Origin of the sequence: Gimesia fumaroli, assembly GCF_007754425.1 — a bacterium.
Classification (GTDB): Bacteria; Planctomycetota; Planctomycetia; order Planctomycetales; family Planctomycetaceae; genus Gimesia; species Gimesia fumaroli.
The window spans coordinates 692,058-807,400 of the sequence record NZ_CP037452.1 but is presented as its reverse complement, the minus strand read 5'-3'; the positions used below and the strand labels follow the sequence as shown (position 1 = coordinate 807,400).

Annotated in this window: 87 protein-coding genes (2 of these 87 cut by a window edge); 46 read left to right on the top strand and 41 right to left on the bottom strand. The window is 50.2% G+C overall.

Annotated features, from left to right (window positions below; genetic code table 11):
- The 9 genes from tuf to Enr17x_RS03100 all read right to left on the bottom strand — a co-directional run.
- Positions 1–461: the 5' end (the start) of an elongation factor Tu gene (tuf, locus tag Enr17x_RS03140; RefSeq protein WP_145305783.1), read on the bottom strand. Its footprint begins 721 nt before the window's first position; the window shows 461 of its 1,182 coding nt (coding positions 1–461); the start codon lies at positions 459–461; its stop codon lies off the left edge, out of view.
- A gap of 571 nt (positions 462–1,032) precedes the next feature.
- Positions 1,033–1,860, bottom strand: coding sequence for an ExeA family protein (locus Enr17x_RS03135; protein WP_145305781.1), 828 nt, complete (start codon positions 1,858–1,860; stop codon positions 1,033–1,035).
- Between the two features lie 58 nt (positions 1,861–1,918).
- Complete coding sequence (locus Enr17x_RS03130; RefSeq protein ID WP_145305779.1) at positions 1,919–2,524, bottom strand: hypothetical protein; 606 nt, start codon at positions 2,522–2,524, stop codon at positions 1,919–1,921.
- Positions 2,525–2,739: 215 nt separating this feature from the next.
- The gene (dapB, locus tag Enr17x_RS03125; RefSeq protein WP_145305778.1) at positions 2,740–3,543 is read right to left on the bottom strand and encodes a 4-hydroxy-tetrahydrodipicolinate reductase; all 804 of its coding nucleotides are present in this window, start codon (positions 3,541–3,543) and stop codon (positions 2,740–2,742) included.
- 133 nt (positions 3,544–3,676) lie between these two features.
- Complete coding sequence (queG, locus tag Enr17x_RS03120; protein ID WP_145305776.1) at positions 3,677–4,846, bottom strand: tRNA epoxyqueuosine(34) reductase QueG; 1,170 nt, start codon at positions 4,844–4,846, stop codon at positions 3,677–3,679.
- A 27-nt stretch (positions 4,847–4,873) separates the two neighbouring features.
- Complete coding sequence (locus Enr17x_RS03115) at positions 4,874–5,671, bottom strand: phytanoyl-CoA dioxygenase family protein (protein ID WP_145305774.1); 798 nt, start codon at positions 5,669–5,671, stop codon at positions 4,874–4,876.
- 455 nt (positions 5,672–6,126) lie between these two features.
- The gene (locus Enr17x_RS03110; RefSeq protein ID WP_145305772.1) at positions 6,127–7,314 is read right to left on the bottom strand and encodes a phosphoglycerate kinase; all 1,188 of its coding nucleotides are present in this window, start codon (positions 7,312–7,314) and stop codon (positions 6,127–6,129) included.
- Positions 7,315–7,464: 150 nt separating this feature from the next.
- The gene (frr, locus tag Enr17x_RS03105; protein WP_145305771.1) at positions 7,465–8,025 is read right to left on the bottom strand and encodes a ribosome recycling factor; all 561 of its coding nucleotides are present in this window, start codon (positions 8,023–8,025) and stop codon (positions 7,465–7,467) included.
- Between the two features lie 289 nt (positions 8,026–8,314).
- On the bottom strand, positions 8,315–8,794 hold the full coding sequence (locus tag Enr17x_RS03100) for a CBS domain-containing protein (protein ID WP_145305769.1): 480 nt from the start codon (positions 8,792–8,794) through the stop codon (positions 8,315–8,317).
- A gap of 453 nt (positions 8,795–9,247) precedes the next feature.
- Here Enr17x_RS03100 and Enr17x_RS03095 point away from each other — a divergent pair, with 453 nt between their 5' ends.
- The gene (locus Enr17x_RS03095; protein ID WP_145305767.1) at positions 9,248–10,237 is read left to right on the top strand and encodes an AAA family ATPase; all 990 of its coding nucleotides are present in this window, start codon (positions 9,248–9,250) and stop codon (positions 10,235–10,237) included.
- A 37-nt stretch (positions 10,238–10,274) separates the two neighbouring features.
- Here Enr17x_RS03095 and Enr17x_RS03090 read toward each other — a convergent pair whose 3' ends face one another.
- From Enr17x_RS03090 to Enr17x_RS03060, 7 genes are all read right to left on the bottom strand, one after another.
- Positions 10,275–14,795, bottom strand: a complete 4,521-nt coding sequence (locus tag Enr17x_RS03090; protein WP_198000940.1) for a PQQ-binding-like beta-propeller repeat protein — start codon at positions 14,793–14,795, stop codon at positions 10,275–10,277.
- Between the two features lie 169 nt (positions 14,796–14,964).
- Positions 14,965–15,663, bottom strand: coding sequence for a hypothetical protein (locus Enr17x_RS03085; RefSeq protein WP_145305764.1), 699 nt, complete (start codon positions 15,661–15,663; stop codon positions 14,965–14,967).
- Positions 15,664–15,797: 134 nt separating this feature from the next.
- Positions 15,798–16,400, bottom strand: coding sequence for a peroxiredoxin (locus tag Enr17x_RS03080; protein ID WP_232100930.1), 603 nt, complete (start codon positions 16,398–16,400; stop codon positions 15,798–15,800).
- Positions 16,401–16,458: 58 nt separating this feature from the next.
- Positions 16,459–18,627 (bottom strand): outer membrane protein assembly factor BamB family protein, encoded by a 2,169-nt coding sequence (locus tag Enr17x_RS03075; RefSeq protein WP_145305763.1) that lies wholly within the window; start codon positions 18,625–18,627, stop codon positions 16,459–16,461.
- A gap of 106 nt (positions 18,628–18,733) precedes the next feature.
- Complete coding sequence (locus tag Enr17x_RS03070) at positions 18,734–19,507, bottom strand: hypothetical protein (RefSeq protein ID WP_145305762.1); 774 nt, start codon at positions 19,505–19,507, stop codon at positions 18,734–18,736.
- Between the two features lie 316 nt (positions 19,508–19,823).
- Positions 19,824–20,882, bottom strand: a complete 1,059-nt coding sequence (gene lpxK, locus Enr17x_RS03065) for a tetraacyldisaccharide 4'-kinase (RefSeq protein WP_145305761.1) — start codon at positions 20,880–20,882, stop codon at positions 19,824–19,826.
- A 267-nt stretch (positions 20,883–21,149) separates the two neighbouring features.
- The gene (locus tag Enr17x_RS03060; RefSeq protein ID WP_145305760.1) at positions 21,150–21,929 is read right to left on the bottom strand and encodes a hypothetical protein; all 780 of its coding nucleotides are present in this window, start codon (positions 21,927–21,929) and stop codon (positions 21,150–21,152) included.
- Between the two features lie 1,002 nt (positions 21,930–22,931).
- On the opposite strand from Enr17x_RS03060, the gene Enr17x_RS03055 reads away from it, so the two are divergent.
- The gene (locus Enr17x_RS03055) at positions 22,932–23,945 is read left to right on the top strand and encodes an Ig-like domain-containing protein (protein WP_145305759.1); all 1,014 of its coding nucleotides are present in this window, start codon (positions 22,932–22,934) and stop codon (positions 23,943–23,945) included.
- Positions 23,946–24,013: 68 nt separating this feature from the next.
- Here Enr17x_RS03055 and Enr17x_RS03050 read toward each other — a convergent pair whose 3' ends face one another.
- Entirely contained in the window at positions 24,014–24,403 is a 390-nt protein-coding gene (locus tag Enr17x_RS03050; protein ID WP_232100929.1) for a sirohydrochlorin chelatase, read from the bottom strand.
- Between the two features lie 163 nt (positions 24,404–24,566).
- Between Enr17x_RS03050 and Enr17x_RS03045 the strand changes: the two genes are divergently transcribed.
- Both Enr17x_RS03045 and Enr17x_RS03040 read left to right on the top strand, forming a co-directional pair.
- Positions 24,567–26,300: a serine/threonine protein kinase gene (locus Enr17x_RS03045; protein WP_145305757.1), complete on the top strand. Its 1,734-nt coding sequence runs from the start codon at positions 24,567–24,569 to the stop codon at positions 26,298–26,300.
- Positions 26,293–26,826 carry an adenine phosphoribosyltransferase gene (locus Enr17x_RS03040; RefSeq protein WP_145305756.1) on the top strand — a complete coding sequence of 178 codons (534 nt, stop codon included), beginning with the start codon at positions 26,293–26,295 and terminating at the stop codon, positions 26,824–26,826. Before Enr17x_RS03045 ends, Enr17x_RS03040 begins: the two co-directional genes overlap by 8 nt.
- 9 nt (positions 26,827–26,835) lie before the next feature.
- On the opposite strand, the gene Enr17x_RS03035 is transcribed toward Enr17x_RS03040, so the two are convergent.
- From Enr17x_RS03035 to Enr17x_RS03000, 8 genes are all read right to left on the bottom strand, one after another.
- Complete coding sequence (locus Enr17x_RS03035; protein ID WP_145305755.1) at positions 26,836–27,633, bottom strand: class I SAM-dependent methyltransferase; 798 nt, start codon at positions 27,631–27,633, stop codon at positions 26,836–26,838.
- 27 nt (positions 27,634–27,660) lie between these two features.
- Positions 27,661–28,836, bottom strand: a complete 1,176-nt coding sequence (locus tag Enr17x_RS03030) for a hypothetical protein (protein WP_145305754.1) — start codon at positions 28,834–28,836, stop codon at positions 27,661–27,663.
- Between the two features lie 264 nt (positions 28,837–29,100).
- Positions 29,101–30,996, bottom strand: coding sequence for a hypothetical protein (locus Enr17x_RS03025; protein WP_145305753.1), 1,896 nt, complete (start codon positions 30,994–30,996; stop codon positions 29,101–29,103).
- 170 nt (positions 30,997–31,166) lie between these two features.
- Positions 31,167–32,393 carry an amidohydrolase family protein gene (locus tag Enr17x_RS03020; RefSeq protein ID WP_198000939.1) on the bottom strand — a complete coding sequence of 409 codons (1,227 nt, stop codon included), beginning with the start codon at positions 32,391–32,393 and terminating at the stop codon, positions 31,167–31,169.
- 72 nt (positions 32,394–32,465) lie between these two features.
- A complete protein-coding gene (locus Enr17x_RS03015; protein ID WP_232100928.1) occupies positions 32,466–34,823 on the bottom strand; it encodes an ABC transporter permease subunit/CPBP intramembrane protease in 2,358 nt (785 codons plus the stop codon).
- A gap of 59 nt (positions 34,824–34,882) precedes the next feature.
- Positions 34,883–35,644, bottom strand: coding sequence for an ATP-binding cassette domain-containing protein (locus tag Enr17x_RS03010; protein ID WP_145305750.1), 762 nt, complete (start codon positions 35,642–35,644; stop codon positions 34,883–34,885).
- Positions 35,645–35,800: 156 nt separating this feature from the next.
- On the bottom strand, positions 35,801–36,931 hold the full coding sequence (gene mqnC, locus Enr17x_RS03005; protein ID WP_145305749.1) for a cyclic dehypoxanthinyl futalosine synthase: 1,131 nt from the start codon (positions 36,929–36,931) through the stop codon (positions 35,801–35,803).
- Positions 36,900–37,721: a menaquinone biosynthetic enzyme MqnA/MqnD family protein gene (locus tag Enr17x_RS03000; RefSeq protein ID WP_232100927.1), complete on the bottom strand. Its 822-nt coding sequence runs from the start codon at positions 37,719–37,721 to the stop codon at positions 36,900–36,902. Before Enr17x_RS03000 ends, mqnC begins: the two co-directional genes overlap by 32 nt.
- Before the next feature lie 288 nt (positions 37,722–38,009).
- Here Enr17x_RS03000 and proC point away from each other — a divergent pair, with 288 nt between their 5' ends.
- From proC to Enr17x_RS02965, 7 genes are all read left to right on the top strand, one after another.
- On the top strand, positions 38,010–38,834 hold the full coding sequence (gene proC / locus Enr17x_RS02995) for a pyrroline-5-carboxylate reductase (protein ID WP_145305747.1): 825 nt from the start codon (positions 38,010–38,012) through the stop codon (positions 38,832–38,834).
- Positions 38,835–38,986: 152 nt separating this feature from the next.
- Positions 38,987–41,758 carry a prolyl oligopeptidase family serine peptidase gene (locus Enr17x_RS02990; RefSeq protein WP_145305746.1) on the top strand — a complete coding sequence of 924 codons (2,772 nt, stop codon included), beginning with the start codon at positions 38,987–38,989 and terminating at the stop codon, positions 41,756–41,758.
- A 110-nt stretch (positions 41,759–41,868) separates the two neighbouring features.
- The gene (locus Enr17x_RS02985; protein ID WP_145305745.1) at positions 41,869–42,864 is read left to right on the top strand and encodes a metal ABC transporter solute-binding protein, Zn/Mn family; all 996 of its coding nucleotides are present in this window, start codon (positions 41,869–41,871) and stop codon (positions 42,862–42,864) included.
- 105 nt (positions 42,865–42,969) lie between these two features.
- The gene (locus Enr17x_RS02980; protein WP_198000938.1) at positions 42,970–43,785 is read left to right on the top strand and encodes a metal ABC transporter ATP-binding protein; all 816 of its coding nucleotides are present in this window, start codon (positions 42,970–42,972) and stop codon (positions 43,783–43,785) included.
- On the top strand, positions 43,782–45,293 hold the full coding sequence (locus Enr17x_RS02975) for a metal ABC transporter permease (protein ID WP_145305744.1): 1,512 nt from the start codon (positions 43,782–43,784) through the stop codon (positions 45,291–45,293). The genes Enr17x_RS02980 and Enr17x_RS02975 overlap by 4 nt, the downstream gene beginning before the upstream one ends.
- Positions 45,293–46,621, top strand: a complete 1,329-nt coding sequence (locus Enr17x_RS02970) for a metal ABC transporter permease (RefSeq protein ID WP_145305743.1) — start codon at positions 45,293–45,295, stop codon at positions 46,619–46,621. The genes Enr17x_RS02975 and Enr17x_RS02970 overlap by 1 nt, the downstream gene beginning before the upstream one ends.
- Before the next feature lie 29 nt (positions 46,622–46,650).
- Positions 46,651–47,202, top strand: coding sequence for a DUF3841 domain-containing protein (locus tag Enr17x_RS02965; protein ID WP_145305742.1), 552 nt, complete (start codon positions 46,651–46,653; stop codon positions 47,200–47,202).
- 30 nt (positions 47,203–47,232) lie between these two features.
- On the opposite strand, the gene Enr17x_RS02960 is transcribed toward Enr17x_RS02965, so the two are convergent.
- From Enr17x_RS02960 to Enr17x_RS02950, 3 genes are all read right to left on the bottom strand, one after another.
- Positions 47,233–48,579, bottom strand: coding sequence for an NAD(P)/FAD-dependent oxidoreductase (locus Enr17x_RS02960; protein ID WP_145305741.1), 1,347 nt, complete (start codon positions 48,577–48,579; stop codon positions 47,233–47,235).
- Positions 48,580–48,751: 172 nt separating this feature from the next.
- Positions 48,752–50,230, bottom strand: coding sequence for a DUF1501 domain-containing protein (locus tag Enr17x_RS02955; RefSeq protein ID WP_198001169.1), 1,479 nt, complete (start codon positions 50,228–50,230; stop codon positions 48,752–48,754).
- 7 nt (positions 50,231–50,237) lie between these two features.
- Complete coding sequence (locus tag Enr17x_RS02950; RefSeq protein WP_145305740.1) at positions 50,238–53,291, bottom strand: DUF1553 domain-containing protein; 3,054 nt, start codon at positions 53,289–53,291, stop codon at positions 50,238–50,240.
- 148 nt (positions 53,292–53,439) lie between these two features.
- Between Enr17x_RS02950 and Enr17x_RS02945 the strand changes: the two genes are divergently transcribed.
- The 4 genes from Enr17x_RS02945 to Enr17x_RS02930 all read left to right on the top strand — a co-directional run bounded on the left by Enr17x_RS02945 (position 53,440) and on the right by Enr17x_RS02930 (position 59,819).
- Entirely contained in the window at positions 53,440–54,225 is a 786-nt protein-coding gene (locus Enr17x_RS02945) for an IclR family transcriptional regulator (protein WP_145305739.1), read from the top strand.
- A 468-nt stretch (positions 54,226–54,693) separates the two neighbouring features.
- Positions 54,694–56,835, top strand: a complete 2,142-nt coding sequence (locus tag Enr17x_RS02940; RefSeq protein WP_145305738.1) for a diguanylate cyclase — start codon at positions 54,694–54,696, stop codon at positions 56,833–56,835.
- 246 nt (positions 56,836–57,081) lie between these two features.
- Positions 57,082–58,218 carry a hypothetical protein gene (locus Enr17x_RS02935; RefSeq protein WP_145305737.1) on the top strand — a complete coding sequence of 379 codons (1,137 nt, stop codon included), beginning with the start codon at positions 57,082–57,084 and terminating at the stop codon, positions 58,216–58,218.
- 71 nt (positions 58,219–58,289) lie between these two features.
- The gene (locus tag Enr17x_RS02930; RefSeq protein WP_198000937.1) at positions 58,290–59,819 is read left to right on the top strand and encodes a polysaccharide biosynthesis/export family protein; all 1,530 of its coding nucleotides are present in this window, start codon (positions 58,290–58,292) and stop codon (positions 59,817–59,819) included.
- 49 nt (positions 59,820–59,868) lie between these two features.
- Here Enr17x_RS02930 and Enr17x_RS02925 read toward each other — a convergent pair whose 3' ends face one another.
- Together Enr17x_RS02925 and Enr17x_RS02920 are read right to left on the bottom strand one after the other, a co-directional pair.
- Positions 59,869–60,678, bottom strand: a complete 810-nt coding sequence (locus tag Enr17x_RS02925) for a hypothetical protein (RefSeq protein WP_145305735.1) — start codon at positions 60,676–60,678, stop codon at positions 59,869–59,871.
- 100 nt (positions 60,679–60,778) lie between these two features.
- The gene (locus tag Enr17x_RS02920) at positions 60,779–61,075 is read right to left on the bottom strand and encodes an FmdB family zinc ribbon protein (RefSeq protein WP_145305734.1); all 297 of its coding nucleotides are present in this window, start codon (positions 61,073–61,075) and stop codon (positions 60,779–60,781) included.
- Positions 61,076–61,635: 560 nt separating this feature from the next.
- Here Enr17x_RS02920 and hpf point away from each other — a divergent pair.
- The 14 genes from hpf (at position 61,636) to scpB (ending at position 79,492) form a co-directional block, all read left to right on the top strand.
- A complete protein-coding gene (hpf, locus tag Enr17x_RS02915; protein WP_145305733.1) occupies positions 61,636–61,992 on the top strand; it encodes a ribosome hibernation-promoting factor, HPF/YfiA family in 357 nt (118 codons plus the stop codon).
- A gap of 189 nt (positions 61,993–62,181) precedes the next feature.
- Positions 62,182–62,655, top strand: coding sequence for a PTS sugar transporter subunit IIA (locus tag Enr17x_RS02910; RefSeq protein WP_145210451.1), 474 nt, complete (start codon positions 62,182–62,184; stop codon positions 62,653–62,655).
- Between the two features lie 226 nt (positions 62,656–62,881).
- A complete protein-coding gene (locus tag Enr17x_RS02905; protein ID WP_145305732.1) occupies positions 62,882–63,184 on the top strand; it encodes an HPr family phosphocarrier protein in 303 nt (100 codons plus the stop codon).
- Between the two features lie 75 nt (positions 63,185–63,259).
- On the top strand, positions 63,260–65,023 hold the full coding sequence (gene ptsP / locus Enr17x_RS02900) for a phosphoenolpyruvate--protein phosphotransferase (protein ID WP_145305731.1): 1,764 nt from the start codon (positions 63,260–63,262) through the stop codon (positions 65,021–65,023).
- Between the two features lie 877 nt (positions 65,024–65,900).
- Positions 65,901–67,463 (top strand): Rne/Rng family ribonuclease, encoded by a 1,563-nt coding sequence (locus tag Enr17x_RS02895; protein WP_145305730.1) that lies wholly within the window; start codon positions 65,901–65,903, stop codon positions 67,461–67,463.
- Between the two features lie 250 nt (positions 67,464–67,713).
- Positions 67,714–68,091, top strand: a complete 378-nt coding sequence (gene rplU, locus Enr17x_RS02890) for a 50S ribosomal protein L21 (RefSeq protein WP_145305729.1) — start codon at positions 67,714–67,716, stop codon at positions 68,089–68,091.
- Positions 68,092–68,377: 286 nt separating this feature from the next.
- The gene (gene lpxB, locus Enr17x_RS02885; RefSeq protein ID WP_145305728.1) at positions 68,378–69,547 is read left to right on the top strand and encodes a lipid-A-disaccharide synthase; all 1,170 of its coding nucleotides are present in this window, start codon (positions 68,378–68,380) and stop codon (positions 69,545–69,547) included.
- Between the two features lie 232 nt (positions 69,548–69,779).
- Complete coding sequence (locus tag Enr17x_RS02880) at positions 69,780–70,826, top strand: Gfo/Idh/MocA family protein (RefSeq protein ID WP_145305727.1); 1,047 nt, start codon at positions 69,780–69,782, stop codon at positions 70,824–70,826.
- 100 nt (positions 70,827–70,926) lie between these two features.
- Complete coding sequence (locus tag Enr17x_RS02875) at positions 70,927–71,928, top strand: 3'(2'),5'-bisphosphate nucleotidase (protein ID WP_145305726.1); 1,002 nt, start codon at positions 70,927–70,929, stop codon at positions 71,926–71,928.
- Positions 71,929–71,973: 45 nt separating this feature from the next.
- Positions 71,974–73,749, top strand: coding sequence for an SLC13 family permease (locus Enr17x_RS02870; protein WP_145305725.1), 1,776 nt, complete (start codon positions 71,974–71,976; stop codon positions 73,747–73,749).
- Between the two features lie 235 nt (positions 73,750–73,984).
- Entirely contained in the window at positions 73,985–75,949 is a 1,965-nt protein-coding gene (locus Enr17x_RS02865) for a prolyl oligopeptidase family serine peptidase (RefSeq protein WP_145305724.1), read from the top strand.
- Positions 75,950–76,006: 57 nt separating this feature from the next.
- On the top strand, positions 76,007–76,651 hold the full coding sequence (locus Enr17x_RS02860; protein WP_145305723.1) for a pyridoxamine 5'-phosphate oxidase family protein: 645 nt from the start codon (positions 76,007–76,009) through the stop codon (positions 76,649–76,651).
- Positions 76,652–77,046: 395 nt separating this feature from the next.
- Positions 77,047–78,636, top strand: a complete 1,590-nt coding sequence (locus Enr17x_RS02855; RefSeq protein ID WP_145305722.1) for a hypothetical protein — start codon at positions 77,047–77,049, stop codon at positions 78,634–78,636.
- 7 nt (positions 78,637–78,643) lie between these two features.
- Positions 78,644–79,492: an SMC-Scp complex subunit ScpB gene (scpB, locus tag Enr17x_RS02850; protein WP_145305721.1), complete on the top strand. Its 849-nt coding sequence runs from the start codon at positions 78,644–78,646 to the stop codon at positions 79,490–79,492.
- A 27-nt stretch (positions 79,493–79,519) separates the two neighbouring features.
- Here scpB and Enr17x_RS02845 read toward each other — a convergent pair whose 3' ends face one another.
- Entirely contained in the window at positions 79,520–82,201 is a 2,682-nt protein-coding gene (locus Enr17x_RS02845) for a hypothetical protein (RefSeq protein WP_145305720.1), read from the bottom strand.
- 228 nt (positions 82,202–82,429) lie between these two features.
- Here Enr17x_RS02845 and Enr17x_RS02840 point away from each other — a divergent pair, with 228 nt between their 5' ends.
- The 5 genes from Enr17x_RS02840 to Enr17x_RS02820 are packed head-to-tail and all read left to right on the top strand — an operon-like array spanning position 82,430 to position 86,963.
- Entirely contained in the window at positions 82,430–83,212 is a 783-nt protein-coding gene (locus tag Enr17x_RS02840; RefSeq protein WP_145305719.1) for a sugar phosphate isomerase/epimerase family protein, read from the top strand.
- A gap of 33 nt (positions 83,213–83,245) precedes the next feature.
- Positions 83,246–84,481, top strand: coding sequence for an exodeoxyribonuclease VII large subunit (gene xseA / locus Enr17x_RS02835; protein WP_145305718.1), 1,236 nt, complete (start codon positions 83,246–83,248; stop codon positions 84,479–84,481).
- A 54-nt stretch (positions 84,482–84,535) separates the two neighbouring features.
- A complete protein-coding gene (locus tag Enr17x_RS02830; protein ID WP_145305717.1) occupies positions 84,536–84,883 on the top strand; it encodes an exodeoxyribonuclease VII small subunit in 348 nt (115 codons plus the stop codon).
- Positions 84,884–84,927: 44 nt separating this feature from the next.
- On the top strand, positions 84,928–85,758 hold the full coding sequence (locus tag Enr17x_RS02825; RefSeq protein ID WP_145305716.1) for a type III pantothenate kinase: 831 nt from the start codon (positions 84,928–84,930) through the stop codon (positions 85,756–85,758).
- A gap of 5 nt (positions 85,759–85,763) precedes the next feature.
- The gene (locus Enr17x_RS02820; protein WP_145305715.1) at positions 85,764–86,963 is read left to right on the top strand and encodes a GTPase; all 1,200 of its coding nucleotides are present in this window, start codon (positions 85,764–85,766) and stop codon (positions 86,961–86,963) included.
- Here Enr17x_RS02820 and Enr17x_RS02815 read toward each other — a convergent pair.
- Entirely contained in the window at positions 86,947–88,242 is a 1,296-nt protein-coding gene (locus Enr17x_RS02815; protein WP_145305714.1) for a glycoside hydrolase family 15 protein, read from the bottom strand. The genes Enr17x_RS02820 and Enr17x_RS02815 overlap by 17 nt on opposite strands.
- A 432-nt stretch (positions 88,243–88,674) precedes the next feature.
- On the opposite strand from Enr17x_RS02815, the gene Enr17x_RS02810 reads away from it, so the two are divergent.
- Positions 88,675–91,257 carry a hypothetical protein gene (locus tag Enr17x_RS02810; RefSeq protein WP_198000936.1) on the top strand — a complete coding sequence of 861 codons (2,583 nt, stop codon included), beginning with the start codon at positions 88,675–88,677 and terminating at the stop codon, positions 91,255–91,257.
- Positions 91,258–91,514: 257 nt separating this feature from the next.
- Here the strand turns inward: Enr17x_RS02810 and Enr17x_RS02805 are convergent, their stop codons facing one another.
- Positions 91,515–91,730, bottom strand: a complete 216-nt coding sequence (locus Enr17x_RS02805) for an RNA-binding S4 domain-containing protein (RefSeq protein ID WP_145305712.1) — start codon at positions 91,728–91,730, stop codon at positions 91,515–91,517.
- Positions 91,731–91,745: 15 nt separating this feature from the next.
- Positions 91,746–93,167 (bottom strand): sulfatase-like hydrolase/transferase, encoded by a 1,422-nt coding sequence (locus Enr17x_RS02800; protein ID WP_145305711.1) that lies wholly within the window; start codon positions 93,165–93,167, stop codon positions 91,746–91,748.
- 100 nt (positions 93,168–93,267) lie between these two features.
- On the opposite strand from Enr17x_RS02800, the gene Enr17x_RS02795 reads away from it, so the two are divergent.
- Both Enr17x_RS02795 and Enr17x_RS02790 read left to right on the top strand, forming a co-directional pair.
- On the top strand, positions 93,268–94,224 hold the full coding sequence (locus Enr17x_RS02795; RefSeq protein WP_145305710.1) for a dihydrodipicolinate synthase family protein: 957 nt from the start codon (positions 93,268–93,270) through the stop codon (positions 94,222–94,224).
- A 280-nt stretch (positions 94,225–94,504) separates the two neighbouring features.
- A complete protein-coding gene (locus tag Enr17x_RS02790) occupies positions 94,505–95,983 on the top strand; it encodes an IS4 family transposase (protein ID WP_145305709.1) in 1,479 nt (492 codons plus the stop codon).
- A 50-nt stretch (positions 95,984–96,033) separates the two neighbouring features.
- On the opposite strand, the gene Enr17x_RS02785 is transcribed toward Enr17x_RS02790, so the two are convergent.
- On the bottom strand, positions 96,034–96,312 hold the full coding sequence (locus Enr17x_RS02785) for a ferredoxin family protein (protein ID WP_145305708.1): 279 nt from the start codon (positions 96,310–96,312) through the stop codon (positions 96,034–96,036).
- Positions 96,313–96,889: 577 nt separating this feature from the next.
- Here Enr17x_RS02785 and Enr17x_RS02780 point away from each other — a divergent pair.
- The 3 genes from Enr17x_RS02780 to rlmN all read left to right on the top strand — a co-directional run bounded on the left by Enr17x_RS02780 (position 96,890) and on the right by rlmN (position 101,652).
- Positions 96,890–98,089, top strand: a complete 1,200-nt coding sequence (locus Enr17x_RS02780) for a DegT/DnrJ/EryC1/StrS family aminotransferase (protein WP_145305707.1) — start codon at positions 96,890–96,892, stop codon at positions 98,087–98,089.
- Positions 98,090–98,413: 324 nt separating this feature from the next.
- Positions 98,414–100,333 carry a hypothetical protein gene (locus tag Enr17x_RS02775; RefSeq protein WP_145305706.1) on the top strand — a complete coding sequence of 640 codons (1,920 nt, stop codon included), beginning with the start codon at positions 98,414–98,416 and terminating at the stop codon, positions 100,331–100,333.
- 218 nt (positions 100,334–100,551) lie between these two features.
- Positions 100,552–101,652: a 23S rRNA (adenine(2503)-C(2))-methyltransferase RlmN gene (gene rlmN / locus Enr17x_RS02770; protein ID WP_145305705.1), complete on the top strand. Its 1,101-nt coding sequence runs from the start codon at positions 100,552–100,554 to the stop codon at positions 101,650–101,652.
- 17 nt (positions 101,653–101,669) lie between these two features.
- On the opposite strand, the gene Enr17x_RS02765 is transcribed toward rlmN, so the two are convergent.
- Positions 101,670–102,023, bottom strand: a complete 354-nt coding sequence (locus tag Enr17x_RS02765; RefSeq protein ID WP_145305704.1) for a hypothetical protein — start codon at positions 102,021–102,023, stop codon at positions 101,670–101,672.
- A gap of 418 nt (positions 102,024–102,441) precedes the next feature.
- Between Enr17x_RS02765 and Enr17x_RS02760 the strand changes: the two genes are divergently transcribed.
- Entirely contained in the window at positions 102,442–103,860 is a 1,419-nt protein-coding gene (locus Enr17x_RS02760; RefSeq protein ID WP_145305703.1) for an aldehyde dehydrogenase family protein, read from the top strand.
- 34 nt (positions 103,861–103,894) lie between these two features.
- Here the strand turns inward: Enr17x_RS02760 and Enr17x_RS02755 are convergent, their stop codons facing one another.
- The 4 genes from Enr17x_RS02755 to groES form a co-directional block, all read right to left on the bottom strand.
- A complete protein-coding gene (locus Enr17x_RS02755) occupies positions 103,895–104,593 on the bottom strand; it encodes a metallophosphoesterase family protein (RefSeq protein WP_145305702.1) in 699 nt (232 codons plus the stop codon).
- Positions 104,594–104,628: 35 nt separating this feature from the next.
- Complete coding sequence (locus Enr17x_RS02750) at positions 104,629–105,885, bottom strand: argininosuccinate synthase (RefSeq protein WP_145305701.1); 1,257 nt, start codon at positions 105,883–105,885, stop codon at positions 104,629–104,631.
- 293 nt (positions 105,886–106,178) lie between these two features.
- Complete coding sequence (gene groL, locus Enr17x_RS02745; protein WP_145305700.1) at positions 106,179–107,777, bottom strand: chaperonin GroEL; 1,599 nt, start codon at positions 107,775–107,777, stop codon at positions 106,179–106,181.
- A 102-nt stretch (positions 107,778–107,879) separates the two neighbouring features.
- Positions 107,880–108,197, bottom strand: a complete 318-nt coding sequence (gene groES / locus Enr17x_RS02740) for a co-chaperone GroES (protein WP_002647314.1) — start codon at positions 108,195–108,197, stop codon at positions 107,880–107,882.
- A gap of 554 nt (positions 108,198–108,751) precedes the next feature.
- Here groES and Enr17x_RS02735 point away from each other — a divergent pair.
- The 4 genes from Enr17x_RS02735 (at position 108,752) to Enr17x_RS02720 (ending at position 113,576) form a co-directional block, all read left to right on the top strand.
- On the top strand, positions 108,752–109,609 hold the full coding sequence (locus Enr17x_RS02735) for a tetratricopeptide repeat protein (RefSeq protein WP_145305699.1): 858 nt from the start codon (positions 108,752–108,754) through the stop codon (positions 109,607–109,609).
- Positions 109,610–109,826: 217 nt separating this feature from the next.
- Positions 109,827–111,545, top strand: a complete 1,719-nt coding sequence (locus tag Enr17x_RS02730) for an MJ0042-type zinc finger domain-containing protein (RefSeq protein WP_145305698.1) — start codon at positions 109,827–109,829, stop codon at positions 111,543–111,545.
- Positions 111,546–111,836: 291 nt separating this feature from the next.
- Complete coding sequence (gene tatC, locus Enr17x_RS02725) at positions 111,837–112,775, top strand: twin-arginine translocase subunit TatC (protein ID WP_145305697.1); 939 nt, start codon at positions 111,837–111,839, stop codon at positions 112,773–112,775.
- A gap of 126 nt (positions 112,776–112,901) precedes the next feature.
- Positions 112,902–113,576: a dual specificity protein phosphatase family protein gene (locus tag Enr17x_RS02720; protein WP_145305696.1), complete on the top strand. Its 675-nt coding sequence runs from the start codon at positions 112,902–112,904 to the stop codon at positions 113,574–113,576.
- Positions 113,577–113,620: 44 nt separating this feature from the next.
- Here Enr17x_RS02720 and Enr17x_RS02715 read toward each other — a convergent pair whose 3' ends face one another.
- The gene (locus Enr17x_RS02715) at positions 113,621–114,442 is read right to left on the bottom strand and encodes a hypothetical protein (RefSeq protein ID WP_145305695.1); all 822 of its coding nucleotides are present in this window, start codon (positions 114,440–114,442) and stop codon (positions 113,621–113,623) included.
- 403 nt (positions 114,443–114,845) lie between these two features.
- Between Enr17x_RS02715 and ppk2 the strand changes: the two genes are divergently transcribed.
- Positions 114,846–115,343, top strand: the 5' portion of a protein-coding gene (gene ppk2 / locus Enr17x_RS02710) for a polyphosphate kinase 2 (RefSeq protein ID WP_145305694.1). 417 nt of this gene lie beyond the right edge of the window; 498 of the gene's 915 nt are visible here — the first part of the coding sequence; its start codon is at positions 114,846–114,848; its stop codon lies beyond the right edge, outside the window.

Sequence of the window (115,343 nt, the reverse complement as noted above, 5' to 3'; positions counted from 1 at the left end):
AGCATGTCCCGAATTTCCATTTCCACCAGTTCGATCAGATCGGGATCATCCACCAGATCACATTTGTTAAGAAACACGACCAGATAAGGCACACCCACCTGCCGTGCCAGCAGAATATGCTCGCGCGTCTGAGGCATCGGACCATCGGCGGCAGAAACCAGCAGCACCGCACCATCCATCTGGGCCGCACCGGAAATCATATTCTTGATATAATCGGCGTGGCCGGGACAGTCGATGTGGGCATAGGTGCGATCTTCCGTTTCGTATTTAACATGCGAAGCGAGAATCGTCACCGTCTTGCTCTTATCGCGCACGATACCACCCTTGGCGATATCCTGATACGACTTGACCTGCGCCAACCCCATCTCCGACTGAACTCCCAAAATGGCAGCCGTCAGAGTCGTTTTCCCATGGTCAATGTGACCAATCGTACCAACGTTGACATGAACTTTCTGAACCATTGCTCATAGCCTCCTTTCTCAAAGAGGAGTAGATCGCATCCACTGGCCAGCCCTCTGAGGTGAGCAGCCTCAGCAGCCTTTTTGTGCCCGTGCAGCTCCAGATCAGTTGATGCGACGAAAAAATGGTGACGTTAATTTCCAATGAGTTATGTACATAAAAAAACCCGCCCGATTGGGGAATCGGGCGGGTTGAACTGATGAATGAATATTTGTGTCTCACACTCCAGACAACGATCCCACCCCGCCCTTGCTTGACGAGTCCTCTGATGATCTTTGTCTGGTGAAGAATTGGAACATGGATTTTCCCTGTTTAAAAAGTGTGTGGGAGAACAGACACCCCCGCCTCAAAAGGGTTCGGGACTTTTTCATCAGCACGACGAATCGAATTCGCGCAGCCGTTAAGAGAACGCGCAGCAGCAGACCTTCAAAGGCAACACAATCTTTGGCCGATTCGAAAAGAGAGAGTGATCAAAAACAATCTAGATCGCATCACATTTTACCATAGCGTGCCTCAATCTAATATACTCGGTCCAAATAGCCTTGGAGACGCTACAGTAAAACTGGACACAGTCTAGTCAGGAATCGACGTCACCAGTTCTTCAGCAACGGCTTCCAGCACATCGGACGTGATCACAGGCAGTTCATCAGCATATCCGACTAACAACCCCAGATCACACAGACGGTTAATCTTGCGGGGATTACCCTGCGTTAACTCAAACAGAGTTTCATAGGCTTCGTCATCAAACACCGGCTCATTGCGGCCGGCCACTTCCAGGCGATGCTCAACATAGTTGCGAGTATCTTCAGGTGAAAATGGTTTCAGCAGGCAACGTACGGCAATCCGGTCGTCCAACTGGGCCGACCGCTGCAGATGACTTAACAGCAACTGATCGCCAACTAACAACAGTGTGAAATCAATCTCGGACGTCTGTTGAAAATTCAACAGCTGATGCAGTGTTTCGAAAATGCGCTGATCAACAATCAGATGCGCCTCGTCAATCACGATCACAGGCTTGTGCCCCTGCTCACACAGCAACAGCAACTGCCTGTGCAAGGCCCGTACAATTCGATCTTTGCCGGGAGTTACTGGCTCAATACCTGCTTCCTCGGCACCGAGTTCGACAGCCAGATATGAAATGAGTTCGATCGGCGATAATTGAGGAAAGACCAGATGCACGAATGGCTGATGCAACTCAGCAAGCTGGCTTTTCAGTACATGACACAGAAACGACTTCCCCATTCCCGAACCACCAACGAGTAAACCGGCACCTTTGCTGTTTTCGATGAGATATTGCAGCTTCAGCAATCCCGCCTGATGCGGATGACTCTCATAAAAAAAGGTGGTGTCCATTTTTTCTTCGAAAGGACCACTCTGCAAATTCCAGTAACTCTGATACATAAAGTCTAATTCCCGGGAATGATTTCGCGTAGGACATCCAAACTAAGATGTTGGTTCTTTAATTCCTGAAAGGACGAAACGCACCATTCGCTGGCACGTCGTCAATCTCTTCGATTTCTCCTGTCAGCCAGGCTGCCCCTTCTTCCTCGACTGGCTGAAACTGGCTGACTGGCTGCTTCTCTCTGGAAAGATAAACGGGGTATTCGCCTGCCACCTGGACAACACGTCTTTCTGCATTCTGCTGACCGACTGCATGATATACGCTTCCCTCATGCTGGGCGGTTCCCACAGCCTGCTCGACGGAAACGGCCCGAATCACAGAGGTTGGTCGAATCGAGCTGACCTGATCAGGACGCGCTTCAAGTTCCTGGCCAGGCTCCTGAAGCGGTAGAGCCGCATCCAGACCGAACTCCATGGAAAGCTCATCGCTGGCCCCCAGTTCCGGGGAAATCGTTTCCGGTTCAGATAACGCCGCTGGTTCTTCCAACGATCCGAAAAACGAAAGCAGTGCCATCATCGAAAAAATGCTCGCCGACAGACCGGCAATCGCTTTCGTTGTCTGATTCCACTTGAAGGCAAAAGCACATCTTCGGGTAATCGGCGCAAACACCAGACGGAATAAATTCAGAGTGTGTTTGAATAATAGAGACTTAAGCCAACTCATCTCTCGTTCCTTCGAGGGGTGAATATCTGATTGACAGTAAAATACGAGCTCAATCCCTGAATTCTTGTCATACGGCAAAACACCGTCCATTAACTGAAGAGAAACCCGCGCTACCGTAAGGCAGCAAGCGCTCTTCTTGTATCGGTTGCCGTGTATACCAATCTTGACTGTTTCACAGACTTGGCAAAACAGGAAAACCTGTCAAAACAGGTTGTCTAATTTAGACCCAAAACGTCGGCCATCGTATACAGGCCCGCGCCCTGTGTTGCCAGATATTTAGCGGCAGCCAAAGCACCATAGACGTAACTGTCCCGGGTATGCCCGCGGACAGTCAGATCGATCGTCTCACCCATCATGCCGAACACAATGGTGTGCTCGCCGACATTATCGCCCGTTCGCAGCGCGTGATAGCCAATCTCGCAGGTAGGCCGCGGCCCCGGACGACCGTGCCGCCCATGAATGTGCTCGGTCTGTCCCATTTCATCGGCGATGATCTCACCAAAATGCAGCGCCGTCCCGCTGGGTGCATCTTCTTTAAACCGGTGATGGCGTTCGATTACTTCGACATCCACGCCGCCGGGAGAATTTTTGAGGGAATGTGCGGCTTCGCGGACCAGCTTCATCATCAGGTTGACGGCCAGACTCATATTCGGCGCCAGAATCAGCGGCGTCGTCTGCGAAGCGGTCAGCACTTCATTGCGCTGTTCCGGAGTCAGTCCTGTCGTCGCTGCCACCAGAGGAATCTGCCGCTCTGCACAAATCCCGGCCACTTTCATCAGCCCCGCCGGTAACGAGAAATCAATGATCACATCCACCCGGTCCGTCAGTTCCGATTGAATCTCAACCCCAATCGGCCCAATGCCCGCCACTTCACCGGCATCTTTTCCCAGCACCGGAGAATTGTCAGACTCTAAAGCCGCCCCGAGTTTCAAATCCTGATCCTGATAAACCAGCACGGCCACGCGCTGTCCCATCCGACCACCGGCCCCATTCACTCCGACGAGAAGTTGATCACCCATTTCTGACTCCCACTTACTGAAATATTTCGATGCACACTGATGTATTTTCTGGTACAGATCTCTGTGAAGATCGTAATACAAGCCCCTTTACTTTTCCATGAGATCCCCTGTCATTCTACCTGCATTTTCGAGTTTATTCACCCCGGTTTCGAATTTCCGTAATGGCACACTGTAATTCGTGCACCACCTCCGTCTCTAACTCAACAACCAACTGCTGCTCCAGTACAGCAGCAACCTCAGATGCTCCCAGTTGTCCCAGCGCCCAGGCCGCCGCTCCTCGAATCAAGGGTTCCGAATCCGACAGCACTGTTTGCAACACCGGCACCGCGGCCGCCTCTCCCCGGTTCCCCAGTACAATCGCCGCATTCCGCAACAAACCGGCCCGCCGTGCCCGCGACATCGGCGTACTTTGAAACCGTTTCTGAAAGCCCCCTTCATCCAGCGTCAATAATTCGCAGGCATCCACGGGGGAAAATGTCTCCACAGGCTGAAACGCAGGCTCATGACTGATGGGTGCTTTCCGGTTCCAGGGGCAGACATCCTGACAGACATCGCAGCCGAACATCCAATCCTGCATTCCCGGTCGCAACTCAGCCGGGATCGGCTGATCACGCAGTTCAATCGTCAGATAGGAAATGCATTTCCGCGCGTCCAGTGTTCCCGCTTCCACGAATGCATCGGTCGGACAGGCTTCCAGACAGCGCGTGCAGGTTCCACAATGCGACGTCTCTTGCGGCGCGTCATACTCCAGCTCGTCACTCAACAACAGACCTGCCAGAAAAAACCAGCTTCCTTCATTCCGATTCAACAGCAGCGTATTTTTTCCGATCCAGCCCAGGCCTGCCAGTTGTGCGAAGTCGCGTTCCAACAACGGCGCCGTATCTACAATCCCGCGGGTTTCGCAATCAGGAAACTGCGTATGAATCAGGCGGGCAAGCTGTTTCAGTTTTTTGCGGATCACCTTATGATAGTCGGTCGTCCCCCAGGCATAGCGGGAAACCCGCGCCTCGGTTCCCGAAAGGGGCGGCGGCTCTTCCGTCCGGTAATTGAGCGTCAACATCAATACGCTCTGCACCGAACTCATCACATACCGCGGATGCTCATACGCTTCTTTACGGCGCTCCAGATAATTCATCTCGCCGGCGTAACCCTGATTCAGCCAGTCCAGAAAACTATGATACCCCGCTGGAGTCACCGCCGGTGCAATGCCCGCCAGATCGAAGCCGACCTCACGCGCCATCTCTTTGATCAGCGCACTTTGTTGACTCCGATCACAGTCTGGTCGTTCTGATGCTTCGGCCATAGTGTTCTCGAACGCAGACGTTTTGATTCAGACCGAAGGATGTGACTGCAGTTGTTCCCACTGCGCCCGCCCCACCGTTAACACTATCCCATCATCACATTTCGCCAACGGGGTATACCGCGGATGCCGCGATTCTTTATAAGGATCGTTGTGCCGCGTATTGTAGCAGCAGATAAAGCCCCACCGCGGATGATCGCTCTTGTTCTGATCAGAGCGATGTAACAGATTCGAATGGAACATCACGGCAGACCCCGGCTCCAGCGTGCAGTAAACCAATTCGAAACGCTCGCAGGCGGCCTCAACCCGTTCCAGATCGGCTCCTGTCTGATCTCCCACTGGGCCATGATTGATTCGCCCCATGAGATGGCTCCCTTTGAGCACCTGCAGACAACCGTTTTCTTCGGTCGCCCGATCCACGGCGATCATGCAACTTCCCATATCCGGAAACAGACAGCCGTTGTTGTACCAGTAGCCGTAATCCTGATGCCAGGCCCACGCGCCGCCGACCTTGGCCTCTTTTTGAATCATCTTGTGATGGTAATGATAGACCTCATCACCCAGCAAAGCTTCCATGCGATCGACTACACGATGACTGCGGGCAATTGCACCGTAGATATCATCACGCAGTTCATTCTCCACACTCAGCTTGACCGCGCCTCCTTCACCATCCGCACGACTAAACGTTGCCTGCTGCATCGCCAGATCAGCACGACCAATCTGCCCCAGCAGAGTCACCTCTTCCTGACTGAAGAGCCCTTCTACAATCAGAAAACCATCCTGCTGAAACCGATTTATCTCTTCTGTAGTGAATAATGCCGCGCTCATCTCACTTCCCCATTCTCAAACAGAGTTTTCATGAATTCAGGAAGCAACGGGTGGCACTGTTGGCTTGCCCAACAGTGTTTTTCAGCTCCCTCAACAACTCAAAATTACAAGCTATATTCGACTGGCGTGTGCCACTGTTGGCTCGTCCAACAGTGGCGATCTGATCTCCGCAATCAATACTCCAGACACCTAATAATAGATACCGTTTTGATGGAACGTCGCTAAAAATCTCTCACTGTCGGACAAGCCGACAGTGGGACCCCGCCGCTGGTAATGTGACAATATTGCTATATTAAAAACGGTGGCTCGTCCCATATCATTAGACAGAAACTCTATCACTCAGTTTACACAGTTCACTCTTGTGATTCGAGTATCTTCTCAAAACAAAAACACAGCCCGTTAACAAACAGGCTGTGTTTTGAGTTATCTTCATCAATTGTTTCAAAGAATCGGAATCAGGCTTCGTCCAGCAGATTGACTGCCGCGAATTCCTGGCCTTCCAGCATCGCCAGACTGGCACCGCCGCCAGTACTGACGTGCGACACCTGATCGGCAAAGCCCAGTTGTTGAATCGCAGCCGCACTGTCACCGCCGCCAATGATGCTCGTCGAATCACTGTCGGCAATCGCCTGTGCAACCGCTTTTGTCCCGGCATCAAAGGGAGGCATTTCAAACACGCCCATCGGTCCGTTCCAGACCACGGTCTTCGCCGACTTGACAGCTTCCGCATATATTTTAGCGGTCTCAGGACCGATATCCAGGCCTTCAAAACCATCGGGAATCTCACCCGCTTTGACAACCACTTTGTTACAGTTGGCGTTGAAGTCGTCGCCGCAGTGTGTGTCAACGGGCAGCATCAGTTTGTCGCCCCCTTTAGCAATCAATTCCTTAGCCAGATCGACTTTGTCTTTTTCGACCAGACTGTCACCAACCTGCCCGCCTTGTGCGAGAGAGAAGGTGTATGCCATCGCCCCGCCAATGAGCACTTTGTCGCAGATCCCCAGCAGGTTATCGATGACTTTGATTTTGTCGGAGACTTTCGCACCGCCCAGAATTGCCACAAACGGACGTTCGGGGTTGGCAATCACGTCGGTCAGATACTGAATTTCTTTGGCTACCAGGAAGCCCACCACTTTTGGTCTTTTTTTCATGGCTTCCGGCACCGCCACCATTGAAGCATCCGTTCGGTGACAGGTTCCAAATGCGTCGTTGCAGTAAATGTCACCGAATGCTGCCAGTTTGCTCGCAAATTCAGGGTCCCCTTTTTTCTCACCCTCGTTGAATCGCAGGTTCTCCAGAATCAGCACCTGACCATCTGGAAGGTCGGCCGATTTTTTTTTGGCGTCCGGCCCCACAGTGTCCGTGGCAAAGCCGACTTCCTGCCCCAACAACTCCCCAAGACAGGCGGCTGTCGGCTTCAGGCTGAACTTCGCATCGCCGGCATCCCCTTTGGGACGACCGAGGTGGCTCATTAAAACAACGCGTCCGCCGCGATCAATGACCGATTTAATGGAAGGCAGAGCCATCCGCACACGACGATCATCGGTAATATTGAGATTGTCATCCAGAGGTACGTTGAAATCCACACGCATCAATACGGCTTTGTCTTTAACGTCTACGTCTTCAATTGTCTTCTTTGCCATGGAAACTTGAACCAGTCTCTTTTTATACAGAGGTTGAAATAGAATGTGATTATAATGAATACGTTGCCTATCCAACGTATTCCTGAGGATGTTTTTGCAAATGCAACTGTGAATCCGCTTTGTGAGAGTTGATACCAAGTCAAGACTGTACTACTCGTCCATCACGTCTTTTTCTTTTGCATCAGCCATGCTGTTGACTTTGCCTTCAAATTTCTTGGTTAGCTCCTGGATGTCGGTCTTGGTATTGTCGCGCTCGTCTTCACCCATTACTTTGTCTTTTTCAGCCTGATCGGCGTGTTTGTTCGCATCGCGACGAATATTGCGGATCGAAATCCGGGCTTCTTCGGCCAGTTCTTTCACGCGTGAAACCAATTGACGGCGACGCTCTGTCGACAGTGGGGGAATGTTCAACCGCACCACACGCCCGTCCGTATTCGGCGCCAGGCCCATATCGCTGGCCTGAATGGCTTTCGCAATCTCACCCACCATCTGGGCATCGAACGGACGGATCAAAATCTGCTGCGGTTCCGGTACACTGACGTTGGCCATCTGCTTCAGAGGGGTCGGCGAACCGTAATAGTCTACGCGAACCGAATCCACAAGTCCCGGAGTGGCACGACCTGTTCGAATGCCCTGCAGCTGTCCCTGCAACACATGAACCGCTTTGTCCATTCTCTCTTCCGCGTCGAGTAAAATTTCTTCCTGGTCCATGTTACAAGTCCTTCGAATAGTTGGCTTTATCTGAATAGAATCTTCAAGTAATGCTGATCAAACCGGTGTTTATCAGAGTCTGTCCCCCCTCGCGGTTGTGAAAAAAACACGGCGATTGAGCGCAACACACTCCTGTGGCTCCCTCGAACGGGAGCAGAAACTGGCCCGATTTTAGTTGACCGGCTGCGAAAATCAAACCGTCAGGTACGAGAAAAACCAGCTGAAACGGGTCCAGCTGGTTTTTTATCAGGCATTCTCAGTAATATTCTATCCCATCCTCAATAGTAGATCAGGAAATCGGCGATTCATCCCGCGTCATTAAACCGCTTAAATAAAGCAGGTTTTTCTCGGTTGGGATGTTCGTCCGGAACTGTAGATTCTTATTTTCCGCATGCAGCAGATCGCGACGGCTGATCTGACCGACCAACTGCGCACCATCACGTACCACTGGCAATCGCCGGGTCGCCGTGCTCAGGAAGATCTGGGCGATCGTGAGCAGGTCGGTCTCCTCCGAAATGCAGCGTGCCTCGGTATCGATAAAGGGAAAGATCTGAGACGAGGGAAGCTGCTCATAACTTGCTTTGATCAGCACGTCCATGCAACAGCGTTCGGAAAAGACGCCTAACACCCGATTCTCCGGGTCAATCACAGGGGCTCCTGAAATACGATGGTTCAATAGCATCCCAATTGCTTCCAGTACATCCATGTCCGGAGTTAAGGTAACTAACTTCGTGACCATAATGTCCTTTGCGAGAACTGGTTTATTCATCGCACTACCCCCTTCTAAATTGGCGTTTTTAGAATCACAAGGTAAATGGAGCACACTACGAAAGAAATGAATTCAAAACAGTTGAGAATGTGTGCTCTCACTTCAGATATGAAATAACGCAAAACACGTTATTAAAAAATCGAATGTGGGAAACCTGTGTATTCTACCAACATTATTTTGACTTCTCAAAAAGATTTAATTGACCACCAGGTGTTCGATTGATTTTTTAAACCATTATCTTCTTTTAGATCAAGAACTTAATGAATTCCCGAAAAAACACCTCCTTCGTTTTTTTCACCAAATTTCGATTGATGACCGAAGAGTTGGAAGACCAGACTTATCAGAAGTGACTTGAGACGCCTATAATCATAACTGACTGAAAACTACATTTTCTGAAGGCCTGTCGCAGTTTCAACCCGTGATTGAACTGACCAACCATAGAAATCAATGATAATGGCACATCGAGTGGAAATTGACGGAGTCGGCTTGCACCTGGGTCGCGCCGACCAGACATCCGGCGAATGGATCGGACAACATGAAGCACTCAAACAGCTTCTGGCCTGCTGGCTGGTGATTGACGAAAAAGATATGCCCCTGACGCCTCGACTGGTAGGAACGCCGGGCATCGGTAAAACGTCGCTTGCCATCGCAGGTGCGCGAACGCGCGATCAGGAACTCTATATTTATCAATGTACGGCGGACACACGGCCGGAAGATTTGCTCGTCACTCCCGTGCTCGCCGAGAGTGGTAAGATTGCCTACCACACATCTCCGCTGGTTACCGCGATGATTCGTGGCGGAATTTGTGTGCTCGATGAAGGCAACCGCATGAATGAAAAATCATGGGCCAGCCTGGCTCCCCTGCTCGACCATCGCCGCTATATTGAATCGATCGTCGCCGGCGTCACCATTCCCGCACATCCGGAATTCCGTTGCGCTGTCACCATGAACGAAGACGAATCCACGTTTGAAATTCCCGATTATATCCTCAGCCGTCTGCAACCCAGTATTTCGCTCGAGCATCCCAACCGGGAAGATGAAAAAATGATTCTGCACTATCATCTCCCTTTTGCCGACGAACATATGCTCGATTTAACCGTCGACTTCCTGCAACAGTCGCACAGCTTGAAGCTGGATTTCTCGACCCGCGACGGCATCAATGTGCTGCGTCTGGCATTGAAACGCGCCGCCCAGGATAAAGACCACCCCCTCAGTAAAGATGTCGTCTGGCTGGAATCACTCAAAAGCTGTCTCGGCGACGATGCACTCGACCTTGAATCACTGTCTGAAAAACGTAAGCAGAGCCTGGGTGGAAACATGATGCCGATGGGACTGGGAGATTTCTTTTTCTCACCAGACAACCCGCTGCATCCCGATCGCGACGATGATCTGGACGATCTGGATTTTGACGATGACGATGATGACGACCGGGAAAGCTATTAAGCTTCACAAACGCCGTGAGTACCTTTGCCCTTCGTTGCTACTCAGGTTTCCGGGCTTCCACCGGTGATTCTTCAAAGCTGAGCCGGATCTGAAACGGTTCAATCAGAATATTTTTACGCTCGACATCAGGGACTGTCCAGATCCGTTGTCGATTGCTGCGCGTCGTTTCCTTCAGCACCACATCTCCGCTTCGCAGGTCAACCGCCTGCAGATCAACCAGCGTGCCATAGCTGGAAGGCCGCCCCTCGATACGACGAATCCCGAAGGTGATCACCGGCAGATCCAGGAACTGAGTAAAATCGATTCCCTGTGTAGTCAGAGGCATCGACCACATCAGTTCTCCCGTTTTTCGTTCAACGGAATACACCATCCCATTGAACAGAAACGAGGTCATGCCGATGGGACGAAAGCTGACTCCTTTTTTTGCAACGTAAGGCAGGCTCACAAAAACCAGGTACTGCCGTGGGTTCTCCAGCAACAGTAAATTGAGCACACTGTCAGCCGGTTTCCCTTTGACTTCATATTTTTCCTCACCGGTCCGCAAATCCAGAAAAGAAATCGTCCCATCTGGTTGAATCATCACCAGGTCATAATTTTGCCCCAGCGTGTAGGTCGACGACTTGTCTAAAAACTGGCTCCAGATTTCCTGATCCGTTGTGAGATCTTTCAATTTCAGATGACGCACGTCATCCGCTTCTTTAGTAATAGTCAGTATATACCGCTCAAATGCAAAAATGGGAGACTCGCCTTGCCCCAGCTTGAAGGCATTGACCACTTCTCCACTCTGACCACTCAAGACAACATACCGTGTTTCCGAACGCTCGGTCGATCTCATCACAATCACGCGATCCGCATCGCCAAAATGCCTGCTGCTGGTAATCACTCCCTGTCGCTTCCACAAAACATCGCCGGTTAACAAGTCAGCCGCGATCAATTCAGTGCCCCGCTGATAGCAAAGAAAATCCTGATTGATCGTACCAATGCGTCCCAACAGTTCGCGGTCGGCATTCCGTGTGACATATTCGCGCAATACCGGAGCCACTCCCGTACGCTCGATCGAAATATAATCTCGCAGACTGGGCGGCCCGGCAATCAATCGCTGCTTCCACAACATCGTCGGCTGATCTTCGACATCCCGGTTTAACGTATCCAGTACCACAAACAGCGAACCGAAGTTGACAACCAGATAATGCTCGAACACCCGCGCAGAATAATAAGGCTGGTCAGGTAGATCAATTTCGGCATCGACCAGAGAAAAGGCCCACTGCTGCTTTCCCTGTCCATCGTAGGCGAACAGCAACTCTTTGGCCGGCCCTACTTCCAGACGATAATTACTAAAGAGCGGATTCGAAAGACCGATGATCTCAACAGGCCGCGCGGTATTCTGCCCCTTGGACTGTTCACCGCGATAAACCTGGGCCGGATAGTCAGGCCAGTCTTCTTCTGCACGCTGTTGTTCCTGGAAACTCGACTCAGAACGCCACTGTGCCGTTAACTGGAGCGCCGTTTTTCCATCCAGGCAAATCACATTCGGCCAGCGGGAATCCAGTTCGTCCATCAACACAGTCGCCTGTGAAACACGATTCGCATCAAGATAAATTTGTGCCAGCTTCGCCGTCGCAAACGCTGCCATCACAGATTGCTTTGACGTTCTGAGATCTGCCAGATGCCGCATCAACTGGCGACGCAGCAACGCCGGTTCCGTTTCAGCACCGGCATTGATCGCACGCTCTAAGCGTTCAACCAGAACTTTTCGAACCTGCTCGGCCTCAGGCAGATTTCCACAACACAGAAGAAATCGTTCCAGTTCCTCCCGTTTGGCACGCAGCAGTTTTTCTGTGTAATATCGCGAAAAGAACTCATCGATCTCAGCATGTTCCTGCTCTGTGGCACGTGCCAGCAGAATTTCCAGTTGCGAACGAATCCAACGATCCGTTCGCGCAAACGAGCCCCCTTTGATCGGTTCTGAATCCAGCAATCCCTTCAACTCTGACAGACGCAGATAGTTTTGCAGTGCTGCATTCAGATTCCCCTCTTGCTGATACCGCTGTGCCAGAATCTGATAAAACCGCTTGCGCTGAACATCATCAACCAGCAATGTTTCCATCTTGGCAATCTGGTTTTGATTCTGATCAAAATCATGATCCAGACTTTCCAGTAACATATCTGCATAGAGCCGTCGGGCACGAACGGTAGGCTTGATCTGAATCGACTGGTCAATCTTCTGCATCGCCAGATTCACATCACCGGCAAACAGATTCAGTTCGCCACGCAGAAGTTGCGCCAGTGCCAGATCCGCAGGCTGTTTTGATTGATCGGCAAGACGAATCTGCTCCCGAATCGATTCCACAGATCGGAAACCAGCCACCTCTGTCTCGTTTTGAGTCACCAGCATCCCCCCGGCGGCAGCAAGATTACCGACAAGCGAATCCATCTCAACACGGGTTCGGGCCAGGATCAGACCATCGTCCAGACGAATACTGAGAACGTCCCCCGTATCCACCGGTTGATAATACGTATTTTTGACTACGATCCCACGACCACTGGGCGCAGGAATCGGCTGTGACTTCGGCCAGGCAGGCGCACCATCACTCAACTTGATCGCTTCAATCCGATCGTTGCCCACCAGCAGAATTTTGCCCTCATGAACGGTCGCAATAAACAGGTTTTTCCGCCGTGGTCGTGACCAGAGCAATCGACCATCGAACAGATCCAGGCATTGAAGATCCTGCAGTTTGCGCGAGTAAACCAGTACACGCCCACCTGCAATCAATGGCGTAAATTCAGACCAGCCTTCACTGTTGTTGTTGGAATCACGGGCAAAGGCGGCGTACAACGTGATTTCTTCGCCCCCTACATCAACCTTTCGCCAAAGCAGCCTGCGGTTCACGATATCAATGCCGACCGTACATCCTTCACCCGTTTCACAAACCAGCACGCCATGTGCAAACGAAGGGCTTAATCCCATCCGACGACGAATATGATCCATCGGGCGGCGGTCCGTTGTGAAGTCACGGGCGATGGGATACTCACTGCGATGCAGCGACTGCGTCCAGAGTGTTTCCCCCGTTTGTGCATCTAATACGAGCAGACGAAACTCCCGCCCTTCTTCCGCCAGGCAATAGAGTTTCCCATCCAGCGGCAATGGAGGCCCGAGAAAATAATGGCCGGAATAGCTCATCGGCTTTTGCAGCCGCGGGCCCCCTGCCTCCCAGACAAATTTTCCGGAGTCGGCTTCAAAGGCCATCAGACGGTTATAGGAATTGGGCACTAGTATATTGTCGCGATCCAGCCGACTGAAGTGATAAAAGCCGGCAATGAATCCGACGTTTTCCACGCTATAGATCAGCTTCCCGTCCGAACTCAAATGACCGGCGGTATAATCCTGCCAGGCACGTTGAGCCAGATATTTTTCTAAAGGAGTCTGAGGCATCCCTAATGACTCTTCATCCATATTCTGGGGATCGTTCAATAACTCCTGATACAGTGCATCCGACATTGTGGTTTGCCAGGTCAGTTTTCCTGTCGCTAAGGAAACCGCTTTCAAATTGCGGTGTGTTCGAAATATAACCTGATCCTGAACAATCAACGGGCTGGCAGCCGGCAAGACTCCTTCAATGTGCTTGCGACGATAATCGCCTAACTTCTGCAACATCACATCAAGCTGTGGAACCTCTTTCTGATCGCTCAAAACAGGATCTTTGATCGTCGAGTATTGCCAGACCGGTTTTGCAGACGGCACTGCAAACAGCGCCGATGCCAGACGCGAAGGACTGCCACGATACATGGTCCAGTTCTTTTGCTCCTGCGCAGCTCTCAAGTCTGGAATGCCTAAGAAACCGGCTAACCAGTCCACCGGATTATCATTGGCAAAATTCAGCGTCACTTTCGTTCCATTCGGAAACTCAAGCGTTTTTCCGGAAGTTAATCGGACCAGCTTCTTCAATGCCTGACGACATTTCCCCTGGTTTCCGAGGTAATACCAGGCAACCGCCAGTTTGAATGTCAGCAGGGGTTCTTTGGATTTCCCCAGATCATGCTGATCGCTGAGCATCTCCCATTGCCGCGTCGCTGCCCTGAAATCTCCCCGCTCAAAGTAATACGCGCCCAGAGTATAAGCGGCCTCAGCCCCCGCTTTGGTAAAGAAATAACGGCGAACTACTTCCTGTAACAGAGTGATATCATCCTGCGCCACAGCCCGATTCAAAAGCTGTTCGGCGGCTGGACCATATTGCAGTGAGTAAAAACGTTTCCCGCCTTCCGGCAGATCCGCGAGAACCTGCTGAACCATTTGTTTCAGGCTGAAAAATTCCAATCCTCGCTCAGGAGAGACATAGTCCTCCGGCGCTTCCAGAATCGCCTGCAACTCAGGAATGGCAAGCGAGTACTTTTTCTCCTGAATCAGCTGTAACGCATCCCGATAATTTTTGGAATGCAGACGACTGGTAGGAAACAACGCATGCCGATCGGCTTCCAGCATCTCACTCCGCAAAGACCCTCTATTGCGCAAATCCTGTGCTTTGGCGGAAGTAGACGAAACGGTAAGTAAAATCAGCACGATCGCCACCAAGCAGACGCAACAGGTACGCTGTCCGGTCAATCTGTCTGACTGAGTATTCAAAAACATAGGCAAATGAAGAAATTCCACTTCCTGCAAAAAATAGTTTCATTGAAAACAGAGTTCGAGCGTGCATCGAAATCCATTTTCCGGTTGGAACGCGTCAGGATCAGGATCCTTGAACAATCAATCTGGTATCTGCAATGACTTCCTGGATGCCGGCATCGTTTAGCTGTCCTTTCTGGTAAGCCCGGTTTGCTTTCACTTCGCCTTCCCAGATCATGACATTCACTGCTGCCTCGTTTGCAACATTATAACCTGCCGGGCCGACAGCGCCTTCAAACACTGTTAAAGGCACATGCTTGATTTTTGTCTCTTGCGCCACCTGTTCCAGCTCCGGCTTCGCAGACGCAGGATCATCGGTTAACACGACGACAAACGCCGCCAGTTTCTCATCCTGATGCGAAGCCACTTCCTGATCGATTTTCTGAATCAGCGATTTGGTCTTCTGACCCAGATCACGAACAAAAATCCCGACCACAGGCCGCTCACCATACAGGCAGCGATAACAGAGGTGTTTCCCCTGATTCGGGCCAGTCACATCTTCAACATCAAACGGTAACGGAATGGCACCGATCTCCATGCCCGATTCAATGGACACTTCTTCGGTCTGACTCAAGTCCGGCTGACCTTCGCCAGCTTCATTGCCGGGAGCCGCAGCCGCTTCACCCGACTGACGCGCCGACGCTTCCGCCACCGAATTCGCAGCTTGCTCCGTATTACCACAGCCTGCCAGCATCATCGCCGCCCCTAAAGGACAAACAACGAACCCTGACCAGACTTTGCTCATACGAATACGACACATCATACTGCTCCGACTTGATTTACTTTAAATAAAAGCTCACCTGCATCATCAATTGTATGCCGTCAGTACGTTGACTGTCGAGTACGATTCATGATTTTTGCAGGTGAGTTCCATGCCTGTCCAGTATCTGAAAGCCGCTATTTCAAGCTGTTTACAAGCTTCAAAATGGCTTTGCTGTCATCGGCTGCTTTGACTTTCGTGTTTTTCATGACGACTTTCCCGTTTTTGTCAATCACAAAGGTCCAGCGTGCGGCTGTCACACCACGGGTCAAAGTTTCTTCTTTCCCATCAATGGTCCGCTTGATGGATCCCCCTTTTCTCAAAGGCACACCAAATTTCTTCGCCACGCCGCCATCTTCATCTGCCAGCAGAGTGAAATTCAGGTCGTACTCTTTCTTGAACAACTGGTGACTTCGGGGAGAATCACCACTCACGCCAATCACTTCTACATTCTTTCCCTGCAGCTTTTTCATATCATCCCGAAATCCGCAAGCCTGCTTGGTACAGCCCCCGGTCATATCTGCGGGATAAAAATAGACGACCAGAATTTTTTTGCCGACATAATCGGTTGATTTCCAGCCTTTTCCCTGGTCGTCCTTAGCAGTAAATGCAGGTGCACGATCACCGACATCGACTTTTCCCGGAGGACCTGAAACCTGTCCCGAAACACTGGCAGACAAACCACACAGACAAACCAGACTCAACATGGAAATCGAGAGTTTACGATACAAAACCTTCATGTCTTTCACCTTGTTTTTAAAGTTACAGTTAGATCTATCAACAAAAACACTTTGAAAACTACTTCGTTAACAACGCAGAGATTTTTTTCTCTGCGTCCCCTGCCGACGGCACCTGTCCATATTGCCCGAATGCCGTCACCTTTTGAGGCTGAGCGACCAGTAATCGTGGGCCGGCAATGATTAAATTACCCCCCATTTCTCCATGCAGGGCCCGCAACGCGATGCGTTGTTTTAACGATCCCCGCTCAGTATTGACGACCAGAATTTCTTCCCGCAAAGGCCAGTAAACAAATTCTCCCACCAGAACCCCGCGCCCAAAACCAAAACCTTCAGGGTCTTGAGAGCCAACCTTCCATCTGACAGCACCGGTTGTCCGATCAATACCGAACAACTGGTTGCCGCTGACGATTAGCGTGGAGTGATTCACCCCCAGCAAGTTCCGCACCTGCTGTGGCAATGCGCGTCGCCAGAGCAATAATCCCGTGTCAGCATCAAAGGCCATCAGTTCACTCGAATCCTGGGGGGCAGCAAACAGAATTCCCCGATCATACAAACAAGGCACTATTCCTGTTTCCATATGATTACTAAGTGCGTGCTTGGAAACGCGATCTTCCCCGGGATAGGTCACCAGCCAGTTGATCTTTCCGTCACGCGAACTCAACGAAGCAATGGCCCCCATATCGGTCGAGAGAAACAGTTGCCCCTCTGCCAGCGTCAGTAACAGATGCGTAATGTAGTTTGTACCCTCTTCAATATTCCGTAACGCCAGACAGACTTTCTGATTCCAGATCAATTCTCCGGTCGCGGTCGAGAAGCACGCGACATTGGTCTGTACTTCAGGAAATCCACGATGCAGAACCACAAACAGCCTGTCGCCGGAAATCACCGGGGCTCCTTCGAACGACCAGACAAAATTCTGTTCACGCAACTGCGCTGAAGAAATTTTCCAAAGTAGTTTTCCCTGCCCCTGATCGAGATCCAGACAAACCAGATCTGAAAACAATCCCAGACGCTCGTCTTTGGCAACCGATGTCACCGGAGACCCCATGCGGGCATAAAGCCGACCATCGGCAATCGTCATTGTAAACCGTGGCACTCCCACCACGGGGCGAAACGGAAGTCGGGGTGTCCCTCCTGGAACACTCGGGTAAATAATCGGGCTGGCCTGTTCTCCCTCGGACCATGCAGGCAGACCAGTCTTCCAGTTCAATGCATAAATCCGTTCGTCGTCGTTAAAATAGACATGCTCTCCATCCACGACGGGATAGAACCCGGGAGAAACCCGGCGTTCGAAGGCCGGTTTACGGGGAAACTCCTGAGTCCAACCAAGTGGAACCTGAAAAGACCACGCAATCGCACCCACGTCCAGTTTTTTTGCGCCCCTGAAATTCCGTGTTTGATGACCGGCAAACGTCTGCATTTCCAACCGCGTCGCAGGTAACGATACCAAAGCACGATCTTCCAGAATCGTAGACAGAATCGTAACCAGATTTCCTTCCCGGCCCGCCAGCATACCGATCGCTTCCGGGTAGTTCTTGCGGAACACGTCTCGTTCCAAGGCGGCCCGTTCGAAATTTCCTTCGAAAAAACTGACCAGAACCAGCCGCGCCAGGATAGACGGTACCGGCAAATCGGTATCGGGATAGAGAAATACTCCCGGATCATACTGACTCTGCTGCGTCATAGCGGCGGGGGGAATCAGTTTCCGCCAGTAAGCACGGGCTTGAGATAACTCACCCTGTTCCCAGGCAATCTCACCCAGCCGATATAAGGCGTCATCCCCATAACTGCTCATCAATGCCTGTTCAACAATATTTAACAGCGGCTGAACGGTCGATTCTGTAACCGCCTGATCCCACCAGCGTTTGGCACGGGGATCTGTTTTCTCACGATAAACGCGGATTGCTTCACGCGGAAAGCCAGCCAGCAGATTCTGGCAGTATTCAGACACTCGCAGATAGCGGCCCGGCGATTCCGGATACAGTGAGTCGCCGTATTCATTGGAAATCTGCACTAAGATGTTGACCGCATCTTCCCACTGTTGCTCTGCCAGATAATCACGTACGGAACCCATTTTTTTGAGTACCGTGTTGTTCACATCTAACGAAACTGCTTCGCGAAATTTGGGCGGCGTCCCCTGCTGTTCCGGCTGCGCCAGACAGAACTCTGTCGAGAAACAAGTCGCTCCCAACACAAGCAGTGCGATGAAACCACGAAGCATTTGCATGGTTATGACGACCTCACCATCTTCGACAACAGTGACCAGGCATTAAAAAGGACACGCCCCATTGGACGTGTCCCGTATCGTAAATCTCTCAGATCATAGAGATTGATTATTTAAATTTGGAAGGACTGACTTTGATCTCACCCACATCAACAGTTTCCCCCGCTTTCACATCCACATCCAATGAGCGAACGATGTACCCCCCCTTTTCATGCCAGACACGGAATTCGTTTTCTCCTTCTGGCAGATTTTTAATCGTAAACTTTCCATCTTTATCAGAAACGACAGCATAGGGGTGATCAACAACAAACCAGTAGGCTGTCATAAAGGGGTGAATGTCACAGGTCACCTTGAAAGGCAGTCTTTCACCGATCGGATTGGAAACTTCTTTTCCTACGCGATCATTGGGGGCCAGAATGAAATTTACTGCTTCATTACGGAAGGGAAAGGTATGTGTGTTATGAGCCACGGGATCATTTGACTTCACGAGTACATTTTGATCCGTGCGAACGACCATCGCATGTGGAAAGAAAGTACAACCTTTCTGATCAAAGACCACGGTCTTTTCTTTCGATTCTTTCAGATCAGGATGAATTTCTTTGACTTTACGCAAGTATAAGAAAGCATTTTGAACCCCCTTATTATCAGCATTAATCACGAGATCATTAAACAGGTGATCTGTAGCAGCGCAAACAGCCGTGTCTTTGACGGTCGGATCGCCTTTTTTACGCTCAACGGCAGGCTTTGGTACATCGCCATCATAAACAATCCGCCCCGTAATCGATCCCCAACCCTCTGCAGAAACTGTGGCCGGGCTGAGAAGACTCATACCGGAAACCAGAACAGCTGCGATCAAAATCTGGCTCATATTGATTTTTTGCATGATTAAAACACCTCTTATATTTGAAGTTCGTTTGAAAAGACCATCATGGGGGAAGGAGACGAATTCTGCTTCAATGCAGAAGATCCGTGTTTTGGGCAGGTTATAAAGTCAGGTGAGATTATCAATCTCCAAGCGAAAACGTCACTATGTGAACTCTCGCCTGACCTCAGGATGACAGAACAAAGACCCAAAATCAAGTATTTCCGAATCAGGATTACCTCAATTTTCCAGATCAAAGCACCTCACAAGTCCGATATGTATTTGTTTTTATGTGACAAAAACGAAGTTTGCAGTGCAATCACACCAGAACAAAGGCTCAGTCAGAAGACACTTCCTGAACGAGATTTTGTAGAATCCCTTCGAAAGCCTCGCGTCCCTCTGTGATCTCGGCACCAATTTCCACAGCCCAGACCGGTAACTCAGACAGTTTTTGTTCACTAATTTTAACCAGATCTTTGCTCGTCGTAAGAATTAAATCAGCAGAGGCATTGGCAGCCTCAACTCCAATCCCCTCCAGATCGCTACTCGAATAGTGATGATGGTCCGGGAAAATTTGCATGCCAGCCACAACGAAACCGGCATTCTCCAACGTCTGCCGAAAGCCCTCTGGGTTACCGATCGCACAAAACCCCCATACCGTTTTCCCGGCAACAGATGCCAGTGACTCAGTATCACCAGCAACATTCACGAGTTCCTGAGGTCGAAATACAGCACAAGCGATCCGATCAGGAGAGAGCATTTCGGCAACTTCCACTTTCAGACGTTCCAGAGTCGCCGGCGAACATTGATCGGCGCGTGTCAGGATCACAAAGTCTGCCCGCTGTAACGCCGACTTTGGTTCGCGCATCAAACCACGAGGTAAGAGCCAGCCATGCCCCCAAGGGCACACGGCATCAATCAGTACAATATCCAGATCACGCGCCAGCTTGCGATGCTGAAATCCATCGTCCAGAAGCAAAAGCTGTGCGTCCTCCTTTACTGCCTGCTTTGAAGAAGCACAGCGATTCGGATTTTGATAATGCGGAATGCCAGGACACAGCCGATCCAGCAATAATTTTTCGTCATTCACTTCGCCCGGTAAAGCACGATACCCGCGGCTCAACAGCGTGACTTGAATCTGCTGTTGTTGAAACCAACGAGCGAGATATGCCACGAACGGGGTTTTGCCCGTGCCTCCTGTTGTCAGATTGCCCAGGCTGATGACCGGGACAAGAGGCCGCTCAATCGCGCGCAGCCGCCAGTCGAACATCCGATTTCGAAACGAAACCACAGCGCGGTAAAACAGACTGCAAACCCACAGACAGGGTTTGAGCGTTTGAGCGCGCCAGTCCTGTCTCTGGCCTGAGATGATTCTCAGATATTCCACTTCGTTCACAAATCAGCCTGCTTCAACACTCGACGGAATAAAGGGAGTCGGCCGTGTCGTCACAAAAAACACGCCTTGTTCTGAACATGATAGCTGAGTCGAATCATTCTGGCTAACCTGCAGCCAGTCTTGATGACTCAAAATACTACCGCGCTCAAAACAGGGCGTGGGTGCAACAGGACAAATCAAATTGAACAAGAGCTTATTTCAGGAAGGTCTTCGCTCTAGATCGGCGCTAGACTCTCCTGGCTCCCCGCACAACATTTCAATGTGCGATCAGTGTTTCGGGTAAGGTTTGTAACTGAGTTCAACGATTCGCCCCATGATTAAACGGACCCGTCTGGTTTGGGGAACTCTTCCCGTTTCAGGAAAGATCGCATACACCTGATAAACGTGTTGAATACCGGGAATCAAAGGACGCTTCGTTACAAATTCCCAGATATCTTCGTTTGCAGGATCACGATAGCCAACCATTTCATCCCGTTGGGGATTCAAGGCAACCACGCGAATATCTGTCGCACCAGGTGCATAGATATCCAACCCCGCATCACGGGGGTGGCCTTCAGGACCATCGGCCGGCATCATGCGGGTGGGACGCATATACGCCGTCCCCCTTGTTCCCGGATAATGCAGGATCGTCGGCCTTCTTGGCGGCGCCATTGGCATAGGCTGCATGGCTAACGGCGGCGATGCACCCTCACCGGCTGGCATCCCATTAAAACCAGCAACACCACCTCCCGACTGGCACGACTGGCAACCAACGCGCGGACTGTTTCCCAAACCATAGACGGCTCCTTGATAATAATGATCTGCAATTGAACCTGAACCACAGCCACAGGAACTTTCCCCGCAACCGGTTCGACATTTATGTTTATGTCCCAACTTCCAGGGGCTGCAACATTTGCCCGAATGAAACAGAGACAAGCCACCTCGACCGCAATGACCTTTACCACATTTGTGGTGACCAGCTTCGACCTGGTTCGGCGATGCCAACCAGACCAGCCCCAGAACCAACAGTCCGGTCAGACCTGCCTTGGCAGTTTTTATGTTCATCATTTTAACCTAATACTCCCTGTTTAAATGAGACCGAACTGAAGTTCTCTCGAGTCACTGATCACACAGTGACGTTTCTCATCTTCATCTACTCTTAAAACAAAACGCATTTATTTTTGCATGAAACGAACCAGTTCATTCACACCTGGAGAATCAAACCAGTCTGATAGCAGAAGACATCCCGTCTCCCTTATCAAGTTGTCAGACGAACGCAATGTTGGCCTGCCACTCATTGTGTATTTGTCAGAGTGACTTCAAATGCAGCACACTCTACTTTCAAACGTATCACTCCCCGTTGAGCGTGCGGACGGGAAATCAGAGAAAGCCGGTTTTTGAAGAATTGAGCTGAACTGCTGTGAGAGTCCTTACGAACTGGCAAAAAAAACACATCAACCAGTTTAGGAACACCTGTTAAAATACAGCATCTTGTGTTGTTCAAGTGAAACGATTACGTCTAGATTCACCAGTTTTACTGGAAAAGAGGAATGCAACCAGTGTTCACTCAAATCGTGTTACAGAAGCTAGTTGTGACATCACAAACATCCGCATCAAAGGGCTTAAATCGAGTCAGATTAATCCGCTTGCGCCGGCAAGGACTAGCAGATCCGTCCAGAAAGAGACAACATTGACAATTCAGCGTATGCGAACTAAATTGCCACCACCAAAGTGTCGATGCCGACTGATGTATTTGTCACACATACGCCATTTGCTTATGTTCTGAATATCAAAATTGATCTCGGATGCATAAACGCACTATAATGCTGGCGATCTGATTTAGGCCTGATGAACTGTTCCCAATTCTGAGATATCAGACAACGGCAAGAGTTTATGTAAGCCCGATTTTACAAGTAGTGTGAAACGTCTCTAGTGAATGGATTCTGCACAAAAAATGATGAAAAAGTTGTGTGCTGAAAGTCGGTCCACTCGCCTGCCTTTTAACAATCTCAGTAGCTCAACTTTATTCATACATCGAAGTTAATACTTTTGCAGAAGTGAGATTCTATAATGTTAAAAAAGAGTAGTTTCCGATTTGGTATTCTGAGCCTGTTTTTGTTTGTGTTGAGCGCCACTCCTTCTTTCGCCCAGGAATGGGCCCAGAAGATGTTCGACAAAGACAAAATTGACTTTGGTGTCATTGCCCGTGGTTCTGACGCACAATACCGTCTGAAAATTAAAAATATCTATCCTAATCAGGTTCATATTTCGAACGTCCGCACCACCTGTGGCTGCTCGGCAGCAGAACCATCCAAAAGCATTCTGGAACCTGGCGAAGAGGGCTATATCCAGGTCAAAATGGATACCGCCCGCTTCCAGCGACGTAAAGATTCGAACGTCATCGTAACCATTGATGCACCACAGTATGCCGAAATCCGGATTCCGATTACCGCGTATATCCGAACCGACGTTGTCTTCACCCCCGGAGCTGCTAACTTCGGTTCTGTCGAAGTCGGCAAAGGCGCTGAAACCACTGTCGCACTGGCTTATGCGGGCCGTGACGACTGGGCCATCACCGGCATCGAAACCAAAGACCCCTCTTTGACTGTGAAAGCCGTCGAAACCGGTCGTGGCGGCGGACGCGTGAATTATAATATCGTACTGAATCTGTCACCCAAAACGCCCCTGGGTCCCATTCGTGAGCAGATCATGCTGAAAACAAACGACGTCAATTTCACAACCGTCCCACTGCTGGTTGAAGCAAGGGTCGAGTCGGATATTACGATTACCCCCGAAGTCGTTTCACTGGGAATGATGATTCCCGGACAGGAAAAAACGGTCAACGTAGTGTTGCGTGGTAAAAAGCCATTCGAAATCAACAAGATCGAATGTGAGTCAGATGATGAAGCATTCAAAATCCGGATGCCTAAAACAACTCAACCAATCCATGTTTTACCGCTGACGATCATGCCTCCCAACAAACCCGGCGATTACTCTGAAGAGTTCACTGTAACCATTGCCGGACGTGGTGAGCCTATCACTTTCAAAGCCTTCGGTAAAATTTCTGATACCAAAACGAACTAGTTTTACAACTGGTTCTTCATTGCGAGAAAAAAAGGGCACTTTTCGGAGTGCCCTTTTTTATTTGCGAATCAGTTTGATTCCTGTTCTGTCTGTTTCAACCGATCCAGCACGATCTCCAGCATCAGCGGATGCAAGCCCAGATGCGCACACAGCCGAAATCGCGTTTCGGGATACGTGGTACAGAATTCACTTCGATACTCGTCCAGATCATTTTGCACATGTACTCCCGCCGACAGAAAATATGGCAGCATCAAAACTTCGTCGGCTCCCGCAGCAACACAACGTGCGGCTCCCTCCGGAATCGTCGGCTCTGCCAGCTCCAGATAAGCAATCTCGATAATCGGAAACAGATTTCGCTCCCGCAGCATTTCTGCCAGCGTGACGAGATCCTGATTTGCGGCATCGCGCCGACTGCCATGAGCAATCAGCAGAACCGCCTTCGTTCTTGCATCGGACATAAATTCAACCATAATAGAAAATACCAGCATTTACTTACGCAATCACCGATGCGATTATAGACGCCCGGCTGCATTCGGACACTGTACAATCTGCAACCAGTTATTCTCGGAATAACGCCACACTTCAGCAACCGTTTATTCACTTCAAAATCGAGTAGCTACCTTGAACAAGCAAGAACACGAATCTGCCCCAGACAGACTGGGCGAGTATCTGATCGGAAAAAAAATTGGCGCCGGCGGTATGGGATCCGTCTATCTCGCCACCAACGTTCACACCGATCAACTGGTTGCCATCAAAATTCTCCCCAGTGCACTCGCACGGGAACCTGGCTTCGTCGAACGGTTCCACCGTGAAATCGAAGCCCTGAAAAAAATGCACAATCCTTATGTGATTGAATTCTATGACAGCGGCGTTGAAAACGACATCTACTATTACGTCATGGAATACGTCGACGGGGAAACGCTCACCAAACGACTCCGTCGTGAGAAGCGCATCGACTGGAAAACCGTTGTCGAAATATCGATCCAGATCTGCTCGGCTCTAAAAGCAGCACACGACGCCGGCATCATTCATCGCGACTTGAAACCGTCTAACCTGATGCTCAAAGAGGACGGCACTGTTAAGCTGGCCGACTTTGGAGTTGCCCAGCTATTCGCCACCGAAAAGTTGACGGTCACCGGCGGAATCATCGGCACCGCCGAATATATGTCGCCCGAACAGGCGGAAGGAAAACGCGTCAGCCGACAGAGCGACCTGTATTCTCTGGGCGCTGTGATGTACGTTATGCTTACCGGCAAGCCTCCCTTCAGCGGGAAAACCATGCTGGCGATCATCCAGAAACAAAAATACGGACAGTTCGATAAGCCCAGCCGTTACGTCGATGATCTCCCCATCTGGCTGGAAGAAATCGTCTGCCAGTTACTGGAAAAAGATCCTCAAAAACGCTTTCCCGATGCCTATGTGCTCTCCCGCCGCCTGCAGGAAGTCTTAAACAAATACGAGATGTCAACTTCGGAGGATACCTACGCCCTCTCAGGAACAAGCGATGTTTCAGTGACTCCCACCGTTGTGCAATCCGCGTCCGACCAGGAAGCCGGCTCCGGGACCCTGATGCAGGGCTTAATGCGGGCACAACTCGAAGCAGACAGTACAGGCTCCAGACTGAGTCGGCTCTTTGATAATACGTTTTTCCTGTTGGGAATACTCTTGCTCCTCGTGCTGGGAGGATACTACTGGTTCCAGGAACGAGAGTTAACACAGGAGGAGATGTACAATGAAGCGGAACTGATTCTTAATCAGCCTGAAAATCCCGAATGGTATACCGCCCGTGATAAATATCTAATCCCTTTGCTGGAATCTGATCCCAATAAATGGGAGTCGCAGGTACGTCCGAAATTAAAGCAAATTCAGGTCTACGTTACTCGCACCGAAGCCGGCATGAGCGGCAAGCGCAAATTGCGGTCTGTTACGCAAACGGAACCACAGCGATTCATTATGCTGGCGCAACATTATCGAGATGCGGGAAATCTTGTGCAAGCTGAAATAGTCCTCTCTGCTTTAGTGGATGCATTGCATGCTGACAAAGAGCAAAAAGAGATGCGAGCTGTTGCCGAACAAATGCTGAAAGAGTTAAGAGACAATGCAAATAGAACCGCAAAGCGTTATGTCATGCTGACGCAGTCCATGGCAAATGCAGACGCTTTATTCCAAAAAAAGAAATATCAAGAAGCAGAAGCTGTCTGGAAAGCGCTCATCGTCTTATATGGCCAGGACCCGAACGAAGTGGCTCAAAAAGAGATCAACAAAGCAAAACAAAACCTTGCCAAACTGCCTGAACTGATTCAGGCAGAGGAATCTACTACCGAAACTCAGAAAGCTGAACCAGAGAATGAATGATTCGATCAATCTGAAAAAATATATTCGTGAAATCCCTGACTTCCCTAAACCGGGAATTCTCTTCCGCGACATCACCCCCTTGCTTGCTGAACCAACCGTCTTTCAAGAAGTCATCAACCGCCTGACAGCCTATTACCAAGACAAAAAAATCACGGCAGTCCTGGCAGCCGAGGCTCGCGGCTTCATCTTTGCAGCGCCACTCGCGCTTGCTCTCCGAGCACGCTTTATCCCGATTCGAAAACCGGGAAAACTTCCGTTCGAAACCAAGGCATTTCACTACGAACTGGAATACGGCACCGATTCTCTGGAAATGCACACCGACTCGATTCATTCCGATGATCGCGTACTCATTGTCGATGACCTGCTCGCTACCGGAGGCACTATTTCCGCCTGTATCGAACTGGCAAACCATTCCCAGGCCGAAGTCGTCAGTTGTGCGTTTCTGATTGAGCTCTCATTCCTGAAAGGGCGTGAGAAAATGAACGGTTGCGACGTCTTTTCACTGATCCAATACGACACAGAATAAAACGCGGCCTCAAGGAACCCAGATTGCAGCCGGGCTTTCCTCATTCGTGGAAGATCCCACGCGTCGCGCTTTCATCCGCACATAAGGCGCGACGTAGCGTCCCCGATGTCGAAAATGTCCGACTGGGGCACTGGGGTCCGCACGCATCGGCTCGCGTAAATCTTCAATTACAAATCCCTGACGACACAAACCGCCCACCAGTTGATCCCAGCGATGCAGGTATTCCGTCGCTCCCTCTTCCCGATATGAACGATCATCGGCCTTTGGTAAAGCACCCTGCTGATAATATTCCAGTCCAAGTACATACTGATTCTGCTGATCGCGGCTGGTAATCTGCAAACTGGTCGGCGTCTTATGCTGGCTGATATACAGGCCCCCCGGCCTGAGGACCCGCGCCACTTCACGATAAACGGCCTCCACATCCGGCACGTAACAGGTACTCACCGGCTGATGCACAATATCAAACTGTGCATCGTGCAACTCGGAGAGATCATCCATTGAAGTTTCTACAATCCGCACCTGCAAGCTGCGTCGGCGAGCTTCCTGTTCATCCAGCTGCAGCATCTTGTTGCTCAAATCAACAACGGTGACCTGTGCTCCGGCAGACGCATACAGAATCGACTGCCAGCCGCCCCCCGATGCCAGACACAGCACCTGCTTCCCTTCGACAGATGAGGGTAACCAGCCGCGGGAATCCAATGTTTGCAAGGGAGCTCGGCACTCTTCATCGGTCGCGACCTTGGTAAACTGGCTGCGAACCTCTGCCAACCGATTCCAGGCACTACGGTTGATGGGCAGGTGGGACATGGCGAAATCTCGATTTCCGACCGTTCGTTAAGATTCCTGAGTTTGATTCTGTGTGTCCAGCAACGCTCCCGCAAAGGTCACCAGGTCACCCTTGCCACGTGCAACGCGCTGCAATACATCCAGATGATCGGTCTTGCGGCACAAGTCCGTGAACGAAAAGGTATTTGGATCTTCAAACTGACTCAAATAGGTTTCCGCCAGCTCGATGGCCCGCTCGTTCTGATCCACGCGCGTTAATAAATCGATCAATACATAAGCAATCATCTGCTTGTCTTCGTCATCCGGTTCCTGCTCGAGCTTCTTTTCGAAATAAGCGATTCCCAGATTCCGATCGCTCTCCTCTCCCGTCAGCGCTTTAAAGAAATGCTGGTGGGCCGGATAAAAATCTTCGAACGGCGCTTCTCCTGGATACTGAAACTGCTCATCCAACTGAGAACCGTATTCACATAGCTCGATGACTTTGGCAAGACTCGGGTCGTCATCGTTCAACAGTCGGGCAAACCGCACGACGGAATTCAAATGCGAAACGTCAATATGATAGGCGCCCCCTTCGAACATCCAGTCTCGGCCTGCCATCAGCTCCCGCAGATTCTCAGTCGGCGGTGCCATCGGAACTTTCTGCTGAACCTGATACTGCAGTGACTGCACCAGATCACTGTAAAGCTGGTCGACCAGTAACCGCGCGACCTTCTGACGGCTTTCCGGCTTGAGCTGGGCATTCATCTGATCAAACACGGTAATCGTGTTACAAATGCCATTCACCTGCAGCATTATCTCAAACCCTTTTTCCGGGTTCGCACCTTCATACACACAAACCTGAATCAGCTCTTCCACTTTATCTTCTGGAATCGTCCGCGGATTGATCTTATTCAATGCCTCGGCCACAAGATCCGGTTCTTGAATCGTCTGGAAGTAGAGCCAGGCATCGGAATAGAGCTTTTGCTCAAGAAACAGGCTACCCACTTTGCGAGCCGCATCGATGTATGCCTGCTCGAATTCTTTTTTCTGTTCTTCGGGAACCGGATCAAACGAGGTCGGCTGCAGTAACTCAACACCCAGTTCCTGTTTCTTTTTCATCAGCAATGCATCAAACAGACGATGGTAGTTTTTCTGCTCAGTCAATGTTTCAATCAACCGGTCCAGTACGGCTTCCGGCGATTGTTGCTGTAACTCTTCCAAGGCTGCAAATACATTTTCAGACATAATTCTTCTCTTATTTCTGATCGCTTCAGTTTGACTGGTCTCTGCCGACAAGTGGCTTGCTTCGGATTGCCCGATTCAATTCCATTGTAAGAATTCTCGAAGTCGCTGAGTACCCTGCCAATCCAGAAAGAGAAGATTCACTCTATTTCGTGAATTCTACAGTCTTATCAGACCTGGAATGAAACGTCGCCCCAAAATGGTCCGCACGCTCGTTGGCGTACTCGCCAGATATTGATCACCTGTCAATTCAGGATTCATGGACCACTACTCCACATACAGCAAAGGCATCAGATCGCCATCGGTATCAAACCGACCGATCACTGATTCATAATTCGTATGATGCCCTAAAACCGCTCGCGCCTGTGCTCCTTTTTTCAGGCTGCGATAAACCAATAACTGATGTTTACCAATTCGCAAGCGATGACCGGAAGCTTCATCGCGGGCTGAGATATTTCCCCCCTCACTCACGGTCAGGCTCGCCCAGTCGGCCGGTTTGCGTTTTAATCCCGGCTCCCAGTCAATAATCAGTGGTGCGTACAGACCATTCGCTTCGGAAACCTGCTGATGCAGAACCAGTTGACTCTGATCATTCAGCGTCAGGCTACCTGGTTGAAAGAAATCCCGTTCCTGTGGCAGACCAATCGGAAATACACGCGCTGATAGCCCTTTCGTTTTGAGCACCATCTCGTGGGTTTCGTCATCCAAGGCTCCCGCAATTCCCAGCGTCACCGGAATCACAGACCGATATTCCAGATTGGTAGTTTCGGTTCCTGTTACGATATCAGACAGAAATACAAAATGCTGATTGCGTGGCAGCAGAATCTGGCGTTCCAGCGTGTAGCCCGACTCCAGATCCATTTGCAGTTCCAGATAGTCTGCATCCTCATCAGAGTTCCAGCAGACCGAACTCCATTCGCCGTCCCCGGTGATTTCCTTTCCGTCCACGGTGAGAGAGAAGTCCCAACTCCCTCCAAGCAGGGATTTCCCCATCGCCGACAGACTCAACTCCGGTAACTCACCATTCCAGGAGACTGCCAAAAGATTCGCCGCATCCGACCAGTAATTTCGCATCAATGCCAGTGCAGACCAGTCCGACTGACTTGAAGCCTGGTCCTCTGCCTGAATCATGAAACTTTCCCGTTTTTTCTTATCAGCGGACAATGACTTCAGATAGAGCCGCTCGGCGTTTCTGCCTGGAATTTCTGCAAAATAAGCCGCTAATGTCAGCAGGTTCAGATGCGCTACGGAATGCGTTGGACACAAAGCAATTTTACCGGAAACGTCGCAGGCCGCTGCCAATTTCTCAACCGAAACTTGAAATCGCTCCAATGCCTCTTTGTCCAAGACCGGCTTTTTCCAAACCTGCCCGATAAAGAGAGAACGCGTCAATGTTGCCAGCCAGAAATCGATTCGCGGCAGATAATCCGCATGCGGAGTGCCATCGTTATCGGTGCGATCAAAAAAGCATTCACGCAGATTTTGCTGTCCCAGTTGCCGGAAGTGTTTCGCCCCTGAAATTTCCGAGAACAGAAAACTGAGACGCCAAGGCAACTCGCCGGAAACCAGAAGCACCTGATCTTCCGGTGTCTCTGAAAAATCGGTCTCTTCCAGATTAAAACAGAGCGAGGCAGCGGCAAACAAACATTGTCGCCACACGCTGATCAGTGTCTCTGGTGCTAAACGAGCGCCAACATTTTCCAATAGTTCGGTTAACAGTAATAACTCATACGGACGCAGAGGTTCGGAAGTCGTCACCTGACTCAACCAGCCTCGCAGCAGGCGGCTGACTTCATCCCAACTCAATTCAGGTGTCTTTTTTCGCTTTCCGCTATTTGATGTTTTTTTATTCTTACCAGGTAACTCTTGGACGGACTTAATCAGCTTGATCAAATCCGACGTACGACATGTTTCGTCTTCCGTCTCTTCCGACCACAGCGAAGCCCACATCATCTCCGCAGCATGTTTGACCTGCTTCTTCTGTTTCGCCGTTTCCTTCAGTCGCGCGGACAGGCCTTTCGTGAACCGAGCCAGATCTCCCGTCTGGGCGCCCTTCATCAAGTCCCCGCTCGGTTTCGATTTCCATTGAATCGCCTGCAGAAATTCTTCATCCGATAAGGAAACGATCTGTTGGGGAACTGACTGACCAAATTCGATTGACACTGTTTCTTCCATTTTTATGTATTCCCAACAACCCGAGAGATTTTTGCTCAGAACCCCCTTCCAGGATCGAGTTCTAGAACGACAATAGAAAATCCGGTCAGCAAGACCTGGCGAGACACCACCAATTTGCGCCAACTGGAGACTATAGGGTAACGGTATTTCTTGCGAAATCAATTGATCCAGCACCCATTCAGCATCACACGAGAAACATGTGACTGGGAATTTAACAAAAGATCACTGCCTGAAAGCTCCTCAGCACGGTCTGGCAACTGAACCAAAGCCAAATCGGCCCGTTTCCCCACCGTCACCGAGCCGATCTCCTCAGACAGTTCCAAAGCACGTGCTCCCGCTAATGTGCCGCATTCCAGAATTAGCCCCGTAGAAACGTCAGGAAAAGCAGCCCGCAAAAAGAGCAGTTCCTTCCAGAGACTCAAATCCGGATTCGAAGCCCGGCTGTCCGTTCCCAGCGCTACATTGATACCTTGTCCGATCAGGGTCCGCCACGGATGAGGCGGATGACCGAAATAGTGGTGTGTCCGCGGACAATAGACGACCGAAATCTGTGGGGCCTGCTTCAAAAACTCCAGTTCCTCGGCTCCAAAATAATTTCCATGCACGGCCAGCGCCGAAGTAAGCTCAGCCAGCGGCACCAGATAATCATACAACCGCATTCCCTGTTTCAGGATCTCTGGATCCCAAAGCCCCAGATCGGTCAATAAATCAACAAACGGTCCCTGCTTGCGTTCCAGCAGATCGAGTTCTGCCTCTGTCTCAGCCAGATGGACGGCGGCCGGCGCTCCCTGATCGCGGGCCTGTTGAATCAGTTTCAGATATAAATCGGGATGAACTGAGTAAGGCGCATGCGGGCTCAAGCCCCGTCGCAAACGATCATGCATCTCTCCGGCTGTCTGCTGTTCTAAATAATCAGCCGCCATTTGTTCCTGACCGGCAATTCGATCAGCCGAGAAACCGAGGCATTCCCGAAATACCACCGCACGCGGCGCCGGCGCGGTCTGCTCCAGTTGCTGCACACTTTCGGCACTCGTCGCGATTTCTCCCAGACAGGTTGTGCCCGCCGCTAAACTTTCTGCCATTCCCTGCTGAATGCTTTGTTCCACAGGAACAGTCAATTCAAAGCGCGACTTCATAATCGAGCGAATCCAGTCGGTAAACGGAGCCGTCGGTCCCAGCGGTTGTGCAAGATGACTGAATTCGAGATGCGTGTGCGCATTCACCAGACCGGGAATCAGTGCAGTATTACCCAGATCAATCGCCTCTGGATGACTGCCGGCATACACGGCTGCGATCCGAGAGTCCTCGACTTCCACCACGGCCTCTTCCAGCGGTGGTCCATCGACGGGAAATACCCAGCGTGCTTTTAAAATCTGACGTTTCAAAATACTGCTTTGATCAAAACGGAAGTAGAGTGCAAGAGAATAAACAACCGCGGCATTATACCAGACCGACGGTTATTTGGTATCTGTCAGGCGGCGGTCGAATGAGGAAGAACTCAGGGAATCTCCCAGCGTCAAATCCTCATCGGTTCCTGTTTTTGACTGCAGCACCGTCCAACGTAACAAGGCAACTCCCACGATGGCACAAATCAGCAATAAAGGCCACGAATACCGCAAACCTTCCGGTCCCATTGTGACAAAATGCTGCAAACCACTCTCGGGCACCCAGTTGGCAGGAATCCGTTCTCGCAGCACGGAAAGCGAGTTGTAGATGAAGTGAAAGATCACTCCCGGCAACAGGCTGCGACTATAAACGGCAATCATTCCCAGCGCCAGCCCCAGCAATGTGGCGTTAAACACCTGCTGAGGAATCATATGCATCGCACCGAAGGTCACACTCGACAGAATAATCGCCAGCCACGCCCGGCCCCGACGACCGAAGCCACTTAAGATAAAACCACGAAACGCCAGTTCTTCACACACAGCCGGCGCAAATGCAAATGCCAGCAGGATCAACCAGATCGGCTGATTTGGATCGGACATACTTTTCAGAACTGCCACGGTTCCTTCAGGCAGAGACGGGAAAAACCAGTCCAGACTCACTGCCAGCTCAAGTGACAGCGGATGCAACGCGAACGGCAGGATAAATCCGACGGCCAAAAATCCGATACTTGGAAAATAGAGTCGGAATGTTTTTCGCATACTGGTCGTCAGCATAATCCCCATCATTAATGCCGGGGTCGCGATAATCGCCAGTTGTTGTATCATTAATAACTGCATCATCCGTAACGGACGCTCGGCATCGCTGGCCATCCGAATTGCATCGCCCATGGTGTTCATCACACCAAACTGTAATAACATGATGATCACAAAACAGAAACCGGCTTCGGCAAAGCTGGGCAGCGCATCTTTGGTCCGCATCAGATGCTTGAGCCACAGGCCCACTTCAAACCGTTCCGCTTCTCGGAACAGCACATCTTCCCGCTGAAATTGATCTATGGCCCACCATAGTGCCAACAGGCTGTAACCCACACTCGTCACCAGAACGGGAATCGCATACACATACAGAATGCCCGCATTCACGGATGAAAGCAGCATCCCCTTCAATAACAGCGCCACACCCACCACGGGCATCAAACTGTAAAAGGCATTGATCTCCACAGCCGGTGAAAGACAGAACACGGTCAGCCCCAGTGTCACCATCAACAACGGCGTGAGATAATATTGTCCCTCTTTACTACTGCGGGCAAAAGTCGCCAGCGCCAGGCAGAGAGCACTGAATAAGGCCGACAGGGGAATCAACAGCAACACAATCCAGAACAACGCGGAAAAGGAGGGGAAGGAGAGATCGCCAATCTTGGAAAGCGCCCCGGCTCCTGCCACATTAACCATATGCCGCCCGGTAAATCCCATACTAGCCAGATTCAATAGCGCCGTCGAAACGCTGAAAATCAGAACCGTCAAAAATTTACCCAATACAATTTCGGTACGTTTCGCGGGAGAGATCAACAACGTCTCCATCGTGCCCCGCTCTTTTTCGCCGGCTCCCAGGTCGATTGCCGGATAAAAGGCGCCTGTTGCCGCCATAATGATCAACAGCGCCGGAAAGAGCTTACTCCAGAGGTTCGCCGCCAGTTGTTCATCCTGGGCCAAATCGATGGCATCCGGATTGATCGGAGTCGGCAACGATTCCGGAAGATTCGCCCGGCTCAATCGATCTCGCAGAATTGCTTTCTCCCAGGCCCGCATCACCTCTTCCACACGGCGGTAGGCAATCATTGATTTTTCGTCGGCACTGTTTTCCAGAATCAAAGGCCGCAATGAATCCGCCGGGTCAAAGTCAATCGGCTCATGCCGTGCCAGTTTTTCGCTGACCTGCTCAATCTCTTTGGACAGCCCCTTGGGAATCAGAATCAGAACCTGAATCTGGCTCTCCGCAAATAACTTGCTCAGCCGGGCATTTGTGTCTGTAATTTCCCGCGCTAACTGGTTTTCCTGCTGCAGATCTTCCTGATCTTCAATCTCATCCCACTGACTGAGCAGTTCCTGATGTTTCTTCAGAACCACTTCCAGTGCGCGGGCCTGCTTCAGCAGTTCCTCTCGATTTTTATCCTCTGCAGAATCCCCTTCGGCATTACTGTCGGTAATGACACGCAACTTATCTGCATCGGACGGCATCGTGAACCAGTTAGAAACAAATCGGTCTCCGTCCAGTAACTGCGGATGCTTCGGCAGATCGTTGGCGCCCAGCACGACCACATTGCGTGGCTGTTCGGAAAACAGCACCGTCATCTGTACCATACCAATTCCCATAGCCGGGTACAGCAGCAGCGGAAGAATGGCCACCATGAACAGCGTACGCCGATCGCGCATCTGATCACGCAACTCACGCAGTAAAATAAGTCTAATATTCTTCCACTGTATCATCTGATTTATGGGGCCTTCATCGCCAGCTGGTCTTCATGCTCTTGAATTAAATTGAAAAACAATTCTTCCATATCCGACTCGTGATACTGTTCTTCCAGTTCCGGGATACTGCCAATCGCCAGGATTTTTCCTTTATAGATGACGGCCACGCGGTCGCATAACTTCTCGACTTCCCGCATGATGTGAGTGGAAAAGATAATGCACTTGCCTTCCTCACGCAGCGCTTCAATGGTTTTTAAAACCGCACGCGCCACCAGAACATCCAGTCCGGACGTCGGTTCATCAAAAATCAGTACGGGTGGATCATGAATGATGGTCCGGGCAATCGACACTTTCTGTTTCATCCCGGTCGACATCTTCGAACCGAGCATGTCTCTGATGTCATTCATCTGCAGCGTCGTAAAGATACGATCCAGCCGCTCCTGCAGTTCGTTTTCTTCAATGTCATAGAGACGACCGAAATACTCTACCATCTCCCAGGCAGTCATTCGATCATAAATGCCGGTATTACAGGACATGAAACCGATATGGGTTCGCACATCCTGTGGCTGGGTCATTACGTCGTACCCGGCGACCGTCGCTACGCCCCCGGTTGGCTGCAAGACCGTGCTCAACATGCGGAGGCACGTCGTTTTGCCGGCACCGTTGGGTCCCAGCAATCCAAAGATTTCGCCGGCTTCGACATCAAAGCTCACGGAATCGAGCGCAACAATACTGCCACGACGCAAATCATCGAAACTCTTGCTAAGTTGCTCGACGTGAATCATATCCGTCCATCATCCCTAATGCCTGCGGTCGTCAGAGGATCAGTTTCACACTGTTACACTGAATTGAGAGGCTTACTTATATGTTATTATTACTAGCAAGCATAGCCTATCACGGCGAATCGGCTCTTTTCAGACGTCACTCTGGCTGATTTTCTCTCAGTTGAGTACCGGCAGAGGAACGCGACCTGATCCCTTGGCAGGACCATTAGAATCAGGATCATCGATATATTCATAAAAGACATTCCGCTGCCGCGGAATATATCCCGATTCGGAAATACAACGCCGAATTGTGTCAACCGTCAGATGATGCGTGGTTCCCGCCTGGGAAACGACGTTTTCCTCAATCATCAGGCTCCCCATGTCATTCGCACCAAAAAACAGCGCCATCTGGCCCGTTTTTTCACCCTGCGTCACCCAGGAAGACTGGATATTTTTGAAGTTATCCAGATACAGCCGGCTCACCGCCTGTGTTTTCAAATACTCAAACGCCCCCGCAGGAGGCACATAATCCATGTCCGTATGATCCGGCTGCAGTGTCCAGCAAATGAACGCAGAAAAACCGCCCGTCTCATCCTGAAGATCGCGCAAACGATCCAAATGCTCAATCCGTTCAGCCAGTGTTTCGATGTGACCAAACATCATCGTGGCACTCGAAATCCCGCCCAGCTCATGCCAGACACGATTGACCTCCAGCCACTCTTCAGTCAATGCTTTGCCGCGCGTGATCTCTTTACGAACACGATCCACGAGGATCTCACCCCCGCCCCCCGGCAGACTTCCCAGACCAGCTGCTTTGAGTCGTTGCAGAACTTCCCGTAACGGCAGCTTGTTGACTTTGGTGAAGTGATGCAGCTCTGGTGGGCTGAAGCCGTGCACGTTGACCGTCGGATAGCGTTCGCGCAGATCGCGGAGCAGGTCTTCATACCACTCCAGCTTCAGCGTCGGGTGCAGGCCTCCCTGCAGCAGAATCTGATCGCCGCCCAGTTCGATGGTCTCTTCAATCTTCTGATACAACTGCTCGGGCTTAAGCACATAAACATCGGGGTCTTTGGGGTTCCGATAGAAGGCACAAAAATCACAGACTGCGGTACATGAATTGGAATAGTTAATATTCCGGTCGATGTTATAGGTCCGATAAGGCTCCGGATGCAGACGTTTCGTGACTTCGTTGGCCGCTTTGCCTAAAGCCACCAGATCGTGAGACTCCATTAATTTGAGTCCCTCTTCTCGATTCAGACGCTCGCCGGCGACCGCTTTATCCAGCAGAGATGCAATTTCGGAAGACAAGAGGAACCCCCTCGGGAGCCAGTCCCGTTTTAATGGCTAATTCTTGAAACAGACGTAACCCGCAACATTCAGCAGGTCCCAGATAAAAACTCAGATTATTCTTCAGGTAACTCTCGGCGACTGCCACATCGATGCCCAGCTTGGGTGCTTCCCGCCGTGCGATCTCGTCCAGCAGCATCACACCCTTATCACGGGCGCGACATAAAGCCGTCTCTAATGTGCCCGTCTCCTGGTCCCGCCGTACAGCCCACATCGCAAAGACAAAAGGCAGGCCCGTCCAGCGCAACCATTCTTCACCCAGATCCCAGGTCGCGACAAACTCGGTTTCCGGAGTATGAATTGCACGATCACCGATCAATAAAATCGCATCGGCTTGCGTCCCTTCGATTGTCTGCTCAATCGGCAGTGGCTCCACTTCCGGAAACACACCATACTGCTCGGCCAGCATGATCCGCACCAGCGTCGCACTCGTCCGCGATCCCATATCAAGCGCCAGCCGTTTGATATGCCCCAGGGGAACCCGGCTATACATCTTCACACTCAATACAGGACCCTGCGTGGCCACACAGGCATTCGAAATCACTTCATAATCCGGATTCCGAATCACCTCTATGGAAGGAACCAAGCCGACATCAATCCGCCCTGTTGCCAGATCATCGGCCAGCAGGCTGGGATAATCCAACATCAGTTCAGCATTCTCAGCCAGATCTTCTAGATCTTCAATTAAAGGCTTCGAGTTAAGATAGGAGACCGCCCCCACCCGGATGGGAGGCGGAATCAAGTCAGACATTATCGTTTGGCTTTCATTTCCAGTTGCAGTATCCGACTTATTATAGCCAGCAATCTTCATCTCGCAATCAGCTTATATTATGGTGAACCAGCGTCTGAACACACTCTGATGCACATTCTGACGGTTGGTGTTACAATTCATTAATTAATATGACCCACACTATGATATTCTAGCAGTTTGTGCCCCCGCTATCAGGGACTATCTACCCGAAAATTCAAGGACGGACCAAATTTGGGGGTATAATTCAGACTGAAAAACCATCTACAGGCTTCAGAAAGCAGAATCAGTATGTCAGACAGCAAAAACAGGAACGTCGGCTTCATCGGCGCTGGTCGGATGGCAACCGCACTCGCCGCCGGTCTGATCTCGTCCGGCTTTACCTCAGCAGACCATGTTTCCGCCAGTGATACCTACGAAGCAGCCAGAGACTCATTCACCCGGGAAACAGGCGCTCAGGCAGTTGAATCGAATCTGACCGTTGTCGAACAATCCGAAATCATAGTTCTCTCAGTAAAACCACAGCATGTCGCTGAAGTACTTGAGGAAATCAAGGAAACGCTTACCGACCAGCAACTGCTGGTCTCTATCGCAGCGGGCTGTCCCCTCTCCCTGTTTGTCGAAAAACTGGGTAAGACAAAACGACTGATTCGCGTGATGCCCAATACCCCCTGCCTGGTCAAACAGGGCGCCTCCGCTTTCGCTCGCGGCGGTCAGGCTTCGGAAACAGACGCCAGTCTGGTCGAGTCACTCCTGTCAACCGTCGGCACTGCAGTGGAAGTTCCCGAGGCCCAACTCGACGCCGTCACCGGCTTATCAGGCAGCGGCCCCGCTTACATCTATCAAATTATCGAAGCTCTCAGCGATGGTGGCGTCCGTATGGGACTTCCCCGACACATCGCCACCCAACTGGCAGCACAGACCGTCAAAGGAGCTGCCGAAATGGTACTCGAAACCGGCGAACATCCCGGTGCCCTTAAAGACGCCGTCACCAGCCCCGGCGGCACCACCATTGCCGGCATTCACGCTTTAGAAGCCGGCGGACTCCGCAACAGTCTGATCAACGCCGTTTCCGCCGCCACCAATCGTTCAATCGAACTCGGCAAACAATCCTGATCAAGAACGCCAAAACGATTATCGCGGGCGCGCTGCAATTTGCTGCGCGCTTCCTTAATTTTCTTAACAAGCTTGTTTTCCCCGCTATTTCCTCTCAGAATAAAAAGAACCTGCTTTCCAGATCCTACCTGAAAACAACGGGAGTTCCATCCATGCCCAGCCAACTGTTGAATCGTTCCCTCGTCCTCTGCTGCCTGCTTGCCCTGTCCCTTTCAACAGCAACTGCAGCCGAACCCAACCTGAAAACCTGGCTGGCAGAACCGATCCTGGAAAAAGATCAGCCCTGGAAAGAAGTCCAGGCTTTCATCGCCCCCAAAGTTCCTGGCATGCCCGAAGTCAGCAGTGTCGCCGAATGGGAAAAAACTGCCGAACGCACTCGCAAAAACGTTTTAAATAAAGTTGTGTACCGAGGCGAAGCCGCCAAATGGCGCGACACCAAACTGAATGTCGTCTGGCTCGAAACGATTAAAGGCAGCCCCGGATACAATATCCAAAAACTGCGATTTGAAGCGCTGCCCGGATTATGGGTGCCTGCCCTGCTCTATCTTCCAAAAGAACTGACGGGCAAAGTCCCCGTGGTGATGAATGTTAACGGCCATGACCGCAAAGACGGCAAAGCAGCGGACTACAAACAGATCCGCTGCATCAACCAGGCCCAACGGGGTATGCTCGCGCTCAATGTCGAATGGCTGGGCATGGGGCAGTTGAATACTCCCGGGTTCACGCACTACAAAATGAATCAGCTCGACCTGTGTGGCACGAGTGGACTGGCGCCGTTTTATCTCGCGATGAAAAAGGGACTCGATGTCCTGCTCTCACATCCGAACGCAGACCCAGACCGAGTCGCCGTCGCCGGTCTATCCGGCGGAGGCTGGCAAACCATCTTCATCAGTTCGCTGGACGAACGCGTCACACTCTCTAATCCCGTCGCCGGTTATTCCAGTTTTCAGACACGCATTTATCATACAAAAGACCTGGGGGATTCCGAACAGACACCCAACGACCTCGCCCTCTACGCAGACTACACTCACCTTACCGCAATGCGGGCCCCCCGTCCGACATTGCTGACCAACAATTCCAAAGACAACTGCTGCTTCGAATCGGGCTACGCCCAGCCACCGCTACTCAAGGCAGCTTTTCCGATCTTCAAATTATACGACAAAGAAAACAACCTGCAGAAACACATCAATGATGACCCTGGTACCCATAACTTTCTCAAAGACAACCGCGAAGCCCTCTATCGCATGCTCTCGGCTCATTTTTCCGATCCGGGCAAACCGCTGCCAGTCAAAGAAATCGCCTGTGAAGACGAACTCTACACTGCCAAAGAACTCGAAGTGGAACTGCCTGCCAACAACGCCGACTTTCACAGCCTGGCACTGAAACTCAGTCAGAACCTGCCACGCCCGGCAAAAAACACCTCTCCAGAAAAACGACGGGAGTCGCTCAAAAAAATCGTACATTCCGCACCAGCAAAAGTCACCGGAACCGAAGTCAGCCAGAAAACACAGGACAACACCACTGTCACGTTCTGGAAACTGAACGTCGACAAAGACTGGACCGTTCCCGCCGTCCAGTTTTCACGCAAGCCTGCGAAATCGACGACCATCGTCGTTGCCGACGCCGGCCGCCAGAGTCTTGCGGCAACCGTGGAAACACTTCTCTCAAAGGGAGAAAATGTACTCGCCGTCGATCCGTTTTATTTCGGCGAATCCAAAATCAGCCAGCGCGATTTTCTCTACGGGCTGCTGGTTGCTGCCGTCGGAGAACGACCGCTTGGCATCCAAGCCGATCAGCTCACCGGCATCGCACAATGGTTAAAGCAAGATCAGGGACAATCGACTGTTCAAATTCAGGCGACAGGTCCCCGCAGTAGTCTCTTCACCCTCGTTGCAGCAGCAATCGAACCTGAGACGATCAACGGCATCAGTCTGCAGAACTCCTTCGGTTCACTCAAAGAGATCCTCGAACAAGACAAAGCGGTCAGCCAGGCCCCCGAACTGTTCTGCTTCGGACTGCTCAAGGAATTCGACATCAAAGATCTCGTGGCACTGGCAGGACTGGACAAAGTGACGTTCATCGAACCCAGCGAACGCGTGAAACAGGAACTCTCTCATATCACCGTTAAAAAAGACGTCAGCTACCTGGGTGAGGATCGCAAAGAAAAACTGGACCTCTATCTGCCGGACCCCACTTATCAGAAAGGTCCTTACCCTGCGATCGTCATCATACATGGCGGCGGTTGGCATGGCGGAGACAAGGGCGCCCGTCGTGAAATCAACATCGGCACGAATCTCGCAAAAGCGGGTTACGTCTGTGCCAGCATCAACTACCAACTGGCAAAGAAACAAGCCAGGTTCACAGACAATCTCAAGCAGGTCTGGCCCGGCCATCTACAGGACTGCAAAACTGCTGTCCGCTATTTGAGAAAACACGCTGACCAATATCAAGTCGACGCCGAATACATCGGCGCCATCGGCGGTTCTGCCGGCGGTCATCTGGTCGCCATGCTGGCTGTGACCGGCGATGATCCCCAACTTGAACCCGATGCACCATACGCCGACTTTTCCTCACGCATTCAGGCTGTCGTCCCCATGTACGGCGCGCATGATCTGATCGCACTGGCGAAGTCACGCGAAATGCTCTCTTCCTTCACAGAGGCAGAAAAAGAACTCAGTCGTCAGGCATCCGCGGTGAACCACATCTCGAAAGATGATCCCCCGTTCCTCATTCTACATGGGACGAAAGACGCGCTCGTTCCCGTTGAACAGTCCGAACTCCTGGCCGCCTCGCTCAAACAGGGAAATATCCCCACTGAATTATTGATCATCAAGGGCGCTCCTCACAGCTTTCACCTGCAACCGAAACAACAGGACCTCAGGCCTGCCGTCATCGAATTCTTCGACCACTACCTGAAACCCTGATCTCACAGGTCACTGGAGTTGACAGCAGGTCAGACTCTGTTAAAATAAAGCTAAATGTAGCCTTGGCTACATTTAGATATTTATCAATTGCCCCTGATGGGAGACAAAGAATGAGAAAGCTGCTTGCTTTCACCCTGCTATTGAGTTTTCTTGTCGGCTGCCAGCAAAAAGATGGTTCTACCACTGACAATACCACTGACCAGAAGCAATCGGAAATCGAGCTCAAATACCCGATTCCGGTCGCGGCAACCGTCGGCATGGTGGCGGACCTCGTCAAAAATGTAGGCCGCGAATATGTGACCGTTACGCAGATTATGGGGTCGGGCGTCGATCCCCACATGCACAAAGCCAGCCGCGACGATGTGCAGACCATTATGAATGCTGATATTGTCTTTTATTCCGGACTGATGCTGGAAGGCAAGATGACGGACACGCTGATCAAAGTCTCGCGCAATAAACCGGTGTTTGCCGTGACGGAATTAATCGATGAAAAAACCCTGCTCGAACCGGAAGACTTCAACGGGCACTATGACCCGCACGTCTGGATGGACGTATCTGCCTGGTCTCAATGTGTGGATGCCGTGAAAGATGCCCTGTGTAAGGTCGATCCCAAACATGCCGACGTTTATCAGAAGAATGCTGCAGAATACAAAAACGAGTTAGAGCAGCTGCACCAGTACGGTTTGAAAACCATGCAGTCCATTCCGGAAGCGAGCCGCACCCTGATCACTTCTCACGATGCTTTCAATTATTTCGGTCGTGCTTACGGCCTGGATGTTCAAGGCGTTCAGGGAATCTCAACCGAATCCGAAGCGGGCTTGAAACGCATTAATCAACTCGTGGACATGCTGGTCAAGAAAAATATCAAAGCGGTGTTTGTCGAAAGCAGTGTCTCCAAAAAGAACATCACCGCCCTGATTGACGGTGCCAAAGCACAAGGCCACGACATCATCATCGGTGGCGAACTGTTTTCCGATGCGATGGGCGAATCAGGCACATACGAGGGCACCTATACCGGCATGCTGGATCACAACTTCACCACCGTCGCACGTGCCCTGGGAGGAACAGCGCCGGAAAAAGGGATGCAAGGCAAGCTGATTCACTAATCAAAACAGACAACACACATTAGCAAACTGCGCAATTCAATCGAAGCTGCTATACTTGCGAGGAACTTATTTCGCTCAATCATTTGATGAAGTAAAACCGGACTTATGAATACAAGAGAAAGCGTCGCCGCTGAGTCACCGTCTGAATTGTCCCCCACAACAACTCCCCTCTCGGTGTATGACTTAACGGTGGCCTATCACCGTAAACCTGTGATCTGGGACGTGAGCTTCGACATTCCTCCGGGAAAACTCGTCGGCATCGTTGGACCGAACGGGGCCGGCAAAAGTACATTAATCAAAGCCATCATGGGCCTCATTCCCAAGGCGTCGGGACGCGTCCAGATTTTCGGCAAACCCTATCAGAAGAACCGGCACCGGGTCGGCTACGTGCCTCAACGCGAAAGCGTCGACTGGGACTTCCCCGTGAATGCCCTTGATGTCGTGACGATGGGTCTATACAAAGAAATTGGCTGGTGTCTTCCCGTCCGCAAAAAACATCGCACCCGCGCCATGGAAGCACTCGAACGCGTGGGAATCGCCGACTATGCCCATCGGCAGATCAGCCAGCTTTCCGGCGGCCAACAGCAGCGCACCTTCCTGGCCCGCGCCCTGGTTCAGAATGCCGACCTGTATCTGATGGACGAACCGTTCGCCGCCGTCGATGCCGCCACTGAAAAAGCCATCGTGCAGATTTTACAGGAAATGAAACAAGCCGGAAAAACGGCACTCGTCATTCACCACGACCTGCAGACGGTGCCGGAATATTTCGATTATGTAATTCTGCTCAACATGCGGGTCATCGATCATGGACTGACGGCAGACGTCTTCACACCGGAGAATCTTCAAAAAACCTATGGCGGTCGGCTGACACTGCTCGAAGAAGCCACCGAAACCATGCGACGCCGGGAGCAGTCGCTATGAGGGCGTTCGCGCTGGTGTTTCTCTTTCTCAGTCTCTGGCCAAACTGTTTTGTTCTCGCGGCCACTAACTCGAACGAAATCCAGACTCAAAAATCGATCACCGATCGAAGTATTGCGGTTCCACAATGGGAAGACTGGAAGCGTGTGTTCCTGCTGCAGGATTACAACACCCGCATCGTCATCCTCGGCACCACACTGCTCGGCATGTCCGCCGGCATGATCGGCAGCTTTGCATTATTACGCAAGCGGGCTCTGATGGGAGACGCCCTCAGCCATGCCACCCTGCCCGGCATCGCCATCGCCTTTATCATCGCCACCTCTTTGGGCTTGAACGGGAAATCGCTGCCGATTCTCTTAACAGGTGCCGCCGTCAGCGGCTTGCTTGGAATCGGGGGCATTCTCTTGATTCGCAACCTGACTCGCTTAAAAGAAGACGCTGCATTAGGAATTGTGCTCAGCGTTTTCTTTGGCGCCGGGATTGCTCTCCTGGGCATCGTCCAACAGATGCAGACCGGCCACGCCGCCGGCCTCGAATCGTTTATTTATGGAAAGACCGCTTCTATGGTCGCCAGCGACGCCTGGCTCATCGGCTCCGCGGGCCTAACCTGCATGCTGATTTCCATTCTGTTGTATAAGGAACTGACGCTGCTCTGTTTTGATGAAGGCTTCGCCCATGCGCGCGGCTTTCCGGTGGTACTGCTGGACATGCTCTTAATGGGCCTGGTCGTCGTCGTCACGATCATCGGCCTGCAGGCCGTTGGACTGATTTTGATGATATCCCTGCTCGTCATCCCCCCCGCAGCTGCCCGCTTCTGGACAGAAAAGATCGTCAACATGACGGTCGTCGCCGTCATATTAGGAGCCCTCAGTGGAATGATCGGCTCAGCCATGAGTGCCATCTTCCCGAACCTTCCTTCAGGAGCGATGATTGTACTCGTCGCGACCGCCATGTTTCTCTTCAGCATGGTCTTCGGTATTCCCCGCGGCATCCTGATTCGCAAACTGCGACGGCATGAGCTGAACACAAAAGTCAATCGACAACACCTGCTGCGCGGCATTTATGAAACTCTGGAATCGCAGGGGCGAATCAACGAAAAACAGACTGTAGAATCCACGTTCGTCCCCATGTCCACGTTATTGAAAATGCGAAGCTGGTCACCAGCCAAGCTGAAAAAAATCGCGAATCGGGCGCAACGGGACCAGTTAGTCGTCTCCCTGGAGGCAGATCAAATCCGATTGACCAAAGCCGGTCTTCTGGAAGCGGCACGCATTGTTCACGAACATCGTTTGTGGGAACTCTACCTGATCACATACGCTGACGTCGCAGCCAGCAAGGTCGATCAGGATGCCGATGCCATCGAACACGTTTTAGAACCGGAAGTCATTGCCGAACTGGAAACGCTGCTCGTTCGTCAGTCGACCGCAGGAGTCCTGCAAAGCCCGCATGAAATCGAGATCCAGCAGGAACAAGCCAACAGTCACCATTCAGGTACACGGAGGGCAACCTGATGGGGGGACTGGAAAACTGGAACTGGTTTCTGGATGGCTGGATTATTGTTGCGGGAATTCTGTGCGCTGCCTCAACGGCTCTACTGGGCAATTTTCTGGTTTTAAGAAAAATGAGTATGCTCGGAGATGCGATCACACACGCGATTCTCCCCGGCCTGGCAGCCGCCTTTATGATCAGCGACAGTCGCAGCAGTCTGCCCATGTTTGTTGGTGCCGTAATTGCCGGAATCCTGACCGCCCTGTTTACCGAGTGGATTCGAGGCTTCGGCAAAGTCGATGAAGGCGCCTCAATGGGAGTCGTGTTTACGTCACTGTTCGCTCTGGGACTGGTGATGATCGTGCAAGCCGCCGACCATGTTGACCTCGATCCAGGCTGCGTTCTCTACGGGGCAATTGAACTCACCCCCCTCGATACGATCCTGATTGCGGGTTGGGAAATTCCGCGCGTCGTTGCGGTGCTCTCGGTGGTTCTATTAATTAATCTGCTGTTCGTCGTCTGCTTTCTCAAAGAACTCAAACTCAGTTCGTTCGACCCGGCACTTGCCACCACGACCGGCTTTAATGCTACAATCATCCACTATACCCTAATGACCCTGGTGGCCATCACCGCCGTTGCGAGTTTTGAAACTGTCGGAAATATTCTGGTGGTCGCCATGTTTGTCGTACCTCCGGCTGCCGCCTATATGCTGACGGATCGGCTGGGTAGTATGATTGTCCTCAGCGTCGTCCTGGCGATTTTCGCTGCCGTCACCGGGCACATCAGTGCCATCACCGTCCCCCGCTGGTTTGGATATCATAGCACGTCGACCGCTGGCATGATGGCCGTCGCCTCTGGCATGCTGTTCGTTTTCGCGGCTCTGTTTGGTCCCCGGCACGGGATCATGATCATCTTTGTCCGTCGCCAGATTCTCGCCTGGAAAATCCTCGCCGAAGATATCATCGCACTCATGTACCGCATCGAAGAACGCGATCCCCAGCAAAAACCAGATGTCAACGATCTGCGCGACATTCTGTTCTCGCGCCCTGTTCCGACGCAGCTCACCCTGCGCTACCTCTCAAAACAGGGACAGATCAAGGACACCAACGGCACTTATGAATTAACGGAAACCGGCCGCGACATGGCCCGTCAACTCGTCCGCTCGCATCGCCTCTGGGAACACTACCTCGTCGAACATGCGGGCATGACAGCCGAAAACATCCATAAGCAGGCTGAAAAACTCGAACACTTCACCGACCGTCAACTGCGTGAAAAGCTGAACGAAGACACCCTCGACACTGACCAGGACCCGCACGGCCGCCCGATTCCCCCCGAAGACAAAGTTCATTAATCTTTCGAATTTCTGAAAAGGTTCTGTTGATGCAATTATGGACGATTCAAACAGAAGGCTGGTTACAGGATCTGAGGTCAAAGAAGAAAAAATTTGCCTCTTACTCGCGAGTGAAGCATGATTTTCGACCGCACTACAAATGGATGGCACAACAAATGGCTGATCGGATTGGTACCAACCCGGAACGATGCCCTACATTTGCCTGGTACAAATATTTTGAAAGACATCAGCGACCTGACTTACGCTGGAGCGGGCATCTTCCCCAAGGCACACCAGGCGTGCGAGTTGAGTTAGAAGTTAATGAAGCGCATGTCCTGTTATCACAATTTGAATTGTGGCACGCAGTTTTAAATCAGAACTTTCTTGCCGAAAACAGAAGAGAGTCTGATAATCACGATGAATTGCTTGAGTCAGGAAAATTCACTCGCAAAATAATGGAAGACTCCTGGAACCGTATCTTCGATCTGAAATTTGGCGACTGGCGAAGTTGGGGAAAGCAGTCCGAGCGAGCGATTCAAGCCTGTATCGAGAGTGTTGCTGTAAATCAAATTCGTCAAGTCGATCATTTCATTGCACGTTGAAGCCATCCCGACTTTCGACATTTTTCGCGTTTAATGCTCGGAGGAAACGGGAACTTCCTGTTCTTCAGGCTCTGGTTCAGGCTTGGGTTCTGTTTGCGGGTCCCATTCCCGGCCGACAATCAACCGTGCCCCGCGCCGAAAACTGAGATAGGACCAGCCCCACTGCATGACAACCAGTACCCGGTTTTTAAACCCGGTCAGATAGAAGATGTGCACGACCAGCCAGACCACCCAGGCCAGGAACCCGGATAATTTGAACCGCCCGATTTCCACAATCCCTCGGCTACGGCCAATGGTAGCCATCTGCCCTTTGTCACGAAAATGAAACTTACTGCGCGGCTTGCCTTTCAATTCCTCGCGAATCGTTTTGCCGATAAACTTTCCCTGCTGCAACGCCACCGGCGCTGTTCCCGGTAATGGGGTACCCGTCTGATGTGTAAAGCTCGCCTGATCGCCGGCAACGAACACATTTTCAGAACCCCGCAGGCTTAAATCCGGTTCCACAACAACGCGACCACGATTATCAATATCCATGCCTCCTGATTTTCCCAGTGGAGACGCTTCAACACCCGCAGCCCAGAGCACGGTCGCGGCGCGAATCCGCTCATCTCCCAATTCGACTCCTTCATCGTTGATGTTCGTCACCATTGAAGAAGTCCAGATCTGGACGCCCAGATTCTCTAAATCACGGGCCGCCCGGTTGGACTGTTGTTCGGAAAACATCGGCAAAATCCGCGGACCGGCTTCGACGAGAATCACGCGTGTATGACTGGGATTGATCCGACGAAAGTCCTTGGACAAGGTAAACCGGCTCATCTCTCCAATCGCACCTGCCAGCTCGACGCCCGTCGGACCGCCACCCACAATCACATATGTCAGATATTTCTTTTGTTCCTCAGGATCGGTAATTCGTTCGGCGTGTTCAAATGCAGATAAAACGCGCTTGCGAATTTCCGTCGCCTGAGAAATGTTTTTCAACCCGGGTGCGTATTGCTCCCACTCATTGTGACCGAAGTAACTGTGCGTCGCACCACAGGCCAGCACCAGATAATCAAAGGGCAACTCGCCGAAATCGAATTTGACTTTTTGGTCGGCCAGATCAATCGATTCCGCTTCCCCTAACAGGACGCTGGTGTTTCGATAAGTTGAAAGCAGGCTACGGATCGGTGTGGCAATGTCAGCGGGACTGAGTCCGGCCATCGCGACCTGATATAAGAGAGGCTGAAACAGATGGTAGTTATGACGATCAACGAGGGTGACTTCGACTCCTCGAACGCCGCCCAGTTCCAGTGCCGCGTTCAAGCCAGCAAAACCACCACCGATAATCAGGACCCGTTTGGGATCTGTTTTGTTTCCTGGGTTCTGTAAAGTATTCATCACACTAGTTTTATAGACCGGACGTTAATGCCAATCAGACAGAAGTCAGCGCCCTCCTCGATTTCGATTATGCACACACTATAGCTATTCTAGCCGATTCGTCTATACGCACAAATTGCGTTCTTGAAAAAATCCAGTACTCAGGTTGTGAATCAACAGGTACTGATGAATTTCAAACAAGAAGATCGTGAATCACTTCACCGTGCACATTCGTCAGACGGCGTTCGATGCCATTGTGATAATACGTCAAACGTGTGTGATCAATGCCCAGTAAATGCAGCACCGTTGCATGATAATCGTGCCAGGCGACCGTCTGTTCCACTGATTTCCAGCCAAACTCATCAGTGCCACCGTAACTGATGCCGTGTTTCAGACCGCCTCCTGCCATCCAGACGGAAAAACCGTTCATATTATGATCACGCCCCGTCCCCACGGTGTTCGAGGCAGATTGAGTAAACGGGGTCCGTCCGAATTCCGTCGAAAACAGAACCAGAGTGTCGTCCAGCATGCCCCGCTGTCTCAGATCTTTCAGCAAACCGGCAACGGGCTGATCAATGCGGGTCGCTTCGCGAAGGTGATTCCGTTTGACGTCTTCATGGCCGTCCCAGTTAATCCGCGGCGATCCAAACGAGCCACCCGAAAACAACTGCACAAACCGCACCCCCTGTTCCAGTAACCGCCGTGCCAACAGACAATTGCGGCCAAAGGGAGCCGTCTCTTCAGAATCGAAGCCGTACAGAGCTTTCGTGGCAGCCGTCTCTCCCGACAGATCCGTCACTTTGGGAACGGCCAACTGCATTTTCGCTGCCAGTTCGTGACTGCGAATCCGGGCGACCAGATCGCTGTTGGCTCCTGTCCGTTCGAGGTGACTCTGGTTGAATTGATTTAATAACTGGCGACTGGCGACTTCGGTGGCATTCGAAATCTTGCGACCGGGAAACAGATCACGTATCGCCGGTCCTTCGGTCTGGAAGGGAACTCCCTGATGCAACGCCGGCAGAAATCCGTTCGACCAGTTAATCGTTCCCGCCGCCGGATAACCGCGGACATCCGGCAATACCACAAATGACGGCAGTTCATCGGTTTCACACCCTAAGCCATACGAGAGCCAGGCTCCCAGTACCGGAAACCCGTTCAATCGAAAACCCGTATTCTCCTGAAATGTCGCAGGCGTATGATTGGCAGAGTCGGCTTTCATGGAACGAATCAACGTCAGCTCATCTGCTTGTGACGCGATATGAGGGAACAGGTCTGAAATCCAGAGCCCACTTCTGCCCCGTTGTTTGAATTCAAAATCGTTCTTGCGCAATAATCCAACCTGACCGAAAAACGTTTCTGGCTTCTTCTCAGTCGGCATAACCTTGCCATGCAGTTTTTTAAGCGCCGGCTTATAGTCAAACGAATCCAGGTGACTCAATCCCCCGATCAGACAGACATGAATCACCCGTTTGACGCGCGGGGGAAAATGAGTTCCCGTTGGTAGGGTTTTCCCCGGAGCCTCTGCACTGAGTGGTTTCTGCTTCAGCAGCAAATCCATCAGCGCCGTTCCCGCCAGGCCGGTTTTTGCCCAGGAGAAGAAATCACGGCGCGACATACTGTCTGCATCACAGGTAAAACCGGCTTTCGAATTTTGATTAAAGGGATAGGTCATCATGGCTTCAATTCACATATAAAAATTCATTACTATTCAGAATCACGCGACACAATGCAGCCAGTCCGTGCTGCTCCAGAAAATCGCTTGCCAGCTTTACCTCTTGTGGCCGGGGACGCCGTTGGAACGCTAACAAAAACAGTTCGTCAACCTGTTGCTCCTGTTCCGATCCCGCCCGTCGCTCTACACGCTGTGCCAGTTGATCTGCCATCCGCAGCACGAACGAGGCATTCATTAACGACAGTGCCTGGAGCGGCGTCGTGGTGGAGGCCCGGTCTGGCGTCGTCGTCGAAGGGTCGGGACAATCAAACGTTTCCAGCAAAGGATGTCGCCCGCCTCGGGCAGAAAACCGATAGATCGAACGACGATTAAATTCTTTGCCGACCGGATCCAGCGGTTCATAAAATTGCGTCCCTTTGAAGAAATAGGATTTCACATCCTGGTATCCCTGGCCGCCGACTTTGGGATTGAGTTCGCCGGCTACTTTCAGGATTGAATCACGAATCGACTCGGCTTCGATTCGCTGCGGGCTTTTCCGCCACAGCCATCGATTGTCGGCATCGACTCTCAATGCCTCGGGCTGTGGTTCGGAAGATTGTTGAAAGGTCGCCGACAACAGAATCAGACGATGCAATGATTTCAGGCTCCAGTTCTCGCGGATCAGTTGGGCCGCCAGCCAGTCGAGTAGTTCCGGATGGGTGCAACGTCCGCCGTTAAAGCCGAAATCATTGGGTGTGTTCACCAGCCCCTGCCCGAAATGATAGTGCCAGACCCGATTCACAATCACGCGGGCAAACAATGGATTTTGGGAATCGGTCACCCAGCGTGCAAATTTCATGCGTCGGTCGCGATCCGGGCTGTCGGACGCTAACCCCAGATCGCCATTCACCCCTTTGATTGCATTGAGCCCGCCCGGCTTGACGACACCCGCCGGGGCATTCACATTCCCTCGTCGCAATACATGCGACACACCCGGGTTTTGTGATAACGCCGCATAGACTTTCGTCGGCTGGATCGCCTGCAGACGCGTGATTTCTGCCTGTATTTCCTTCCGTTCTTTGAGCAGGGCTTCTCGCTGAATCTGTTCGGGTTTCGTCAACACCGCCATCAGTTCTGCTTCCGAAAAATAAGCGCCTCCCCATTTCGCGGACGCTTGAATTTCTTCCGGCGTCAAAGCCCGATCGTACAGGCGGGCTCTGCTGATGACACCTTTTAAGAGTCGATTTCCAGCAGGTGATCCATGTCGCAATCCAAATAAAACTTCGGTTTTCCCGGCTGAGAATGGTTGTAACTGGGGCGACTGGTAAGTGATTCCATACGGTGCGCCATTATGATAGGCGGCGATTGTACCATCGGCGTAATAGACAATCGCAATCTGTACTTCTTTTTCTGCAGCCTCTTGTTCTGCGATGCCCTGAAATGATTTGGTCCTGCTGAAATTATTACTTCCCGCCAGCCAGTGCCCCGGTTGCTGCTCGCCAAAGACAATCGCATCGAACAGAACTCCGTCCGTCGTCTGCACACTCATCACGCCACCGCCGCGTTGATCGAGGTCTGCAAGTTTCACCCAGGCTTCAAGCGTCTTCTCTTTCAGATCCACTTTCAGTGGTCCGGTTTTCAGAAACGATTTATTGCCGTCCACCACTAGTCCCTCTTTGGTCTGTTTTGCAGAACCGTGTAACGTTCCTTTTAAGCCCCCCACCTGATCCAGAGTGCTATTCTGAAAATCCCAGACGGCAACCGGTGAGGAGACTGACACGGACACATCGCTTTTGTCTTGCGTTGTGCGACTGGCCATTACACGCCGGCGGGCCCGTGCGTCTAAATCAAAGAGAGTCGCCTGAACTTTCTGAAGTTTCTTGCTACGTTCTGCCAACTCTTGCTGAGTCTGTTTGTACAAGGGATCGGGAAGATCGCGTTCGCCATGTTTGACGCCCGCCAGTGCAGCGGCAATCTGATAATATTCCTGCTGACTAATCGGATCAAATTTGTGATCGTGGCAACGGGCACAATTTACCGTCAAACCAAGAAACGTCTGGCCGACCACACCAATTTTGTCTTCCAGCTCATCCTGACGCATTGTTTCCCGCATCTCCTTAACGACGGGAATCACGGTATTATGTGCGCCGGCGACGAGGAAGCCAGTGGCGATGACCGCACTGGGATCATCAGGTTTCAGCATATCGCCGGCCAACTGCAAACGCACAAACTGATCATAGGGTAGATCTTCATTGAAGGCTTGAATCACCCAGTTCCGGTAATGCCAGGCATTCAAGCGCGGCTGATCCCGTTCGAAACCGTTACTCTCTCCGAAGCGAACCACGTCCAACCAATGCCGGGCCCAGTGTTCACCGTAATGTGGTGACGCCAGCAGACGATCCACCAGTTTCTCATAGGCATCCGGTGCAGAATCATTCACAAACGCTTCAACTTCTTCCGGTTCGGGGGGCAACCCGATGACTGTGTAGTAGAGACGACGAATTAATGTTCTGCGATCGGCGCGGGACTGCGGTCGCAGTTGATGCTCCTGCAACCGCGCCAGGACAAATGCATCAATGGGATTGCGGCCCCATTGTTTGTCTGGCACCTGGGGAACAGCAACCTGGTGTAACGGCTGCAGTGACCACCAGTCATAGCCGCCCCGCTTTTTCGTTGTCTTGCTGAAGGGATCAATGGGATCGGTGCCCCACGGCGCGCCGGCCTGGATCCATTGTTTGAACAATCGCTTCTCATCTGCAGAGAGGGGATGTTCGGGAGGCATCTCATCGGACTCGATATACTGCCAAATCAAACTTTCATCCGGTTTGCCCGCTTGCAGCGCGGGACCACTTTCTCCTCCCTGAAAGGCTGACGCGCGACGAGAGAAATCAAAACCGGCTTTCGGGTCCAGTCCCGCATGACAGTCCAGACAACGCGCTGCGATTAAAGGAGCCATCACGCGGTCAAAGTCGGCTTGCTCCGTCGCTTTATTTTGAAAGCGTTCTTCTGCCGGACTGGCCACGGCAGAAGTCAGACAGAGAAATATCGTCAAAATCAACCAAAGTTTTTCGCCTGCGCGCATGGCACGTTTCTTTCTGCTGCCGTTCGATTCGAAAGGAGAACTGGTCTATCGTTGATTGTAATTTCATACGGATGAGGTTGACACACATGCCTTGGTCTCATACCATATTTCACTATTGAAACCTATTTCATATATGAAGTCAATAACAATGAGCGTCCCGCGAACAAATCTCAAAACCGATGCAGCCGCCTCTCCCAGTTTACAGCGAGGCATTGCCTTGCTCGAATACCTGGCAAAACATTCGCATGGCTGCACCCTCAGTGAACTCAGCGAACAACTTTCCATTCCGCAGGCGTCTTTATTACGCATCGGAAAAGCACTGGAGGAGATGGGCTATGTTTCGCGTGATCTGACGACGAAAAAGTTTTATCTCACGAATCGGTTTTTACAGTTAATTCCTCCCAGCGTTCAGGATCGCCCGTTATCAGAATGTGCGATCGGCCCGATGCGGGAACTGCGTGACATGACCGGCGAGACCACACAACTCTGTTGTCTGATTGATACCGAGATTGTAATCCTTGAACAGTTGCTGGCGCGACACGCTTTCAAGTACTCTGCGGAGATCGGTGCGCGTGCGCCTTGCTACAGTTGTGCTCCCGGAAAAGCCATCGCTGCTTTTTTACCGGAAAATGAACGCGAGGACCTGGTGAATCGAATTCGTTTTAAACGGTTCACTCCGCAAACGATTACTTCAAAACGTGCATTTCTCAATGAACTGGATCTGATTCACCAACGCGGCTACGCCATTGATCATGAAGAAGGGCTCACCGGCATTCGCTGCATCGCCGCGCCGATTCGTGATCGGAACGGCATCGCCATCGCCGCCTTTACGATCACAGGCCCGGCAGAACGCGTCCCCCAGGATGAATACGAATCGTTAGGACAAATCGTTCAATCCCGGGCGAATGCTGCCACTGCGGTATTTAATCGATAAGACTGCTCGTCGACATGACTGAATCTGCTTCAAAGAATCCACACAGTCCATACAATCACACCAGACGCGCTGACCGCTGATTTCACCATGAACCTGTCACTCGGATTATCAGGATTTGAGCCCGTCGTTCCTGCTGTCCCATTTCATGTTGCGATTTGACAACCTTCATTCCCGACCTAGTGTAAATATAGTCTATCCACATTGATGTATTCATTGGGTTGTATTAACAACGCCAAGCAGACATCAGTGTCTTAAATATGCTCCCAGTAACTATGTCTTTGTTTTGAGACGAGAACCGAATCACTCCCCAGTGAAAATGACGCGTGCTCGAATGAAAACAAATTCGTCTTCGGACAAAGACATTGCGATAAATCAGATTTTTTGTGGCGCGAAAAAGAAAACCGTATCGTACGTGACAAACTGTGTCAGAGTTCCATTCGATTTTCGTGCCCGCGTTAAGGTCGCAAGATGAACAGTCCTCTCATAGCAAATAGTAATTCCATGCCACAGCAGCAGTCTGTGCATGGCAGCTATAACATGGGCTCTTCACAAATCCTGAAGGAACTCATCGCCCTCTCGAATGAACACGAAGAATTTTCGCTGGAATCGGGAGAAACGGATTTTGTCGACCAGGTCATCTCGCGCAAACACCTGCGAAAATTGCTCACCGCTCTTCAGGCTCGCGATGCTTCTACATTATGTCACTCCCGCCGCGTTGCATTCCTGGCAAAAGGGATCGCGACCAATTTAGGCTGGGAGGGAATTCATCTTAAACGACTGGAAATCGCCGCGCTGCTGCACGACATTGGGAAAATCGGCGTTCCCGATCATATCATGCTTAAACCTGGCAAGCTGACATCAGATGAAATTGAATTGATGTCGCATTATCACAACATCGGCATTGATGTTCTGCAAGCCTGCCAGACCGACCATGAAGTGTTGACGATCCTCTCACAAACCCGCTACCACTTCAGCGGTGCTACCAACGGTTTCCAATATATTGGCAGCGACGTACATCAGGGGGCTCGTATACTGGCGATTGCCGATGCCTATGATTCTCTGGCGACCGATCAGGTCTATCGAGCCGGCAAAAAACATGATGAAATCATGGCAATCCTGATGGAAGCCGCTGGTACTCAATTTGACGGAAACATTGTCTGTGCCCTTTCACGCTGGGAACAGAATGAACAAGACGCGTTTCATGATGCACTCCTCGAAGTCAACCGGCTCTATCAACCCAAACCATTCAGCGAGCAGGAAGCACAGGAAGCCAACCTGATCAATAATATATTCTCATATCTGTTTCAGATTGAGAGCCTGTACGACGGTTTTTATATAGTCAATGCCGACTTTCAGTTTTTACTCTTCAGTCCGGGTCTGGAAAAACTGGCCGACATCCGAGCCATCGATATCCTGGGTGAAGCCTGGACCGCCAACAGTCTTCCGCTCACTAACAAGGAAGGCACCAGCCTGACCAGGGCAGAATGCTCGATGAATCGAGTCATCGCTAATGGAAAGCCGATGACCACCGAATTCATGCTGGAGCGTCCTGGCGGCCGCCTGATTAATATTGAAGTTCAGTCGGTTCCCATGTTCGGCGAAAACGGACACCTGATCGGCATCGCAGAAATCTATCGCGACCTGTCCCGCGGCTTAAAACGACCTCAGGAATTCAACGACCTCAAACAGGCAGCCAGTATGGATGCCCTGACGTCCGTTGCCAATCGAGGCGAATTGGAAACACAGCTGGCGATCATGCTCAGCAGAGTTAACAAAGAAACCAACCCGGCACCGTTGAGTCTGATGTTTATCGACGCCGATCACTTTAAAAATATTAACGATTCATACGGTCATTCGGTGGGCGATGATGTTCTGATCGAAATGGCGCGATTATTCCAGCATGAAACCTATTCGGGAGAACTGGTTGGACGCTACGGCGGGGAAGAATTTGTGATCCTATGCCCGGAAACCGATCTGGAACATGCGGTAAAAAAAGCAGAACGCCTGCGGCTGGCCATCAATAATTTGAAGCTTGAGAAACTGGGAAAAACCGGTCTCTCTGCCTCATTCGGAGTAGCCCAGGTAGAAGAAGGTGACTCCGTCGAAAGCCTGTTCCGCCGCGCAGATTCGGCCTTGTACCACGCGAAAGAAACAGGCCGCAACAAAGTTTGCTCATTAACAAACCACCAGTTATTGTCCGGCATCAATCCGATCAACGATTCGGTGGAAACGACAGTTGATGAAATGGTCTTCGAAAATACATTCCAGGCACTCATCTCCTCTGACATTATCGTTTACAAACTGGGCGGTTTTGTAAATGACAATGGTGCGAAGTTGACAGAAGTCAACACAAACCGGGCGGTGATGCAACTCGGCAAATCTGGTCTACTCCCCTTCTGGGGTAAAATCGATGATCGAAAACCAGTCGAAGTAGAAGTTGAATTCGGATGTGCGGCCAAAAAAACGAACTCAAACAGCCGTAGTTCAACACCACGCGTCGACGTGAAGATCCGAATTTCACCGCTGGGATGGGTTAAAAAACCGCAGTTGTTCCAGCAACGCGCCAATCGCGTCTACCGACTCTTAAAAGATTACTTTGCTGCAGAGTAATCCTGAGCGGCAATTTCTGCCGGTCTACTTCCCCCCCTTCATGTCCTCTTGCACGACAAAACAGGCAGTCTGGCGAAATCCTGCGGAGCACGGCGACTAATCCGATATTTGAATATCCAACGATTGTATCTGTCTTACGCCCCCTTATAACCCGCAAGACACGAAAAACCATACACGCCCCAATCACACCAATCCGATATATCAAGCGTATCGATAAACACTCAACCTGCGCATGGTGGCTTACTAGTGGTTTGCAAAATAGACAATAACGGTCCTCATTTTCTTGAGTTCATCTCAGAAACGCGGCTACTGTTCTGCACTTTTGTGGTTGTGCTTCTGGCAGGACTTCCAGGTTGCGCTCACACAGACGACGATTATGATGAGACGTGTTCGACTGTCTCCTGCCGCGTCAAGAAAAGCTTTCTGTTTCATCATGATAAATGTTCTCCACACCCTTATCGATCGCTGGAAGGATACCAGACAGACCTGGATAAGTATGTGGTCAAACACGCGGCCAGGAAGTGTGCCAAACGTTCCTTGAAGACAATGGCCTGCAATTGTAAAGACAAGCCATCGAAAGCATTTCGCAAAGGATATCAGCAAGCCTACATCGATATTGCACTCGGCGACTCGGGCGAAGTCCCGCCTGTTCCCCCGGAAGAATATTGGGCCGCCCATTACCGGACGCCGCAAGGTTATCTGGAAGTTCAGGAATGGTTTACGGGATATAAGCTGGGAGCCGAGCACGCGCTGGCTGATGGGCGCTACGACTATAACAACATTGCCACGCCCTATTCGCTGATGGACTGGAATCAAAGTGCTCCAGGAGAATGGGATGAAAATGCAACATACCGACAGGGAAATCATCTGACGGAACCCACTCCCCAGGCTGCACCTTCGGCGTCTTTGAGTTCTTCCCATCAGAGCCAGACTCCACAACCGCAGAAGGTAACGCTACCGCAGCATCCGCTGTCTTTACCGGCACCGCCCGCACCCGCGGTTCCACAACACAGCCAGCCCAAACGAAAGCAGACAATTCCCCAGAAGCAACCACCACAGGCTCAACCGGCATTGCCACCCAGACAGCCTCGAAGCCAGCCTCCCGTTGTGGCTCCGAAACCACCACTGCATGTGCAGAAAACGATTCCAGCCCCAACATTAAAACGCCACCAGCCGGAAATCGGCAAACCATCGCAGCCGGCTTACATCAACGATGATCCGCCACCGAGTCCCTACAAACTACAATCGTATCCTTATAGGCCATTTCATACACCGTTACCCAGTCGTCAAGCACCGTCAAACCAATATCAGCAACGAAATCAGACAAACAGAAAACGTTTGCCTCTTTTTTCGGAGAGGCAACCTGGCTTGAACAGGTATTAATTCAGAACCCACTGCAACGGAACAGCAGTGTTTTCTGAACCGAAACTCAAACAAAGGAAATGAACGACAGGATGTCGCAACAATTCAACAACGCAGTCATCGAATTGAGAGGTTCGAGCAGGATGCTGAAACACCTTAAAACAATGCCCGCGTTCAAGTGGCATCTACTCTGCGCACTGTTGCTGCCTCTACTCTTTAACGGTTGCGCTGCCATTCACCCCATCAAGGGAATCCCTGCGCAATATCTGCCTACGGAATACAAGGGAGAAATGCGTTCCGGCAAGGAAACGATTGATCTCTCTCTGTTACGACAGCCGGCACCGAAACATTATCTGCTTGATTCCGGAGACGTGCTGGGAGTTTATATCGAAGGCGTTCTCGGCCAGTTCAAAGATGTGCCCCCGGTTCATTTTCCGCAGTCACAGGAAGTTGCACCTTCGCTGGGTTACCCGATCCCTATTCGTGAAGACGGTACGATTTCACTCCCGCTAATCGGAACCGTCTTCGCCCGCGGACTGACGCTGACCCAGCTCGAAGAAACAATCCGCCGCAAATATACTTCAGAAAAAGAGATCCTGCGCGAAGGGCGTGACCGTATTCTGATCAGTCTGCAGAAACCGCGGTCTTACCGGGTACTCGTCATTCGCCAGGAAAATGCCAATGACATTGTTGGTACCACCGTTGGTAACTTAAACGTAGGACGTTCCAAACGCGGCACAGGGCGCGTGATTAACTTACCCGCTTACAATAACGACGTTCTGCACGCACTGGCCGAAACCGGTGGCTTACCTGGACTGGATGCAGAAAACTCGATCTACATCATTCGCGGCGCCGCCCATCAAATGAATCATTCGATCTGCCCGCAACCCATCCAGACAGGTTCTGCTAATCCCCAAAACGCTGGTCACCATCAACAGATTCAACAGGTCTCTGATACGTATACGCCGATTCCACAAGCATCTCCGCTACCGAGTGATACCGCATTCCAGGTGGGTCAGCCATTGTATTCTTCTGATGGTGGCTTCTACTCGGGTGACTTGATGGCGCCGACAGTGATCAATGATTCCACCATGCAGCGATCAGGAATTATCAAAATCCCCATTCGCCTAAGTCCCGGCGAACAGGTGCATCTGACACAGGACGATATCATTCTCCACGATGGAGACGTGGTATTCATTGAATCGCGCGATACAGAGATCTTCTATACCGGCGGTCTGCTGGGTGGCGGACAATACACACTGCCTCGCGATTACGATTTGGATATTTTGGGAGCGATCTCCATCGCTCAGGCATCGCAGAACGGCAGTAATTCCAAATCAAACGGCGGCCCTTCTGCACTGAATCAGGATGTGACCATCAGTGCGAGTAACGCCATCATTCTGCGTCAGCTTCCTAACGGCACTCAACTGCCAATCAAAGTCGATTTATATGAAGCGGTGCGCCATCCCAGTCAACGCGTGCTGATTCAGCCCGGTGACTATGTGATTTTGCAATACACCAAATCAGAAGCGATCGCGGCATTTGTGGAACGTCACCTGCTGGAAGGGGCATTGTTTGGGCTGGCGGCATCCAATCTGCAGGGAGGCGGAGGAGGACGCTGACCAGTTAAGCTGATTCCATTCCGTGCGGCTGAATTAAAACTGCCGACGACTATTTGCTGATAACAAAACCCTGTTTTTCACTGGGCTCTGCCAACTGCACACGCCCCGTGTGTAGTTTACCTTCTCTGCCACCACGGGCAATCAACAACAGTTTGTCATTGATGCGATCAATCCCGAGACTGCATTCGAGATCAAATTTCGCAAGAAATTTAAAACTGGTGTCTGCCTTTAGCAGTTTGGTTCCATAACAGCCGAACCACCATTGATGATCAGCGAATGCCGCGGTTTGAATACCCAGTAAGGTATATCCGCTTTTCAGAACATGTTTTTTGACGAACTTGAAGCCCGAATCGTATTCGTACAGATAATTCTCTTCGATGCCTTTGGGTAAGCCTCCAACCACAATGAACTTGTCATCATGAACGGCAATTCCACCTGCACCATAAATCACTTCGGGAGTCTGATGCTTGGCAATCAGCAGTAATTTTTCGGCATCATACACGTAAACCCAGGAATCTGCTTTGCCTTGGGGGTTATTGAAATCGCCGAAATTGACGGCCACAAAAACTTTCCCACCCTGATAACAGAGATCACCATGATGGTTTCCCACTGGGATCTTAACCAGAACCTTGCCAGACGCATTTGTTTTGACCAGCTCTGTTGTAAAACTCCAGAAAATGTGTCCCTGGCCATCAATGCAGATTCCCTGCAGATGATGCGGATAGGCTCCCTCGCATTGAACATTGTGGTATTCTGTTTTTTTCGGAGTGGCTGCCGCCTGCTCTTCTGCTCTGCTTTGTAAAGGCAACCCGCAAATCAGCAGAATGATCAGAACAAAATACGCGCACTGTAAATTCATGGCAAAGATCTCTCTCTCAACAAACAGAACTTTCAAATATCCGCACTCAGGCATTTCGGTCAAACCAATCCCTTCCTCAGATGGAACATGTGTCGCAGAGCTAATCTGCGGAGATCAGGTCCGGACCATCGCCGGCTCGTTTTTCATACGTTCCTTTTGATGATTTCACATATTTCGTAAAACCAAGTTCTCCCAAACGCTTATCATCATTTAATGTGCGTTTCGCTTCCGCATCCGACCATTTTCCGGAAAAATGAGCAGCTGTAATTACTTTACGCACCGGCTCACCCGTCTCCGGATGCGTCGTCAAAACAGGATCACTCATTCTTTGAATGACCTCAAACCGTTCCCCCGGCGTTCCGTCTTGTTTAATTACTTCGTAAACATAAGTAGGCATTGCTACCCTTTATCCTCTCAACTCAACCTGGAATACACACGGATCCGTGTAGAACTCACAGTACAAGGCCAAACCCTGACTGGGAAAGCAACAGCTTACAATGATTTTGACAGACCTAAAACAAGATCAACCAGAGAAAACAGCGAGATTTTCTCTTTTATTAGAACAGAACTGACTTTCCACAATCTCTGAAGTCCAATGCCTCCTACAGTAGAATCAATGACCTCATGTTAGTTTCTATCACAAAGATGGAATAATCCATTAAAATCAGGCAGATTTCGGGTAATATTGCCGATGTGACACAAAAAAGGCACGGGTGAAACTCTGCTCGCAACGCCCGCCTCATGCACATACGACTCCTCTTTCTGCCTGTTTAGAATCATATCCCTTTCAGTAGAAGAGGAAAAGGTCCTGATCTTTGAACCTGAAGCTTGAGAATTAGTGACTGGTATTGCTGGACCTGTCGAGATAGAATCTGTTAGCATCGTCTATTGCTGAACCCAGATAAGCTCACATACGTATACACAGCGTGGGTAGTATTTTTAATAGGAGAATAGTCCGTGCAAGTTGCGATTACTTGTCGTCATGGTAGCGTTTCAGATGGTCTCCGCGATTATATTACTGAAAAGTCTGAAAAGTTACTGACGTACTTTGAGAGGGTAACTGCAATCCAGGTAACGATCGACCAGGGTGAAAACCAGAATCGGGTCGAAATTCTCGTTGATGCAGAACACAAACATAATTTTGTTGCCCATGCGGAAGGAGATGAAGTGAAACCAAACTTTCATTCCGCACTAAGTAAAATGGAACAACAAATTAAAAGATATAAGGAAAAGATTCAGGACCACCGCCGTGATCTCCCTTTGAATGAAATCGCGGAAAACAACATTGCGGAAGCAGAAACGGAATCTGAATAATTTCCAGATCCTCGGCTACTCTTAGCTGAGTGATCACAGAGTACTGTTTTAGAAGATAATGATGTGTGATCAGCTTGGAACAAAGTCCCACATTCTTAGTGTTTCAAGTTGTCACAATTTACAACAACGTCTTGCGCTTTGACCGCAGACACTGATTTTTTTGCAGAAGTAGTTAGAAGGAAAGAATACATGAAGTTAACAGACTTCGTGGTTTCGGATGCGATCATTCCGGAATTGAATGTAACAACCAAAGAAGAAGCAATCCGCACGATGGTCGCGAGCCTGAAAAATGCAGGCAGCATCTCTGCTGAAGATGAGGAAGGTATCGTCTCAGCGATTCTCAAGCGAGAAGAGCTGGGTTCTACCGGTATCGGAAATGGTGTGGCCGTCCCTCACACCAAACATTCTTCAGTCGAAAACCTGACCGCTGCAGTTGCCCTTTCCTCGGAAGGTGTCGACTTCGCCAGTCTCGACGGTGAGGATGTTTATATTTTGTTTTTGCTAATTTCACCTCTGGATCGTCCAGGAGATCACTTACGCGGGTTGGAAAACATTTCACGTCATTTGCGGAATCAAAAATTCTGCAATTTCCTGCGACAATCCAAAAACATCGAAGATATTGTTGAACTACTTAACGAAGCTGACAGCAATCAGCTGGACTAAGTACCTGGAGATATAAAGGTCAGGGAGAACCTGTTCGAATTCAGTTCATACTTGCCGCCAATGCCGACCATTCATTTTGAGTTTCAGAAGATATGCTCGACTCTGGCTCATTTCTGGTCGGACAATGAGGAAAGGGGTAATTACGAAATCTCACTGAAAACGCCACCATTCCTGAATGAGACATGGTTTGTTTTTCAGGTTGTTTGAGTAGTTATCAATTAGTGCCATGCAAGAATCTGTATGTCGTCAGATCGTCACTGTCAAAATGAAAGAGGGGCTCCACCTTCGTCCGATCTCGGAAATCGTCAGAATCGCACGCACTTATAACTGTGAAATGACGATTTCGAATGGAGACGTGTCCGGCAGTGCCAAAGAAGCCTTTGATTTGCTGGCCTTGGAGGCGAAGACCGATATCGAACTGGTATTAGAAGCCAGTGGAGAAGATGCTAGCAAACTCATGGAAGAAATCGTTCAGTTTTTTGAATCAGGGTATAAAAAATTCGAAGAAACGTCTGATCCACCTGAATAACCCCCGTACACACCGACTGAGTGGCTTCCCGCCAGTTGCCTATCTGTTGAAAGCGCCATAGTAGGCCCTAATTGAATGCTTGTTAAACGTGGAATTGCAGTTTCTCCGGGAGTAAATTTCGGCCCCGCGCTCATTTTGGGGACGGAAGACTTTCGCATTCCGCGTCAATTCGTCAGCGTCAATGTCATTGAAACAGAGATTGCACGACTGAAATCCGCCATGGATGCGGTTTGTGAAGAAATTGCCGAAAATGAACGGCTCGCTTCAGACAAACTCGGCGAACAATACGGGGCAATCTTCGCAGCACACCTGCAAATGGTCAGCTCGCCTCGACTGCGCGAAGAGATTGAAACTCTGATTCGCGAAAAATGTTATTCCCCAGAGCACGCTTCCAGCCGGGTCTTCCGCCGCTACACCAAATTGGTCCAGCACCTGGGCGATAATTATCTGGCAGAACGAGCCAGCGATATTATTGACCTAGAGAAACGTCTCCTGAAACAGCTTCTGGGGGAAAAGCGGGAAGAACTCTCCAATTTGACTACGCCGATCATTGTCCTGGCGAACAACTTGACCCCCAGCGAAACTGCGGGGCTTGCCAAAGAATTTGTGCTCGGCTTTGCCACTGAGGTTGGTGGCCGAACCAGCCATACTTCCATTCTCGCCGGGGCACTGGAAATTCCTGCTGTTGTGGGACTGGGTGACTTTCTATCCGATATCTCCGGCGGTGACATGGTCATCGTTGATGGTAACAACGGCGAAGTCATCATCGACCCTGATGAAGAAACACTGGCCAAATATAAAGACACAGGAGAACGGCAGCGTTCGATGGCGGCTCGTCTGGCAGCCCGCCGAAAAATTCGTTCGGAAACGAAAGACGGAACTCGGATCCACGTCATGGGAAATATTGAATTTCCTAATGAAGTCGAACACTGTCGAGAACGGGGTGCGGATGGAATTGGCCTGTATCGAACCGAATTCCTGTATCTCCAGTCAAATACTGAACCGACCGAAGAAGTTCACTACGACGCTTACTGCCGCGTCGTGCAAGCTGCCCAGAACAGGCCAATTGTCATTCGAACCCTGGACTTGGGTGCTGATAAAATTCCCCGTGGCTACCGACACCTGGCCAAAGAAGGCATGAATCCGGCATTGGGACTGCGAAGTGTCCGGCTAAGCCTGCGCGACCTGCCTCTATTTAAAACCCAGCTCCGCGCCATATTCCGCGCTGCCGTCCACGGCGATGTCCGCATTATGTTTCCCCTGATTTCCACCCTGCTGGAATGGCGTCAGGCGAAAATGATCGTGGGAGACGTCCTGGAAGACCTTGAAGAACGGGGAGTCGATTTTAACCCGAATATTCCGATCGGAATGATGGTCGAAGTCCCCGCTGCAGCCCTCCTGGCTGAAGAATTTGCGGAAGAAGTTGACTTTTTCTCCATTGGGACAAATGATTTAATTCAGTATACTCTAGCCGTGGATCGATCTGATCCCGCTGTATCGCCTCTGTACAACTCTTCAGACCCTTCGATTTTAAGGTTGATCAAAATGGTTGTGGAGGCAGCCCATAAGAAAAATATACCGGTCACCGTCTGTGGCCAGATGAGCTCTGATCTCAAATCGATTCCATTACTGGCAGGACTGGGAATCCGACAGATCAGTGCCACTCCACTGGCGATCCCGGAAGTAAAAGAAGTAATCAGACATCTGACAATTGAACGGGCAGAGGAAATCGCCGCACATGCGATGACCATCGATGTTGCCCGTGACGTAGAAAGCTATTTAAGAGGAGAACTGTATAAAATTTGTCCTGACCTGTTTGATGAAGAACTTCCCATGTAACCAGTTTATGATGTTACGAAACGGCTCCTTCTTTAAGCATCAAACAGACAGACATATTGATTTCCGGGTGAATGCAGAGTTTTAACCTGCATTCATCATCACAATTTAACGTTTACATTTTGCAGCTGGTTTACTTGGCTTCAATGAAACCAGCCAGCTGTCGTCCATTTCACCTCGGTGGTGAATGGATCAAGTAAGAACAAATTCAATCAAGACGAAATGTATTGTAAAATCATTTCCTGGCCCTGAAACGAACAACGTGTGAGTACCACAGGTGAATGCAATGGAACTCCGTCAAACAACTCTGGTCTCTCAATCCAGCAAGTTTGAAATTCCCGCATCCTGTGGCTTCACATCAATGACAGCATGAACAAACCACCCGATCATTTACAGCAAAGAATGAGCAAGACGGCAATTGCCGCCTTAAAGTGGAATGCTGCGGCTATCATGTCACATTTTCAGAGTCAACAAGGGACTTCTCTACTTGCTGGAACCACCTGCCCTTCACTTCAGTTTACCGCAATGGATGCTCGGCTTTTTGAGCTATGCTCCGTTTCCGATAATCTGATGAACGAAGTAAGCAGACCGGAACCAGCAACCTCAGGATTTACGCCCCTTCATGACATCGCTCAGGAAATGATTCGACTCAACAATCGCATCATGAAATCTCTCATCGATTGTGTGCCTTCGGTTTCATGCCGAAGAAATACAATCCATCCTATGAGATCTGCCCCTTCCTGGATCATCCACTTCTGCGGCAGACTACAGACCGACACACTCCGGGCAAAGATCCAATCAATGCAGGAAACGTCCGTCTCTTCAGCGACTGAGGAAGAATACAATTTTCGTCGTGAAACCACACGACAAAGGGTATTCCATGAAAAAGGAAATGCTGATTAATGTCCTCCAACCGGAGGAAAGTCGAATCGCCATCGTAGAAGATGGTATTCTCGAAGAACTTTATGTAGAACGAAACAGCCTCGAAAATCTGGTAGGTAATATCTACAAGGGAAAAGTGGTCAATATTGAACCCAGCATCCAGGCTGCGTTCGTCGATTTTGGTGTCGGCCGTAACGGCTTTCTGCATGTCAGTGACATCGAACACCAATACTACAAACACCTCACTGAAAACGGCGATGGAAACGGCAAACCCGGGCGGGGTAAAAACTCAAAAGGCCGTCGCATCAATGAACGCAGCGTGGCCAATAAACCGCCCATTCAGGAAATCCTGAAACGCGGCAGTGAAGTCCTGGTCCAAGTCATCAAGGAAGGTCTCGGCAACAAAGGCCCTACCCTATCAACCTATATCAGTATCCCCGGACGCTACCTGGTAATTATGCCCGGTCTGCAGCGTGTCGGTATCAGTCGCAAAATCACCGACGAAGACGTCAGACGACAACTGCGAACGATCCTCACCAAACTGGCGCCGCCTCCCGGACTTGGATTCATCGTACGGACCGCCGGCATTGACCGAACCGCAGATGATCTCAAGCGCGACTTGAACTACCTGCTCCGATTGTGGGGCACCATTGTCGGACGTATCAAAAAACTACCCGCTCCTGTCGAGATATACTCAGAGAGCGACATGATGATTCGTACGATTCGCGATATCTACAACAGCGAAATCGATACGCTCTATATTGATGAGCCCACCGCTTATCAAAGAGCACGCGATTTTATGAAAGTCGTACTCCCCAAACACGTCAATCGAATCAAACATTACACCGGCAACGATCCCATTTTTTATAACAGCGATCTCGATGATGAGATCTGCAGTATTCAAAATCGACACGTCCCAATGAAAGGCGGCGGATCGATCGTGATCGACCAGACGGAAGCTCTGGTGGCAATCGACGTCAACAGTGGAAACTACCGTGCCGATGACAATGCCGAAAAGACCGCGTTTAAAGTAAATATGAAAGCGGCCGAAGAAATCAGCCGTCAGATCAGACTTCGCGACCTCGGCGGGGTGATTGTGATCGACTTTATTGATATGCGCGAAGAAAAACACCGCCGTTCAGTCGAACGCCGATTGCGCGAACTCGTAAAACGTGACCGCGCCCGAACCAAAGTCCTGCGTATCAGCCCCTTTGGCCTGATAGAAATGACCCGCCAGAGAATTCGCCCCTCACTCCGCAGAAGCATGTATGAAGATTGCCCCTCCTGCCGCGGAACGGGACAAGTAAAAACAGCCGAAAGTATGGCTATCGAAGTCATGCGGACGCTGATGACCACGGTGAATAAAAAGAATATTGCCCGCCTCGTACTAAATGTACACGAAACTGTCGCCAATTACCTGAATAATAAACGCCGTAAAGACATCACCAACCTGGAAGATACTGCTAAGACCTCAATTATTATTAACGCACGTACAGATGTTGAACCAGAGCATCTAACCGCACGTTGTTATGACGATATTGGAAATGAAGTGAATTTCTAGTCGTTTCTGACTCGAAATTTCAAAAGTGACACTTTACAATGCCGTGCTCGATATTCGTGTAACCAGCACAGGTTCTGCGCTTTGCTCTCCTCGTGACACGGGTTGACCGGCAAAGGCAAAAGTGTTTAACGATATACTATCAATGGCATTGCGCAATTGATTCTGAATATGACTCGGATTGACTTTGATTCACAAATCCGACTTCAGCACATTTATTGATCAAAGAGTAAGAAGAAAAGAAGGTTTGAGGATGTTTGTAGTAATCGAAGATGGCAGCCGTCAATATACGATTCAGGAAGGCGATACCCTGACAATCGACTACCGTGCTACAGCAAACGAAGGTGATTCCATTACTTTCGAAAGCGTTCTGCTGGCAAACGGCGGTGGAGCCAGTTCTATCGGCGCTCCCACAATCGAAGGCGCCTCTGTAGAAGCAGAAGTCGTAAATCCTGAATTTAAAGGCGAAAAGCTCGAAATTCAAAAGTTTCGACGCCGAAAAAATTCACGTCGCCATACAGGGCACCGCCAGAAATATACAACGGTTCTCATCAAAACAATTACCGTCCCCGGGCTGGAAATTGTTAAAGAATCTGCTGCAGAAGAAGAAACCGCTGCCACTGAAGGTTAAGCTTCCTATGCTTAGCTCGGCTGAAGCAATTCTTCATCGGTAAGAATTGCTGATCTTGGCACGTCATCTCATATAATCAAGCTCTCTGAAACCAGCTTTCAGGGAGCTTTTTTATTGTGACCTGTCCACGGGCCATCGTCCGCTCAATGCGCATCAGCTGAAAACGGGGTTGACCAAAAACTGTTTTTCCGCATACCTTTATGCCGTTTTGAGGATCATGATGGCATACCATTCACAGTTCTCTTCTACCTGAGAACCACGTGAATAGCTTGGATAGGACTTGCAGATGCACCTGTTTTTTTCAGTGGGCGAACCCAGTGGTGACCAGCATACGGCTCATTTGATCGAAGAAATTCGTCAGCGCTGCCCGGATACCCGCTTCTCTGCCTTCGGGGGACCGGAAATGCAGGAAGCCGGTTGTCACCTGGAAGTATGCCTCACCGATTATGCGGTGATGGGAATTTTGAATGTCCTGCCGCTGATCTTTAAATTCATTCAACTGATCAAGCAGGTAGGACAGTATCTCGAATCAGAACGCCCCGACGCAGTCGTCCTTGTCGATTTCCCCGGCTTCAACTGGTGGGTCGCCAAGAAAGCAAAAACGCTGGGCATTCCCGTATTTTATTATCTCCCCCCCCAACTCTGGGCCTGGGCGCCCTGGAGAATTCGACGCGTTCGTAAAAATGTGGACTACGTCCTCTCCGGTTTAAAATTTGAAAAGCAATGGTACGAGTCACGGGGCGTCAAAGTTGATTACATTGGCCATCCGTTCTTTGATGAAGTCATTTCCAAAACATTAGACCAGAATGTTCTCAGTGAACTCAAGCAGCCCCAAAAGAAAACCATCGGCATTTTACCCGGTTCACGAACAAGTGAGCTCTCCCGTAATTTTCCCGTCATGCTGCAGGTGGTGCGTCAACTGTCAGATCAGTTTCCCGATGCCACATTCCCTGTTGCCTGTTATAAACAGGCCCATTTTGAACTCTGTCAAAATCTGATTACAGAAGAACAGGCCACGGACCTGCCAATCCAACTCTATTTGAATAAGACGTCAGAAATCATTGAAGCGGCTGACTGCTGCCTGATGGTTTCAGGCTCGGTCAGCCTGGAACTGCTGGCAAGAAAAACCCCGGCGGTCGTACTTTACCGCAGCCACTGGGGGATGTATTTCCTGGCCCATCTGCTGATTACCTGCAAATACATGTCGCTCCCGAACCTGATTGCGGATCGAGAGTTGATGCCGGAATTCCCCTCTGTCGGGTCACCGGAAAAAGATGTCGCCAAAATCTCGGCGATTTTTAACGACTGGCTCACAACACCGCTCTCACTGGAACGAGCCCGTAATAAACTCATCTCACTCTACAATGAAACAGTGATTCCCGGTGCTTCAGCTCAGGCTGCCGAATCTATTGTGAGCAAGATACAGCCCGAAACTCAGCAGAAATCAGCAGCCTGATATACACAAAAACAGTACCATTCGGGTTCGATTGTGTTAAATCAGGTACAAAACAACAAATTTCCAATGAGAATTTGGGGAACCTGTAATTGTTTGTTTTGTGTGAATGGTCCTCCAGAATTCTGCTCGTTAGAATCGTCGGATACGCTGAAACTGGCTGGGAAAATGCGAAAAGCCAGCCACAATCTTTCTATCTGAAAAACATCTTGGAATATCGGGACGACGTACACTAATGGGAAAAAAAACGATCCGTATTGGAATTGTTGGTGCAGGGGCAAATACGAAAAGTCGCCATATTCCGGGATTTCAAGCAATTGAAGATGTCGAAATCGTCGGCGTCGTGAATTCCACACCAGAGTCGACGGAAAAAGTCGCCCGAAAATATGGTATTCCCCAGACCTATGCCCATTGGCAGGAACTGGTTGAAGACCCTGAAATCGATGCGGTCATGATCGGGACCTGGCCTAATCTGCATTGTGAGATCACCTGCATGGCCCTCGAAGCCGGCAAGCACGTTTTGACCGAAGCCAGAATGGCACGCAATCTGGACGAAGCTCAAAAGATGCTGAAAGTCTCTAAGGCCCGCCCGGATCTGATTGCACAGATCGTCCCTAGCCCCTTTGGTTTAAAATACAACCAGGAAGTCATCAAGCTGATCTCACAAAAATATCTGGGAAAGCTACGCGAAGTCGTCGTCGTGGGGGCAGACGACTCCTTCTGGGATTACAGCAAAAAATTACACTGGCGGCAGGATAAGGAAATCAGTGGTAATAATGTTCTAACAATGGGAATTTTGCACGAAACCCTGAGTCGCTGGGCCCCTCCCACCGAACGGGTTTTTGCGCAATGTTCAACCTTCGAACCACAGCGGCCTTCCGCACAAGGCCAGGGTAATGCTGATGTGACGATTCCAGATAGCGTCCAGGTCGTCAGCAGACTCCAGGGAGGTGTGAATGCCATCTACCACTTAAGTGGTTCAATTCTGTTTGGCCCCGGCCTGCAGATCCACCTCTATGGCAGCCATGGAACAATCAAGGTGCACTTTACTCCGGAAGAAAAAATCTTTGTCGGTCATATGGGGGAAGACGAACTGAAGGAACTCCATATCCCCAAAGAAGAAGAAGGAGGCTGGCGCGTCGAAGCAGAGTTTATCGGAGCCATCCGTGGAGAAGAAATCGTCCACCACACCGACTTCGCTACGGGTGTCAAATACATGGAGTTTACGGAAGCCGTCGCGCTTAGTTGTGAAAAAAGTGAACCTGTGACTCTTCCACTGTGACCAGTCTCTAGTAAAGCTTCTTGTAAAGGCTTGAATGAAAACTTCATCATCAAATCCTGGGAATCTGCAGCAATACCAGCGCAGTGAATGATGCACTATTATGACGACACCATTTCAACGGGAATTAGAGATTGCTCTGTCAGCAGTCAAACAGGCCTCTCAAATTTGCCGCTCAGTCCAGGCAGCGATCACCGATGAAGTCCTGGAAAAAAAAGACAAAAGTCCGGTGACAATTGCCGATTTCAGCAGTCAGGCTGTCATCTGTCGGGCACTCAACGAAGCATTTCCACAAGATCCCATCATCGGTGAAGAAGACGCTGCTGAGTTACACTTGGAAGAAAATCACGAATTCCTGGAAAAGATCGTAGCCGAACTCAACAAAGCGGAGATTCCGGAGACCTCTCCTGAAAATGTCTGCCGCTGGATCGATCATGGAGGCGCCAAAGAGTATAGCAGCCGCTTCTGGACTCTGGACCCCATCGACGGAACCAAAGGTTTTTTACGCAAAGAACAGTATGCCGTTTCACTCGCCTTGATTGTCGACGGAAAGATTGTGCTCGGCATATTAGGTTGCCCTAATATGCCTTTCCCGATTGATGAAACTGTCACGGGAACACTCTACTACACTGTCGCCGACCAGGGCGCTTTTGCGATTCCCCTGAATCAGGATGATCAGGAGCAAGCAGCATTTCCAATTCGCGTCACCACAACTGACGACTTCTCGCAATCACGCTTTTGTGAATCGGTCGAGTCGGGACACAGTTCGCATGGACACTCACAACAGGTTGCAGAAAAACTTGACATTGAGAAAGAGCCCAGAAGACTTGACAGTCAGGCCAAATATGCCGTCGTTGCTCAGGGTAACGCCGATATTTACATGCGTCTGCCTACCCGTGTTGGTTATCGCGAAAAAATCTGGGACCATGCTGCCGGTGTGCTCCTGGTGCAGGAGGCCGGCGGTACCGTGACGGATATCACTGGTAAACCACTGGAATTTGATCAAGGCTACGAATTGAAAAATAATCAGGGAGTCATCGTAACCAATGGACCTCTCCATCCCGAGTTGATTCAAACTCTGGGTGAACTTGCAATCAATGAATAGCATCTGGCTTTCGCCTTCATATTGTTTATAAGTTTTTGAACCGACATGGACTGGCAAATTGTAGTAACGTTCCTGGTATTGGGAGGAGTCATCGGCTCTCTTACGTTTCTACGTGCCGGCGCCGATACGATTCTCATGGGTGGGCTCACCATTCTGGTCATCACTGATGTGGTCGAAGCCAAAGATGCCGTCGCCGGCTTTGCCAATGAAGGCTTGATCGCAGTCGCGTTTCTATTTGTGGTCAGTGAGGGGATTCGCCAGACCGGTGGCTTTGCTTTTACCGGTCAACAGCTGCTCGGTCGCCCGAAATCACTAACTGATGCCCAGTCGCGCGTCATGCTCCCCTCGGCAGTCTTAAGTGCGTTCCTCAATAACACACCTGTCGTCGCGATGATGATGCCCGTCATTTCTGACTGGGCCAAGAAAATGCGGATCTCGGTTTCACACCTCATGCTCCCTTTAAGTTATTCAGCGATTCTTGGCGGCTTATGCACACTGGTCGGAACGAGTACCACGCTGGTGGTAGACGGATTACTGCAAGAGCACGACAATCATCCCGGACTCTCCATGTTCGAAATTGCCTGGGTCGGCGTCCCCGTGATGATTGCCGGTCTGATTTACCTGTTGGTCTTTTCCCGCTGGTTACTTCCGGAACGAAAACCGGCGATTACTCCCATGGATGACCCGCGAGAATATACCGTCGAAATGGTGGTCGAACCAGGCTGCCCGCTCATTGGAAAAACTATCGAACAGGCTGGCTTGCGACATCTTCCGGGTATGTACCTGATGGAAATTGATCGGCAGGATAATGTGATCGCCGCCGTTTCTTCCAATGAACGCCTTGCCGCCAATGACCAACTCGTATTTGTCGGCGTCGTGGAATCGGTCATTGACCTGCAGAAAATCCCCGGGCTCAAACCGGCCACCGATCAGCTGTTTAAACTGTCTGGCCCCCGCTCCGAGCGCTGCCTGATTGAGGCCGTTGTCTCTGACAGTTTTCGATTCATCAACATGTCCATTCGCACGGCAAAATTTCGCTCGAACTATAATGCTGCCGTGATCGCCGTGGCACGCAACGGTCAGCGGATCAACAAAAAAATTGGTGACATTGAACTCCAGCGTGGCGATACTCTGCTGATCGAAGCGCATCCTTCCTTCATTGACCAGCAACGAAATTCCCGCGAATTCTTCCTCGTCAGTCAGGTGGAAGACTCCACACCGCCACGCCACGAACGTGCCTGGATTGCCCGTACGATCTTGCTGGCGATGATCGTGATGGTGGCCTTCTTTAATGTTAAAATGATCGTCGCCGCCATGGTCGCTGCCGGGCTGATGACGGCCACGCGATGCTGCAGTGCGACCGAAGCCAAACGCTCTATTGACTGGGGCGTGTTGATTACCATCGCTGCCGGACTGGGAATTGGCAAAGCAATCGAAAATTCGGGAGCCGCGGATCTGATTGCATCTAGCTTCATCGGAGTGGCAAATAATAAACCGTTGATCGTGCTGGCAATTCTGTCGTTAATCACCTTGATCTTCACGAACCTGATTACCGCTAAAGCAACCGCTACGCTGATTTTTCCCATCACCGTTGCCGCAGCAGCATCACTCGATGTCAATCTCATGCCATTTGTGATCACCCTGATCATCTCGGCAGCAGCCTGCTTCGCCACCCCGATCGGCTACCAGACCAATATGATGGTCTTCGGCCCTGGTGGGTATAAATATGCCGACTACCTTCGTATCGGCGGCCCACTGACTTTGATCGTCTGGATCCTCACCGTGATCATCGTACCTCTTGCCTGGCCCTTCCATCCGTGATAATCTAGCTCTAGACTGTGTCCAGTTTTACTGTAGCGTCTCCAAAACTATTTGGACCAAGTATATTAGATTGAGGCACGCTATAGTAAAATGTGATGCGCTCTAGCACCTGCTCTCATGTTTCCCGATCAGGCGGCTCGATCTAAGTGTGATCACCGCCATCCATTCGGGCCGTCAGTCATTTGCTGTTTTGTTTCGTTGAGAAACACTCCTAATTCATTATCAGGACTCCACCATGAAGCGCCTCTTCTGTTTCCCGATTCTTGTTGCTCTGATCGTTGGCCTTTCACTCTGTTCGAATCCTTCACAGATACAGGCACAGGAGCCTGCTCCAGAAGATCGCGCCAAACTGGAACAGCAGCTTCAGGAACTGCAGAAACAAATCAAGGACCTCAAGCAGAATCCCAAAATCAAAAAGTCGCTTCTGGCAGATGTCGAAGTTTATGCAAAGGCCGCCGAATGGATTTTGCGACATAACGAATTTTACAAACCGCAGTATGTCAAAGATACATTTCAGATTCTGGAAACGGGGCAAAAACGAGCACAGCAACTGCAAGTCGGCAAACCGGAATGGACACAGCAAACCGGAACGGTCATCTTCGGTTACTACTCTAAAATTGATGGCTCGGTGCAACCTTATGCGCTCACCTTCCCGGCTGACTTTAAAGAAAAGTCCAGCCATCGCTGGCCACTCCATGTAGAACTGCATGGCCGAGGCGGCAAACGCAATGAAGTCTTTTTTATCACACGTCCGAATGGCAGAGGACCTCGCAAAGATCACGACTGGTTGCACCTGGATCCCTTCGGCCGTACCGATAATGGCTGGCGATGGAGCGGCGACGTCGACGTGCATGAAGCCATTGATGATGTCAAGAAACGTCACCTGATCGACAAGAAACGAATTACACTTCGCGGCTTCTCCATGGGAGGCGCAGGCGCCTGGCATCTGGGACTGCATTACCCTTCGCTCTGGTGCGGCGTCGGCCCCGGTGCCGGATTTGTCGACTTTTATCAGTATCAAAACTACAAAGAAAAACTGCCGCACTATCAGCACAAAACACTGCGTATCTATGATTCGATCGACTATGCCCTGAATGCCGCCGATGTCCCTGTTGTGACCTATGGGGGCGGCAAAGACAAACAGCTCGTCTCCAGCACACGCATGGTTGAGAAAGCCAAAGACCGGGATATCGAAATCCCGCTGTATATCAGCCCGGAGGCAGCGCATCAATCACGCATGCCCGCTTATCAGGATTTTCTCGCTGACCTGCTGGAGTATTCAAAACAGGGACGTCCGGCCTGGCCCGGAAGAAAACAGATCCGCTTTATCACGTATACCCCCAAGTTCAATGAGTGCGAATGGCTGACGATTGAAGAACTCGATGAAATGTATGAACCCACAATCGTCGAAGGGGGAATTGACGACGAATCAGGCAATCTACAACTCACCACAGAAAATGTTGCTGCTCTGTCTCTGGCACGCAATATTGCTGCCAAAGTGGAACTGGATGGTACACTGCTTCCACTAGAGTCGGCCGCCAATGGGCTATTGCCCCAGGTTTATTACGTGAAAAGCAACAGCGGCTGGGATGTTCTGAAGTATGAAGACTCGAAAACCTTCATCGAAAATCCGAACCTGCGAAAACGACACAACCTGCAAGGACCAATTGATGACGCGTTTACGCTCCCCTTTGTGTGCGTCACAGGCACGGGCACTCCCTGGCAACCTGAACTCAATTCCTGGTCAAAATCAGTACTGACATTGTTTGAAAAAGAATTCGACAAATGGCTGAGAGCGAAAGTTCCTGTTATCAATGACACGCAAGTCACCGACAAAATCATTGCTGACAAAAACCTGATCCTGTTCGGCGACCCCGGATCGAATGCCTTGATCGCCAAAGTCGTTGAAGACCTTCCCATCGAATGGACCAAAGACCAGATTACCGTCAACGGAAAAAGCTACGATACAAAAAATCATGGCATCGCTCTGATCTATCCGAATCCGTTGAACCCTGCTCGTTATGTAGTGATCAACTCCGGACATACGATGCATGAAAAAGATTTCCGGGCCTCCAATTCCTGGCTCTTCCCCAAACTGGGAGACATCGCCGTAATTCAGTTCAAGCAATCGAAAGATGGCACTTCTGATAATGAAACTGTCTGGGCAGAGCTCTTTGACAGTAACTGGAAATTGCCATAAAGCCACATCACACACGAATCTGCCTCTGTAACAAACCAGGAACGTATGGATTACATAATGGAATATCAAGAACCCGGTTTCGGCTCAGAGGGTGAGCGGGAACTTCAGAAGCGTTACGGTACGGAAAAGCGTGCTAACAGTTTCTACGATCGGCAGATGATCGACTATCTGAACCCTCGGATGCAGGAATATATCCGGGAACAGGAACTGCTGTTTATCGCCACCTCCGATTCAAAAGGCGAATGCGATAGCTCATTTCGCGCCGGCAGCCCCGGCTTTGTGCGTATTCTGAATGAGAAACAACTTGCCTACCCCGAATACCGAGGCAACGGCGTACTCGCCTCTCTCGGTAACATTTCAGAAAACCCACACATCGGTTTGATGTTTCTCGATTTCTTCAAAGCCACCATTGGCTTGCACATCAATGGGAAAGCATCCATCGTCGAAAACGAGGAATTCCTGCAGTCGGATAACACCCCACAAGAAATTAAAGACGACATCTTTACCGATGATGGGAAAAAGCCTGAACGCTGGGTAATGGTGGAAGTGGAAGAGGCTTATATCCACTGCTCAAAGCACATTCCCCTGTTGGCCAAACAGAATAAAAAGATTGCCTGGGGCACAGATGATATGAAATTAAAAGGGGGTAACTTTTTTGGAGTCACATCAAATGTGAACTCCAGGAAAGAATCCGGGGACTGACCTACCTGAAAACAAATTGCGTAAACATATTAAATATAATCACTTAAGAGAAACCCAGCCTGTAATCTATACAAGAAAGCAACAAACATCCCTCCCTTCTGCGGTTCAAATCACGGATCGCTTGAATCGATCTTGATTCATTTTGCGATTTTTCATAAAAAACTCACTCTCCTATCACATCACTTTTTTATGCATGGCTCAGTCTTGTTCAGATTCATGCATCCCCTTAACCCAATCAATGACCGCGGCACCTGTAACGTGTCCTTATTTATTGAGCCCTTTACCCCAATGATCCGGGCAACGTAATGAAACAATTCCGGCTCAGCACGGTACTGCCTGCTGTTCTAATTTTAATTTTGATAAGCGGATGTACTTCCACATCAGGTCAGAAAACAATGGCCTGGAGAGCTCCCACTGCGCCCTGGAATTGGGGAAGATCCAAAGCTTCAGCAAAGAAAACCACCGACGAAGCAGCGGCAGTCGTTGCAGTAGAGAAAACCTCAACCAGCAACGACGCCCCGCCTGCAAAGAAAAATAATGAGGTCAAAGCCAAAACAGGTAAGGTGACAACACACAATGTCGAACTGCTGGCTTATATCAACGAGGAACTCAAAGACGCAACTCCTCAGGAACGCGCTCAATATCTGAGCAGTTTTAAAGGAGTGGATCCGGAAATGATCCGGAATATTCTTCGAACGCGGCGAATCATGAACAGCTTGGAGCAGCAGAAGCAGGAAACCCAACTGGCAGAACATAAACAACCCGCAACGATTTCCTCCATGATCCTCCCCGGCCTGGGACATACTCAACCAGGAGATGCCCCCTCACCCGTCGTTCAAACCAGTGTTCAACAAGTAACTCCTCCTGGACAGTTACCGCCTGACAATCCACAAATGAACTCCGCATCTAATCCCGTCAGACTGGGTAACCTGGAAGCAATCGGACCGAATAACACAAATGCAGGATTGCCCGTCATTAACCCGACGCAGCAACAGGCCTACTCCAGATCTGAAACCATCAGTAAAGGGCTGAATCATATTCCTGTTGTGGGAACATTAAAGACAAAACTCTCTTCGGCATTCCAGCAAGGCACTTCTGCACTGCAAAACGGTATTTCCCGCACAAGTACAGCGATCATTGGATCACAGGAAGGTACCCCACAACCAATCGCAACAGCAGCGACACAAATGCAGCCCTCCGTTCAGGAACCAGCGGAACTGAATCCGGCCTCGACCATGAACCCGGCCGAACTATCGGCTGGCACTTCTGCCGCTCAACTGAGCCAACTCATATCAATGGCTGAAGCAGAACTCGCTCAATTACAAACCGGATCGACTCCCGAAGAAAAACAACACTTTATTGAACGGCACGTTTACCTGCGAATGTTGTACCTGATGGCAGGGCAGCACGAACGCGCATTGGAAGCGATTCCTGGAATCGAACCCGCCGACCAGGAATTCTGGCAGCAGACCTTCTGGGCGGTCGCAAACTATTTTGATAGCGAAGCCATTCCGGATCCGGCTGACCGGGCGACGCAAACTGTCGCGCAACTAAGAGAGGCCACTGCCCGCCTGCAGGAAAAAGCTAATCTGAAACTGAAAAATGTCGCCTTCTGCCACAAGATTAATAGTTTTGGAAGCTATGAGCGTTTTGAACGTGATGAATATACGCCCGGTCGCCCGGTGCTGGTTTACTCAGAAATTGAGAATTTCACCAGCGAACTGACTGCCGATGGCATGTATCGCACGCTGTTGAAATCCAAAATTCAAATCTTCAAAGCAGGAACCAACGGAGATCTCATCGCAGAAATCCCTTTTGACACAACTGAAGATCTCTGCCGAAATGTACGCAAAGATTATTTTCACAGTTACAAATTTGAGATACCCCGAAATATCTCACTAGGCCCCCACGTTATGAAATTGACCGTGGAAGACGAAATCAGCCAGAAAGTAGCAACCTACACTCAAAACTTTACGGTTCGGTAAACCACGCATGCTTTCCAGTCCTTCCCCTTTGAACTGCCAGCAAAGAACTTCCTTTGGCATCCGACACTCTTCTTTCTCCCTCTCACAGTCGGACGCATTCCGCTGGAATTTCCTGACGCGTCTGCAGCAGGGAGATCAATTGCAATTTGCCTCCGATCAGGAAGTCAACACCAGACGCAGCCTGAAAATGGCGAAAGTGGAAGCAGTATTGTTTGTCGCTGAAACGGCACTCTCCACACGAAAAATTGCTCAATTGGCAACATTGGCGAATGCGGCCGAGGCAAAGGAAATGATTGATCAGATTAATCATGCCCTGACTGCAACCAACTCGGCATTTCAAATCAAACGTGTCGCCACCGGTTATCAGATGATGACACAACCACAGTTTTCATTCTGGTTGAACAAACTTCACCAGAGGCAGGCAGCACTCAAACTCTCTTCCCCGGCAATGGAAACATTGGCCATTGTGGTTTATCGTCAACCAATCACCCGGGCCGACATCGAATCGATCCGCGGTGTCCAGAGCGCTGAAATGCTCAAACAGCTAATGGAACGTGGCCTGGTCAGAATTGGGGGCAAAGATGACTCACTGGGACGTCCATTTCTCTACGAATCGACACGAAAATTCCTGGAGATTTTCGGCCTGAAAAATCTGGACGACTTACCCATGGGGGATACGCTGCGCATTCGACCCGAACAGAAAAAACAAGCTGAGAAGACTGAATCAGAAACCGAAGTGGAAGCAGTAACTCCAGAAGATGAAATTGCATTGGAATCAGATTCCGTGAAAGAAGCGTCTGCTGACACCCCCAAAGAGACTGACGACACGGAAAATGAAGATCTCAGCGCCGCCTGAGTTCAGCCGCGCGGAGGTCACGACACCTCAACGAATGATCGGCTTTTCGACTTTGATTTCTTGCTGCGGAGTCGGAGTCTGATTCTGCCAGCTCTCACCAACAACCCAGCGATAATTCAAAATCCGTCGGCCATTCACCTGCTCCGCACGAATCCAAAGCTCTTTTCCTTTTAACGAATCTGCGTTCGGTATGTAGTACAGTTTGCGATCCTGGCCATTTTTAAGCTCGGTGATAAAACGTTGCATCCGTTTCATGCTGGGAATAAACAGGCTGCAACGAAACTGCAGAGTTTCAAGTGGCGAGGTATTATTCACAATGATCTGTTCCACTTCCAGCACATTGCCTTCAATTTTCTTATCGATCACGTTCACAACAATATCCCCCAATCCTACGTGATACGGCCTGTTTACGCGAATCGAATACTTACGTTCTGCAAAGATTTCGAAATCGATCGAGACATCTTTCTTACCCAGACTTGCATTGGAAGGCAGTGTCATAAATGTTTCTAATCGATACTCTTCACCCGTGCCCGTATTAAATTCCCATTCCTGTGGCTCCACTTCCCAGCCCTTGGGAACGTTGAACACTGCTTTTCCGCGGACACTTTGTGAGAATGTGTTCTTGCCAATGAGAGCATCCGCATGACCTCCGTACTCACTCTTTGATTTCCCCTTTTCAAATTGGGCTGCCAGCCGCCAGTAAGCAATTTGCTTATTACACTTTCGAACAATCACAGGGGCAGGCCCCACCGAAAGTTTATGACGTCGTGTTTCAGGATCGCGTTCCAGATCAATTCTTCTGCCCCAGACATCGGTCGCATATACATCTTCACCCAGGTAGAGTATTTCTTCGGTTGGTTCATCATTCCAGGCAAAGATGATCGCCTCGTCATCTCGCGTAAATACATGATTGGTACTCTTTTGAGGCATATTAAACGCCCCCTGGTATTTTGCCCCCTGAAGCGCCAATGCCACCGTTCTCCAGGGAAGAAACAGCAGGGTTGGCGAGCCATTTTGATTGAGCAGGCCATGTTGCTCATCGAAAATCGAGTCAGCAAAAATACCATCCGCGCCCATATATTTTGCGGTCACCATACGTTTTGCCAGATCAATTCCCCGCTCTTCGGGTAAGTAATTTTCTTTGGGGAGCGGCGTGATCGTGATCCACCGCGGGCTGGCCCCCGGTGAAACATCGGTCTTCTGTAAAACACTTCGCAACTCTGAAGCTGAAAGCCGTTGATCATTATTGATCGACAGAAAACTGTTGGGCATCGTATTTTTAGGCAGAGGCGTCTTCCAGTCCCAATGGATTCCCACATGCGTATCCCGTCCGATGAGATCAAGCTGCGATTTCACATTTTTCAAAGTATTATTCAGATTCCGCATCCCGATAAAACTCTTGTCATCATCCCCCCCCAGTTGCCAGTAATTGACCAGCGATGTATAGCGGGCAAATACTTCTTCCAGTGAAGGCGACCAGAAACTGGCAGGCATGGTAAAGATCCCGCTGACTCCCTGCCAGTCTTTCGCAAACTGAGATCGCAGTTCTTTGGGAGGATGGTTCAGCAGTCCAATCGGCGTAATGCTTCTATTTGAAAAAGCATCCAGCATCTCGGCAACACGGCTGGGACGCTGAGTATCTTCCGACGCCATGACATTCCACAAAGGAAACTTAATCCAGTTGATCCCCGCCTGTGCGGCAATGTCGGGTAATTCATTGATCGGCAGCTGATTATTTTCCTGTGAGATCGTCCAACCAAACTCTCCCTGGCTTCTGGGAGTCACCAGATCAATCACCGCGAACGACGTTTTCTTTGCCAGGATCGATTTCTTATCGCGCACTAATTTTGATCTTACTTCATAGAAACCATATTCCATCGGGTGCAGACGCCAGACTTCGGTATGGTTATTCCCGTCCAGCAAACGACTGTTGGCTACCCCTTTCACATCTTCCGGATTCGTCATTAACTCCAGCGAAGAGTCAGCCACTTTCTGGTCCATACTGTCAACAAGTTCCAGATCAAGTCGATACTTGTTCTGGGGATTCAGTCCACTAATACGACTGCTGACGCGAATTTCTGCTGAATGATCAACAAAATGGCGATGGTAATTATTCAGGATGTCCAATTGCGGCAGACTGCCAACCCAAAGATCATCAAACCAGATATCACCGGAGATATCTTTCTGGTTGTTATGCGCAACATGACAACCAATCACAATGAAACGAACATTCGGCTTGGGGGTCATTGGTCCCAGAGCCACTTCTACCCAGCCTTTATGAGTTCCTGTAACAGGACGACTCACAAACTGCTGAACGCGCTGCCGTTTGTGATCCAGAAATGAAATGGAAATCAGAGCTGCGTCGTGTCTTAATTTTTGAGTTTTAATGAATCCCCGAAAGACATAAGCATGATCGGAATCAATCTTCTCAGGCGGAGAATAGATCGTAGCGTGCCCTCCATTCACTCCGATATGCAGGCTTTGCTGACCACTACGTCCCTGGTTTCTGTCGATGCTCACTTCAACATACTGAGGATAACCAGGACCTTTGCGACGCGACCAGTCATCCGGTAGATCGTCAAAGTCGAGATCCTGTTTCGTTTCGAATGAATAGGACAAGATCGGCAGCGTATCTTCCACCAGATGACCCTCAATGGGTAAACTAGCCAGTACAGCAAGGTAGCAGGTGAGAAACGATGACAGTATCATGGACTTTTCCTGAAAATGATAATTCCTGTACTTAAAGATCGTCCATTTTTTGATCGAATCTCAATTGGGAACTGGACGAAAAACCCTGTTTTTCCAATCCTTTTCTATTCATACCGAGATATCATTCTCTTTTCACAAACGGTTAGATAAACTTTGCCAATTGATCGAATTACCGCAATTATTCCACTCAATTAAAATTTCAGGTAGAAATGCCCTGTAAGGAAACGAATGTTACGACCTAAACTCGCTGTCGCCACCCGTAGCTTTGGATTGCCGATCAAACGAGCAATCAAAACAGCCGCCCAGATCGGAGCGCGCGGGGTACAGCTGGATGTACAAAATGAAATTACCCCCTCTTCATTCGGTGCGTCCGGCGATCGCCAGTTCCGCAAACTTTTGGAAGAATACAATCTTGCGATTGCTTCCCTGCGACTCCCCGCCCGCCATGCGTTAACCGAGCCTGAATTTATCGACCAGAGAGTCTCACAAATTAAAGCAGCTCTTGAGTTCGCCTGGCGATTGCGAGTGCCGATACTGATTATTCATCCGGGACAGATTCAGACCGAGGAGGGAGGAAATTTCCTTCTCGTCTGTGAGGTCCTGAATGACCTGGTGCGATTTGCTTCACACATCGGAACAGACCTGTGTATCGCCTGTGAAACCAATTCGGCATCGACAATTCGCGAATTAGTTTCAAAGGTTGATGCGGGATTTATCGGGATTGATTTTGATACTGCGGACATGGTGTTCAGTCACCAGAACCAGGAAACAGCCATTCGCGAACTTCATACGTGGATCAAGTCCTATCGATTGCGGGATGCCATTCGAGAAATGGACCGAGGTGGCTCGGAAGCTCCGATCGGGCAAGGCATGGTCATGTGGGACCAGTTTCTTCCGCTTGTAATGGAAACCGGCTATCAAGGCTGGCTTGCCGTCGATCGTACACAAGGTGATCAGCGACTCGAAGATTGCCAGCGGGGCATCTCATATCTGAATTCACTGCTCCCCTGATTTCAGCCGTTAACCAGCAATTAAAGTGAGCTCATGTCATCTCTGGAACCCGAAATCCTGTCTGTCACGGAAACCACGCGTCAGATTAAAAACCTGGTCGAAGCCAATTTTCCGTATGCCTGGGTCATCGGCGAAATTTCGAACTGCACAATCGCCAGTTCGGGGCACGTCTATCTGACGTTGAAAGATGATTCCGCCCAGCTCCGCGCCGTGATCTGGAAACGAACGGCTTCACGGCTGAAGTTTCAACTCGAAGACGGCATGGAAGTCGTCGCAGCAGGGCCAGTCGAAGTCTACCAGGCACGCGGCACCTACCAGTTGAACATCGAACAACTCCTGCCACAGGGAGTCGGCGCGCTCGAACTGGCGTTTCGCCAAATGCAGGAAAAACTGGCCGCAGAAGGGCTGTTCAACCCCGAACACAAACGCCCCATTTCTCAATTTCCCCGTAAGATCGCGCTGGTCACCAGCCCGACCAGTGCCGCCGTCCGTGATATGCTGCAAGTCATCACACGCCGCTGGAAGGCCGTCGACCTGGTCATCGTCCCTGTCGCCGTACAAGGAGAAGGCGCAGCAGAAAAAATCGCCGCCGGAATTGAAATCGCGGCCCGAATTCCTGGCGTGGATACCATTATCACCGGACGTGGTGGCGGCAGTCTGGAAGATCTCTGGGCGTTTAATGAAGAAGTCGTCGCCCGCGCAATTTTTGATTGCCCGATCCCCATCATCAGTGCTGTCGGCCACGAAATTGATATCAGCATCTCTGATCTTGTCGCAGACCGTCGTGCGCTCACTCCCAGTGAAGCGGCTGAACTGGCAGTTCCCCTGCAGTCGGACGTACTGGCAACATTGACTCACTGGAAAGGCCAGTTAGTCTCAAACTTAAAACAGCGTGCCCGGCAGGTTCGCCTGCAACTGGATGCACTGGCAGCCCGACCGGCACTGACACGACCATTGGATCTGATTCACAATCGCGCTACACAACTGGACGAACTGGACCGCAGACTGAAACGCAGCACACGCGAACTCCTCTCACGATATCAATCGGAAACAAAACATCTTTCATCCGCACTGGATGCACTCAGCCCTCTGAAGGTATTAAGTCGCGGATATAGCATCACACGCGTCGAAACCGGAAAACAAGAAACTGAAATCGTCAAATCGATTCAACAGATCAACCCCGGTGATATTCTGCAAACGCATGTGCCTGATGGTACCATCACCAGCCAGGTTCAGGAAACAGAACCGGAATCAAAGACAAGCAAGTAAGCCACCACTATTTTTCAACCAGCAGCAAACTCTCATTGAATAAGACCTGATCACATGGCAAAGAAAAAAACAGCAAAATCGGAAACACCTCTGTTTGAGGACTCACTGGCAGAATTGCAGGAGATCGTTAATACCCTCGAAGAAGGGACAGCCGGTCTTGACGAATCAATGGAACAGTTCGAGCGGGGCATCAAACTGTTAAGATCCTGCTATCAGTCTCTCGAATCAGCCGAACAGAAAATCGAAATCCTGACCCGTGTAGACGCGGAGGGAAACCCGGTCCTGGAAGACTTTGACGCGACCGCTTCCATTGAAACCAAAGGTCCTTCCAAAACCGGACGGCGTAAAAGCAGTTCAAAAAAGAATGAAGATGAAGACAACAATGATCGGACGCTGTTTTAAAATCAAGCGGCAACGCATTCGCTGTAAGTTTCAAAGAATTTAGCATGTCACAACCATTTCTACAATTGGCCATTGATGTCGGAAATAGCCGGATCAAATTTGTCTTACTCAAGACCGAAGTTCCCGCGGAAGAGAGCAGCCCCCTGCCTCAGGTTGTGCATTCCATTTCCACTTTGATCGATGGCACACTCCCTTGGGAGCAAATCAAAGCCTGGTTTCAGGGACAACAGGAATTATTGTGCCAGACGGTGGTCGCCGGTTCCAATCCGCGCGGCATCGCACGGGTTGTAAAAAACTGGCCGCAAGGAAATTTGCCCGTCCCCATCGAAGTTCTCAACACAGACAGCTTTCCCCTGGAAATTTGCGTCGCTGAACCACGTAAAGTCGGCATTGACCGTCTGCTGAATGCAGTCGCTGCAAATGTACTGCGCAAAGCCGATCAGGCCGCCATTATCATTGATACGGGAACCGCAACTACGGTAGACGTTGTGGCATCCGATGGCAGTTTTGCCGGCGGTGCGATTCTGCCGGGCTTTGAACTCTCTGCCAAAGCACTGAATGACTACACAGCTTTACTCCCCTTGATCCCCGTCGATGATCTACATCAAACAGAACCGATTGTGCTGGGAAAAAACACCACCGACGCGATTCGTAGCGGACTCTTCTGGGGACAACTGGGCGCGGTACGTGAACTCGTCAACCAGCTTCAGCAGCAATCGCTGCCAAATGCCAGCCAAGTTCATCCCCTCGTCTTATTAACGGGCGGCGGTTCGGCCCTGTTGGCACCGCACCTGATCGAATTCGTCCAGTTTGAGCCTTTACTCTCGTTACAGGGACTGGCATTAGTGGCACAAAAAATCAGCGGGAATCAGTAACCGGCATGTCAAACCCTCCCCCAATCAATTCACAGTACGCTTGCACCGCCGCGCTGTTAACGCCCCGCGGTAGAGGCGCCGTCGCTACCATTCGCGTTCATGGTACACTTCCCGCGTTGACTCGTGCCATTGATGGTTGCTTCTCGCCCGTTAATAGAAAATCGTTAACAGAACAACCCCTCAATCGGATTGCGTATGGACTCTGGGGACAGACCAACAGCGAAGATCTGGTACTCTGCCGCATTGAAAATGAGACGGTCGACATTCACTGTCACGGCGGCATGGCGGCCGTTGAACGCATTCTGACCGACCTGGACGCACAAGGCTGCGAAATTCGATCCTGGCAGGAGTTAGCCTGTCAGACAGAGCCTGCACTGGAAGTGGAATTGCAGACAACACTGACTTCCGCCACGACTTTCCGCGCTGCTGAAATTTTGTTACGCCAGTCACAGGGGATCTTACGCACCGCTTTCGAAATGCTCATTCCAGACGAAACAGCAGACTTCGATGCGGAATTATTTCAAACGCAAATTCAAAACCTGCTCCGCTGGGAACACCTGGGTCTGCATTTAACGGCTCCCTGGCGAGTGGTACTGGCAGGACGACCGAATGTGGGCAAATCGAGTCTGATCAACGCGATCCTGGGATACGACCGCTCAATCGTGTTCGATGAAGCAGGCACAACCCGCGATGTCCTGACCGCAACCACAGCCATTGAAGGCTGGCCTTTTCAATTCTCCGATACCGCAGGCATCCGCGAACAAGCCGATGAATTGGAAGCAGCAGGCATCCAGCGAGCCGAACAAACCCTCAGCCAGGCTGACTGTCGAGTGATCCTGATTGACACCAGCCAGCCGGCACATCCGGACGATCAGCGACTGCTCTCCCAATGGAACGATTCCATCGTGGTCGCCCATAAAACTGATCTCCCGCAACGCTGGGATGAGCGGCTCCCCGAGCAGGCAATTCCAGTTTCATCCAAAACAAAAGCTGGCATCGAAGCCCTGTTAGAGACGCTGGTGAAACGACTGATCCCGGAAGTTCCTCCCGAAGCAACAGCGGTCCCTGTTACCAAACGGCAGATTGACTTGTTGCATCAGGCAGCCGCAGCACTCACGAGCCAGGATCTGTCCGCATATCGCAGTCTGATTGATCAGTTGCTGCTGCAGGAATCAAACCGAGAAACACTCAACGACGCTCATTAACCGTCTGTTTCCACTGGTGCAACGCCATCATCAAATTACCCTGAGTCCATAATAACGGCGTAATATCGTTGGGAATGTATTTCCCTTTTTCGAGGAAGTACGACTCCGGACAGAGATAAGGACCAAAGCGGCATTCCTCAGTTGTCAACTGATTCAACGAACGCTCCAGATGAAAACGCTGTTTTTCAAAATCGTCTGACTTATCTGAATCCAGAAATCGTTGTCCGTAGATCACAGACATAATCGAATCGAAAATGCACCACTGTGCTTCCTGCCCCGGTTTTAACAGCTTATCCCGGCTGGCCTGATCTTCGCTGAAATCGCTCGTCCGGTCATCTTCGCTGAGCATATCTTTATAGTCGGCACACCAGTATGAATCCCCCAGATAACGACGGATGCCATAATCGCCCATCAGGTGTGTTCGGACATCTTCGAGAATCCTCTCGGCCATCTCACCCTGTACCAGTCCCAGTGGATAAATCAGGAATAACAGCGCGCCATCGTATTTTCGCGCCAACAAAGGATCGGCTTGAATACTCTCAGCAGGTAGAATTTCTGACAGCGTCATTTGCCCCTGTTGGATTAACTCATCGACCATCTCGGAAGCAACCAGTTTTTTCCCATACTTAAGCTGGCTCCAGTTCTGACTTTGATCAAGATACTGTTTCAAAGTCAGTAATCCACTGACAACAGTACCAATGCTCGACGCCTCGACCTTGCGTGCCTCTTCCCAGTGACCGCTGTCTGCATCTTCCCAGAAACGGATCTTCTCGAAATAATGCACAAAGGCCGCCAGTAACTCGATGGAATCATGCGTGGGCGTCAATTTCCCCTGTAATGCCAACAGACTGTAAAACCAGAGATAATAACCCAGCGCATCATTTTGGGCATGCGCCCACTTTTCATCGATTTCCCCCAGCGTATTCCCGTCAAAGCGGATGTGGGGGCGTTTCATCACTTCCGTTGCGTTATGTTTTCCGGAAATGATGTTATCGAATCGATCTCTGTGTTTGATGAAGTAATCGGTCAATGTAGCTGCTGCTTTGCAGGCCGGCTCAATTTTTCCGACGGCATTCAAAGCATGCGCAACATGAATATTATCACGAACCCAGATACTCTGATAACCCGTCGATTCATGAGCGATTGCTGCCGGAAACAAACCGTTTTCCAAGGCAGGAAACGAAAAGGTATTCTGTGCTTCCAGAAAAGAAACCAACTGTTCGGTTTCCTCAATCGTTTCTGGAGCCTGATTTAAAGAGGGGAACTTACTGCCATCCATGATAAACACCTGACTTGAAATAGTTTCTTAAAATGATTCATCCCTGGAACCATCGATTCGTTTCATTAAAAATATACGTCGAGCCGCGCGCAACGAATTGTGAAACAATTGGCATCAAAATGCAACGGCAGACAGATGAGAACAGGCATTCCCCTTTGTTTCCGAAAATCAACAACGTTGTATTTCGGCATCATTTCCAAAATCGAATCTACGACAGAAAAGAGCACATTCCGCTGAAATCAGCCCTGCTAGTCTATCTGAAACCTCTACAATCTGCAGCATCATCCTAGCCTCCTGCATACGGAACTAACTTCCAACGACTCCCGCGATATTTCATCAGCAGGAATAAGATTTGCAATTCTCTCTCCTTCTGCAGAACTCTTCCATCTTTACACAGCCTTAAAAGCGTCGGTCCGGTTCATGAAATCTACTTTGCCATCTCTGATTCGATCCCCCAAAACAGGCCTTATCGCCTTGCTGGTCATCTTTTCGAGTCTGGCTGTAGCCCGCTGGAACCAGCTCTATTTTTTCACACCCGACAGTGCCCGCTATGTCATGATGGCGAAATCACTTGTCGGCGGTGCGGGATATCGGCTCATTGATACGCCGGGAGAACCTCTCTATGCACATCGTCCCCCCGGCATGTCGCTACTGCTGTCTCCAGCGGCGCTGATTGCGCCATACAACGTATTGCTTGCCAAAGCGACGGTCTTGCTCTCTGCTCTGGCCCTGATTACGTTCCTTTATCTGTTCATAATGCGTTTACAAGACCCAACGTCAGAAGCTGATCCCAGGCTATCCGGGCACTTCTACTGGCCTGCGTTTTTGATTGCCTTTCTGTTTGCCATCAATCCCTATACCCTGTTTTTCTCGACCATTGTTATGAGCGAAATTCCGTTCATGGCCTGTTCGCTGGCAATTCTCTATCTGCTGGCCGTTCGACAGGATCGTGCCAGCAAAACAGATCTATTGCTGTTCACCGGGCTTCTGGTTTTCCTCCCCTTTCTGAGGACAATCGGCATCGCTTTGGTGCTGGCCGTTGGATGCTGGGCCGTGCTGCGTCGTCAACGCTGGCCCTGGTTAACAGGCGTCGCCTGCTCTCTTCTGACGACAGGCATCTGGATGGTTCGAAATTCCGCGTTGGAGCACAGTGGTTATGCATCCGTCGCTTTGAAAGAGCTGCAATCACAGGGAATCGTCGCTACGTTGTTGAGCATCATTCAAAGATGTACCACTCACTTCACAAGTTTCTGCCAGAAACTCTTCCCGGACATGCCCGGCTCAACACCCCGCTATGCCCGCATGATTCTAGACGAAAACGCCTTTCTTCCCGGCCCCACCTGGATCTATCTCGCAATGGGAGCGCTGGTCCTCGTATTGTCCTGTTACGGAATGCTCAAACACAGACAACAAGGGGGAACCGTCGCTTTGTTGTATCTTATTTTCAGTCTGGGAATCCTCTCGCTCTGGCCGTGGATGCAACAGCGGTTTACCCTGCCGCTCATTCCCGTGGTCCTGGCCTTCATTCCCGCTGGTTGGAATGCATTTGTGCGACATATCGAAGTCGCCCGACCAATGACACAGAAGGTGTCCTTGGCCCTGTTCTCCATTCTGTTACTGCTGTTCTGCGGCTGGCAAATCAGAACCGATGCGTCTCTCATCGGTGCCAATTTGAAAATGATCTCGCAGTCGAATCAGTTCTATACGGATCAGCTCCCTCCAAATCAATTCAGTAACTGGAACGCCGCCGGCGAGTGGATCAAACAGCATACCCTCCCGGACAGCCGCCTGATCACACGCCGCGCTGATATTGCCACCACCGGACAGCGCTATCAGCGCCTGAACTTTTTTGAGACGACCAATGCAGAAAAGCTGCACCAGATGATCGAGGACTTCTCGGCCAATTATCTGGTCACCTTCAGTCGCGACACCGTCTCTGCTTTTCCTTGGCATCTACTGGACCAGGACCTCGTTTATCGGATGACGCCCGTGTATGACGAACAGGGTGTGATGATTCTGAAACTGGCCCCCAACAGAACGGGCACGATTCGCGAGGAGTACTGGAATGCCGACGATTCGCTGAAGATCGCCAGAAATGCCATCGAACGATTTCCACATCGTCTTTCATTCCAAGTCGCCTTCACACAACAGCTGTTTGAAGCCGGTCACTATGCCGAACTGATTGAATATGTAGAAAAGTTGCAGGGCCAGAAGATTGAAGACGTCCGACTGACCAACCTGCTGGCCTGGTCTTACATTAAAACGAAACGCTACCAGAAAGCCATCCGTGAGTTTGAGCGGGCCTTCTCCATGCCCGATCAAAAAATGCTCCGCCGTGATCTGGTACAAGGAATCAATCTTGCCCAGGAAACATTACAGGCCAGCTACCAGCCCGCCAGCGAGACACAGCCTTCAGGAGAGGCCATTGAGAACAAAGATCTCAAGCTGGCGAAAACATATCTACGTTTGTCGCACATTCAGAAGGCGGAACAAATTCTCAGCGAGACCTTGAACAAACCGGCTTCCTACCAGAATCATCCGTCAGAATTGCAGACATTATTGGCCAAAGTCTATCTCGCTGAAGGGCGTAAAATGGAGGCATTGGCACAACTGAACCTGGCGTTCCAATCCGGAAATCCCGAAGCCCGCCAGCTGTTAGATATGCTGGAACTGGAGGAACAAGTAGAAATTTTTCTAAATAACCGGGAAAAGAATCGTGATGAAAAAAACAGACAACAGACAACCGTGATACTGCAGGAATTAGCAACTCTCGCTCAGTTTTATGAAGACATGGGCGTTCCCGGGAAAGCTTTGTCTCTCGTTGAACGGGCGAATACATGCCTGCCCAACGAGGCACAGCTGCTGAAGTTACTTCTCAAACATCAGCTGTTTTATGCCCTGATTCCTGAGGCAGAAGAAACATTATTACAGCTGCGAAAACTTACTCCCCACGATCCGGATCTGACGGAGAGCGCAGAAAAGATTGAGTGGCTAAAACAGACGCCCCGTTTCTAAAAGACAACCATCGAAGTTGCTGGATGCGTTATTCGCGTGTCAATCCGACATACCGCCGAATAGGGTGTAGAATTTCCATACCGCATTTTGTTGCGAGTCAAAACGGAGGACTTCTCATGGAACTCTGGATTGATAGCTGGATCTACTACTTACTCGATATCTGGCACAACGCAACAACTTCAGATTATCTTGCACTCCTTCTCTGTGTGATTGTGGTCGGTGGCTTATTCAACGTTCACCGAAGCAATCTCAAATAATCACTCGTCCTGGGTGACTTCAACGCACCACTGTTCGCCGGCGTAAGATATCACATCTCCCGGCGACAGTTGCTTGCGTCGTCTAGTCTCGACGGTTCCGTTAACGGTCACTTCTCCTGCCTGGATGACGACTTTGGCATGACCGCCCGTCCCAACCGCAGCCTGCTGTTTTAAAAACTGATCTAAACGGATCGGTGGGCGTGTTTCTGATACCATCTGGTTTAATCTCTCTTAGGATGACTTCTTCTTGGTTTTCTTCTTTTTGGGCTTCCAACGCTGATTCAATTGTTTCAGTTCTTCAGGCGTTGGCGCTTTAAAGGTCGCGTCCTGAGGCGTATCCGATGCAAGCGGGCTTGTGTCGCCGACTTTTTTCTGCCAGTCTTTCATCGACGCCAGCAAGCGGTCTGAATGACTCTGACAGGCCGACTGCCCAAACAGATCCTTCGTTTCCGCAGGGTCATTCTCCAAGTCAAACAGTTGTGACTGATTGATCTGCGGATAGGTAATCAGCTTCCATCTGTCATCGCGAACCGAACGCTGTACGTCTTTGTAAGCCGTAAACAGGGTCTCACGAATTTCTGGTTTCTTGCCGCTGATCACAGGCCACATGCTTGCTGCATCCAGTCCTTGCGGGACCTCAGTTCCCACCATTTCACAGACAGTCGGAAAGATATCATACAGATAGACGAGCGCATCGCTCTGGCCGTGGGGAATCCCCGGGCCACTGAAGATGAGGGGCGATTTCATACTATGTTCGTAAAGGCTTTGTTTCCCCATCAATCCATGACTGCCAACAGCGAGACCATGATCCGATGAAAAAATAATCACGGTATTCTCATATTCGCCACTCTCTTTGAGCGCGTTCAGCAATCGACCAATATGGCCATCCAGGCCCGTGATGTCGGCATAGTAATCATGCAGGTGCTTTTTCACTTCGGCTTTGCTACGCGGGAACCCGGCCAGTAATTCATCACGTACGACCTGTTCTCCATTATTGAAGGGATGCAAAGGCAGATAATTTTCTGGTAAGGGAATCTGGTTGCGCTGATACAGATCCATATATTCCTGATCCGCCACCCGAGGGTCATGCGGGCAGGCAAACGCCAGATACATAAAGAAGGGTTTGTCTTCTTTTGTTCTCAAAAACTGAATTGCATTATCGACGATTTCTTTTCCGGGCTGGCCCAGTAAACGTGCCTGTTGATCATTCAGATATTGGGACTGATCGAACCGCTTATGGATCTCCATCGCTGTGTTCCCTTTTTTACCATGATGGTAGGTGTAATACCCGGCTTGCTTCATGGAGTCTGGAAAATTCGGTTTCTTTGCCGAAGCGTAACGGCCCGTCCAGCGGAAATAGGTTCGTCCGCTGAGTAGCATGTTCCGGCTGCAGACACAAACGGCACCGGAGTTACTTCCCAAACAGTAAGCATTGTTAAACACAAACCCATTCCGCACGAGTTGATCCAGGTTCGGCGTCTGGATCAGTGAGTTCCCCAACGCATGAATGGTGTCGGCACGTTGATCATCCGTAAATAAAAACAGCACATTCGGTTTTTGCTGCTGATCGGCGGCCTCGACGATTCCGAGGTGGAATCCAAAGCAACACAGCATCAAAAACAAAGCAAAAGAAACTCTCTGTCGAAAACTCATGAATGCCTCCAAGATTGTGCGCGAATCTGGTATCCTGATGGTCGATGGAACACAATTGAATCCAGCTTTAAACTTCAAATATATAGCAAGGACCACCCAAATGCCAGAAGCAGCCTATGATCCCGTCAGCATGATCAAACCACGCCGTAAATTGACGGGAATTTCAGCCGTTTTGCTCCCCTATCTGGAATCCGGGGAAATCGATCGAGATTCATTAAGTGCCCACATCGCCCGCACCGCAGAAGTGGGAATCACTCCCGCCGTCAATATGGACACGGGTTATGTGAATCTGATTGACGAACCAACTTTTATCGAGGTCCTGAAAATCGCACAACAGACGCTGAACGGCGGATCTTTTGTGGCAGGTGCTTTTGTCAGCGATCAACCGGGAGCCAGCTTTGATGCCGACGGTTATCAGAGAAAGATTGATCTGATCCAGGAGCATGGCGGGACCCCGGTCATCTTCCAGTCATTCGGTCTGGTTGAACAGTCACCCGCAGAGATTATTAAATCCTATCAGACAATTGCCGCCAATTCGGACCGTTTTATTGGGTTTGAACTAACGAAAGACCTGGCTCCCTTCGGATCAGTCTACGATTTGGACACCTATGCCGCCCTGATGGAAATTCCGCAATGTATCGGCGCTAAACACTCGTCCTTCCATCGGGAACCAGAGTGGGAACGGCTGCAGTTGCGAGATCAGAAACGACCTGATTTCAAAGTTTTCACAGGCAATGACTTCGGCATCGATATGGTGCAATACGGTAGTGACTACTTACTGGGACTAAGCACATTTGCTCCCGACCTGTTTGCCAAACGGGACGCCTACTGGGCGGCTGGCGACCCTGCATTTTATGAATTGAACGATCAACTACAGTATCTGGGATACTTCACGTTTCGCAGCCCGTCCCCGGCTTACAAACACTCGGCCGCTCAGTTTCTGCACCTGAGAGGCTGGACCAAAACAAATTTGACACATCCCCAAAGCCCCACCAGACCCGACACCGATATTGAAGTCTTACGTGAATTGGGACAGCGACTCAATGTCATCGATTAATCAAAGTAGCCCCAATCTCTATCAGAGACTGGGGCTACTTCTATTTTTTATTAGAGAAACAAGCCCAAAAAAGTGTCAGAAGGGAATGGCACTGCCGCTGTTTTTTGAGTTTGTGTTTGCGCAACGCTTTCGGCGTGACGCAGTCACGAGTTTAATTTTCTGATTTTTTGCCAGTTCGCTGGAAATTGTGTTTGGCAAAACCTTTCCTGGCATTATGCTGCGTTCTGGCAAGACCTTCCTTGGGTTGGTGTGGGTAAAACATTTGACCAAGGAAGGTTCTATGCCATTTATATCAGCTTCCCATTCGAATGCAGCATCATTTTCTCTTTTCAAACGTTCGATGATGCAAAATGCTTCGCTTCCGCTATCTGATGTAATCAACGATCAGCGCTGGCAGCAGGTCTTTGATGAACACGAAATCAATTTTGGTTCCGGCGAGGATGACGTTTACTCTCCCGCAATCACGCTCTGGGCCTTAATTTCTCAGGTCTTCTTTTCCGGCGAGCAACGCAGCTGTAAAGCGGCCGTGATCCGTGTTGCCAACCTGTGTGCCGCGCTGGGCCGACGGGTTTGCAGTACGAATACCAGTGCTTATTGTCGTGCGCGACTCAAAATCCCGTTTATCGTCATTCGAGACATTGTCCAACAAATTGCCGCTGATGCGGAAGCGGCCTGTGATCAGAATCGTGTCCAGACCAGAGAGCAGTCGGCGGCACGCCTCAGTCCTTCCAGCATCGCTGATATGAAATCACGGAGCACCGGCGGTCGCATTCTGCTGGTTGATGGCTTCACCCTCACGGCCGCCGATACTCCCAAGAATCAGCGTGCCTATCCACAGAACCCGACTCAGAAACCGGGGCTCGGGTTCCCCGTTCTACGCTGCGTTTCTCTGATCTCGATGACAACCGGACTGCTGGTGGATCTAGTGAGCGGGCCTTACAGCGGAAAAGGCAGTGGCGAAACGGCCCTGTTCTGGCAAATGCTGGATGCACTCCGACCGGGAGATACCCTGGTGGCAGACTCGTATTACTGCACGTACTGGCTGGTGAGTGCGTGCCGTGCGCGGGGCGTGCAGGTTTTGATGAAGAATCATCACCTGCGTGACGATCATCCCCAGAACGCACGGCGGCTGAGCAAACGGGAGCGACTGGTGACCTGGTCACGACCATTGCAACGTCCTGACTGGATGCCCCGTCAGGAATTCTGGCAACAACCGCTGACGCTCACTCTGCGTCTGGTCGATGTGCAGACCAATCAGCCGGGGTATCGCGCCAAAACGTTTACGATTGCCACCAGCATCACAGATCGGAAAGCATCCCCGGCGCGCTGGATCGCCGCCATGTATCAAAGCCGCTGGCTGATCGAACTGGATATTCGCAGCATCAAGTGTTCGCTGGGGATGGATATTCTGCGTGCGAAGTCTCCGGACATGGTGCTCACCGAACTCTGGTCGTGCCTGCTGGCGTATAATCTGATTCGGTTAAAAATGCTGCAAAGCAGTCTCTCAACAGACCGTGATCCGCGTTCCCTCTCGTTTGCCACCACGCAACAGATGCTGGCTGCCAGTTGGTTGTTGGGAGCCGTCACGAAGCTCACGGATGAGTTGGTTGCACTCGGACAACAGGTCCCCAGCAGCGAACGTGTGGGGCATCGCACTGGTCGAACAGAACCCAGAGCCAATAAACGCCGCACCAAAGTGCTGGCTTTGCTGAAGCAACCAAGATACCATTACCATCAACAACGGAAGGCAATCGTATGAACGCAAACTGTTACGCTACAACAGGCAGTGCCATTCGTGTCAGAAGGTGTTTAGCAGTCTGCCAAAGGATCTTTCTTCTCTGTAATCACGGGCAGTTCCTGTGATTTGTCGGCGTTGATCTGGGTATATTCCTGCCATTTTTCCGGAACATTGTCCTCATGAAAAATCGCTTCGACGGGACATTCAGGCACGCATGCTTCGCAGTCGATGCACTCATCGGGATTGATATATACCATTGATTCCCCTTCGTAGAAGCATTCTACGGGGCAAACCACGACACAATCCGTATATTTGCAATTGAAGCAAGCCTCTGTAACCACGTGTGCCATGAGTTTTCCTTTCTGGACGTTTGCTCTAAAAATTCTGTGAAACTGCGAGAAGCCGTTTCATTGAGTATAGACTTCAAGTATGAAAAAACTACCTGTCAGACTTGCGCTTCTCAAGCGAAACCAAACCTGCCAAGCCATTAATTACGTATATAGTCGATTTTGGAATGCGGTTCCAGTTGGAACTGATGCTTCATCGTAAAAGGCGTAAAAACAGGTGTCAAGACTACAAAAGCTGTCTGAAACCGGCCAATGCTACTACTATCGGCAATCCCCAGGACAATCATTTGCTGTTTGTAAAATAAGGCCTTACGCTCTTTGCCCGTCCACTTCCTGAAACGAACATTCAGGAGTCTTGACTTTTCAGAACGACACATATTGACAGGAATTGGTTCTCGACATAATCTACGCACGAAATTTCGAATCACTTCGGTGAAACCCAGGATGGGGATTAATCAAAGTGACCGGAACAGGCACATCTTATTTGAAATTAAGGTGTACCAAATCTCTCAATACTACCAACCTTACCTGTTCTTGAGCACGGAACTCCCCGGATTCCCATAGCGAATGGAGTCGCTGAATGACAAACGAGACCCCCACCCCAGTCCCCTTCATCAATCTTGTTGCCCAATACCAGAGAATTAAAGACGAAGTTCAGGAGGCAGTCCTGAAAGTATTTGATGATCAGGCATTTGTCCTGGGTGACGAAGTTGCAGAATTTGAATGCGATATCGCCGAATATTGCGATTCCCGTAATGCCATCGGAGTCGCATCCGGTACGGATGCACTGGTGCTGGCATTAATGGCATTGGAAATCGGACCTGGTGATGAAGTGATTACCAGCCCGTTTACTTTCTTTGCGACGGGAAGTTCCATCGCACGGGTTGGTGCCACGCCGGTCTTTGCTGATATTGATCCTGTCAGCTTCAACCTGTGTCCCAATTCTATTGAAGACAAAATTACGGAACGCACTAAAGCCATCATGCCGGTCCATATCTTCGGCCAATGTGCAGATATGGAACCCATCTGGCGCAATGCGGTTCGCAATGGCATTCCGGTCATTGAAGACGCTGCTCAAGCCATCGGTGCCGAATATCGCGGGCGACGCGCCGGTGTTTTAGGAACCATTGGCTGCTTCAGCTTTTTCCCCACGAAAAACCTGGGAGGTGCCGGGGATGGCGGGCTCGTCACAACCGACGATCCCGATCTAGCCACACGCATCAGACGCTTACGCGTTCATGGAGACCTGGGCGGATACCAGCATGCGGAAATCGGCATCAACAGCCGACTGGATGCACTACAGGCGGCTGTGCTGCGAGTCAAACTGCGACACCTGGATCAGTGGACCGCAGAGCGTCAAGAAAACGCACGTCGTTACAATGCCTTGTTCCGTCATTACCAACTGCTCGATTGCATCGAACCACCAACGGTTCTCCCCGATCGGCGACACGTTTACAATCAATATAGTATTCGAGTCAAAGGCGGACAGCGGGATCAGGTTCTCCAGGACCTGAGAGAAAAACATACCGGCTGTGCCATCTACTACCCTCGTCCATTACACATGCAGCAATGCTTCCAATACCTGGGCTATCAGGAGGGAGATCTGCCGGAAACAGAACTCGTTACCAGCGAGTGTCTGGCTCTGCCGATCTTCTCGGAATTGAATGAATTCCAACAGGAAACGGTTGTACGAAGAATCGCAGAAAGCCTGGGACGTCTTTCCTCTACGCAATTTCCGACACTCTACTCAGAAACTCCCCCCGCTTCGAAAGCAGCTTAATCAGTCAAAATGAACTGATACAAACAATCATCCCTCTGATTCTTCCACGAATCAGGGGGATTTTTTATTGCCCATGGTCCTATTTTTCCGCCCCCCCTCAGACAAAAAACGCACAAAAGTCACCCCGCTTTACCCAACCGGCCCCCTACAGGCTTTCTCCCCCTGAAAATCGTGCAAAAACTCAGGTAGTCCCCACACGGGGCTGATTCGTCGTGTAGATTTAGGGTAATGAAATTAATTTCCTGCATTGATGTGCAAAGCATCCACGACCAAATCCAAACTCCTGCCATAATATTGACACTGATCGGCAGTTAAGGAGATCATATGCCGACTCTTTTTCAAAACCCAACAGTTCGATTCCTGGTTATCTTGATCCTCAGCGCGTCAACTCTGAGCCTGCTGCCTGCTGAAGAAATCAAGAAACAACCTGACCCTACTGCAGGCAAAACAGCCATTGCGCTGAACTACTGCCGCGCCTCATTCTACCGCATCAAAAAATCCGGCTCTAAGGAAGTGATGTTCGAAGAGCGTGAGAAGATTTTGAATAATCTGAATCTGAACGGCGTGGGAGATGAAAAGGTTATTAAACTCTATTCATCGGTTCTCGATGAAATCGGTCAGGTCGAGATCGCTGAGCAGGAACGAGAATACTTCAAAAACAAACACAATTACCATTCACGTCAAAAGTTAGCCACCAATGCGCTTGCGCTGACAACCGATGTCCTCACCTTCCAGTTTGGGAACGCCATCCGAACCGGTGCTAACAGCTGGTGGGATTATCGAAATGTAGAAGCACAAAAAGATCTTGACCTCTGGAAAGTCGACAAGAAGCGCATGGAAACAGTGATTTCCAAATCAACGCTGTTTCTGGATACATTCTGGAAGCTGGCACAAGAAAAAAATATCCCCGATGACTGGTTGATTCGTGACGACGATCTGGAATCGCTTGACGAAGCAATGAAAGAACCCAATCCCCGTATTCGTTTACGGATTTTAAAGCGTCTGGAACGCTTTATGAGTCATTACCCGCCCTACTGGTATTACGTCGCCCGGACCCAACAGGCACAGGGACAGCTCTTCGCCGCCTCACATACCTATACTGAGCTGGCAAACCGCGGCGAAGGCTATTTTCGCCGCGATGATATGCTGGCTTCTGGCACAGCAAATCTGGCCGGCATTCGTGACTACCTCGGACAACCCGGTGCCGCACAAATGGCTCTGAAATCACAAACCTATTCCAGTGATGTCTGGGAAGCCAACCTCCTCTGTTCAAGGATCTTGCAAAAGTACCAACAACACGAGGAAGCAGAAGAAGCCATTCTCCGCAATCTCGATGTGGATCTTGAAACGAATCAGAGTTCGGTTGCTTTACTCTCACTGTATTATGCCACCAATAATAAACAAAAAATGATGGCCCAATTGAACCAGTCAAAGATTGTAAAATCGGTCCCCGTGCCGACACTCATTCAGTGTGCCATGTTCCTGGGAGCAGAACGAACACCCCCGATCGCGACGGCTCAAATTGAGTCTTCACTCTATGTTTACAAACAGCTCCATTTTGGAGCGGACGACATCGTCATCGCCTCTACGGGTAACTGGCATTTGCATATGTCGCAAGCAGAGTTGGTCATGGCAAATAAAACATATTCCCGACCGCGACTGGCATCCGGCAAAAATGAGATTCGTGCACGGTTTGAACGCGTCGCCGAATTTGGAAATCCATTTGGAACTTCGAACCAATTGGCCTCTCAACCGAAACTGCGACTGAAATACCCGGATGGTTCCAGCCTGGAACTGAAGCTGGCCACGGCACCACAAGACCGTGCTTCCCTGGAGGGGAATAGTCTTATTAGTGCTCTTAAAGCCCCTCCCGGGCAACATTACAAAATTGTTGGCGCTGAAATTCAAGGACAAACCATTGCCTTTCACCGCAATGCCATTGAAGACAATGGTCGTCGGATTGTCCGTCAAAAACCAACAGTCACACCGGACACACCTCGAATGTCGCAGGGAAAACAGCTTCCGCAGAGCCCCATCAAAGAACAACCACTGCAGGCGCAAACGACCCCGAAACTTCCCACTCTGGAAGCCCCTGAGCTGACGATCCCCAATTCTCCTCCTCTGATCCCCGCTCCGATCCCCGCCCTTTCGTTTGATCTCGAAGACGGGGCGGACAAAAAGAAAGGGAGCAAGAAGAAAAAAGGGACTGTCGTGAGCTTCCCGGCACCGCCAGAAGATAACTAATGTATCGTAACCTCGTTTTATAGTGGCTGCCTGCGCTGGAATTGAAAAACAGCGGCGAGAAATAGTGGTCTTCGGCACGGTAGCCCGGTATGATACTTGTACAGATTCCTCAGCCCCTATCTAAGTTTCCGGGCTGTTTTCCGCAATCGGAATGATTTCCGTAACCTGTTTGCAGCAACCTGAAGCGACTGCGAACACTCTTGCTTGAGTCAGAAAATATGCTGTCCTCCGAAAATGATGCCACACAGCCTTCCTCAATAGAAGCCTGTTCACTTCCATTAATTACTGATCTGACCCGCGATCAGCTTGCCCAGTGGTGCATTGAGCACGACTCTTCCTCTTATCGCGCAGACCAGATTCGACGCTGGATCTTCACCAAACGCGTCAACGATTTTGATGCGATGCACGATATTTCCAAGAAGTTTCGCGATCTGCTAAAAGAGAACTTTCGACTGTTTTCGACCACCATCGTCAAACATCAAACCTCGCAGGATCGCACAGAAAAACTGCTGCTGGAACTTCACGACGGCCATCACGTGGAATGCGTGCTGATGCGCGAGCCCAAGCGAAATACCGTCTGTATCAGTACGCAGGTCGGCTGTGCCATGGGCTGTGTTTTCTGTGCCAGCGGTTTACTGGGACTGACCCGAAACCTGACCATGGGAGAAATCCTGGAACAGATCCTGCGACTGGACCGCGTGATCGGCGAAGACGAACGCATCTCGAATATCGTCGTCATGGGTATTGGAGAACCGTTGGCCAACCTGTCCGCTTTAATTCCCGCACTGGATACACTGAACCACAAAGGCGGCATGGGAATTGGTGCGCGAAAAATCACCGTCTCGACGGTGGGACTTCCGGCAAAAATTCGAGAACTGGCAGACGTCAATAAATCATATATTCTCGCCGTTTCCCTGCATGCTCCCAACGATAAACTGCGCGATCAGATTGTTCCCACGAACAATAAAATCGGTATCCAGAAAATCATGGATGCTACGGACTATTATTACGTCACTACCGGCAGACGCGTCACCTTTGAATACATCTTGCTGGCAGACGTCAATGACAGCCCCGCGCATGCACACGAATTGGCCGGTCTGTTAAAACATCGGAATGCTCATGTGAATCTGATACCTGCAAACGGAGTCGAAGAAACAGGTTACCAAAGCCCCACAACAGCCGACGTGGATCGTTTTTTCATGACACTTGCCAAGGGAGGTGTCAACGTAACCGTCCGCAAACGCAAAGGGGATGACATTGATGCGGCTTGCGGGCAACTGCGTTTGAACCGAGAAAAAGATCTGATTCAGGTTCAATAACTCAGACTGAGCTGCCTCTAGTCCAATTCGAAATCTTCCGGATTAAAGTTGACCAGCACATCATCCCGGAAAATCAGATACACACTGCGGCCGCTTTCATCCGGTCCCCACTTGTAAGCTTCATCGGTGGTCCGAAACGTCCCGCCTGTTGCTTTCAGCCATTTGGAAGATTCCTGATACTCGCCTTCTTCGCCAAGTTCTTTCTCAACGGTGGCGCGGGGCATTCCGGAATACAAGCGGTTTTTGAGAATCCAGTCTAATGCTTTAGAGTCGCGATCTGTTTGAAATCGCATCCGGTACTTTTCTGCGGTATCAACCTTTTTTTCAACACGATGTGAGCCAGACATCGCTTTTGAATCCCATTCGGGCATGGTCTCACACCCTGAACCCAAAAGAATGGAAATACTGCATACCATCCACGCCACCATACATCGAAGGTTGGCCATGATCCTGTCCGCCTGATTGAAAGTGAAAAATTCGTGAGAGCACGTAACTGCCAGGATGCGTCTGCTGTGGCAAATTACTTGAGAGAAGTGATTCGGGAGGGTGAATAGCTTTGTGAAGTGTGGTGCGTTTTAACAAATCATGCCAACCATGCCAAGAGCAATTTCTGGCAGCAGAATGTCGCCTTAACCTGCTATCTTAAAGACCTTTATGTCACTAATACTCTCTCAAAATGAAAATCGAATCTTTCACTGGGTTGTCAGATTCACTGCACACGTCTATCCTGAAATTGTTTGCTTTTTCATTCTCAGTCGGCAACGTATTTCCCACAAGGTTTGAATCAATATGAAAATGTTTTGTGCTGGCCAATGGCAGGATACAAAAGAGACCATCAACGTCACGAATTCATTTGATCAATCGATCATAGATACCGTTCCCAAGGGCAGTGGTGAAGACATCGCCAATGCGGTTTCCGTGCTGGAACAGGGCGCCCGTATCATGAAAGCGATGACGCCCTATGATCGCAGTCTGATTTTGCAGAAAGCAGCCGACCTACTGCTAAAACGTCAAGATGAATTTGCCCGTACCATCAGCCTGGAAGTCGGCAAGGTTCTCGCAGAGAGCCAGGTCGAAACCAACCGTAGTGCCGAAGTGATTCGGTTGTCAGGTGAAGAAGCCCGTCGTATGACCGGCGAAATGATTCCCCTGGAAGGAAATGCCGGGGGTAAGAATAAAGTCGGTTTCACACTCCGTGTCCCCTGTGGGGTTGTGGCCGCGATTACTCCGTTCAACTTTCCGTTGAATCTGGTCTGCCATAAAGTCGGGCCCGCGATTGCTGCCGGGAATGCAATTTTGATTAAACCCGCCAGTGATACGCCACTCTCGGCTTTAAAACTCACGGAGATTCTGCGTGAAGCCGGCCTGCCTCCAGAAGCGATTGCCTGCGTCACTGGGCCGGGAGGAGAAATCGGACGCGCGATCTGCACCGATACCCGGATTCGGAAAATCAGTTTCACCGGCAGCTATGAAGTGGGGACCAAGATCTGCGAAATGGCTGGTATGAAACGGGTGACGATGGAACTGGGCAGTAACAGCCCGGTCGTGATCATGGACGATGCCGACCTCGAAAAAGCCACGACTGCCATTACGATGGCTGGATATGCCAATGCAGGTCAGGTTTGTATTTCGGCACAACGCATTCTGACTTCTTCTGCGGTGAAATCGGATTTTGTCGATCTTCTGAAGTCCAAAGTCGAGGATCTAACAACCGGCAATCAGCTGGAAGACACGACTAAAATAGGACCGATGGTTCGCGAATCAGATGCGGCCCGAGTAGAAGAGTGGGTCAATGAAGCCGTCAGTCAGGGCGCCCGACTAGTGTGTGGCGGCCAGCGGCAGGGCGCCATTTATGCCCCGACTATTCTGGATGAAACTAAGCCGGATATGCTGGTCGTTAAAGATGAAATTTTCGGTCCCGCCATCGCACTATCTTATTTCGATGATGTCAATGAAGCAATCGCGATGGCCAACGATACGACCTACGGACTTTCTGCCGGCATCTTTACCCAGGACATTGACCGTGCCATGAAATTCGCCCGGCAAGTCGACAGCGGAAACATTCACATTAACTGGTCCAGCCAGTGGCGCGCCGACGCAATGCCTTACGGTGGTTTAAAGCATAGCGGAACCGGTAAAGAAGGTCCCAAATATGCAATTCAGGAGATGAGCGAAGAAAAAATGGTTGTCATGCACTTGGCCGATTAAGGTGCTAAGCAGGCTAACTCGCTGCAGCACAACGCTACTTCATCTGGTAGCGTTTCAATGTTCTACCATCGCGATATTTCCCGTTCTGCTTTGCCTGGAACATTTCATTGGTATGTACGTCAATCGCGGTCAAATAGTTCCCGCGATAGGCGGCGGTATCCAGACAGACCCAACCATCGAACACCAGCGGCTTCCCTGATTTCTGGGCTGTATGCCCACAAATGATACGTCGTCCGGACGGATCAGGCTCTTCGTCACCTTTGAGACGATCCCAGCGCAGTTCCTGAGGTGTCAGATCTTCTAACGGCACGCCGGGAACAGCCGTCGCATGCACAAAAATATCAGTCTCCGTCTGATAGTAATCCAGAGCCGTCACCATAAAAAGGCGATGCTCTTCGGGAATCAGATCGTAACGGCCGCCATACGAATCGAGGGCTTCCTTGCCGCCATGCTGCAACCATGTCGACTCCCAATGACCGCCATTCAGACCATCAAGCATCATCTCTTCGTGATTGCCCTTGATCATCACAAACTTGCAGGTCGCCTTCAGATCGAGCAAAATTTCAATGACATGCTTCGTACCTGGGCCGCGGTCAACAGCATCACCCAGACAGATAAAAGTATCATCCCGAGTTAACTCGAGATGATAGAGAATGGTTCCCAACGCTACATCGCAACCGTGAATATCTCCGATTACAAATGTCCGTCCTTTCTGTGTCGTTTGATCCATCATGCGACCGTATCAATTCGAAGGTAAAGTTACCGGCATCAGGATTTATCAGATTGACTGGGAGGCATAATCCGAGTTGGTTTAGAACTGGGCTCCCCTTTCAATAACTGTTGACGTGCCTGCGTTTGCTGTGCCAGTCCATGAATCCGGATGAATCCGAGTGCCGTCTCATGAGGAAACTGATCGCCTTCCTCATACGTCGCCAGTTCCGGGCTGTAGAGACTGTGCTCACTCTTCAAGCCTGTGACTGTGTGGTTTCCTTTATACAGAGAGACACGCACCGTACCAGAGACAAAGCGCTGGTTCTTTTCAACAAATCCCATCAAATCCTGATGGAAAGAGCTATACCAGAGACCGTCGTAAATAATGTCACTACAGGTCTGGCTGATAAATGTTTTGAATCGCAGTGCCTGCCTGCTGAGCGTCAGGTATTCCAGTTCACGATGTGCGTTATGCAGAATCACAGCAGCCGGGGCTTCATAAATTTCACGGCTCTTGATCCCTACCAGACGGTTTTCCACATGGTCGATTCGTCCGACGCCATTTTCTCCGCCAATTTTGTTCAAATGCAGAATCAGATCTGCGCCGTCCATTTCCTTACCATCAACGGCAATGGGACGTCCCTGTTCGAATTCAATTACCACTTCTACAGGTTGATCGGGAGCCTCTTCCGGGGCAACCGTCCATTTGTAAGCTTCTTTCGGAGGTGCGACCCAAGGGTCTTCCAGAACCCCGGCTTCCACAGAACGTCCCCACAGATTCTGGTCGATACTGAAGATGCTCTCTTTGGTCGCTTCGACTTCAATGCCATGGTCTTTAGCGTACTGTAATTCTTCCGTTCGAGTCCATTTCCATTCACGCACGGGAGCAATAATTTTCAGCTGCGGTGCCAGGGTTTGAAAGGAAACATCAAACCGAACCTGATCGTTACCTTTTCCTGTACAACCATGGGCCACGGCTGTCGCACCATGCTCCTTGGCGACTTCGACCATGCGGTGTGCAATCAGAGGACGTCCGAGTGCGGTCGCCAGTGGATACTTGCCTTCATACATGGTCCCTGCCATCAGTGAAGGCCAGACGAAGAAATCCACAAACATGTTTTTTGTATCTTCGATGACTGCTTCTACGGCACCAGTTTTGATCGCTTTATCTTTGATTCCATCCACATCGCGACCCTGGCCGAGATCACAGGTATAAGTGATCACGTCCATGTCATATTTTTCATTGATCCACTTAACAGCCACGGAAGTATCCAGGCCGCCACTGTAAGCCAAAACTACTTTTTCTCTTGCCACGAAATTCTACCAATCTTCTGGAATTGAAGGAGTAAAGATTCTATTTGATGGAATCTGCGAATGATGCAAATGTTACTATTATCAGTGCCTGTCCGCAATGCGCACCTTCCAACATTCTAGCCCCTCGCTCGGTTTATTAAAGTGTCTTCAGGACGTTTTCACCCGATAATGACAGTCTGAACGGCACATCTGTCACCGAGACGCAAGCCAGGTTCGGAACAAAACAAAACGCACCCGACAGGAAACCCGCCGGGTGCGTTTCAATCTATTAGAAAACGTGACGACACGTGACCTTAGTGCAGGTCGTCGTCATGATCGTCCTTACCCTTTTCAGCAATCAGGGCATCGCTGGTCAGCAGCAATGTTGAAACACTGGCAGAATTCTGCAGAGCAGAGCGTGTTACACGAGCCGGATCGATGATACCGCTTTTGACTAGATCTTCGTACTTTGAAGTCGCAGCATTGTATCCCATGTTGCCTTCAAGCTCAGAGACCTTTTCGCAAACGACACTGCCGTCATCGCCGGCATTGTTGGCGATGGAAGTCAGTGGAGCACGGCAGGCACGCAGAATAATCTCGTAACCTACTTTTTCTTCCTGAGAAAGACCAGTTGGCTTGCAGGCTGCAGAACAGCGAAGCAAAGCCACACCACCACCGGGAAGAATTCCTTCCGCAACAGCAGCACGAACGGCGTGCAAAGCGTCTTCAACGCGTGCTTTCTTTTCTTTCATTTCACTTTCAGTTGCGGCACCAACGTTAATTTGTGCAACACCACCAGAAAGTTTTGCAATTCGCTCTTCCAGCTTTTCTTTATCGTAATCGCTGGTAGAATTTTCCAGTTCACGACGAATCTGTTCGATACGGGATTTAATTTCACTCCCTTTACCACCACCTTCAATAATCGTGGCGTTGTCTTTATCCACCGAAACTTTCTTAGCCGTCCCGAGATCGGAAAGCTGAAGATTTTCAAGCTGAATTCCCAGATCTTCGAAGATTGCCTGTCCACCAACCATAATGGCAATGTCCTGGAGCATCGCTTTACGACGATCACCATAACCGGGTGCCTTCACAGCACAGCAGCGGAACGTACCACGCAGTTTATTGATCACGAGAGTCGACAGGGCTTCCCCTTCGATATCTTCTGCGATAATCAACAGCGGTTTGCCAGCGTTGACGACTTTTTCCAGTACAGGAACCAGGTCCTTAATGTTGGAAATCTTCTTTTCGTGAACCAGAACGTAAGCATCTTCCAGATCACAGGACATGCTCTGAGGATCAGTCACGAAGTAAGGTGAGAGGTAACCGCGGTCAAACTGCATCCCTTCAACGACTTCGAAGCTGGTCTGCAGGCTTTGGCCTTCTTCGACGGTAATCACACCATCTTTACCAACCTGCTCCATCGCATTTGCCAGGATCTTTCCGATTTCTTCGTCGCCATTGGATGCCACTTTTCCAACCTGAGAAATCGCCTTTTTGTTTTTGCACTCAATCGACATTTTCTGGAGCTTTTCCACAATGTCTTCGACGGCTTTATCCATACCTCGCTTCATTGCGATCGGGCTGACGCCGGCAACAACCGATTTCAGACCTTCATTGTAGATCGCTTCTGCCATAATGGTGGCAGTTGTAGTTCCATCGCCGGCAATATCTGAAGTTTTGCTGGCCACTTCACGAACCATCCGGGCCCCCATGTCTTCGAACTTATCTGATAATTCGATTTCACGGGCAACAGAAACACCGTCTTTAGTAACAGTCGGGGAACCAAAGCTCTTTTCCAGAATAACATTACGACCTTTAGGGCCCAGGGTCACGCGAACTGCTTTCGCCAGTTTGCTGATACCGCGTCGCATTGCTTCCTGAGCTTCCTGATCGAAGGCAATCATCTTTGCCATTTGACTATATCTCCATGTACTCAGTATGAAATTTGAAAGGAAGAGTAACCAGCCCACCTGCCAGACAGGGGGCCATTACCGCTAGATACAATGTGTGACAGATTAATAAGTTGCCAAAATGTCACTTTCGCGGAGCAACAGGTATTCTTCTCCGCCGATTTTAATTTCGTCCCCGCCATAGGGGCTGAAAATCACGCGATCCCCTTCTTTGACAGTTAATGGAAGCTTTGTTCCATCTGATTTGACATGTCCATCTCCGACCGCGACAACTTCACCACGCTGTGGCTTGTCCTGTGCACTATCAGGCAGAACAATACCACCGGCGGTGGTTGATTCTGCGACTTCTCTTTTCAGAACGACTTTGTCACCAAGAGGGACAATCCGGGCGCCTTTACTTGCCTTGGCAGCCTTCTTCGCCATTGGGATCTCCTAGATTTTCTTTGATTTCTGACTCAAATGTCTTCACATTGATTGTATTTATAATCTGTGGTGGCAAAAAGCCGCTCCACAACAACGCTACAGCAACTCAGATCACTTTCAGAGATCTCAGCGTGCTCTCTCTTGATGCGAACGCCGTGCCTATTTTGATATTAATCCATAACATCAATCATAATTTACATTTATCATCATTACCCTCGATTACAATTAATGTAACTTCCTGCCGGACAGTCTGACCAGGCTTCAATCCTGCTGCCAATTTGGCAGCAGTGGTGAACCGAATTTTGAGATCACCCCATTTGCTCCTGAACCGGCCCCCCTTTTCAAAACTTCTGCAAAATTAGAAGAATAATAATTGACACAACTGTTAAAATAGGTAATATCGACATTTGAAATAGCAAACAATCTCCCTGAAGCTCTCATTCAGGGCAGAGGACTTCTCTTCCTCACTTCTCAAACTATCTGCCTCACACACACTCTCTCTCTCAGTTTTTCATCTTCACACTATTGAGATAAGACTACGAGAGGAGTTTGACGTGTCTGAACCAAATGAGGCCCCCTTCCCATCCAATGAGATTCCAACCTTGGCGCACCGCGTAAAATGGGCGCATGAATTGACATTACAGGGAAAAAGAAACGAGGCACGCGCCTTGTTCTACGCTCCGGAAATTGAAGCACTTGAATGGGAACGCTGCCTGCACCTGGGCCAGTTTTTGCTGGAAACAGGGCATGCATCGGAGGCGATTGAACAACTCTCGATCACACTGGACTACGCACATCAACAGCAGGAAAACCTATTGCGTTCTGTCGTCTGCCACAATCTCGCAATCGCCTATCGCAAATTAGGATACTTTGAACTGGCAGCTCAATTCCAGCAATATTCCATTGCCTGGGGCGATTTACGATCAGCCGACCATCTCACACTAGAACAGGAAGTCGATCAACTCTCTGATGACGCCGCCTGTGATCTGACCGGGCGCGCTAATGATGCGATTATCCAAGGGGATTATCAACTGGCAGAACAACTACTGAACATTTCCCTCGCCCGGGAGATTCTTTATGGCAGCCCTGATGCCCAGGCAGCAGACTGGGGAAATCTGGGAATCATCCATGGTTTGCAGGGAAATCACGCACGAGCCATCAGCTATCTCTGGAAAGCCTACCTGCTGCACAAACAGACGTCAAATCTGTCAGCAATGGGACAGGATCTGGTTCATCTTGCGGAAATCTTCTGGGCAATAGGGCGTTTCCAACGTGCAACACGCTGCCTTTCGCGCTCAATTCGCTATTTTTCCCTCTGTGATCAGATGGATAATGAACAAAGTGCGTCTGCCCGCTTACACGAACTGCAGCGTCTGTTACAGGTCAAACTACATAACCCACTTCTGAACTAACCATATTGGCAACATGAAGATAAAGGGAGGGACCGTATGAATTTCCGTCATTGTCCACTTGCTAATTGCCCCCCTGTCTGTTGATAATTAGAAGACAAGCGAGGCCGATTGATTCCATTCACATCCTGATCCGGGACCAGATAATTCGTTCCGGCATTGATCGGCCCTCTAAAGAAAACGAACGAGCGATTTATCAAAGACATCTCGAAGGTCATTCATGCCCATTAAGGTTCGCTGTAAAGAATGTGATGCTTCATTTTCCGTTAAAGATGAGGCAGCAGGTAAACGGGTTCGCTGTAAAAAATGCAGCGCCCCAGTCAAAGTTCCCTCAGGCCAACCTAAAAAGAAACGTCGTTCCAAGAGTGATTCTGCCGACACCGATGATTTCTTAGCCAGTTTTGACATCGACAAGATCGAAGACAAAGAATCAAAAATCTGTCCCCGATGTGGATACGATGTCGACGAGGAAGATATCGAATGTGCCAACTGTGGAGTCGACTTGAGCACAGGGCGCATGAGCGAAGCAACGCGCCGAAAACGAAAACGAAAAGGTCCTACAGTTGAAGAATTCTACTCAAAATCCTGGGGAGATGCCTACCGTTTTCTGGGAAATCATAAAGGGCTTGCGATTAAGACGGCCATCTATTCTGTGATCGCCAGCTGCCTGTTTTTTGGGGCGATCTTTATGATGCTCTGGTGCCATCGCACGCCGCCGCGCGCGTTCTGGGGCTTTATTGCTTTCGTGTCGATTATGGCAATTCCAGGCTGGATCTGGTTTATCCAGACTGAAGTCGTCCGTTTCGCTTTACAGAAAAAAGATAAACTGAAGCGAATCAATTTCGACTTTTTTCTCTGCTCTGCCCTGGGAATTAAATTCATTTTCTGGGCAATTCTATTCAGCCTGCCTGCGCAAGCGATCTTTGGCTCGCTGGGCTTCTACTATATTGCAAACGGTTCGACGCCCGTCGGTGCGATCTTAATCGCCATTGGTTTTCTGCCAACCTTTTTCATGTTTCCCCTCGCGATACCACACATGACAATGGCAGATTCTTCACCCGGCTGGTTGCTACACAAGCTGGGAAAAATTTTTCTGACGCTATTTAAACCCGCACTCTTCTGGTGCTTCGTGTTTGTGATCACAAACCTGCCTGTGATCGGCTGTTTGGCAGGCATCGGTGCTGTCTATGGGAATGACCTGAATAAATTCTTCTCGAACGTCCGATACAATTCGTCAATTGCACGCGATAATTCGGAGAAGGAATACGCAGAAGAAAACAAGATTAAAGACTTTGTGGCAGGGCCCATGGTTGGCAAGACTCCCGCCGAACTGAACCCGAAAGTTCTGATCGTCCCTTCGGTACTCTGGCTACTTGCCTGCATCTTCTATGCACCGGCGATGATTTATAATGCACGAGTGAATGGCTTGCTGGCCGTTCACTGTAAACCAGACCTGGGACTGATTACCAAAACCCAAGAAACAAAGTACGTCTCCAAGGCAGAGCGAGAAAAGAGCGGCCCCACTACAGCTCGCTGGAAATTCGCCACGATTGGCGTCGCTGTAGGCTCAGGCGTAGGAATGGGGCTCTATTTCCTTATCCCCATGCTACCAGAAATTCTCCTGTTCGTTCTGCTTGGCATTACTTCCTTAACAATCCTGGGATGCTTTGGAACGACACTTGTTAAGATTAACCAGGAAGACGGGGCAGGCCAGTGTGCCCTTGGCTTCTTTATCTCACTCTATGCTTACGGAAAAGGCTGGGCTTATGCTGAACATGACAGGGATATGGGGCCAGTCATGCTCACTTGGACGATGTCTCTGATTGCTGGCAATATTTTATATCTGGGAATGGCCCAGCATGGAATTATTGAGGATGAGGCAATTCCTCCCGCCGCAAACGCTCCTGCCGATGTCCCAGCAGATGAAGCCGCTCCCTAATCCCGGAAATCCTCTTCAGCCGAAAGCCTCTGGTTGACAGTCCTGTCTGGTTGTTTACAATAGGGAAAGTTTTCACCGCTCTTCCCTCCTGCTCATCCAGCGGGCAAATGGAGTGGGTACTCCTGATTCACTCTCCTGCAACGACGTGATATCATCGGGAGCCAATTGACCGTGTTCCATTTGTTCTGAACAGTACCCACTCATCCACCCGATGCCATTGTCGCTCATCCTGTATAGCGCAAATTGTGGTGATGCTGTTTGATATTGGTCTCTCCAGAATGATAAAGTTCCATGAAACCACATTCCCACGATCTATTTGATGAATCCACCATGAGTTTCGGGGATCACCTCGAAGCCCTTCGCGTTCACTTGTGGAAAGCGCTGATCGGCCTTGCCATCTGCGTTGTAGGCGCTTTATTCATCGGCCATAAAATTGTCGCTGTTGTCCGTGCTCCCATTGATGCGGCTCTTAAAGAATACAATCTGGATCCCCGCACGGAAGAAAATTCAGAAGAGAAACAGCAAAAGACCGTTGCAGAGTTGATTGCCAGCCTCAACAGTCGACAGGAACACACAGCCGAGTCGAAAGCATTGCAAGAAATCCTGCTGGATTATCAGCACCGGATTGATAATCTGGAAGAAAAGATGTCAGAGCCGGTCACGCTGGCTGTGCAGGAAGCATTTACCACGATCTACCTGAAAGTCTCTTTCGTCGCCGGCCTGGTATTTGCCAGTCCCTGGGTCATCTATCAGATCTGGCAGTTTGTGGCAGCCGGACTCTACCCGCACGAACGAAAATATGTCTATGTCTATCTCCCCATCAGTATTTTCCTGTTCCTGGGAGGGGCACTATTCTGTTTTTATGCCGTGTTCCCCTTTGTGCTCAACTTCCTGCTGGGCTTTAACAAACTACTCGGCGTGAATCCCCAGATTCGGCTCTCTGAATGGATCAGCTTTGCGATCACGCTGCCGTTGATGTTCGGTCTCAGCTTCCAGTTGCCGCTGATCATGTTATTCCTGGAACGCATTTCGATATTTACCGTGAAAGATTATCACGAAAAACGTCGAATGGCGGTTTTGATCATCTCGGTCATCTCCATGCTGATGACCCCCGCCGATCCCATGAGTATGGTCCTGATGATGATGCCGCTGATCATGCTGTACGAACTCGGGATTCTGATGTGCAAATATTTCCCGAGTGCCAACGCCAGCCCATTTGAGACAGCTTAAAACCGGCCTGGTCAGGCTCATTTTCCTCTGTTCATGGTTTGATAAGTTCCATTACAATGCCAGCCCTCTGGAGCATTGGCTTCCGGAGAAACGATTGTATCGATCACCAGGCCATTGAGGTTGAACATGAATACTCCTGATCAAGAATCCGTCGTCGAACTGACTGACGCGCCTACCAAGAATAAGAAATATCTCAAAATCTCTATCGCCGTCTGCGTCATGATTGGTGCCGGTGTTTTGTTCTGGGAGGAGTTTCTGGAGGATCGTCTGGTCGCCAAACGCTGGGGCGTGGTGGAACCGGGCAAAATCTACCGCAGCGGTCAGGTCTCCAGCTACCTGATAGAACCGATGCTCCGTGAGAATAAAATCGAAAAAGTGATCGCCTTAAACGGAAGCGACTTAAACAAACCTTATCTCAAGTCTGAAGTCGAAACGGCACGGAAGCTGAAGATTGACCATCAGGTATTACATCTAATTGGTGATGGTACGGGCGATGTCGAAGACTATGCCGAGGCCGTTGCAGAAATCATGCGTTGTGAGAAAGCAGGTAAGCCCGTTCTCGTGCACTGTGCTGCAGGAGCCCAGCGGACAGGCGGGGTCGTAGCCGCGTATCGCATGCTGGTTCAGAAAAAGACTCCCGAAGAAGCATACCACGAACTATTACAATATGACTGGAAGCCTAAAAAAGATCAGGCGCTCATAGATTATCTCAATCAAAACCTGGCCACGCTTTCCAAACTGCTGGAACAGAAAATCGAATGGTATGAACCGCCGGAAACGATTCCCGTCATCGGCAAGTAAACCATATCTTGCCCCATGGGCTAAAGATTTCATTTCGTGAGACACTATTTTCGCAAATTGGCAAACTGATTGCGCAGATATTCCTGAACCGTAATGGTATTCACGTCTTTGTTTTTGCGCAACGTTTCCCAGTGATGAATGAGTCCACGGTCTTTGTTGTCCAGCTTCCAGTGGATTTTGTGTTCTGCCCTTAAATGCAGCTTCTCTTCAAGCCGGGTCTGTAATTCCACTTCGATCGGAATCAGATCACGCGACCGAAGCTCCTGGTTCAAGGTAACCCGCGACCCTGGAGGCAACGTGTAAGGATGCAACACATAATTCAATCGGGCCATCCAGTCTGCAAACCGCAAATAGGTTTCAACCGACTCCTTCTGATCGGGGGCAACGCACTGGACTCGATAATTTATCAACTTGCTCTCCAGCGTTAACTGGTTTCTGGTATTATCAAACGCAATCTCAAATTCCGGATCGAGTTGAAATTTCAATTGCGCAGCGATTTCCTTCCCCGACGATTCCTGTCTTTTGATTTTATCGTGAATATATTCCTGGGTCTGGTGCCGCGCGACGTTCAACAGGTTTTTAATTTCATCGAAATTGATCACTGCTTTAATCATACGTGATTCATTTAGAATGATTAAACGCTTTTGCGCTGGATCAAAGATCGTGACTTCGCCGAGACCATCCACATGGTCGTACACTTTCTCAGCGTGAAAAATCGAGACGCTGCGGGAAACAATCGTCGGATCCACATTCGTTTGATGATGATAAACAGTTGTGCGAATTCGAAATTCCTGTGCCATGCATGTATTGATTCCCACAACATGCGCAACTGCAAACATGCCAATGACGAGAAATGATCTCCACATAACGGCTTTACTTCCCTGTGATAAAATTAACGAACGACTGTTGCTTTCACAGAATGTGAATACAACCAGCGGTGATTCGGTGAGTGATTTTTTGAAATTTGAGTGAGATGTGAAAGAAGAGAACGGGAGCCTAAAAAAAAGCCGGTTTTGCTGCAAGAGGAACTTTAAGCCAGCGGGAGCATTGCTGCCATTAAAAAGCCGGAGCAACACACCAGGACGGAAAACCGTAACCCATTACAAAAAAAGCACTTACAATCATTCACAAAAGCCGATTACGCGAAACGTTCTGCCTCTGAACAGGCTCCGGTTTCTATTTTCTTACCTGAACTTCATAATAAGTTTCCATTCGCAGTATTCCACAAAATCATTTTCATCTCAATTTCGAACGAAAACAGGACGAATTATGAGTTCTCAGTCTGGAAAAAAATCACAAGACCCTGCACTGTTGCCAGTGACCTATCACCTGAAACTCCCCAGAGATATTGTGCCAGAGGAAATCCAGCAGAAAGTAACGTCTGCAGAGAAAGGCCACGTTCTATGCGATACCTATCCTTACCGGACCAAACTGAGTCGCAAGAAGTATGAACGGGAAATCAAACCATTACAAATCGAACTATTAAAGTTACAAAAATGGGTACAGTTAAATGGCGAACGCATCGTCATCCTGTTTGAAGGACGCGACGCGGCTGGTAAGGGAGGTACCATCAAACGCTTCATGGAGCATCTGAATCCACGGGATGCCCGGGTTGTCGCGTTACCCAAACCAACGGAAACCGAACGGGGGCAATGGTACTTTCAGCGTTACATTCAACACTTGCCGACCAAAGGGGAACTCGTTTTTTTCGATCGCTCCTGGTATAACCGCGGTGTAGTGGAACCAGTCATGGGTTTTTGCCGACCT

Bases quoted from the DNA above. Each gene is read 5' to 3' on its own strand.
- Enr17x_RS03075 (WP_145305763.1), bottom strand. From the start codon at position 18,627: ATGCAAATGCTTCGTGGTTTCATCGCACTGCTTGTGTTGGGAGCGACT.
- Enr17x_RS02715 (WP_145305695.1), bottom strand. From the start codon at position 114,442: ATGTGGAGATCATTTCTCGTCATTGGCATGTTTGCAGTTGCGCATGTT.
- Enr17x_RS03035 (WP_145305755.1), bottom strand. From the start codon at position 27,633: ATGTCCCACCTGCCCATCAACCGTAGTGCCTGGAATCGGTTGGCAGAG.
- Enr17x_RS02840 (WP_145305719.1), top strand. From the start codon at position 82,430: ATGTTACGACCTAAACTCGCTGTCGCCACCCGTAGCTTTGGATTGCCG.
- Enr17x_RS02975 (WP_145305744.1), top strand. From the start codon at position 43,782: ATGAGGGCGTTCGCGCTGGTGTTTCTCTTTCTCAGTCTCTGGCCAAAC.
- Enr17x_RS02985 (WP_145305745.1), top strand. From the start codon at position 41,869: ATGAGAAAGCTGCTTGCTTTCACCCTGCTATTGAGTTTTCTTGTCGGC.
- groES (WP_002647314.1), bottom strand. From the start codon at position 108,197: ATGGCGAAGAAGGCTGCCAAGGCAAGTAAAGGCGCCCGGATTGTCCCT.
- Enr17x_RS02795 (WP_145305710.1), top strand. From the start codon at position 93,268: ATGCCAGAAGCAGCCTATGATCCCGTCAGCATGATCAAACCACGCCGT.
- dapB (WP_145305778.1), bottom strand. From the start codon at position 3,543: ATGGGTGATCAACTTCTCGTCGGAGTGAATGGGGCCGGTGGTCGGATG.
- Enr17x_RS02895 (WP_145305730.1), top strand. From the start codon at position 65,901: ATGAAAAAGGAAATGCTGATTAATGTCCTCCAACCGGAGGAAAGTCGA.
- Enr17x_RS02965 (WP_145305742.1), top strand. From the start codon at position 46,651: ATGCAATTATGGACGATTCAAACAGAAGGCTGGTTACAGGATCTGAGG.
- Enr17x_RS03100 (WP_145305769.1), bottom strand. From the start codon at position 8,794: ATGAATAAACCAGTTCTCGCAAAGGACATTATGGTCACGAAGTTAGTT.
- Enr17x_RS03015 (WP_232100928.1), bottom strand. From the start codon at position 34,823: ATGCGCGATCGGCGTACGCTGTTCATGGTGGCCATTCTTCCGCTGCTG.
- Enr17x_RS02955 (WP_198001169.1), bottom strand. From the start codon at position 50,230: ATGACCTATCCCTTTAATCAAAATTCGAAAGCCGGTTTTACCTGTGAT.
- Enr17x_RS03050 (WP_232100929.1), bottom strand. From the start codon at position 24,403: ATGTCCGATGCAAGAACGAAGGCGGTTCTGCTGATTGCTCATGGCAGT.
- tatC (WP_145305697.1), top strand. From the start codon at position 111,837: ATGAAACCACATTCCCACGATCTATTTGATGAATCCACCATGAGTTTC.
- Enr17x_RS02820 (WP_145305715.1), top strand. From the start codon at position 85,764: ATGTCAAACCCTCCCCCAATCAATTCACAGTACGCTTGCACCGCCGCG.
- Enr17x_RS02905 (WP_145305732.1), top strand. From the start codon at position 62,882: ATGCAAGAATCTGTATGTCGTCAGATCGTCACTGTCAAAATGAAAGAG.
- Enr17x_RS02980 (WP_198000938.1), top strand. From the start codon at position 42,970: ATGAATACAAGAGAAAGCGTCGCCGCTGAGTCACCGTCTGAATTGTCC.
- Enr17x_RS02765 (WP_145305704.1), bottom strand. From the start codon at position 102,023: ATGCCCGAATGGGATTCAAAAGCGATGTCTGGCTCACATCGTGTTGAA.
- Enr17x_RS02800 (WP_145305711.1), bottom strand. From the start codon at position 93,167: ATGAGTTTTCGACAGAGAGTTTCTTTTGCTTTGTTTTTGATGCTGTGT.
- Enr17x_RS02760 (WP_145305703.1), top strand. From the start codon at position 102,442: ATGAAAATGTTTTGTGCTGGCCAATGGCAGGATACAAAAGAGACCATC.
- Enr17x_RS02845 (WP_145305720.1), bottom strand. From the start codon at position 82,201: ATGATACTGTCATCGTTTCTCACCTGCTACCTTGCTGTACTGGCTAGT.
- Enr17x_RS02930 (WP_198000937.1), top strand. From the start codon at position 58,290: ATGTCGCAACAATTCAACAACGCAGTCATCGAATTGAGAGGTTCGAGC.
- Enr17x_RS02990 (WP_145305746.1), top strand. From the start codon at position 38,987: ATGCCCAGCCAACTGTTGAATCGTTCCCTCGTCCTCTGCTGCCTGCTT.
- Enr17x_RS03135 (WP_145305781.1), bottom strand. From the start codon at position 1,860: ATGTATCAGAGTTACTGGAATTTGCAGAGTGGTCCTTTCGAAGAAAAA.
- Enr17x_RS03080 (WP_232100930.1), bottom strand. From the start codon at position 16,400: ATGAAGGTTTTGTATCGTAAACTCTCGATTTCCATGTTGAGTCTGGTT.
- ptsP (WP_145305731.1), top strand. From the start codon at position 63,260: ATGCTTGTTAAACGTGGAATTGCAGTTTCTCCGGGAGTAAATTTCGGC.
- Enr17x_RS03055 (WP_145305759.1), top strand. From the start codon at position 22,932: ATGTTAAAAAAGAGTAGTTTCCGATTTGGTATTCTGAGCCTGTTTTTG.
- Enr17x_RS03130 (WP_145305779.1), bottom strand. From the start codon at position 2,524: ATGAGTTGGCTTAAGTCTCTATTATTCAAACACACTCTGAATTTATTC.
- scpB (WP_145305721.1), top strand. From the start codon at position 78,644: ATGCTTTCCAGTCCTTCCCCTTTGAACTGCCAGCAAAGAACTTCCTTT.
- Enr17x_RS02865 (WP_145305724.1), top strand. From the start codon at position 73,985: ATGAAGCGCCTCTTCTGTTTCCCGATTCTTGTTGCTCTGATCGTTGGC.
- Enr17x_RS02780 (WP_145305707.1), top strand. From the start codon at position 96,890: ATGACAAACGAGACCCCCACCCCAGTCCCCTTCATCAATCTTGTTGCC.
- Enr17x_RS02875 (WP_145305726.1), top strand. From the start codon at position 70,927: ATGACGACACCATTTCAACGGGAATTAGAGATTGCTCTGTCAGCAGTC.
- Enr17x_RS02920 (WP_145305734.1), bottom strand. From the start codon at position 61,075: ATGCCTACTTATGTTTACGAAGTAATTAAACAAGACGGAACGCCGGGG.
- Enr17x_RS03000 (WP_232100927.1), bottom strand. From the start codon at position 37,721: ATGTCTGACTTGATTCCGCCTCCCATCCGGGTGGGGGCGGTCTCCTAT.
- Enr17x_RS02970 (WP_145305743.1), top strand. From the start codon at position 45,293: ATGGGGGGACTGGAAAACTGGAACTGGTTTCTGGATGGCTGGATTATT.
- Enr17x_RS02860 (WP_145305723.1), top strand. From the start codon at position 76,007: ATGGAATATCAAGAACCCGGTTTCGGCTCAGAGGGTGAGCGGGAACTT.
- Enr17x_RS03060 (WP_145305760.1), bottom strand. From the start codon at position 21,929: ATGATGAACATAAAAACTGCCAAGGCAGGTCTGACCGGACTGTTGGTT.
- Enr17x_RS02855 (WP_145305722.1), top strand. From the start codon at position 77,047: ATGGCCTGGAGAGCTCCCACTGCGCCCTGGAATTGGGGAAGATCCAAA.
- groL (WP_145305700.1), bottom strand. From the start codon at position 107,777: ATGGCAAAGATGATTGCCTTCGATCAGGAAGCTCAGGAAGCAATGCGA.
- Enr17x_RS03040 (WP_145305756.1), top strand. From the start codon at position 26,293: ATGAATGATTCGATCAATCTGAAAAAATATATTCGTGAAATCCCTGAC.
- proC (WP_145305747.1), top strand. From the start codon at position 38,010: ATGTCAGACAGCAAAAACAGGAACGTCGGCTTCATCGGCGCTGGTCGG.
- Enr17x_RS03110 (WP_145305772.1), bottom strand. From the start codon at position 7,314: ATGGCAAAGAAGACAATTGAAGACGTAGACGTTAAAGACAAAGCCGTA.
- Enr17x_RS02720 (WP_145305696.1), top strand. From the start codon at position 112,902: ATGAATACTCCTGATCAAGAATCCGTCGTCGAACTGACTGACGCGCCT.
- Enr17x_RS02880 (WP_145305727.1), top strand. From the start codon at position 69,780: ATGGGAAAAAAAACGATCCGTATTGGAATTGTTGGTGCAGGGGCAAAT.
- Enr17x_RS03030 (WP_145305754.1), bottom strand. From the start codon at position 28,836: ATGTCTGAAAATGTATTTGCAGCCTTGGAAGAGTTACAGCAACAATCG.
- Enr17x_RS03085 (WP_145305764.1), bottom strand. From the start codon at position 15,663: ATGATGTGTCGTATTCGTATGAGCAAAGTCTGGTCAGGGTTCGTTGTT.
- queG (WP_145305776.1), bottom strand. From the start codon at position 4,846: ATGGCCGAAGCATCAGAACGACCAGACTGTGATCGGAGTCAACAAAGT.
- lpxB (WP_145305728.1), top strand. From the start codon at position 68,378: ATGCACCTGTTTTTTTCAGTGGGCGAACCCAGTGGTGACCAGCATACG.
- Enr17x_RS02815 (WP_145305714.1), bottom strand. From the start codon at position 88,242: ATGGATGGCAGTAAGTTCCCCTCTTTAAATCAGGCTCCAGAAACGATT.
- xseA (WP_145305718.1), top strand. From the start codon at position 83,246: ATGTCATCTCTGGAACCCGAAATCCTGTCTGTCACGGAAACCACGCGT.
- Enr17x_RS02950 (WP_145305740.1), bottom strand. From the start codon at position 53,291: ATGCGCGCAGGCGAAAAACTTTGGTTGATTTTGACGATATTTCTCTGT.
- frr (WP_145305771.1), bottom strand. From the start codon at position 8,025: ATGGACCAGGAAGAAATTTTACTCGACGCGGAAGAGAGAATGGACAAA.
- Enr17x_RS02960 (WP_145305741.1), bottom strand. From the start codon at position 48,579: ATGAATACTTTACAGAACCCAGGAAACAAAACAGATCCCAAACGGGTC.
- Enr17x_RS02925 (WP_145305735.1), bottom strand. From the start codon at position 60,678: ATGAATTTACAGTGCGCGTATTTTGTTCTGATCATTCTGCTGATTTGC.
- Enr17x_RS02870 (WP_145305725.1), top strand. From the start codon at position 71,974: ATGGACTGGCAAATTGTAGTAACGTTCCTGGTATTGGGAGGAGTCATC.
- Enr17x_RS02790 (WP_145305709.1), top strand. From the start codon at position 94,505: ATGCCATTTATATCAGCTTCCCATTCGAATGCAGCATCATTTTCTCTT.
- rplU (WP_145305729.1), top strand. From the start codon at position 67,714: ATGTTTGTAGTAATCGAAGATGGCAGCCGTCAATATACGATTCAGGAA.
- Enr17x_RS03115 (WP_145305774.1), bottom strand. From the start codon at position 5,671: ATGAGCGCGGCATTATTCACTACAGAAGAGATAAATCGGTTTCAGCAG.
- Enr17x_RS02775 (WP_145305706.1), top strand. From the start codon at position 98,414: ATGCCGACTCTTTTTCAAAACCCAACAGTTCGATTCCTGGTTATCTTG.
- Enr17x_RS02805 (WP_145305712.1), bottom strand. From the start codon at position 91,730: ATGGTATCAGAAACACGCCCACCGATCCGTTTAGATCAGTTTTTAAAA.
- Enr17x_RS03070 (WP_145305762.1), bottom strand. From the start codon at position 19,507: ATGCAAAAAATCAATATGAGCCAGATTTTGATCGCAGCTGTTCTGGTT.
- Enr17x_RS02755 (WP_145305702.1), bottom strand. From the start codon at position 104,593: ATGATGGATCAAACGACACAGAAAGGACGGACATTTGTAATCGGAGAT.
- Enr17x_RS02785 (WP_145305708.1), bottom strand. From the start codon at position 96,312: ATGGCACACGTGGTTACAGAGGCTTGCTTCAATTGCAAATATACGGAT.
- Enr17x_RS02830 (WP_145305717.1), top strand. From the start codon at position 84,536: ATGGCAAAGAAAAAAACAGCAAAATCGGAAACACCTCTGTTTGAGGAC.
- Enr17x_RS02945 (WP_145305739.1), top strand. From the start codon at position 53,440: ATGAGCGTCCCGCGAACAAATCTCAAAACCGATGCAGCCGCCTCTCCC.
- Enr17x_RS03010 (WP_145305750.1), bottom strand. From the start codon at position 35,644: ATGATTCACGTCGAGCAACTTAGCAAGAGTTTCGATGATTTGCGTCGT.
- Enr17x_RS02940 (WP_145305738.1), top strand. From the start codon at position 54,694: ATGAACAGTCCTCTCATAGCAAATAGTAATTCCATGCCACAGCAGCAG.
- Enr17x_RS02910 (WP_145210451.1), top strand. From the start codon at position 62,182: ATGAAGTTAACAGACTTCGTGGTTTCGGATGCGATCATTCCGGAATTG.
- rlmN (WP_145305705.1), top strand. From the start codon at position 100,552: ATGCTGTCCTCCGAAAATGATGCCACACAGCCTTCCTCAATAGAAGCC.
- Enr17x_RS03095 (WP_145305767.1), top strand. From the start codon at position 9,248: ATGGCACATCGAGTGGAAATTGACGGAGTCGGCTTGCACCTGGGTCGC.
- Enr17x_RS02825 (WP_145305716.1), top strand. From the start codon at position 84,928: ATGTCACAACCATTTCTACAATTGGCCATTGATGTCGGAAATAGCCGG.
- Enr17x_RS02730 (WP_145305698.1), top strand. From the start codon at position 109,827: ATGCCCATTAAGGTTCGCTGTAAAGAATGTGATGCTTCATTTTCCGTT.